92 protein-coding genes (2 of these 92 running past the window's edge) are annotated in these 115,343 nt (G+C 43.4%); 82 read left to right on the top strand and 10 right to left on the bottom strand.

Features of this window, described 5'->3' with window-relative positions; all coding sequences use genetic code 11:
* Positions 1-852 carry the 3' portion of a CTP synthase gene (locus BBH88_RS14660; RefSeq protein ID WP_006829257.1) on the top strand. 747 nt of this gene lie to the left of the window's left edge, so the window shows 852 of its 1,599 coding nt (coding positions 748-1,599); the start codon falls outside the window, past its left edge; its stop codon occupies positions 850-852.
* Between the two features lie 57 nt (positions 853-909).
* Here BBH88_RS14660 and BBH88_RS14655 read toward each other — a convergent pair whose 3' ends face one another.
* Entirely contained in the window at positions 910-1,395 is a 486-nt protein-coding gene (locus tag BBH88_RS14655) for a DUF2529 family protein (RefSeq protein WP_006829256.1), read from the bottom strand.
* A 48-nt stretch (positions 1,396-1,443) separates the two neighbouring features.
* On the opposite strand from BBH88_RS14655, the gene BBH88_RS14650 reads away from it, so the two are divergent.
* The 33 genes from BBH88_RS14650 to fabZ all read left to right on the top strand — a co-directional run bounded on the left by BBH88_RS14650 (position 1,444) and on the right by fabZ (position 32,620).
* Complete coding sequence (locus tag BBH88_RS14650; protein WP_006829255.1) at positions 1,444-1,803, top strand: response regulator; 360 nt, start codon at positions 1,444-1,446, stop codon at positions 1,801-1,803.
* Positions 1,804-1,886: 83 nt separating this feature from the next.
* A complete protein-coding gene (locus tag BBH88_RS14645; RefSeq protein WP_006829254.1) occupies positions 1,887-2,747 on the top strand; it encodes a class II fructose-bisphosphate aldolase in 861 nt (286 codons plus the stop codon).
* Positions 2,748-2,822: 75 nt separating this feature from the next.
* On the top strand, positions 2,823-3,479 hold the full coding sequence (gene fsa, locus BBH88_RS14640) for a fructose-6-phosphate aldolase (protein ID WP_006829253.1): 657 nt from the start codon (positions 2,823-2,825) through the stop codon (positions 3,477-3,479).
* Between the two features lie 475 nt (positions 3,480-3,954).
* On the top strand, positions 3,955-5,253 hold the full coding sequence (locus tag BBH88_RS14635; protein ID WP_006829252.1) for a UDP-N-acetylglucosamine 1-carboxyvinyltransferase: 1,299 nt from the start codon (positions 3,955-3,957) through the stop codon (positions 5,251-5,253).
* Between the two features lie 73 nt (positions 5,254-5,326).
* The gene (gene glpX / locus BBH88_RS14630) at positions 5,327-6,292 is read left to right on the top strand and encodes a class II fructose-bisphosphatase (protein ID WP_006829251.1); all 966 of its coding nucleotides are present in this window, start codon (positions 5,327-5,329) and stop codon (positions 6,290-6,292) included.
* Between the two features lie 505 nt (positions 6,293-6,797).
* Positions 6,798-8,081, top strand: coding sequence for a transcription termination factor Rho (gene rho / locus BBH88_RS14625; protein WP_006829250.1), 1,284 nt, complete (start codon positions 6,798-6,800; stop codon positions 8,079-8,081).
* 149 nt (positions 8,082-8,230) lie between these two features.
* Positions 8,231-8,446, top strand: coding sequence for a 50S ribosomal protein L31 (gene rpmE, locus BBH88_RS14620; protein ID WP_006829249.1), 216 nt, complete (start codon positions 8,231-8,233; stop codon positions 8,444-8,446).
* A 293-nt stretch (positions 8,447-8,739) separates the two neighbouring features.
* Complete coding sequence (locus tag BBH88_RS14615) at positions 8,740-9,336, top strand: thymidine kinase (RefSeq protein ID WP_006829248.1); 597 nt, start codon at positions 8,740-8,742, stop codon at positions 9,334-9,336.
* 370 nt (positions 9,337-9,706) lie between these two features.
* The gene (gene prfA / locus BBH88_RS14610) at positions 9,707-10,786 is read left to right on the top strand and encodes a peptide chain release factor 1 (protein ID WP_006829247.1); all 1,080 of its coding nucleotides are present in this window, start codon (positions 9,707-9,709) and stop codon (positions 10,784-10,786) included.
* On the top strand, positions 10,773-11,630 hold the full coding sequence (gene prmC, locus BBH88_RS14605) for a peptide chain release factor N(5)-glutamine methyltransferase (protein ID WP_006829246.1): 858 nt from the start codon (positions 10,773-10,775) through the stop codon (positions 11,628-11,630). Before prfA ends, prmC begins: the two co-directional genes overlap by 14 nt.
* A gap of 89 nt (positions 11,631-11,719) precedes the next feature.
* Complete coding sequence (locus BBH88_RS14600) at positions 11,720-12,712, top strand: L-threonylcarbamoyladenylate synthase (protein ID WP_006829245.1); 993 nt, start codon at positions 11,720-11,722, stop codon at positions 12,710-12,712.
* A gap of 21 nt (positions 12,713-12,733) precedes the next feature.
* Complete coding sequence (locus BBH88_RS14595; protein ID WP_065536595.1) at positions 12,734-13,162, top strand: low molecular weight protein arginine phosphatase; 429 nt, start codon at positions 12,734-12,736, stop codon at positions 13,160-13,162.
* A 152-nt stretch (positions 13,163-13,314) separates the two neighbouring features.
* On the top strand, positions 13,315-13,752 hold the full coding sequence (gene rpiB, locus BBH88_RS14590; RefSeq protein ID WP_065537361.1) for a ribose 5-phosphate isomerase B: 438 nt from the start codon (positions 13,315-13,317) through the stop codon (positions 13,750-13,752).
* 12 nt (positions 13,753-13,764) lie between these two features.
* A complete protein-coding gene (locus BBH88_RS14585) occupies positions 13,765-14,349 on the top strand; it encodes a TIGR01440 family protein (protein ID WP_006829242.1) in 585 nt (194 codons plus the stop codon).
* Positions 14,336-15,571: a serine hydroxymethyltransferase gene (gene glyA / locus BBH88_RS14580; protein ID WP_006829241.1), complete on the top strand. Its 1,236-nt coding sequence runs from the start codon at positions 14,336-14,338 to the stop codon at positions 15,569-15,571. Before BBH88_RS14585 ends, glyA begins: the two co-directional genes overlap by 14 nt.
* A 283-nt stretch (positions 15,572-15,854) precedes the next feature.
* On the top strand, positions 15,855-18,029 hold the full coding sequence (locus BBH88_RS14575) for an EAL domain-containing protein (RefSeq protein ID WP_065536596.1): 2,175 nt from the start codon (positions 15,855-15,857) through the stop codon (positions 18,027-18,029).
* Between the two features lie 270 nt (positions 18,030-18,299).
* The gene (gene upp / locus BBH88_RS14570) at positions 18,300-18,929 is read left to right on the top strand and encodes a uracil phosphoribosyltransferase (protein WP_006829239.1); all 630 of its coding nucleotides are present in this window, start codon (positions 18,300-18,302) and stop codon (positions 18,927-18,929) included.
* A 19-nt stretch (positions 18,930-18,948) separates the two neighbouring features.
* Complete coding sequence (wecB, locus tag BBH88_RS14565) at positions 18,949-20,067, top strand: non-hydrolyzing UDP-N-acetylglucosamine 2-epimerase (RefSeq protein WP_006829238.1); 1,119 nt, start codon at positions 18,949-18,951, stop codon at positions 20,065-20,067.
* A 360-nt stretch (positions 20,068-20,427) separates the two neighbouring features.
* Positions 20,428-20,649, top strand: coding sequence for an AtpZ/AtpI family protein (locus BBH88_RS14560; RefSeq protein ID WP_006829237.1), 222 nt, complete (start codon positions 20,428-20,430; stop codon positions 20,647-20,649).
* A 3-nt stretch (positions 20,650-20,652) separates the two neighbouring features.
* Positions 20,653-21,024 (top strand): ATP synthase subunit I, encoded by a 372-nt coding sequence (locus BBH88_RS14555; protein ID WP_006829236.1) that lies wholly within the window; start codon positions 20,653-20,655, stop codon positions 21,022-21,024.
* A 27-nt stretch (positions 21,025-21,051) separates the two neighbouring features.
* Positions 21,052-21,762, top strand: coding sequence for a F0F1 ATP synthase subunit A (gene atpB, locus BBH88_RS14550; RefSeq protein WP_006829235.1), 711 nt, complete (start codon positions 21,052-21,054; stop codon positions 21,760-21,762).
* A gap of 58 nt (positions 21,763-21,820) precedes the next feature.
* Entirely contained in the window at positions 21,821-22,045 is a 225-nt protein-coding gene (gene atpE / locus BBH88_RS14545) for a F0F1 ATP synthase subunit C (RefSeq protein ID WP_006829234.1), read from the top strand.
* A 163-nt stretch (positions 22,046-22,208) separates the two neighbouring features.
* Complete coding sequence (gene atpF / locus BBH88_RS14540; RefSeq protein WP_006829233.1) at positions 22,209-22,730, top strand: F0F1 ATP synthase subunit B; 522 nt, start codon at positions 22,209-22,211, stop codon at positions 22,728-22,730.
* Positions 22,727-23,257, top strand: coding sequence for a F0F1 ATP synthase subunit delta (locus tag BBH88_RS14535; protein ID WP_065536597.1), 531 nt, complete (start codon positions 22,727-22,729; stop codon positions 23,255-23,257). The genes atpF and BBH88_RS14535 overlap by 4 nt, the downstream gene beginning before the upstream one ends.
* A gap of 27 nt (positions 23,258-23,284) precedes the next feature.
* Complete coding sequence (gene atpA / locus BBH88_RS14530; protein ID WP_006829231.1) at positions 23,285-24,793, top strand: F0F1 ATP synthase subunit alpha; 1,509 nt, start codon at positions 23,285-23,287, stop codon at positions 24,791-24,793.
* 172 nt (positions 24,794-24,965) lie between these two features.
* Positions 24,966-25,823, top strand: a complete 858-nt coding sequence (atpG, locus tag BBH88_RS14525; protein WP_006829230.1) for an ATP synthase F1 subunit gamma — start codon at positions 24,966-24,968, stop codon at positions 25,821-25,823.
* Between the two features lie 227 nt (positions 25,824-26,050).
* Positions 26,051-27,466, top strand: a complete 1,416-nt coding sequence (gene atpD / locus BBH88_RS14520) for a F0F1 ATP synthase subunit beta (protein WP_006829229.1) — start codon at positions 26,051-26,053, stop codon at positions 27,464-27,466.
* Positions 27,467-27,490: 24 nt separating this feature from the next.
* Positions 27,491-27,895, top strand: coding sequence for a F0F1 ATP synthase subunit epsilon (locus BBH88_RS14515; RefSeq protein ID WP_006829228.1), 405 nt, complete (start codon positions 27,491-27,493; stop codon positions 27,893-27,895).
* 657 nt (positions 27,896-28,552) lie between these two features.
* Positions 28,553-28,786 (top strand): DUF1146 family protein, encoded by a 234-nt coding sequence (locus BBH88_RS14505; RefSeq protein WP_006829227.1) that lies wholly within the window; start codon positions 28,553-28,555, stop codon positions 28,784-28,786.
* Between the two features lie 352 nt (positions 28,787-29,138).
* A complete protein-coding gene (gene murA, locus BBH88_RS14500; protein ID WP_006829226.1) occupies positions 29,139-30,437 on the top strand; it encodes a UDP-N-acetylglucosamine 1-carboxyvinyltransferase in 1,299 nt (432 codons plus the stop codon).
* Between the two features lie 269 nt (positions 30,438-30,706).
* Positions 30,707-31,714 (top strand): rod shape-determining protein, encoded by a 1,008-nt coding sequence (mreB, locus tag BBH88_RS14495; protein WP_006829225.1) that lies wholly within the window; start codon positions 30,707-30,709, stop codon positions 31,712-31,714.
* A 102-nt stretch (positions 31,715-31,816) separates the two neighbouring features.
* The gene (locus tag BBH88_RS14490; RefSeq protein ID WP_006829224.1) at positions 31,817-32,080 is read left to right on the top strand and encodes a DNA-directed RNA polymerase subunit beta; all 264 of its coding nucleotides are present in this window, start codon (positions 31,817-31,819) and stop codon (positions 32,078-32,080) included.
* A gap of 102 nt (positions 32,081-32,182) precedes the next feature.
* Positions 32,183-32,620 carry a 3-hydroxyacyl-ACP dehydratase FabZ gene (fabZ, locus tag BBH88_RS14485; protein ID WP_006829223.1) on the top strand — a complete coding sequence of 146 codons (438 nt, stop codon included), beginning with the start codon at positions 32,183-32,185 and terminating at the stop codon, positions 32,618-32,620.
* A gap of 95 nt (positions 32,621-32,715) precedes the next feature.
* On the opposite strand, the gene BBH88_RS14480 is transcribed toward fabZ, so the two are convergent.
* Entirely contained in the window at positions 32,716-33,147 is a 432-nt protein-coding gene (locus BBH88_RS14480) for a YwpF family protein (RefSeq protein ID WP_006829222.1), read from the bottom strand.
* Between the two features lie 290 nt (positions 33,148-33,437).
* On the opposite strand from BBH88_RS14480, the gene BBH88_RS14475 reads away from it, so the two are divergent.
* Positions 33,438-33,848, top strand: a complete 411-nt coding sequence (locus BBH88_RS14475; protein WP_006829221.1) for a single-stranded DNA-binding protein — start codon at positions 33,438-33,440, stop codon at positions 33,846-33,848.
* A gap of 25 nt (positions 33,849-33,873) precedes the next feature.
* Positions 33,874-34,017, top strand: coding sequence for a hypothetical protein (locus BBH88_RS19440; protein ID WP_169314366.1), 144 nt, complete (start codon positions 33,874-33,876; stop codon positions 34,015-34,017).
* Positions 34,018-34,080: 63 nt separating this feature from the next.
* Here the strand turns inward: BBH88_RS19440 and BBH88_RS14470 are convergent, their stop codons facing one another.
* Positions 34,081-36,804, bottom strand: a complete 2,724-nt coding sequence (locus BBH88_RS14470; protein WP_065536599.1) for a DEAD/DEAH box helicase — start codon at positions 36,802-36,804, stop codon at positions 34,081-34,083.
* Complete coding sequence (locus BBH88_RS14465) at positions 36,801-38,333, bottom strand: hypothetical protein (RefSeq protein ID WP_006829219.1); 1,533 nt, start codon at positions 38,331-38,333, stop codon at positions 36,801-36,803. The genes BBH88_RS14470 and BBH88_RS14465 overlap by 4 nt, the downstream gene beginning before the upstream one ends.
* A gap of 197 nt (positions 38,334-38,530) precedes the next feature.
* Between BBH88_RS14465 and BBH88_RS14460 the strand changes: the two genes are divergently transcribed.
* The 16 genes from BBH88_RS14460 to BBH88_RS14385 all read left to right on the top strand — a co-directional run bounded on the left by BBH88_RS14460 (position 38,531) and on the right by BBH88_RS14385 (position 56,563).
* The gene (locus BBH88_RS14460; RefSeq protein ID WP_006829218.1) at positions 38,531-38,902 is read left to right on the top strand and encodes a hypothetical protein; all 372 of its coding nucleotides are present in this window, start codon (positions 38,531-38,533) and stop codon (positions 38,900-38,902) included.
* Between the two features lie 584 nt (positions 38,903-39,486).
* Positions 39,487-39,957, top strand: a complete 471-nt coding sequence (locus BBH88_RS14455) for a hypothetical protein (protein ID WP_006829217.1) — start codon at positions 39,487-39,489, stop codon at positions 39,955-39,957.
* Between the two features lie 533 nt (positions 39,958-40,490).
* Entirely contained in the window at positions 40,491-41,246 is a 756-nt protein-coding gene (locus tag BBH88_RS14450) for a M55 family metallopeptidase (protein WP_269148236.1), read from the top strand.
* 132 nt (positions 41,247-41,378) lie between these two features.
* The gene (locus tag BBH88_RS14445; protein WP_065536601.1) at positions 41,379-42,302 is read left to right on the top strand and encodes a S66 peptidase family protein; all 924 of its coding nucleotides are present in this window, start codon (positions 41,379-41,381) and stop codon (positions 42,300-42,302) included.
* A 27-nt stretch (positions 42,303-42,329) separates the two neighbouring features.
* Positions 42,330-43,277 carry a C40 family peptidase gene (locus BBH88_RS14440; RefSeq protein ID WP_065536602.1) on the top strand — a complete coding sequence of 316 codons (948 nt, stop codon included), beginning with the start codon at positions 42,330-42,332 and terminating at the stop codon, positions 43,275-43,277.
* A 152-nt stretch (positions 43,278-43,429) separates the two neighbouring features.
* Positions 43,430-43,660, top strand: coding sequence for a DUF2187 family protein (locus BBH88_RS14435; protein WP_006829213.1), 231 nt, complete (start codon positions 43,430-43,432; stop codon positions 43,658-43,660).
* Between the two features lie 585 nt (positions 43,661-44,245).
* Positions 44,246-44,938 (top strand): hypothetical protein, encoded by a 693-nt coding sequence (locus BBH88_RS14430; protein WP_065536603.1) that lies wholly within the window; start codon positions 44,246-44,248, stop codon positions 44,936-44,938.
* Positions 44,931-46,229: an efflux RND transporter periplasmic adaptor subunit gene (locus tag BBH88_RS14425; RefSeq protein ID WP_006829211.1), complete on the top strand. Its 1,299-nt coding sequence runs from the start codon at positions 44,931-44,933 to the stop codon at positions 46,227-46,229. The genes BBH88_RS14430 and BBH88_RS14425 overlap by 8 nt, the downstream gene beginning before the upstream one ends.
* A 186-nt stretch (positions 46,230-46,415) precedes the next feature.
* Positions 46,416-46,685: a YhdT family protein gene (locus BBH88_RS14420; RefSeq protein ID WP_006829210.1), complete on the top strand. Its 270-nt coding sequence runs from the start codon at positions 46,416-46,418 to the stop codon at positions 46,683-46,685.
* Positions 46,682-48,142, top strand: a complete 1,461-nt coding sequence (gene panF / locus BBH88_RS14415; protein ID WP_006829209.1) for a sodium/pantothenate symporter — start codon at positions 46,682-46,684, stop codon at positions 48,140-48,142. The genes BBH88_RS14420 and panF overlap by 4 nt, the downstream gene beginning before the upstream one ends.
* A gap of 80 nt (positions 48,143-48,222) precedes the next feature.
* Complete coding sequence (locus BBH88_RS14410; protein WP_006829208.1) at positions 48,223-49,137, top strand: DMT family transporter; 915 nt, start codon at positions 48,223-48,225, stop codon at positions 49,135-49,137.
* Between the two features lie 138 nt (positions 49,138-49,275).
* Positions 49,276-50,889 carry a M20/M25/M40 family metallo-hydrolase gene (locus tag BBH88_RS14405; RefSeq protein WP_006829207.1) on the top strand — a complete coding sequence of 538 codons (1,614 nt, stop codon included), beginning with the start codon at positions 49,276-49,278 and terminating at the stop codon, positions 50,887-50,889.
* Between the two features lie 444 nt (positions 50,890-51,333).
* On the top strand, positions 51,334-52,281 hold the full coding sequence (locus tag BBH88_RS14400) for a nuclease-related domain-containing protein (RefSeq protein ID WP_065536604.1): 948 nt from the start codon (positions 51,334-51,336) through the stop codon (positions 52,279-52,281).
* Between the two features lie 164 nt (positions 52,282-52,445).
* A complete protein-coding gene (locus tag BBH88_RS14395; protein WP_065536605.1) occupies positions 52,446-53,537 on the top strand; it encodes an amidohydrolase in 1,092 nt (363 codons plus the stop codon).
* Between the two features lie 194 nt (positions 53,538-53,731).
* Entirely contained in the window at positions 53,732-55,150 is a 1,419-nt protein-coding gene (locus BBH88_RS14390) for an alanine/glycine:cation symporter family protein (RefSeq protein WP_065536606.1), read from the top strand.
* Positions 55,151-55,540: 390 nt separating this feature from the next.
* Positions 55,541-56,563 (top strand): C40 family peptidase, encoded by a 1,023-nt coding sequence (locus BBH88_RS14385; protein ID WP_040852085.1) that lies wholly within the window; start codon positions 55,541-55,543, stop codon positions 56,561-56,563.
* A gap of 528 nt (positions 56,564-57,091) precedes the next feature.
* Here the strand turns inward: BBH88_RS14385 and BBH88_RS14380 are convergent.
* Complete coding sequence (locus BBH88_RS14380) at positions 57,092-58,741, bottom strand: S8 family peptidase (RefSeq protein ID WP_065536607.1); 1,650 nt, start codon at positions 58,739-58,741, stop codon at positions 57,092-57,094.
* 76 nt (positions 58,742-58,817) lie between these two features.
* A complete protein-coding gene (locus BBH88_RS14375) occupies positions 58,818-60,209 on the bottom strand; it encodes an N-acetylmuramoyl-L-alanine amidase (RefSeq protein ID WP_006829201.1) in 1,392 nt (463 codons plus the stop codon).
* A gap of 429 nt (positions 60,210-60,638) precedes the next feature.
* Between BBH88_RS14375 and BBH88_RS14370 the strand changes: the two genes are divergently transcribed.
* The 5 genes from BBH88_RS14370 to csaB all read left to right on the top strand — a co-directional run bounded on the left by BBH88_RS14370 (position 60,639) and on the right by csaB (position 68,053).
* Positions 60,639-62,606, top strand: coding sequence for an S-layer homology domain-containing protein (locus BBH88_RS14370; protein ID WP_006829200.1), 1,968 nt, complete (start codon positions 60,639-60,641; stop codon positions 62,604-62,606).
* Between the two features lie 118 nt (positions 62,607-62,724).
* Complete coding sequence (locus BBH88_RS14365; protein WP_006829199.1) at positions 62,725-63,459, top strand: WecB/TagA/CpsF family glycosyltransferase; 735 nt, start codon at positions 62,725-62,727, stop codon at positions 63,457-63,459.
* On the top strand, positions 63,459-65,018 hold the full coding sequence (locus BBH88_RS14360) for a putative polysaccharide biosynthesis protein (protein ID WP_006829198.1): 1,560 nt from the start codon (positions 63,459-63,461) through the stop codon (positions 65,016-65,018). Before BBH88_RS14365 ends, BBH88_RS14360 begins: the two co-directional genes overlap by 1 nt.
* Positions 65,019-65,054: 36 nt before the next feature.
* Positions 65,055-66,935 carry a DUF5693 family protein gene (locus BBH88_RS14355; protein WP_407946469.1) on the top strand — a complete coding sequence of 627 codons (1,881 nt, stop codon included), beginning with the start codon at positions 65,055-65,057 and terminating at the stop codon, positions 66,933-66,935.
* Entirely contained in the window at positions 66,932-68,053 is a 1,122-nt protein-coding gene (gene csaB, locus BBH88_RS14350) for a polysaccharide pyruvyl transferase CsaB (protein WP_006829196.1), read from the top strand. The genes BBH88_RS14355 and csaB overlap by 4 nt, the downstream gene beginning before the upstream one ends.
* A gap of 503 nt (positions 68,054-68,556) precedes the next feature.
* On the opposite strand, the gene BBH88_RS14345 is transcribed toward csaB, so the two are convergent.
* A complete protein-coding gene (locus BBH88_RS14345) occupies positions 68,557-69,711 on the bottom strand; it encodes an acyltransferase (RefSeq protein WP_065536609.1) in 1,155 nt (384 codons plus the stop codon).
* 316 nt (positions 69,712-70,027) lie between these two features.
* On the opposite strand from BBH88_RS14345, the gene BBH88_RS14340 reads away from it, so the two are divergent.
* The 6 genes from BBH88_RS14340 (at position 70,028) to BBH88_RS14315 (ending at position 89,968) form a co-directional block, all read left to right on the top strand.
* The gene (locus BBH88_RS14340; RefSeq protein WP_006829194.1) at positions 70,028-72,199 is read left to right on the top strand and encodes a 5'-nucleotidase C-terminal domain-containing protein; all 2,172 of its coding nucleotides are present in this window, start codon (positions 70,028-70,030) and stop codon (positions 72,197-72,199) included.
* Positions 72,200-72,649: 450 nt separating this feature from the next.
* A complete protein-coding gene (locus BBH88_RS14335; protein ID WP_065536610.1) occupies positions 72,650-76,183 on the top strand; it encodes a DUF6359 domain-containing protein in 3,534 nt (1,177 codons plus the stop codon).
* A 1,564-nt stretch (positions 76,184-77,747) separates the two neighbouring features.
* Positions 77,748-82,007 carry a S8 family serine peptidase gene (locus BBH88_RS14330; RefSeq protein ID WP_065536611.1) on the top strand — a complete coding sequence of 1,420 codons (4,260 nt, stop codon included), beginning with the start codon at positions 77,748-77,750 and terminating at the stop codon, positions 82,005-82,007.
* Positions 82,008-83,667: 1,660 nt separating this feature from the next.
* On the top strand, positions 83,668-87,879 hold the full coding sequence (locus BBH88_RS14325) for a S8 family serine peptidase (RefSeq protein WP_065536612.1): 4,212 nt from the start codon (positions 83,668-83,670) through the stop codon (positions 87,877-87,879).
* A 253-nt stretch (positions 87,880-88,132) separates the two neighbouring features.
* Complete coding sequence (locus BBH88_RS14320; RefSeq protein WP_065536613.1) at positions 88,133-88,720, top strand: transposase; 588 nt, start codon at positions 88,133-88,135, stop codon at positions 88,718-88,720.
* An 81-nt stretch (positions 88,721-88,801) separates the two neighbouring features.
* Positions 88,802-89,968 (top strand): S1C family serine protease, encoded by a 1,167-nt coding sequence (locus BBH88_RS14315; protein ID WP_065536614.1) that lies wholly within the window; start codon positions 88,802-88,804, stop codon positions 89,966-89,968.
* 523 nt (positions 89,969-90,491) lie between these two features.
* Here BBH88_RS14315 and BBH88_RS14310 read toward each other — a convergent pair.
* Entirely contained in the window at positions 90,492-91,235 is a 744-nt protein-coding gene (locus BBH88_RS14310) for a C40 family peptidase (protein ID WP_006829485.1), read from the bottom strand.
* A gap of 507 nt (positions 91,236-91,742) precedes the next feature.
* On the opposite strand from BBH88_RS14310, the gene BBH88_RS14305 reads away from it, so the two are divergent.
* The 5 genes from BBH88_RS14305 (at position 91,743) to BBH88_RS14285 (ending at position 97,709) form a co-directional block, all read left to right on the top strand.
* A complete protein-coding gene (locus BBH88_RS14305; RefSeq protein ID WP_083387791.1) occupies positions 91,743-92,711 on the top strand; it encodes a patatin-like phospholipase family protein in 969 nt (322 codons plus the stop codon).
* 478 nt (positions 92,712-93,189) lie between these two features.
* Positions 93,190-94,215 carry an acyltransferase gene (locus BBH88_RS14300; RefSeq protein WP_006829483.1) on the top strand — a complete coding sequence of 342 codons (1,026 nt, stop codon included), beginning with the start codon at positions 93,190-93,192 and terminating at the stop codon, positions 94,213-94,215.
* 899 nt (positions 94,216-95,114) lie between these two features.
* Positions 95,115-96,080: a GDP-mannose 4,6-dehydratase gene (locus BBH88_RS14295; protein ID WP_065536615.1), complete on the top strand. Its 966-nt coding sequence runs from the start codon at positions 95,115-95,117 to the stop codon at positions 96,078-96,080.
* Positions 96,081-96,108: 28 nt separating this feature from the next.
* A complete protein-coding gene (locus BBH88_RS14290) occupies positions 96,109-97,269 on the top strand; it encodes a glycosyltransferase (RefSeq protein WP_065536616.1) in 1,161 nt (386 codons plus the stop codon).
* 200 nt (positions 97,270-97,469) lie between these two features.
* On the top strand, positions 97,470-97,709 hold the full coding sequence (locus tag BBH88_RS14285; RefSeq protein WP_065536617.1) for a hypothetical protein: 240 nt from the start codon (positions 97,470-97,472) through the stop codon (positions 97,707-97,709).
* 1,113 nt (positions 97,710-98,822) lie between these two features.
* Here BBH88_RS14285 and BBH88_RS14275 read toward each other — a convergent pair.
* Positions 98,823-99,746: an LCP family glycopolymer transferase gene (locus BBH88_RS14275; protein WP_065536619.1), complete on the bottom strand. Its 924-nt coding sequence runs from the start codon at positions 99,744-99,746 to the stop codon at positions 98,823-98,825.
* Between the two features lie 15 nt (positions 99,747-99,761).
* Entirely contained in the window at positions 99,762-100,547 is a 786-nt protein-coding gene (locus BBH88_RS14270; protein WP_065536620.1) for an SGNH/GDSL hydrolase family protein, read from the bottom strand.
* Between the two features lie 180 nt (positions 100,548-100,727).
* Between BBH88_RS14270 and BBH88_RS14265 the strand changes: the two genes are divergently transcribed.
* The 14 genes from BBH88_RS14265 to BBH88_RS19830 all read left to right on the top strand — a co-directional run.
* The gene (locus tag BBH88_RS14265; RefSeq protein ID WP_006830907.1) at positions 100,728-101,450 is read left to right on the top strand and encodes a YveK family protein; all 723 of its coding nucleotides are present in this window, start codon (positions 100,728-100,730) and stop codon (positions 101,448-101,450) included.
* A 3-nt stretch (positions 101,451-101,453) separates the two neighbouring features.
* Entirely contained in the window at positions 101,454-102,155 is a 702-nt protein-coding gene (locus BBH88_RS14260; RefSeq protein ID WP_065536621.1) for a CpsD/CapB family tyrosine-protein kinase, read from the top strand.
* A gap of 50 nt (positions 102,156-102,205) precedes the next feature.
* On the top strand, positions 102,206-102,973 hold the full coding sequence (locus tag BBH88_RS14255) for a tyrosine-protein phosphatase (protein WP_006830909.1): 768 nt from the start codon (positions 102,206-102,208) through the stop codon (positions 102,971-102,973).
* Between the two features lie 127 nt (positions 102,974-103,100).
* Positions 103,101-104,936, top strand: coding sequence for a polysaccharide biosynthesis protein (locus BBH88_RS14250; RefSeq protein WP_065536622.1), 1,836 nt, complete (start codon positions 103,101-103,103; stop codon positions 104,934-104,936).
* Positions 104,937-105,130: 194 nt separating this feature from the next.
* Positions 105,131-106,534, top strand: a complete 1,404-nt coding sequence (locus BBH88_RS14245; RefSeq protein WP_065536623.1) for an oligosaccharide flippase family protein — start codon at positions 105,131-105,133, stop codon at positions 106,532-106,534.
* On the top strand, positions 106,524-107,435 hold the full coding sequence (locus tag BBH88_RS14240) for a glycosyltransferase family 2 protein (RefSeq protein ID WP_065536624.1): 912 nt from the start codon (positions 106,524-106,526) through the stop codon (positions 107,433-107,435). The genes BBH88_RS14245 and BBH88_RS14240 overlap by 11 nt, the downstream gene beginning before the upstream one ends.
* Positions 107,432-108,688 (top strand): O-antigen ligase family protein, encoded by a 1,257-nt coding sequence (locus BBH88_RS14235; protein ID WP_065536625.1) that lies wholly within the window; start codon positions 107,432-107,434, stop codon positions 108,686-108,688. The genes BBH88_RS14240 and BBH88_RS14235 overlap by 4 nt, the downstream gene beginning before the upstream one ends.
* Entirely contained in the window at positions 108,681-110,024 is a 1,344-nt protein-coding gene (locus BBH88_RS14230; protein ID WP_065536626.1) for a phenylacetate--CoA ligase family protein, read from the top strand. The genes BBH88_RS14235 and BBH88_RS14230 overlap by 8 nt, the downstream gene beginning before the upstream one ends.
* Before the next feature lie 64 nt (positions 110,025-110,088).
* Positions 110,089-111,147, top strand: a complete 1,059-nt coding sequence (locus tag BBH88_RS14225) for a glycosyltransferase (protein ID WP_065536627.1) — start codon at positions 110,089-110,091, stop codon at positions 111,145-111,147.
* Between the two features lie 26 nt (positions 111,148-111,173).
* Positions 111,174-112,184: an NAD-dependent epimerase gene (locus tag BBH88_RS14220; RefSeq protein ID WP_065536628.1), complete on the top strand. Its 1,011-nt coding sequence runs from the start codon at positions 111,174-111,176 to the stop codon at positions 112,182-112,184.
* Positions 112,184-113,464 (top strand): nucleotide sugar dehydrogenase, encoded by a 1,281-nt coding sequence (locus tag BBH88_RS14215; RefSeq protein WP_065536629.1) that lies wholly within the window; start codon positions 112,184-112,186, stop codon positions 113,462-113,464. The genes BBH88_RS14220 and BBH88_RS14215 overlap by 1 nt, the downstream gene beginning before the upstream one ends.
* Before the next feature lie 32 nt (positions 113,465-113,496).
* The gene (locus BBH88_RS14210) at positions 113,497-114,378 is read left to right on the top strand and encodes an NAD-dependent epimerase/dehydratase family protein (RefSeq protein WP_065536630.1); all 882 of its coding nucleotides are present in this window, start codon (positions 113,497-113,499) and stop codon (positions 114,376-114,378) included.
* Positions 114,375-115,121 (top strand): glycosyltransferase, encoded by a 747-nt coding sequence (locus BBH88_RS19835; protein WP_269148235.1) that lies wholly within the window; start codon positions 114,375-114,377, stop codon positions 115,119-115,121. The genes BBH88_RS14210 and BBH88_RS19835 overlap by 4 nt, the downstream gene beginning before the upstream one ends.
* Positions 115,122-115,141: 20 nt before the next feature.
* Positions 115,142-115,343, top strand: the 5' portion of a protein-coding gene (locus BBH88_RS19830; RefSeq protein ID WP_269148234.1) for a glycosyltransferase. The gene runs 185 nt beyond the window's last position; the window shows 202 of its 387 coding nt (coding positions 1-202); its start codon is at positions 115,142-115,144; the stop codon falls past the right edge of the window.

Raw genomic sequence — 115,343 nt, 5'->3', positions numbered from 1 at the left:
CTTCGTCTTCAAGAGCAGCATATGGATCAGATTGTCCTGGATCATTTCGGAATTGATGCGCCAGAAGCTGATATGACGGAATGGACAGCCTTGGTCGAAAAAGTAAAATCACTCAAAGACAGCGTGCGCATTGGACTAGTCGGAAAATATGTAGAGTTGCAGGATGCCTATATTTCTGTCGTGGAATCGTTGAAACATGCTGGTTTCGCCTTCGATTCTGAAATTGAAGTGGATTGGATCAACGCCGAACACATTAACGCAGAAAACGTAGCGGAGAAATTGAAAGACTGCGACGGAATTCTTGTTCCGGGTGGCTTCGGCGATCGTGGCGTTGAAGGGAAGATCGCTGCAACACAATTTGCGCGTGAAAACAACGTGCCGTTCTTTGGTATATGTCTAGGCATGCAATTGGCTTCTGTCGAATTTGCACGCAACATCATGAACTTAGAAGGCGCACATTCTTCTGAATTGAATGCTAAAACACCTTACCCAGTCATCGATCTTTTGCCTGAGCAAAAAGATATCGAAGACTTAGGTGGAACGCTTCGTCTTGGTTTGTACCCTGCGAAACTTGAAAAAGGTTCGAAAGCGCACGAAGCTTATGGCGAAGAATTGGTTTATGAAAGACATCGTCATCGTTACGAGTTCAATAATGAATACCGTGAGGCTTTCGAGAATGCCGGATTCAAATTTACAGGAACCAGCCCGGATGGCCGTCTGGTAGAAATTATCGAAGTTGCTGACCACCCGTGGTTCGTCGCTTGCCAATTCCATCCGGAGTTTATTTCACGTCCGAACCGTCCACAGCCATTGTTCCGGGAGTTTGTGAAAGCATCCATTGCCAACAAATAAACAAATGGCAAAAGCCTTCCCTTGGAAAAAAGGGAAGGCTTTTGTGCATAAACCTATCTATTCAGCCAGCAGTGCATCAATGCGTAGCTTTACAGCGTAATATATATACAGCGCTGCCATAGCGTGCGGAACTAACACGGGCTCGCTGTCGTCCTTCATCAAGGAGTCCTCTTGGCCATCCAAGAGCAAAAAGGCGTCAGCTAATTCACGTTCGTCCGATTGTGAAGAAACAAACGCGAACGGAATACCAGCATCCGACAATCTACCAGCAAGCTCATCTCCTTCTTTATTCGGCGATAAGATCCAGACACGGTCGGTACTGGTAACGACGCTGGATGGCGACCATTCTACTGCAGCCGTTAAGGGTTCTGAACTGTAGATGGCGGCCGCAGCGACGGCTTTCATTTCACCGAAAGCTGCGATAAAAATGGTTCCTCCCGCGGCAGAGGCCTGCGCCAAAACGCCGGCAATGCTGTCAATGTCAGTTTGCTGCTGCGAAAGTCGTTCAAACAAGCGAGTCAACTGTGTAGTTAATGGATTCATAAAATTCACCTCGTAAAAAAAGTATAGCAGATAAAGGAGTGACTCTTCTTGAAAACCATTTTGATAGTAGACGATCAGCCAGGAATCCGGCTGTTATTAAAAGAAGTATTCAGCAAAGAAGGTTACCGAGCGATTGCGGCGGGTAGCGGAATAGAAGCGCTTGAAAAAGTACAGGAAGCTTGTCCTGAACTGGTTTTATTGGATATGAAAATCCCAGGAATGGATGGCATTGAAATCTTGAAGCGCTTAAAAAAAAGCAACCCAGCTATACATGTCATTATGATGACGGCTTATGGCGAACTCGATCTCATAAAAGAATCGATGAATTGGGGGGCAGAGCGTTATTTCACCAAGCCCTTTGATGTTTTTGAAGTGCGTGATGCAGTAAAGCAACTATTAGAAGAGTAACGACGAAGAAGTAGCGTAAATACAGGGTTTTTGATATAGTATAAAAGATATTCGCTTTACACATTGCTGAGGAGGAACACTAAATGCCATTGGTTTCAATGAAAGAAATGATGATAAAAGGAAAACAAGAAGGATATGCAATCGGTCAATTTAATTTAAACAACTTGGAGTTCACACAGGCCATTCTTCAAGCCGCGCAGGAAGAGAATTCTCCAGTCATCTGCGGAGTTTCTGAAGGCGCAGCCCGTTACATGGGTGGCTTCACAACAGTTGTTAGTATTGTTAAAGGATTGATGCATGATTATAAAATTACCGTTCCTGTGGCAATTCATTTAGATCACGGTTCTAGCTTTGAAAAATGTAAGGAAGCGATTGATGCGGGATTTACTTCAGTTATGATTGATGCATCCCATCATTCGTTTGAAGAAAACATTGAAATCACGAGACAAGTGGTAGAATATGCACGCCAACATCATGTTTCCGTAGAAGCGGAATTGGGAATCGTCGGTGGACAGGAAGATGATGTCATTGCAGATGGGGTTATTTATGCTGATCCGCAGGAATGCAGACAGCTGGTTGAGCAAACGGGCATCGATTGCCTGGCACCTGCTCTTGGTTCGGTCCATGGTCCTTATAAGGGCGAACCAAATTTAGGATTTGTAGAAATGGAAGGAATTTCTAAACAATGTGACGTGCCACTCGTATTACATGGTGGGACAGGAATTCCAACAAAAGATATTCAACGTGCTGTTTCTCTTGGTACATCGAAAATCAATGTCAACACAGAAAGTCAGATTACATCGGCTCAAGCAGTTCGTGATGCATTGAACAACGATCCGGATGTCTATGATCCGCGTAAATACATGGGACCAGCCCGTGATGCTATCAAAAAAACTGTAATGGGTAAAATGCGTGAGTTTGGAAGTTCAGGAAAAGCAGAATAAGAAGACAAAAAAGATGGGAGAGAAGCGTCCAAATGGAGCCTTCTCTTTTTCCCGTCATACTGGAGGAGACATACTATGAAATTTTTCATCGATACAGCAAACTTTGACGAAATCAAAGAAGCACACGCCTGGGGCATTCTTTCAGGTGTTACAACCAATCCATCACTGGTTGCAAAAGAGAAAAATGTTTCATTCCACGACCGCCTGAAAGAAATCGCCGCGCTTGTTGATGGTTCGATCAGTGGGGAAGTTATCGCACTTGATGCAGAAAACATGATCAAAGAAGGCCGCGAACTGGCTGATCTTGCTCCGAATATCACAGTGAAATTACCGATGACACCAGACGGTTTAAAAGCTTGTGCGGTTCTTGCTGCAGAAGGTAAAAAAGTAAACGTTACCTTAATCTTCAGCGCTAACCAGGCATTGCTAGCAGCACGTGCCGGAGCAGCTTACGTTTCTCCATTCCTTGGACGTCTTGATGATATCGGACACAACGGTATGGACTTGATTGCGACAATTGCAGAAATTTTCGCGATCCACGATATTTCTTCGGAAATTATTGCGGCTTCAATCCGTCACCCACAACACGTAACAGAGGCTGCATTAAACGGTGCACATATTGCTACAATGCCGATTAAAGTGATGCACCAAATGTTCAGACACCCGTTAACAGATCAGGGAATCGAAGCGTTCCTTGCTGATTGGGAAAAACGTTCAGTAGAAGTAAAATAAAGAAAAACTATATAAGTTGAACGAAAAAAATCCTTTAAATCAATGAGGGTCAGGAAAAGAAGAAATCGCTTCAGACGGACGCTTTGGGCCCATAGGATGTGGATTATGCAACTGGCGTGACGAACAGGACGTCGCGGTGCCAATTGTCAAGGATGTCGCTTGAGCCTCTTGGAAGTCGCTTCACTGCTCCAACAGGAAAGGCGTTGACCGAAAGGAGTTCGGTCAACGGCTTTGCGACGAAGCTAGCATAGCGATGCAGGAGCATGGGTTTTTAGGAGCTGGTTTGCGGAATATCGATAGGCTGGAATCATTAGTTCATCTTATATAGTCGATTTTCCGATTGAGAAACAGGGGAAATGAAAGCCGCTAAAGCGGAGAAAACGTAAGTTGTGATCGGCAGCCAGCCTAGAAGCCGAACCAATGGAACTTTTCAGGCCAAACGAGCTGCCGGAAAAGTGGATAAAGGAGAAATTTAATGGATGTTTATAAAATAAAGGGCGGTAATCGCCTTTCCGGAACAATTAAGGTCAATGGCGCTAAAAACAGCGCAGTCGCTTTGATTCCTGCATCGATTTTGGCGAATTCGCCCGTATCGATCGAGGGATTGCCGGAAATTTCCGACGTATGGACACTGAAAAGCATTCTGGAAGAAATCGGCGGGGAAGTATCGTTTGAAGATGGGACAATGAACATTGACCCGTCAAAAATGATAGATATACCTTTGCCAAATGGTAATGTGAAAAAATTGCGTGCTTCTTACTATATGATGGGCGCAATGCTGGGCCGCTTTAAGCATGCCGCAATCGGTTTGCCGGGGGGCTGTTTCTTAGGGCCACGCCCGATTGACCAGCACATCAAGGGCTTTGAAGCGCTTGGTGCAAAAGTGACGAACGAACACGGTGCGATTTACTTGCGTGCCGATGAACTTCGAGGCGCTAAAATTTATCTGGATGTCGTCAGTGTTGGCGCAACAATCAATATCATGCTCGCCGCTGTTCTTGCGAAAGGGCAGACCACCATTGAAAATGCTGCAAAAGAGCCGGAAATTATTGATGTAGCGACTTTATTGACAAATATGGGCGCGAGAATCAAAGGAGCCGGAACAAACATTATTCGGATTGATGGCGTGGAGGAATTGCACGGCACTAACCATACAATCATACCTGACCGGATTGAAGCCGGAACCTTCATGATTATGGCTGCCGCAGCAGGAGATGGTATAACTATCGATAACGTAATTCCATTCCATATGGAAGCGTTAACTGCTAAATTGCGTGAAATGGGCGTCGATGTGCAAGAAGATGAAGAATCCATTCACATTCCTAAATCTAATAATTTGCATGCGATAGATGTGAAAACCTTAGTTTATCCGGGATTTGCGACAGATCTTCAACAGCCGTTTTCTGTGCTGATGACGCAGGCTCAAGGATCTTCTATGATTACTGATACCATTTACTCAGCTCGTTTTAAGCATATTGACGAACTTCGTCGGATGAATGCGAGCGGTCGGGTGGAAGGAAGAGCGGCAATTATTACAGGTCCGACTCCGTTGACTTCGGCAACCGTTGTAGCATCCGACTTACGTGCGGGAGCAGCATTGGTCATTGCTGGACTTTTGGCAGAAGGTGAAACTGAAATCCGTGAAATCTACCATATCGAACGAGGCTATTCGTCCATCATCGAAAAACTTCAGGGCCTTGGGGCTGATATTCGGAGAGAAACGATTGATCCGGTTACAAGCATGAAGTCCGACCTTAGCCAGGACGCAAACTGACTCTCTTTCAACGCAAAAATATGTGCTACAATGATGAAGACGTAGTTAAAGCTGAACTGGAGGAACTTATCGTATGGAACGAAGTCTATCGATGGAATTAGTGCGTATCACTGAAGCGGCAGCAATTGCCTCCTCAAAATGGATGGGCCGCGGCATGAAGATCGAAGCAGATGATGCAGCGACCACCGCAATGAGAAAGGTATTTGATACCATCCCGATGCGTGGTGTAGTCGTCATCGGTGAAGGTGAGATGGATGAAGCGCCCATGCTGTATATCGGTGAAGAATTGGGAACAGGCAACGGTCCGGAAGTGGATGTTGCAGTAGATCCTTTGGAAGGAACAAATATCGTAGCCGCTGGTGGATGGAATGCTTTGGCAGTTCTTGCAATCGCTGACCGCGGCAACCTTCTGAATGCGCCTGATATGTATATGGACAAAATTGCGGTTGGGCCAGAATCAGTAGGCAAAATCGATATCAATGCGCCAGTTATCGACAACCTTCGTGCCGTGGCAAAAGCCAAGAATAAGGATATCGAAGACGTCGTTGCCACAGTTATGGATCGTCCGCGTCATCAAGATATCATCGATCAAATCCGTGCTGCGGGAGCCCGTATTAAACTGATTTCAGACGGTGATGTTGCAGGAGCGATTAATACGGCATTCGACCAAACCGGTGTAGACATTTTGTTCGGAGTGGGTGGAGCACCTGAAGGCGTGATCGCTGCAGTCGGCTTAAAATGCCTAGGTGGCGAAATCCAAGGGAAATTGCTTCCGCAGAACGAAGAAGAAGCGCAGCGTTGCATCGATATGGGCATTGACGTGAGTAAAGTCCTGATGATGGATGACCTTGTCAAAGGCGATGATGCCATTTTTGCGGCCACAGGCGTTACAGACGGAGAACTATTAAAAGGCGTCCAGCTAAAAGGTGGTTTCGCAGAAAGCCATACATTGGTCATGCGCGCGAAATCTGGAACCATTCGCTTTATTGAAGGGCGTCACAGTCTGCAGAAAAAGCCGAATCTTGTAATGAACGATTAACGATCCTACTTCATAAAATGAGTCCGGCAATTTGCCGGACTTCTTCTTTAAAGATCTTCTCAATCATTCGCTACTGATCCTCAAATAACGTAAGAAAAAGTAAGCGTTTTAATTGAATCGAAAGAACGACCTTTCAAACATCTCTTCGGGAATGGCTTATACGAATAAGCAGGAAAGAACACCTTTCTTGTTGCTCCGCCCAGCCAGCGGGCGCTGGCGATGAGCTTATCTTAACAAAAATTAAACCTACGTGTCTGCTCTCACAAGTAGAAGAGATGAGTAAAGTGGTGGAGCGACTGATGAGACTTGGGCTTTCCCGCAGCAAGCGCAGTTGTTTTGCAGAATATCAGCAGTAAAGAATTGTTAATGTGACTTATAGTTCAACATGTACAGTTCAATTTTTTAAGATGAAAGCTATTTCTAGTAAGCGATGTAAAGAATCTCATACATTCGCGCGACTTATCTACAAACCAAAAATAATACGAATAAGAGTGGTGTCCGATACATGGCAACGATAACGATCTCCGCATTGGAGAATATGACGTTAAAAGAGCTTTATGACTTAGCAAAAGAATATAAATTGACCAATTACAGTAAGCTGACAAAAAAAGAACTAATTTTTGCGATTTTGAAAACGCGTGCAGAACAAGAAGGCTTCTTCTTTATGGAAGGCGTATTGGAAATTATCCAATCTGAAGGCTTTGGTTTCTTACGACCAATTAATTATTCACCAAGTTCACAAGACATTTACATTTCTGCTTCCCAAATTCGCCGTTTTGATTTAAGAAATGGTGATAAAGTTTCGGGTAAAGTGCGTCCACCGAAAGAAAACGAACGCTATTTCGGTTTGCTTCAAGTTGAAGCGGTAAACGGTGAAGATCCCGAAGTAGCCAAAGAGCGGGTCCATTTCCCAGGGCTTACGCCGCTTTATCCGGACCGCCATATCCGTTTGGAAACGACACCAGCACATTTGTCCACGCGCATCATGGACTTAGTCGCACCGGTTGGTTTCGGTCAGCGTGGCTTGATAGTCGCGCCGCCAAAAGCTGGCAAAACTATGTTACTGAAAGAAATCGCCAATTCGATCACGACCAATCATCCGGAAGCAGAATTGATTGTGTTGCTGATTGATGAACGTCCAGAAGAAGTAACGGATATCGAGCGTTCTGTAGATGCAGATGTTGTATCTTCAACTTTTGATGAAGTGCCTGAAAATCATGTTAAAGTTGCCGAACTTGTTCTTGAACGCGCAATGCGTCTCGTTGAACATAAACGCGATGTTGTCATTTTGATGGATTCCATCACACGCCTAGCTCGAGCATATAATTTGGTTATTCCGCCAAGTGGCCGTACACTATCAGGAGGAATTGATCCAGCGGCCTTTCATCGGCCAAAACGCTTTTTCGGAGCAGCACGCAATATCGAAGAAGGCGGCAGTTTGACTATTTTAGCTACTGCTTTAGTAGAGACTGGCTCACGTATGGACGAAGTCATTTACGAGGAATTTAAAGGAACGGGCAATATGGAATTGCATCTTGACCGCTCTTTGGCAGAACGTCGCATCTTCCCAGCACTTGACATTCGCCGTTCTGGAACACGTAAAGAAGAATTGCTGATCGAGCCGAAGCAACTTGAAAAGCTGTGGTCTATTCGCAAAACCTTCTCGGATTCGCATGATTTTGGTGAACGTTTCTTGAAAAAACTGAGCCAAACAGATACAAATGAAGAATTCTTTGAGCAATTGGCAACTGAAATGAAGACCCACCGAAGCAACAAGAAGATGATTTAATCACTTGCAAACAATATGGAAATTTGGTATGATCGTGAAAGTGAATCAAAGCAAAGCTATTGCATATACGGTCTAAAGAACCGTGTAAGGCAATAGTAAAATAGATTAAACTCTGTTCCAGATGGTTCAGGGCGGGAGGAGAAAATAGTATGAAAACAGGTATTCATCCAGATTACAAACAAGCTACAGTAACTTGTTCATGTGGAAACTCTTTCACGACAGGTTCTGTAAAAGAAAACATCAGTGTTGAGCTTTGCTCTGAATGTCATCCATTCTACACTGGACGTCAGAAATTCGCATCAGCAGATGGCCGCGTAGACCGTTTCAACAAAAAATACGGCTTAAAAGAAGAAATCAACGAGTAATACTGACTGAGCGTTGGACGGGAAGTGGCAATTCTCAATTTGCGAATTGTCACCTTCTAGTTTTCCGCTCTTCAGTAGCAATCAAAATTATACCTGCCTAGCGCGCAAACGCTTGGCGGGTATTTTTTTCGTCTTTTATCTGAAAAACTACCTTACATATCCCTGGAAATAGCAAGTTGCAGCATTATTTTTGGTAGGATAGAAAGAAACTTTACTTAGTGGGAAGACCATCATTTCTCTATTAACTATGATTGCGTTATAAAACAACAAAGTGTCTGAAAGGGGTTTCACCTATGTACGTCATGAAACAAACAGGATGGGTTGAATTGATCTGTGGCAGTATGTTTTCCGGGAAGTCAGAAGAACTGATCCGTCGTGTTCGCCGTTCCCAATTTGCTAAACAAAAAATTGCCGTATTTAAACCGAAAATTGATGATCGTTACAGCAAAGAAGAAGTCGTTTCGCATAACGGCGCAACTGTGATTGCCCTGCCGATTTCCTGTTCAACTGAAATGTGGGAGTATATTACTGATGAATTTGATGTCATTGCGATAGACGAAGCCCAATTTTTCGATGAAGACATCATCGAAAACGTACAAAAACTTGCCAACCACGGTTTCCGTGTCATCGTTGCTGGACTCGACCAGGATTTCAGAGGCCGTCCATTCGGTCCGATGCCCGCATTGCTGGCAATTGCCGAGCAAGTGACCAAGCTTCAAGCAGTTTGCACCGTTTGCGGTTCTCCGGCAAGTCGGACGCAACGTTTAATCGATGGAAAACCGGCAGGCTCGGACGACCCAACAATCCTGGTTGGCGCATCAGAAGCCTACGAGCCACGCTGCCGCCATCACCACGAAGTGCCGACAGGTGTAACAGTTAGTAGAAGTTGAATACGAGATCGTAATAGTCCGCAAAGGAGCTCCGCTTTCCTGTGGGCGAGCACCAAGCCTCCTCGGTCGCTTTGCTCCATATCCTAAATATATGGATTATAGGGTATAGCTGCTTATAAAATTATCACCAATTCAAGTGAAGAGTTAATGATTAAGGTTTCATCTAATATATCCAGATTATATTCAGAAGAAAGAGCGAAAGACGGCGACTCCTGCGGGAGCAGTGACGGAGCAGAGCGACAGAGCGACGCGAGACGGAGCCACTGGACTGAGCAAAGCGAGGGAAGCGGCAGAGTCCGTGCCCGCGGAAAGCGTCCGTCTGGAGCGATTTCTTGTTAACAACACAAAATTAGAACTCGAGGTGACACCCATGTTTGATCGATTACAATCAGTAGAAGACAGGTATGACCGTTTAAATGAATTGCTAAGTGATCCTGATATTATCAGCGATACCAATAAGCTGCGCGAGTATTCCAAAGAACAATCCGACCTGCAGGAAACGGTCGAATCTTACCGCGAATATAAAGATTTGACGACTCAGCTGGCAGAAGCGAAGGCCATGTTCGACGACAAGATGGATGGCGACATGCGCGAAATGGTCAAAGAAGAAGTCAACGAATTGGAACAGCAGATTACAGTTGTCGAAGAGCGTCTTCACAAGCTATTGATTCCAAAAGATCCAAATGATGACAAAAACGTAATTATGGAAATCCGTGGAGCTGCTGGCGGAGATGAAGCGGCTTTGTTTGCCGGGGATCTCTACCGCATGTATACGCGTTTTGCCGAAGCTAATGGTTGGAGAGTGCAAGTGATGGATTCGAATCCGACTGGCCTTGGTGGATTTAAGGAAATTGTCTTTATGATTACAGGGAAAGGCGCTTATTCGAAAATGAAATATGAAAATGGCGCCCATCGTGTACAGCGGGTTCCTGAAACGGAATCTGGCGGCCGAATCCATACCTCGACTGCGACAGTTGCTTGTTTACCGGAAGTTGAAGAAGTCGAAGTCGATATCCACGACAACGATATCCGAACAGATACTTATGCATCTTCTGGAGCTGGTGGACAATCCGTCAACACGACCATGTCAGCTGTTCGTTTGACACATCTTCCGACAAATACGGTAGTAACGTGTCAGGATGAAAAATCACAGATTAAAAATAAAGCCAGTGCAATGAAAGTATTGCGTGCACGCGTCTACGAGAAGTTCCAACAGGAAGCCCAAGCAGAATATGACGCTGTTCGAAAATCTGCAGTTGGGACTGGCGACCGTTCTGAACGAATCCGGACATATAACTTTCCTCAAAACCGAGTTACGGATCACCGGATCGGCTTAACGATCCAGAAACTGGACCAGATTTTGCAAGGGAAAATGGATGAAATCATCGATGCCTTGATTGTGGAAGAGCAATCTGCTCGCATGGAAAGTTTGAACAATGACCAAGCTTAAGTATGTTTATGAGGCCCTTAAGAGGGCTTCTTCTTATTTAGATGAGAACGGCCGGGAAGAAGGAGCTGCACGCATCCTTCTTCAACATGAACTGGGTTTAACTTATTCGGGGTTAATTGCTTCGATGCACGATGAAATTAGTGAACAGCAATTTGGGGAGTTTTGGGCAAAAGTCGAGCAGCATGCTAAAGGAATTCCCGTTCAACATTTGACCGGCAGTGAAGAATTTTATGGAAGAAAATTTCTTGTGAATCCGGATGTATTGATTCCAAGGCCGGAAACAGAAGAGTTAATAGAAGAAACGCTTAAGCTGATCGATCGCTATATGACAAAAAAAGAGCTAGCTATTGCCGATATAGGAACGGGCAGCGGTATTATCGCTATCACGATAAAATGCGAATTGCCAGAAGCGCGGGTCACTGCAACTGACATTTCTCAGCTAGCACTCCAAACAGCAGCTGAAAACGCGAGACGTTTGAATTCAAAAATTGACATTCGTCTAGGAGATTTAAGCAAACCGTTAAAAGGCGAGAAATGGGATGTGATATTGTCCAATCCTCCTTACATTGCTCATGCCGAAGCTCCAGGATTGTCGGACAGTGTCCGTGATTTTGAACCGCATAGTGCATTGTTTGCGGATAAAGAAGGCTTGGCTCTTTATGAAAAAATGGCTTTGGAACTCCCAGAGTTGCTCAATAAACCAGGCATTATCGGATTTGAAATAGGTTATCAACAAGGGCAGGAAGTCCAAAAGATGCTCCAAGACGCTTTTCCAGATGCTTTAGTCTATAGTAAAAAAGATATCAACAAAAACGATCGCATGGTTTTTGCGATTATCACGTAAGTTATACACAAATTGCGCACAACTAACAGGGGTTTATCCACATATTGTGGATAGAAGGACAAAAACCTTTAAAAATAGGAGTTGTTCATGTGAAAACAGAAGTTATTTCTGTGGATAAAAATGTGGATGAAGAAAAATATTATGCACAGGCTGTGGAAATTCTGCGGGCTGGTGAAGTTGTCGCTTTTCCGACTGAAACGGTGTATGGACTGGGAGCGGACGCTACCAATCCGGAAGCAGTCAGCAAAATCTTTGAAGCAAAAGGGCGGCCGGCAGATAACCCATTGATTGTTCATGTGGATTCGAAAAAGGCGGCTTTGACCCATGTGCAGGAGGTTTCAGCAAAAGCACTGCAGTGCATGGATGCTTTTTGGCCAGGTGCCTTAACGTTGATCATGCAGGAAAAACCGGGAACCTTTGCCGGTAATGTTACGGCAAACCTGGAGACAGTGGGTATCCGGGTCCCAAATCATCCGGTTGCGCTGAATTTATTGCGAAAGCTGCAATTGCCTTTGGCTGCGCCAAGTGCCAATACCAGTGGCAAGCCGAGCCCGACTTTAGCCGAGCATGTCTATCACGATATGGACGGCAGAATCCCGTTAATTTTGGACGGGGGAGCTACAGAAATTGGCATTGAATCGACAGTGCTCGATACGACCTGCGAGCCGCCAGTTATTCTGCGTCCAGGAAAGATTTCGAAAGAACAGATTGAGGAAGTAATCGGAACGGTCCGATCATCTTCTCAAAACAAAACTAGCGTGCCCAAGTCGCCGGGAATGAAATATACGCATTATGCGCCTGCTGCTCCACTGTATTTGATTGAAAACGAAGCGGGCTTGATCGAAAAAGCGATTGAGTACGTTCAGAAAAAAGGAAAGCGCGTAGCTGTCATTAGTGAAACCGAATACCCGACAGCCGACTTTAATTTTCCGCTTTCAATGGAAACCCTTTATGCCAGTTTGCGGAAATGCGATTCAACAGATGCCGACCTGATTCTGGCTTCAGTTGAGAACGGCATGCAGTCTAACGATGCGTTGATGAACAGACTCGAAAAAGCGGCGGACCATAAGTGGTTCAGCTGATTTGTTGAAGGAGGGTGGAGCATGAAGATTCTTTTTGTTTGTACAGGCAATACATGCCGGAGCCCGATGGCTGAAGCTATCTTATCAGCCAGAAATCTACCTGAAATCGAAGCGCGTTCTGCTGGTATATTTGCAGAAACAGCGCCTCTTTCCAAAAACGCGCAAACCGTATTGGTTCAACAGCAAATTTCTTTCGCACATGCGTCAAAGCCGCTCGATACCCAAGATATGCAGTGGGCAGAATTGATTTTGACTATGACCTATTCGCATAAAATGACGCTTTTGCAAGCTTTCCCTGAAGCAGCAACCAAACTATTTACGCTGAAGGAATTTACAGACGGATCGGCAGAGGATATCAGTGATCCCTATGGCGGCCCACTGGAACTTTATGAACAGACATTTCAAGAACTCAAGCTTTTAGTTGACAAATTAATCGAAAAAATGACATAAGTCAAAAAGACAGACAAGCCTCTCGAGGGTTTGTCTGTCTTTTTTGCGTAAAAATGTTAGAATTGATTAAAAGCGTGATGAACATTCGGCACGATTCGACTATGGCGCTTTTGCTGATTGATAAATTTGATTTCAAGAAAAGAGGGTATATCATGAGAGTGGCAATTTCATCAGATCACGGCGGCAATAACTTGCGCAAAGAAATCGTTAACCTAATGAACGAGATTGGTATTGAATATCAGGATTTTGGTCCGCATACAGACGATTCAGTAGATTATCCGGATTATGCAAAACCAGTTGCTGATCGGGTAGCGAGTGGCGAGTTTGATCGTGGTATTCTGATTTGCGGAACAGGCATCGGCATGTCCATCTCAGCAAATAAAGTCAAAGGCATCCGTTGTGCACTTGTGCATGACGTGTTCAGCGCAAAAGCAACGAGAGAACATAACGATTCTAATATCTTGGCAATGGGGGAGCGCGTCATCGGCCCGGGGCTTGCGCGTGAAATTGCTCAAACATGGCTGACAGAAGAATTTGAAGGCGGCAGACACGAAAAACGCATTCAAAAAATTACGGACCTCGAAAAATAAGGAGGAGTCGATATGCAAACATTATGGCAATTGCAACTTGAAGAGGTTTTAAGCGAATTAGAGCAACAGATCGAATTCAGGAAAGGCCAAGTGTTTGTAGTCGGCTGTTCGACATCAGAAGTAGCAGGGAAACGCATTGGAACAGGCGGCGGACTTGATATTGCAGAAGGCCTGTTTGAACCTTTAGAGAAATTCGCGGCACGCCATCACCTGTTTCTGGCTTTTCAAGGCTGTGAGCATATTAACCGTGCATTGACTATAGAGCGGCGGGCAGCCGAGAAATATGGCTGGGAACCGGTTTCTGTAATTCCAGTCGCAAAAGCTGGCGGTTCGATGAGTGCGTATGCATTCAGCAATATGGCTGATCCGGTTGTGGTGGAAGAAATTCAGGCTCATGCAGGGATTGATATTGGACAAACGATGATAGGCATGCATTTGAAAAGAGTTGCCGTTCCGTTGCGAACTTCTGTTAAACTAGTAGGTGAAGCGATTGTAGCGTCTGCCACTACACGGCCGAAGTTGATTGGCGGTGAACGTGCGAGCTACAATCGCGAGCTTGTTCAATCACGGGAGGGATATACAGATGGAATTGATTAAGGCGCAAGACCCAGCAGTATATGAAGCGATGAATGCAGAGAAAGAAAGACAAGAAGCGAATATCGAATTGATCGCATCTGAAAACTTTGTCTCACAAGCAGTTATGGACGCACAAGGATCAGTATTGACGAACAAATACGCGGAAGGCTACCCTGGCAAACGTTATTATGGCGGTTGCGAGTTTGTTGACGTTGTTGAAAATATTGCACGCGACCGTCTGAAAGAAATTTTTGGTGCGGAGCATGCAAATGTTCAACCGCATTCTGGATCACAGGCCAATATGGCTGTTTACACAGCGATTCTGGAAAAAGGCGATACCGTTCTTGGGATGAACTTGAACCATGGTGGGCACTTGACGCATGGCAGTAAAGTAAACTTTAGCGGTATGCAGTATAATTTCGTTGAGTACGGAGTCACAGAAGAAGAGCAATTGATCGATTACGAAGCAGTACGTCAGGCAGCCTTAGAACACAAGCCGAAAATGATCGTTGCTGGGGCAAGTGCATATTCACGTCAATTGGATTTCGCAAAATTCCGTGAAATTGCGGATGAAGTGGGAGCCTATCTGATGGTCGATATGGCCCATATTGCAGGTCTTGTTGCAACTGGAGCCCATTCCAATCCTGTCCCTCATGCCCATTTTGTTACATCGACCACGCATAAGACACTTCGTGGACCACGCGGCGGATTGATTCTATGCAACGCGGAATTTGCGAAAAAAATCGATAAAACCATATTCCCAGGAATTCAAGGCGGGCCGCTTATGCACGTGATTGCAGCGAAAGCTATTGCATTCGGCGAAGTGCTAGAGCCGGAATTTAAAACCTATATTGAACAAGTCGTTAAAAATGCCCATGCACTTTCTGAAGGCTTGATCGCTGAAGGTGTCAATATCGTTTCAGGCGGTACAGATAACCATTTACTGCTACTGGATCTTCGTTCGTTAAACTTAACAGGGAAAGTCGCAGAGCACGTACTCGATGAAGTCGGTATTACGACAAACAAAAATACCATTCCTTTCGATCCGGAAAGCCCATTTGTGACTTCCGGCATCCGTTTGGGAACTGCTGCTGTCACATCCCGCGGATTTAAAGAAGCGGAAATGAAGGAAATTGCTTCCATCATGGCGATGCTTCTAAAAAATCCAGAAGATGAAACCGTGAAAAAAGACGCTGCAGAACGGACAGCCAACTTGACTACAGCGCATCCATTATATAAATAAGTTCATACAGCTGCCGAGTAATAATGCTTAGCAGCTGTATTTTACACTACAAAAGTTAGAATGAAGCATTAGCTTTTTCAAGCTATATTTAGAAGGAAAAGGCTAAAAAAACTGCTTCAAGCGGATGCTTTTGGCACCACAGCAAGTGGGTCATTCTTTCTGCGGCATAGCTGAGCTAGTTTGCGAAATATCAGACGCAGAATAATATCCGTTACAGATAACTAGTTCGACATATACAATTGCTTATAAATACATAGGAATCTTAACAGGAGGTACGTTTCGTATGCACACGCATGAACTAAAGAAAGATAAGAAAGCAATCATGGAGTGGCTGCGCCGTCTCGGTGTTGAGTTCCATACATCGTTTTTAGTCATAAATTCGGAAATGGAAGATCAGCCTGTTGTCTATGCCAACGCCGCCTTTTATAAAATGATCGGCTATAGTGAAGCTGAAACGCTAGGAAGAAATGGGCGCTTTCTACACGGTGAAAAAACAGCTAAACAAGCAAGTGATAAAATACGTGCCTGCGTGGATGCCGGCGAAAGTGGCATAGTTGAAATTGTTAATTACCGAAAAAATGGCACACCTTTTTGGAATGAAATAACAATTCAACCTTTGTCATTTCCAGAAAGAAATTTTAAATTCACCTTGATGCTACAGCACGATATTACTGATCGCAAACGCGCGGAAGCCTTAATTAAGCTCCAAAAAGAGACCTATACGGGAATTGAAAGAGGCTATATGCTGAGTGTGCTTTTGCAAAATATCTGCCATACCGCCGAATCGTTCTTCATCGACGGAGCTAAGTGTACAGTTTTATTAATTGATGAAACAGAGCTTTACAAGATAGGTGCGGCAAATTCCATGCCAAAAGGCTTTTTGGATGCAATCAGCGGTCTTGAAGTAGAAGAAGATATTGGAGGTTGTGGAGCGGCATTTCATAGACGGCAACCCGTGATTACAGAGGATATGAGTACGGATTATCTATGGCGAAATCATCAGCAATTGGTAAAGGATTATGAGCTGGTATCAAGCTGGTCTATCCCGATAATGAGCGTTGAAGGAACGCCGATCGGTACGTTCGGAATTTACTTTCCTTTACCATCATCACCCCATGAAACAGATTTGGCGTTCATGGAAGAAATCGCATCGATTGCTTCATTGACGATCAAGTATTCTCAGCAACAGGAAGAAATTCTGCGGCTCGCCTATATAGATGAGAATACGGAGTTGCCAAATCGAAATTATTTCAGAAATGAAATCATTGAATTGCTCAAGGAAAAACGAGAAGGCTTTGTCGCCTTTATTTCAACAGATGAATACGTCACAGTAGTTGATCAATACGGCCATAGCTCAGGGGATACAATTATAAGTGAAATTGGTAAACGGTTGATGCTGTCACAAAATTCTTCGGAGGGCTTGATTGCTCGGTTTTCAGATTCGACATTGGCAATGTACAGCATGACGCCTTTCACGAAAATTCCGGAATATTTAGAGCATTTACTGCATGGATTGGTTGAACCGATCGTTGTCGGAGATTTGGAATTATTCCTGACTTTAAAAATGGGAGTAGCGATTGTGACACCTCACCAGGAGGATTCAGAAGAATTGATTCGCTGTGCAGACAGTGCGCTGTCTCAAGCAAAGCTCCGGACAGGCGAATCTATCTGTTATTTTGAGAGTGAACATGACGAGTTCATGATGAAAGATCTGCGTGTGGCCAACGAATTGAGCGCAGCGCTTAGACGCAACGAAGTTGGTGTTCATCTGCAGCCAAAAGTCGATTTAGCAACGGGCAAGATTTTAAGCTTTGAAGCGCTTGCTCGTTGGACTTCACCCGATCTTGGTATCATTCCACCGGATGTCTTTATTCCAGCAGCTGAAAAAAACGGCAAGATTCGTCTATTGGAGCAGAATGTCTTGCAGCATGTACTGAAATGGCAGAAAAAAAGAAAAGATCAAGGCTTGGAACTTCGCCAAGTAGCGATCAATATATCAGCAGATCATTTTTTCCATCATTCGTTTGTTCCACATCTGATGGATAAGACTGCGGAGTATGGCATTGATCCGCAATGGATCCAATTGGAAATTACTGAGCGGATTGGCTTTGTCGATATCGAGACGGCCAATAAAGTTTTCAAGCACTTGAAACATTGCGGCTTTACGACGTCAATTGATGATTTTGGGACAGGCTACTCATCACTTAGCTACCTGCAGAAGTTGCCTGTCGAAGAACTGAAAATTGACCGCTCATTTATTTCGAATATGAATGAGCCGGGAACATTAGCAATTATCCGAACCATTATCCAGCTTGCGGAAAACTTAAATGTGCGTGCAGTAGCAGAAGGGATAGAAACAGAAAGGGATCGACAGACATTGTTGGCTCTCGGCTGCAAAGTGGGGCAAGGGTATTTGTTCTACAAGCCGATGCCCCTTAATGACGCTAATTTATTATAAGAAAATCCGAGGGTTTTTTTGTAATACTGTTACTTTTACATGGCGCTTGGTCTGTTTTTTCTACAGCAGCTGCACGACCATGCAGTGGATATCGCTTCGGTTTTAAGGAGCTAAAGAAAAAAATCGGGGAAATACTTCCCGATTTTTTTCTTTGGAGAAATAAACTATAGGTGAAAATAACTGAATAATGCCAAAGCGGGATCTGACAACTTGGGTCATGGATTTTCTGTTATACTATTTAAGATAATATTTGAAAAGGAGAGATTGGCCGTGGGAAAAGTATACGTTTTTGATCATCCACTGATTCAGCATAAACTGACATACATCCGTGACAAGTCTACAGGCACAAAAGAGTTTCGCGAATTAGTTGATGAAATTGCTACATTGATGGCATTTGAAATCACGCGCGATTTGCCTCTAGAGGAAATCGAAGTGGAGACGCCGGTTCAATTGGCGAAATCGAAAGTCCTTGCCGGGAAAAAATTGGGCGTTGTGCCGATTTTACGTGCAGGCATTGGGATGGTCGATGGAATTTTAAAATTGATTCCAGCCGCTAAAGTCGGACACATCGGTTTATACCGTGATCCAGTTACGCTTCAGCCGGTCGAGTATTATTTAAAACTGCCATCCGATGTACAGGAGCGGGACTTCATTGTTGTTGATCCTATGCTTGCTACAGGCGGATCTGCAATCGAAGCAGTCAACTCTATGAAAAAACGTGGTGCTACAAAAATTCGTTTTATGTGTATCATTGCTGCTCCAGAAGGTGTGGAAGCTCTTCAAAAAGCACATCCCGATGTGGATATCTATATTGCAGCATTAGATGAGAAATTGAATGAAAAAGGATACATTGTACCAGGTCTTGGGGATGCTGGGGACCGATTATTCGGAACAAAATAAGAGAGCGAGGTAAATCAGCTTGACGAAAAAATGGAAAGTAATGACGATATTTGGTACGCGGCCTGAAGCCATTAAAATGGCGCCGCTTGTTTTAGAACTTCAAAAACATCCAGACACCATCGAACCATTGGTAACGGTGACTGCGCAACACCGGGAAATGCTGGACCAAGTGCTGGAGACATTCCAAATCACGCCTGATTTCGATCTGAACATTATGAAAGATCGCCAGACTTTGACCGATGTAACGATGCGCGCGATGGAAGGTCTTGATACAGTCATGAAAGAAGCCAAACCGGACATCGTCTTGGTGCATGGTGATACAACGACAACTTTCGCTGCTAGTCTTGCCGCCTTTTATAACCAAGTTGCCATTGGACATGTGGAAGCGGGCTTGCGTACGCACAATAAATACTCGCCGTATCCTGAAGAAATGAACCGTCAATTGACGGGGGTCATGGCGGATATTCATTTTTCACCAACTGAAAAATCAGCTCAAAATCTGCTCGACGAAAACAAAAAAGAAGAAACAATTTATATTACAGGAAATACAGCAATCGATGCACTGCAGACAACGGTGCGTGAAACGTATTCGCATCCAATTTTGGAGAAAATCGGTACGGATCGTATGATTCTTTTGACGGCACATCGCCGTGAAAATTTAGGGCAGCCGATGCGTAATATGTTCCGTGCCATCAAACGCTTAATCGAAGAGCATGACGATATTCAAGTAGTTTACCCGGTACATATGAATCCAGCAGTACGTGAAGTAGCGGATGAAGTATTGGGCCGTGATCCGCGTATCCATTTGATTGAACCGCTGGAAGTTCTAGATTTCCATAACTTTGCGGCTCGTTCGTTCTTTATTCTGACTGATTCAGGTGGAATACAGGAGGAAGCGCCTTCACTTGGCAAGCCAGTGCTGGTCTTGCGTGATACGACTGAGCGCCCTGAAGGCATCAGTGCAGGAACCCTAAAGCTTGCGGGAACAGACGAAGAGACGATTTACGGCATGGCTAAGGAATTGTTGACGGATGAAGCAGCCTACAAAGCGATGTCCCAAGCATCTAATCCATACGGAGACGGTAAAGCATCTGCCCGGATCGTCGAAGCTCTGCACACTTATTTTTCGAAGTTGTAGAAGAGTAGATGGTAAATTTCACTTTTCAAGTTGTCTAGTTACATCGGCTAGCTCCTCGGGGTCTTAAGTCAGCCTGGCTGTGCGGCGAAGAACGCCGCTTCGCCATTCTGCCTTAAGCCCGTCGGAGCTAAAATAGCCGATTTCACTTTTCTTGTTAAAGTTTGTCGACTATATGTCGGAGGGAAATCGCTTGTGAAGTTTTTCACTTCTACTAATTGACATGATTTTACCCCTATTGTATGCTTACAAAGGGTATGCATGAGAAGGTTTTCTTACATAGATTATGTGGTCTTAGAAGCCTGATGCGACTGCTCTTTTTGAGGGTGTAATGTCAAATCAACGAAGTTCGAGGGGGGTATCATGCGCCCAACAAAAAGTCCCTTGCAAGCGATGGCAATTTATAGCGCCATCCTATCACAACTTGTTGGGTCCGTGCTCATCGGTACGTTCACAGGTATGTGGCTCGATAGAAAGATCGGAACCGCCCCGTTTTTCATGATCATCTGCCTATTCATAGGCATCACTGCCGGTGTTTGGGCAATGCTTCAGACTGTCCGCAAATTCGAATCAGGAGACAAGTAGAAAATGGATGGACTTCGGGAGATTTATACCAGGCTAAAAAAGATGATTTTCTTCATCTTAGCGTTCTACGTTATTGGTTGGGGGTTTACCTCTTATCAAGAAGTGTTCGCGGGTCTCATAATCGGAACTTTGTTCGGCATTTACAACATGTGGATTCTGGTTCGTCGGATGGAGAAATTCGACCGTGCGGTGGCTGAAGGCTCGAAAGTTCGTTCGCTTGGAACGGCATTACGGTTTGCATCAGGTGTTGCGGCTGTGGCGATTGCTATTTTATTCGCAGAGCACATTCACTTGGTCAGTACGGTAATTGGGTTGATGGTCCCTTATGCTCTGTTATTGACAGAGCGGATTGTTTATCACGTGAAACACCATTAACAATGTGGAAAGAGAGGTGAAACTATCGTGGAACATGGCGCTCCTATGCTCAAGGTGTTCGGGATCTGGTTCAATCTATCAAACGTTATGATGCTACTTGTAGCCGCTCTTATCGTCTTCCTTATTGCTTTTATCGCTACACGGAATTTGCAGCTCAAACCGACGGGCATGCAGAACTTCATGGAATGGATCATGGATTTCGTGAAAGGGATAATCAACAGCAATATGGACTGGAGAGATGGTGGCCGATTCCATGTTCTTGGAATCACGCTAATTATGTTCATTTTTGTTTCGAACATGTTAGGTCTTCCATTTGCAATAGTTGTCGAAGGAGACCTTTGGTGGAAATCACCGACAGCAGATCCAACGGTAGCGATGACATTGGCCGCAATGGTACTTATCTTGAGTCATTATTATGGCATCAAGCTCAAAGGGCTCAAAGGATATTCAGCAGGCTACATCAAGCCGATGCCATTCCTATTCCCTTTGAAAGTCATTGAGGAATTCGCAAATACGCTGACACTCGGTCTGCGTCTTTACGGTAACATCTATGCGGGGGAAATCCTGTTGACTTTGTTGGCAGGCCTCGCATCAGCAAGTATTTTCGGATTTGCAGCAGGCATATTGCCAATGATGTTATGGCAAGGGTTCTCGATTTTTATCGGGGCAATCCAAGCGTTTATTTTCGTTATGTTGACGATGGTCTATTTATCGCATAAAGTTGCCGACGACCATTGAGTATAAACTGCTCATCGAGCAAACAAAAAAACAACTATCCTGAGGAGGACACATTACAATGACAGGTTCATTAGGTTTATTAGCAGCAGCAATCGCAGTAGGTTTAGCAGCACTAGGTGCAGGTATTGGTAACGGTCTTATTGTTTCAAAAACAGTTGAAGGTATCGCACGCCAGCCAGAAGCACGCGGCGTTCTACAAACAACAATGTTCATCGGTGTTGCATTGGTTGAGGCATTGCCAATCATCGCTGTAGTTATCGCGTTCATCGTTATGAACCAATAGGTTTTTTATACAAAAAAGTTAAATGGTGGGGATGCTTCGATATGGTTTTCGCCATTTAAACTTGTATGAACCATTTTGCTTTTGAAAATTCATCTTACAACAGATAAAGATCTTACTTATAGAAGAAATTGTATTTTAGGCTCTTGAAGGGAGTGAAACAATCGTGTTTTTTGATCACCTCGTACTCGGTGCAACCGGGGAGTTTTTGAATATTGGAGACATTCTCGTTACACTTGTTATCTTCATTTTACTAATGGTGCTTTTGAAGAAATTCGCATGGGGTCCTTTGATGGGCATAATGCAGCAGCGTGAAGATTTAATCAAGAGTGAAATCGAAACTGCTGAAAACAGCCGTCTAGAATCACATAAGTTGCTTGAAGAGCAGCGCAGCCTTCTTAAAGATGCGCGTACGCAAGCACAAGAAATTGTTGAAAACGCTAAAAAGCACGGCGAAGTTTCGCGTGAGGAAATCATTACAACAGCACGCGCTGAATCTGGTCGCATGAAAGATGCTGCAGTTCAGGAAATTGCTAACGAAAGAGATAAAGCGATTTCGGCTGTTCGTGAAGAAGTTGTGGCATTGTCAATGCTCGCTGCTACGAAAGTGCTTGAAAAAGAAATCTCTGAGGAAGACAACCGCCAGTTGATTAACGAAACGATTGCGAAGGCAGGCGAAGTTCAGTGAGTCAAGTTGCAGAACGCTACGCTCTAGCATTGTTCCAAGTTGCTCAAAAGCACGGATCGTCTTTGGATGTAGAACATGATTTGCGTGAAGTGAAAAAAGTCTTTGAACTGACTCCCGAATTTTACGATTTACTTATTTCTCCAAAACTTTCAGCTGACAAACGAACAAACTTGATCAATGAAGTGTTTAAAGAAGCGAACCCATTTGTGGTAAATACACTTCAATTGATGGCAGAACGCAAACGGATGAACGAAATTGGTTCTTTAGCTGATGAGTTCGTCGCTTTATCCAATAATGCACAAGGAATTGAAGATGCAAAAGTTTACTCTATACGTCCTTTGACAGAAGACGAACGCGCATCTATTTCTTCAGTATTTGCTGGGAAAATTGGTAAACAATCTTTGCGAATTGAAAACATCATCGATCCATCGTTAATCGGCGGATTGCGTCTTCAAATCGGAAATCGCATTTACGACAGCAGCGTGAGCACGAAATTGTCTCGTCTGCAACGTCAATTAATGAGTTAATTATGAAATTATGAGAGGGTGACATACATGAGCATCAAAGCTGAAGAAATCAGCGGTCTGATTAAGCAACAGATTGAAAATTATCAATCAGAGATGAAAGTTGACGACGTTGGTACAGTAATTACTATTGGTGATGGTATCGCGCGCGCTCATGGCCTCGACAATGTCATGGCTGGAGAACTTGTAGAGTTCTCAACTGGTGCTATTGGTATGGCGCAAAACTTGGAAGCCAACAACGTTGGTATTATTATCCTTGGCCCTTACACAGACATCAAAGAAGGCGATGAAGTACGTCGAACTGGCCGTATTATGGAAGTACCGGTAGGACACGAACTTATCGGACGTGTAGTAAATCCACTTGGACAACCTGTTGATGGTCTTGGACCAATCAACACAACAAAAACTCGTCCAATTGAAAGCCCTGCACAAGGTGTAATGGCCCGTAAATCGGTTCATGAACCACTTCAAACAGGTATTAAAGCGATTGACGCACTTGTACCAATCGGTCGTGGACAGCGTGAATTGATCATCGGTGACCGTCAGACAGGTAAAACTTCTGTCGCAATCGATACGATCTTAAACCAAGCTGACCAAGACATGATTTGTATCTATGTCGCAATCGGACAAAAAGAATCTACTGTCCGTAACGTAGTAGAAACTTTCCGTAAAAATGGAGCTCTTGATTACACAATCGTTGTAACGGCTTCAGCTTCACAACCTGCTCCATTATTGTACTTGGCTCCTTATGCAGGTATCACAATGGCTGAGGAATTCATGTTTGAAGGCAAGCACGTGTTAATCGTCTATGATGATTTAACAAAACAAGCATCTGCTTACCGTGAACTTTCACTGTTACTTCGTCGTCCACCAGGCCGTGAAGCTTATCCAGGTGACGTTTTCTACTTGCACTCACGTTTACTTGAACGTGCTGCAAAATTAAACGAAACTCTTGGAGCGGGATCAATCACAGCATTGCCGTTCGTTGAAACGCAAGCTGGCGATATCGCTGCATATATTCCAACAAATGTTATTTCGATTACGGATGGCCAGATTTTCCTTCAATCGGATCTATTCTTCTCAGGTGTACGCCCAGCAATCAATGCGGGTCTTTCTGTATCACGTGTTGGTGGTTCAGCTCAGATCAAAGCAATGAAAAAAGTTGCAGGTACACTGCGTCTTGACTTGGCTGCTTTCCGCGAACTTGAGTCATTCTCTCAGTTCGGCTCAGACCTTGATGCTGCAACTGCAGCAAAACTTGAGCGCGGAAAACGTACAGTTGAAGTCTTGAAGCAAGGCTTGAACAACCCAATCAAAGTTGAAAAACAAGTTGTTATTTTCTATGCGTTGACTCGTGGATTCCTTGACGATATCGCACTTAACGACATTTCTCGCTTTGAAGCTGAATTGACAAGCTGGTTGGATTCTAACCACACAGAAATTTTGGATACTATTCGCACAACTCAAGGTTTACCTGCTGACGACGCATTTGCTGCAGCGATCAATGAATTCAAACGCACATTTGCAAAATCTGAGTAAAGAGAAACTGTATTCAGTGGGGGCTTTAACTTTACTGAATACTAGTTGATCCAATCGGACTTTTACGGTCAGTAAATCTCCTGCATGTCAATGGGGGAGACATACTGCCCGTTAAAGCGGGGGAATACTGAGTTCGAATATGAAGAAAAAATAATAAGGTGGTGAAATACCAGTGGCATCTTTACGCGATATAAAAAGCCGAATTACGTCAACTAAGAAAACAAGCCAAATCACAAAAGCCATGCAAATGGTTTCTGCATCTAAACTAAGCCGTGCGGAAGTAAATGCGAAAGCGTTCGTTCCCTACATGGAAAAAATCCAAGACGTAGTTGCATCAATCGCAGCGGGGTCTTCGGACACTAGCAACGCGATGATGATTGCACGCCCTGTTAAGAAAACAGCTTATTTAGTGATTACATCGGATCGCGGTCTGGTAGGCGGATATAACAGTAATATTCTCCGTACTGTCATGAGCCGAATCCGTGAACGGCACACATCCAATGACGACTTTGTTATCTTGAGCGTTGGACGGAAAGGGAAGGAATTCTTCGCTAAGCAAGGAATGACGATTCTTGAAAGTGCAATCGCACTTCCGGATCATCCGACGTTTTCAGATATTAAAGAAATAACGCGCAAAGCTGTTGGTATGTTCGCAGATGGTACATATGATGAAGTTTATATGTACTACAATCACTTTGTTTCAGCTATTCAACAAGAAGTCACAGAGAAAAAAGTTTTGCCGCTGACGGATATTCAACCGACGGGATCAACTGCTTCTTATGAGTTTGATCCTTCAGCAGAAGCAATTTTGGAAGTTCTGCTTCCACAATATGCGGAGAGCTTAATCTTTGGGGCCGTTCTTGACGGCAAAGCAAGTGAACATGCTGCGTCCATGACAGCAATGAAGAGCGCGACGGATAATGCGTCTGATTTGATAACTGGACTGACACTTCAATACAACCGTGCGCGCCAAGCGGCAATCACACAAGAAATTACTGAGATTGTCGGCGGAGCAGCTGCATTAGAATAAGAAGTGCAGAGGTGCCCATGTAGATTCGACGGGCTTAAGACAGAATACGCAGGAAATTTCATTTCCGGAGTAGACTGACTTAAGACCCCGAGAATCTGGGCACCGGAGCTGGACAATAAGAAATGCAGAGGTGCCCATGTAGATTCGACGGGCTGAAGTTTGAACAACAAAAAGTGTGAACATCCCGCAAAGGGAGTTTTTAAAAAAGTAAGACAGGAGGGAACAGCATGAACACAGGACACGTTCTTCAGGTTATGGGACCGGTTGTAGATATCAAGTTTTCCGATGGTCAACTTCCAGCTATCTACAATGCCCTAACTGTAAATATTGATCGTCCCGGTCAAGATCAAGTCGTTTTAACGCTTGAAGTGGCTCTTCACCTTGGTGATGATTCAGTACGCACGATCGCGCTGGAATCCACTGATGGATTACAACGTGGTTCAGTAGTAACTGATTTAGCCAGAGCAATTTCTGTTCCAGTTGGAGATGCAACATTAGGCCGTGTATTCAACGTGCTTGGTGAAGTTATCGATTTAGGGGAAGAAATTCCAGAAACAGTGCGTCGTGATCCGATTCACCGTTTAGCACCTACATTCGAGCATCTTTCCACAGAAGTTGAAATTCTTGAAACAGGTATCAAAGTTGTCGATTTGCTTGCTCCTTACATCAAAGGTGGTAAAATCGGTCTCTTCGGTGGTGCCGGTGTAGGTAAAACAGTTCTTATCCAGGAATTGATCAACAACATCGCTCAGGAACACGGTGGTTTATCCGTATTCGCAGGTGTTGGCGAGCGTACACGTGAAGGAAATGACTTGTACTTTGAAATGAGCGATTCTGGCGTTATCAAGAAAACGGCAATGGTCTTCGGCCAAATGAACGAGCCGCCTGGTGCACGTATGCGTGTTGCTTTGACTGGTTTGACTATGGCAGAATACTTCCGTGACGAACAAGGCGCAGACGTTCTTCTATTCATCGATAACATCTATCGTTTCACACAAGCAGGATCTGAAGTATCAGCATTACTTGGCCGCATGCCATCAGCTGTTGGTTACCAACCAACACTAGCTACAGAAATGGGTCAATTACAAGAACGTATCACGACTACAAGCAGAGGTTCAGTAACATCTATTCAAGCAATCTATGTACCAGCCGATGACTATACGGATCCGGCTCCGGCTACAACTTTCGCCCACTTGGATGCGACAACGAACCTTGAGCGTAAGCTTTCTGAGATGGGTATCTATCCAGCGGTGGATCCTTTGGCTTCGACTTCACGTGCATTGTCACCTGAAATCGTGGGCGAAGAGCACTACAAAATCTCACGGGAAGTACAAGAAACACTTCAGCGCTACAGAGAATTACAGGATATCATTGCAATCCTTGGTATGGATGAGTTAAGTGACGAAGACAAGCTGACGGTTAACCGTGCACGCCGTGTCCAAAACTTCCTTTCTCAGAACTTCCACGTTGCTGAACAGTTCACAGGCCAAACAGGTTCTTACGTTCCTGTTCAAGAAACGATCAAAGGATTCAGAGGAATTCTTGATGGGAAATATGACCACTTGCCAGAAGATGCTTTCCGTTTGGTCGGACGCATTGAAGATGTTATTGCAAAAGCAAAAGGCATGGGCGTAGAAGTCTAAAACCAGGGACCAGGAGGGAAAAAAATGAAGACCATTACAGTCAATATTGTCACTCCCGACGGCCCGGTATACGATTCAGAAGTATCTATGGTTATTGCAGTTACAGCAACAGGCGAAATAGGCGTTTTGCCCGGCCACATTCCGACAGTCGCTCCTCTTGGTATCGGTGCAGTCCGATTAAAAAAAGAGAACTCGACAGAATTGGTTGCTGTAAACGGCGGATTTCTTGAAATCCGCCCTGAAAAAGTGACCATTCTTGCACAATCGGCTGAAAGCGCAACAGACATTGATCTGGCACGTGCTCAGGAATCCGCTAAACGTGCAGAAGCACTTCTACAGGCAAATAAAGATGAAATCGACTTTAAACGTGCAGAATTGGCGTTAAAACGTGCGATGAATCGTATCAACGTTTATGAGGGTAACATTTAAAGTAAGAAAAGCGAAAACGGCCGCACACAGCTCCGACAGGCATAAGGCAGACCAGCAGTGTGGCGCTCTTTGTCACACAGGTGGGTTGACTTATGACCCGAGGAGTTGGCCGTTGGAGTCTGGACAAAGAAAAGCGGAAACGGCCGCACAGCTCCGACAGGCATAAGGCAGACCAGCAGTGTGGCGCTCCTTGCCACACAGGTGGGTTGACTTATGACCCGAGGAGTTGGCCGTTGGAGTCTGGACAAAGAAAAGCGGAAACGGCCGCACAGCTCCGACAGGCATAAGGCAGACCAGCAGTGTGGCGCTCCTTGCCACACAGGTGGGTTGACTTATGACCCGAGGAGTTGGCCGTTGGAGTCTGGACAAAGAAAAGTGGAAGCGGACAGAAGGGCAATTGACTTTTGTCCGCTTTTTCTATTCTTCTTTATACGTCGAATAAAAGAGTTGAGCTGTTCAAACTGCCTGAATGTATGGCAACTACTAACAAATAAAAAAATTTTTGCTGTTTATTAGGAAATTGAGAAAACGCGGCTATAGATTTACAAACAACAGAACTATCGCCACTACGGCCAAAAAACTGGAGTAGTAGCAACTAATTTGTAGAATGCCAAGACCCATTTTTAAAAATCTTCTTTTACGAAAGGTCGTGTAAAAATGGAAATCATGATTGGACAAACAGCGTTGATTTCAATCTTCAGCCATATTTTTTTCAGTGGGGTTGCATTTTATGCGATGCGTGCTGTGATGTTCGAAAAATGGATACACAAACACCATGTGCTGCAGGCACAAATTCTTTATATTTTTCTTAGTATTGCAATTGGGACCATGGTATCTACTTTTTTCCTGAATATTTCATCTTGGTCGAGGCAATTACCTTACCTATTTTAAATTGCCGTTTTGCCATGACCTTGAAGCTCACGGTTATGGCAAAACGGCAAAATATATATTTCCCGGGGAATAAAGTCGTATATAAGGTTTAAGCTATGCATAGAGGGGAAAAGGTCTAGTAGGTTATTATTAAAACGTGACTTTTTTCCCCCTACGGACATAAACGCACCATGGTTTCCGAATACCATGGTGTGCATTAAAAAAGACAGCGCAAAATGAGAGTATAGTTGCTTGTTTTTTACCAAAAAACAAGTTAGTATGAGAAAGGTTTTGTTTCTAAATAATGACATTGGAATTTTAAACATATATGGGATACATATAGATGACTATTAAACACATGGAGGGTATATTAGTGGATCAGATCATTGTAAAAGGCGGCCAAAAGTTAACAGGAAAGGTACGAGTTGAAGGTGCTAAAAATGCAGTTCTTCCGGTGTTAGCCGGTGCATTATTGGCTTCGAAAGGCAAGAGTATCATTAAAGAGGTGCCTAATTTAGCAGATGTTTACACAATTCAAGAGGTCTTGAAAAGCTTGAATGTTGCTGTTGAGTATTTCCCAGAAAAAAATGAAATGCTGATTGATTCTTCAGCAACATTATCAAGTGAAGCCCAATTTGAGTATGTGCGTAAAATGCGCGCTTCGATTTTGGTGATGGGACCAGTTCTTGCACGTAATGGATTCGCTCGTGTGGCTTTGCCAGGTGGCTGTGCAATAGGTTCGCGTCCAATCGATCAGCACTTAAAAGGATTTGAAGCGATGGGCGCGAGCATCACATTTGGCAACGGTTTTGTCGAAGCAAAAACAACTGGGCGTTTACAGGGAGCAAAAATTTACTTAGATTTTCCAAGTGTTGGTGCAACTGAAAACATCATGATGGCTGCCGCATTGGCAGAAGGCACGACACTTATCGAAAATGCTGCCAAAGAGCCTGAAATTGTGGATGTAGCGAACTACATCAATGAAATGGGTGGCCGCGTTATTGGCGCAGGAACAGATACGATGCGCATTGAAGGCGTCGAAGAATTGCATGGCGCTGAGCATTATATCATTCCAGACCGTGTAGAAGCTGGAACCTTTATGGTGGCTGCTGCAATCACAGAAGGCGATGTTATCATTGAGAATGCTGTTCCAGAACATATGGCTGCCTTGATTTCTAAAATGGGTGAAATGGGTGTTGATATTCAGGAGACGGCAGAAGGATTGCGCGTCCGTGCGACTCGTCCACTTCGTTCAATCGATATCAAGACCATGCCACATCCTGGATTCCCAACAGATATGCAGTCACAAATGATGTCCTTGATGCTGACCGCTACAGGAAACGGCATCCTGACAGAAACTGTCTTTGAAAACCGCTTTATGCATGTGGAAGAATTCCGCCGCATGAATGCATCGGTTAAAATTGAAGGTCGTTCAGTAATCATGGAAGGCCCATCAAATCTTCAAGGCGCGGAAGTAGCAGCAACCGATTTAAGAGCTGCTGCCGCATTGATTTTGGCAGGACTTGCTGCAGACGGTATTACTCGAGTAAACGAACTTTATCATTTAGATCGCGGATACGTTAACTTTCATTCGAAACTGGCAGCTTTAGGCGCTGATATTGAGCGTGTTACTGTTGAACAAGTAGAAACGAAAGTTGGGCAATTGGTCTAATCTATTCATAATGGGCTTGCGGTGCTGCTTATCAGCTTCGCAAGCTTTTTTTATTGATGCTGAGAACTTCAAGAATTTTGTCAATGCGTTCCTGACTGTGATAAAATATTCAGTTAAGAGAGTCTTTTTGAGAATACATACACTAGAGAGAAGGTTTACTCAGCAGTGTTTTACACGTTGAATATTAGCTGTTCTGATTGGGTTTTACGATCACTGGAACTTTCGATTGAAGATGCAGAATAAATGGTTTTAAAAGGAGTACGGGCTTGATGTTTTCTAAAGATATTGGAATTGATCTAGGGACAGCGAATGTATTGATATACGTTAAAGGCAAAGGAATCATCTTAAATGAACCTTCTGTAGTGGCCATGGATCGGAAGACCAACGAAGTGCTGGCTGTGGGTAAAGAGGCTCGAAAAATGATGGGTAGGACGCCAAAGCATATAGTGGCTATTCGTCCATTAAAGGATGGTGTAATTCATGACTTTGACGTGACCGAAGCGATGCTGAAGCATTTTATTCACATATTAAAGTTGAAGGGTTTTATGACCAAGCCGCGCATCTTGATTTGCTGTCCGACAAATGTGACGAGTATCGAACAAAATGCAATTCGTGAAGTGGCCGAAAAAGCAGGCGGCAAGAAGGTTTATGTGGAAGTTGAGCCGAAAATGGCTGCCATTGGCGCTGGTCTCGATATCTATCAGCCTAGTGCCAGCATGGTCATCGATATTGGCGGTGGAACGACGGATGTCGCGGTCTTGTCCATGGGTGATATTGTGACGAGCGAAACGATTAAAACGGCGGGTGACCGGTTTGATCAGCAAATCATGCGGTATGTGAAACAGCATCATAAGCTGTTGATTGGGGAAAAAACTGCTGAGAAGATTAAGGTGGAGATTGGTACTGCATTACAGCATACTGAAGGAAAAGAGATGGAAATCCGTGGCCGCGATATTTTGACGGGGTTTCCGAAAACGTTGATCATCACATCGATGGAAGTCGAACAAGCACTTAGAGAATCCGTTCAATTAATTGTGGAGGCAGCGCGGATGGTGTTGGAGAAAACGCCGCCGGAACTGGGTTCTGATATTATTGAAAGTGGAGCAATCTTGACGGGAGGCGGCGCATTGCTGGATGGACTGGACCAACTACTGGCCAAAAAATTGGAAGTTCCGGTTTCTATCGCAGAGAATCCGATGGAATGCGTTGTCCTCGGCACAGGGTTAATGCTGGAAGCAAAAGAAAATATCTTTCGCCAAAAAAACAAAGTCAATTAGCAGATGGCAAAAAAAGAGCGTTCTAGTATAATGGAATGAGTTTATCGGAATTTTTTTTGCTGAGATTTGATAATTGAGTAGATGGAAAGGTTGACGGAGTGAATGGCTGAGCTGAAAAAAAACTTTTCTCTTCGGAAAAAAGATGAAAAAAAAGCAACAGATGCAAAAGCGCCGAAAAAGACATGGTGGGTGCAAATTCGTCTGTTTCCAATCTGGCTTCGTATTATCATGGTGGTCGCTTTGATTAGCTTAGCGGCTGTTTTTGGTGCAATGGTGGGCTTTGGTGTCATCGGAGATGGCGAACCAGCTGACGCTTTGAAATGGGAAACCTGGCAGCACATATTAGACATTATGGATGGGAAATAAGGAGAAACTTCGCATAGTTGGAGTTTTTGGTTTCCATTAAGCGTTAGGTGATTTATTTGGGCTTAATTGACCGTTATAGCAAGATAAAAGGAGCTGAATCGATTGTTGACAACAGAACAAATTCAGGCAATTTTGCCGCATCGTTATCCGTTTTTGATGGTGGATCGTATGTTGGAAATCGAAGCGGGCAAGAAAGCTGTCGGTTTAAAAAACGTATCGGCAAATGAACAATTTTTTAATGGCCATTTTCCAGGGTATCCGGTAATGCCGGGTGTGCTGATCGTTGAAGCGCTGGCACAAGTCGGTGCTGCAGCTGTCTTGCAGATGGATGCCAACAAAGGTCGTCTAGCATTCTTCACAGGTATCGATAACTGCCGTTTTAAACGACAGGTCGTCCCAGGCGATCAATTGCGCCTGGAAGTTGAATTGACGAAACTTCGCGGTTCAATGGGTAAAGGGCATGCCATTGCCACAGTAGACGGAGAAATAGCCTGTGAATGCGACATTCTTTTTGCTTTAGGGCCAGTTGTTGAAGCATAAGTTGGATCAACAAAACAAATAAAAAGCTGTTCACGAAAGTCAGAAACAATGACTTCCGTGAACAGCTTTTTTTAGTAAAGAAATTTTAAGAAAAACTAAGCTTCGTCTTTACGAAGACCAGGACGTGTGCGCATATCAGTTTCAAAACGTTCAAGAAGCTCATGGCCTTCAAGTCCATCTTCTAAGAGCTCAGATAGCAAAGTTTCTGCATATTTCCGACGGGCCCGTTTTAATGTGCCTTTCATCAATACCGAAGCATGCTCACCCATCACTTTTACGTCTTGAATCATAACTTCAAAAGGTGCCGGTTCGTTCCCAGGATAAGAAATTACGACTTGAACAGATACGACTTCTTGAGTTTCCATCAATTGATCAAAAATTTCTTGATGCGGTAAATCGATCAGCATTTCAAGAACCCATGAACGTTCATCATTTTCTTGGTTGATGATAATCCCATCAAAAACAGGATAGTCCATCACTTGCTCGTCTTTTTCAACACCTAATGACAGCATTTTAAATGTTTTCATGCAGCAATGCCTCCAATACTCACTTTATTTTAGTATAGCATATAGAAGATTTGACAGGCGAACCGTAAAGGCCGCTGAAAAAAATGGACACTCTTCTAAAAACTATTTTTGGTTTAGAGAGAGATCATCCCAAAACACAATCAATTCAATCAATAATGATGAAAAAAATATTATAACAGGTTTAAAAAATGAAATATGAAAGCAGAAAATCCATGAAAACTAATTTTTTCAGTTTTGCAAAGAATTCAATCTTCTTAGTATGCTCTAAGTAAGCGAAAGGAGGTGAGAAAATGAACCAAGTCGGAATTGTAGGACGTTTAACAAAAGATCCATCCATGCGTGTCATGAGTGAAGGGCGGATACATACATCCTTCATCATAGCGGTCTCCAGAAATTATAAAAATCAGAAAGGAGAAACGGAAACAGATTATGTTCTTTGCTCCACCTGGGGAAAGCCTGCTCACAATGTCTCGAAATACTGTGTTAAAGGTTCACTTGTCGCTGTCACAGGCCGCCTGCAATCGCGTTCTTATGACAAAGAAGATGGCACACGCATTTTTGTGACGGAAGTGCTCGGCGACCAGATCCGATTTCTCGACAGGAGAAAATCACAAGAAGAAACCGCCGCTCAGCAGGAGACAGCGCAGTCTGATGCAGACTTCGATTTCCAACCGCCGGGGACGGAGCAGGTAAACGTATAAACAATTAAGAAGGGGGCACTTAGCGATGCCAAAAGATGTACAGCTGCAACTGGAAGTGCATATGGAGCAATTGATCAAACTAACCGCTTTGCTCCATCAGCGATTGGCAGAGGCGGAGCGGGAACTAAGTGAACTGAAATCGATCTTCCGTTCCGTTCAAAAAGGGTAAACTTTCACGTCTAAAAGGGGAATCCGGCCAGGTGGGGACCTGGCCGGATTTATTTAAAGCTATTTAAAGTGAATAAGTAAACAGTTCCTTCAAGTCCGTGTCCGAAAGATCAGTCATCCATTGGCTGGATTGGATAAATTCTTCGGACATCGACTGCTTTTGCACCAGCAGGGAGTCGATTTTTTCCTCAATTGTCCCGATGGTCACAAATTTATGGACATGAACGAATTGCGTCTGTCCAATACGATAGGCACGGTCAGTCGCCTGGTTTTCCACGGCAGGGTTCCACCATCTGTCGGCATGGAGAACGTGTGTCGCGGCCGTTAAGTTAAGGCCAGTGCCACCCGCTTTCAAGGACAAGATGAAGATTGGGAATTTGCCTTCCTGGAAAGAAGCCACTAGGGAATCACGTTGTTGTTTCGGCATGCTACCGGTCAAGAACGGCACTTCATGGCCATACAATTCATTAATGGCCTGCTGCAGCAAATGCCCCATTCCGATATATTGCGTAAATATCAAACATTGTTCCCCGCGTTCAGCAATTTCCCCGGCCAAGGTCACAATGCGCTCCAGTTTTTGAGAACGAGGCAAGACTTCAGCGGCGCTCGTATACGGCTCTTTCAAATAGAGAGACGGATGATTACATAGCTGCTTCAATTTGCTCAACATTTTCAATACCAGACCTTTTTTCTCAAAACCTGTGAGCGTCTCCATTTTCTGCACCGTATCCTGCACCAGTCCTTCGTAAAGAGCGGCCTGTTCAGGCGTTAATGGACAATACTCCAACTGTTCCTGCTTTTCAGGCAGATTCAACTGCAAATCCGGGTCTTTTTTCGTTCGGCGCAATAGGAATGGCTGAATCCGCTGCCGCAATTTTTCTTTATGTTCTTCAGAATTATCACGTTCAATCGGAATCATGAAGGTTTCTTGGAACTGCTTAATGCGGTACAGGTAGCCTTTATTGATGAAATCGAAAATCGACCATAATTCAGACAGCCGGTTTTCAATCGGCGTACCCGTTAAGGCGATATGATGGTCGCCTTTAAACTTCCGGATCGTCCGCGATTGTTTTGTGTACATATTCTTGATGTTCTGCGCTTCGTCCAAGGTAATGCTCGACCAGTGCAGGCTCTGCATTTCCTCCCCATCAGAAGACACGATGCCGTAAGTCGATAAGACAACATCCGGTTTTTCTTCCGCTAAAAAGGCATTGAACTCATCGCCTTTTGGACGGATGCTGCCGTAATGGGTTGCAACCTTCAAATCAGGCGCAAAACGCTCCAATTCTTTTTGCCAGTTGCCGAGCACGGAAGTCGGACAGACAATCAGCGATGGCTGATCCGGATTTTTTCCGTGGACATGCAGCAGGTACGTTATTAGCTGAACCGTTTTTCCGAGCCCCATATCATCGGCCAAACAAAGGCCAAAGCCCTCCTCACGCATAAATACCAAATAATCAAAACCGATTTTCTGGTAAGGGCGCAGCTCTGTTAGTAAATTCTGTGGCAGCGGCGTTTCCGGCAAATCACGTTTATCTAATAGCTTATCGAGCAACGTTTTCAGCGATCGGTTCAAATGAAATTCAACCAGTGGATCTTCTTCTTCCGCCGTTTCTTCCAGCATGATTTCGGGTACGTTCTGAAACAACATGTCTTTGATGGTCCAGTCGGCATCTTCTGCTTCCTCAATCATCTTACGCAATTGCATCAATAGGTTTGAATCGACGCGTACCCATTCATTGCCAATACGAATAAATTCCTTGTTCTCGGACACTAACCGTTGAAAATCTTGCATGCTGAGATCATGGCCATTAAGGGAAAACTGCCAGTCAAAATTGATAATCTGGTCGAGTCCAACAACCGACGCTTTCTTAATCGGCGAGTTGACATTGGCTTTGACATGGATTTTCGATTCTTGAACAACCTTCAGCCAAGAAGGAATCGATACTTCGATACCAAACGCCTGCAGAATTTCTGCATCGTTGCGCAGAAACTCAAGAATTTCTGCGTCAGTCCATTCAACGTGATAAAAACGGTCTTCATCAAACTGCTCGACAGAAGGGCATAAGCTTAACAGCAGCGATTGGCGTTGTTGAATATCCTCCGCAAAGGCGCGCCATTTCTCTGGCAAAGCCTTGTCGATCGGTTCATTTGCACGACGCTTGGAAGGGGACCAGTAGACGCTGCCCCTTTTCGAACGCATCACGACTTTAAAGGACCAGAATTCATCTGCATCCGGTTCACTTAACTGTACTGCGACGACATAGTCATCCGCATCTGGTAAGCCCTGCCAACCCGCCTGTTGGATAAATCCCTGGATATAAGGCAGCTGGGCTACCATTAATCCTTTTTGGCGCAATTGATGATGGATCGTATCACTAAGGAAAGTCCGGATTTCCTGATCGCCGTACTTATCGCTGATGAGGATGTCACCGTCTTCAACCGAGACATGATCCCATAAATCTGGATCGCTCAAGGAATCAGCGACTTTTCCCGCAAGCTTCAGCCAGTCTTCATCTTCCTTGCGTTGTCCGGCGAACATCACATAATGGTGAGGTTCACGCTGAAATAAGCGGACAAAATCAGCGGGGGTCAGCACTAGGTCTAGTCCATCTGTCTGTGCGGTCAAACCAAAAAAGCTATCTTTGTCTAGAAAATACAAATATGGCTTCCAGATTTCCGGCGGAATCCGGTTGCCGGCTTCATTGGTCGCCTGGATACGGAAAAGTTCTCCGCGGCTGATCGTTAAATAATAGAGGCGGCTTCCTTCAGTTTGGAATTGATTCATATCAGATTTCCTTTCTCGATCTCTTCCTGAAGTGCACGCAGACGTTTGTTCTGTGTGCGGATTTCATTGATGTAGGCAGTCCAGAACTCCATTTGACCGCTTTTCTTGCAGGCAGCTTTCATCTTTTTCCAGATGCGCACGGCTTGCTTGTAGCTCGGCCGGTTGCGCTCATCTAAATAAGCCAGCGCATACCGGTGAAAGAGGGGCAACACATAATCAGGCGCTTTTGTCTGCACTTCTTTGAGTCCGCATTCCTCTGCGAAATATAAAGGGGAGTTATGAAGATGATGCAGTTCTGCCCATTGTTTGTATAATTGCTTTTCAATCAGGTAAGCAGAGTAGGCTGGGAGTCCATAATGGCCAAATTGCTTGAACAAGTCTTCCCAGTCCAACTCACTCAACTCGATTTGCGAAAACAAGCGGCTGAGTGTCCGCACATAGTGATGGCGGTATTGTGTATAAAGTCCTTCAAACAGGAAGGTTTTCACATGAGGTTTGATTTCCATCAAAATACTTGTCAATGCTTGTGGATGATTTTCATTTTCGGCAAGAACAGCCAGTTCAATCCAGTCATGCATTTCGTTTGGTGATATTTTTCGAACCTCAAGCTCTTTTTTTAAGATAATAGCAAAAAATGCTTTCAGCCGTTCGTCCGGATTTTTAAGCACACCAAGCTCTTTTTCGCGAATCCGGTTAGTGGTGAATAAATTGGTCCAAAACAATTGGTAAAGTAAAAATCGTTGCGAAAATGAGTTATCTTTCACTTCTATGAATTCACGGATCAATGTTTTCAGGTATTCAAAAAAAGCATCCGTTTCAAATGTCCGGTGCTGAACGCGCAGTTGACCGAGCAAATCACGCAATTCGTGTAATTCATCATCAAACCAAGTCTTAAAAAAGGAATGATGGACTTCTTGTGTGCCAGCGACAAAAGTCGCCCACACTTCGGTCAATGAAATAAAATGGGCATAGGTTCGGTAAAGCACCTTCCATTCGCGTTCCAAGGGTACGTAGGATAAGGAGTTCTTCAAACGACCGTCATACATCTGTTCAAAATAAAAATAATTGCGTGTGGTGTAGTCTGGAATGTCGTCGCGCCATACGCTGCGAATCAATTTTGTCCATTGTTCAGGCGAGCGCTTTTCGGATAATAAAGTTAGCTGCTTGTTTTCGGGCTCGCGCCAGGCGGCAACCCATTCAGAAAGCGAGCCGATTTTTTGATACAGCGAAAAAATGACCGCTAGTCGATGGCGGCACATCGTTTCCTGCGGACAGGCACAAATTGCCGTGAGCTTGTCGAAGTTGAGAACCACTTTAACTGCATGTGCATCTTTGACGATTGCTTCGAGCAACAATCGCTCTTCATTGAACGACTGAATCTGAACGCCGTCGTGACGCACTAAAAAGACTGCTTTTCGAACCATTTCTTCATCCAACGCACGAGTTGGCAGAAGTGATTTGTCGATAGCAGCCATATAATTGTGAATCGTATCTTCGAATCTTTTCGCCAGGGATTGAACCGTAGCCATATGCATCGCCCCAAAATAAAACTTTCCTTCTATTGTACGACTTTCTGGCTGCTCCGTAAATGGTGAAGAATGTATAGTCGTTTTAGTGGCTATAAAATCAAGAGATTATTTTTATTCAGTCCTTGTTTTATGTAAATCAAATGGTATTATAAAAGTAATAAAGACCTAATTAAATTGTGTGGATAGGAGAATGATAGTTGTTCAATTCGTTTATTTTGGAAATCCCCGATTTGCGATCCGTTTTACATCCAAAGGACATTATGGCTTGGGAAGTAGTGTATGCGAAGGCCGAATTGGTATTTGGTAAGATCAGTTGGCAAATTTCATCAGATGGTAATTGTTATAGTATCCATAACCCTCGGCTGTTTCCGGATTACCTAGAGCAGGTGCAGGTCGATTTCAAAATGAACCAAATTATTTTTTGTAAACGGCAATTGTCCGACGAGGAATTCCATGTTCTGGTAGCTTATATCATGGAGAAAGTATCCATTTATATCAATCCGAACGAAATGCATTTCATGGTCACCGCTCCACGCCATCGCCACCAACGAACACGCAGCAAAAAATAACAAGGCTTTTTTCCTCAACCTGCCGGCTAACCTGTATTTTGGTAGCTGACAGGTTTTTTATTTGGGAAGAAGGAGTGTTCTATTGGCTGCGGTGATACTTTTTTTGTAGTAGCTAGGTTGGCAGGTTGATTTTGGTAAGGAGAAATCCTAATGGCATGTGGTAGATAGGAAGTGTGGGCTTTTGGAATCGCTCGACAGCGATGTTGTACTTGGAGTAGACAGGTTCTATAAAAAGTTTTTGGGTTGCTACATGAAGTTTTGATGCTTCTTCGTGCAGCTGTTGTTGCCTCTGCTAAACTTGTTTTCTTCTCTACATGAACCCATTAACTTGTTACAAGGATTTCACAACAAAAATTACATTTTTTCCGAGGGTCAGGGTGGCCGGAAAGTATCGTTTCTATACTCAAGTATCCAGCATACAAACAGCTTCCATTAAGTGGGGCTAGTTCAATAAAATATGTGACAGAAATATGTTCTGAAACCTCTATTATATGAGGAGGTTCCTGTGCAATACTATTTTCGAAAAGACCTTTTTATGGTACAATAGTTGTAATCAGAATATTAAAAAAATGGGGGTGAATCAGATGTTGCATGTGAAACTCATGAAGCCGTTCTATACAAAGAAAGAAGGGCATTTAGTGAAATTCGTTTTTGCTTATCAATACTTCTCCATTATGAAAGATGATGAATTGTTCCACTTTATTCCCGTGGAAGGCAAAGAGATTATCGTCAACCTCAATACGTTCCAAGTGGAAAACCTCTCGGAAGTTTTCGTCTTTCAAAAAGGTAACCGCTTTATCCGCTTGCCTCTCTATCAATTGTTGCTCGTGTCGGACATCCACAGACACCTCCAAGCAATTTTACAGGAAGAAAGAGACGAATTGATTGAAGTAAATGAACAGTCCGTGAAAGAAGCCGTTGACGCTATTTACTTTCTGGAACAGGAAAACTACAGTCGAATGATCGACGAAGCATTAAGCGCAGGAGATCGAACGATGTTTGATAGATTATGGGCCCAACAGCGGGAATCACAACAATTACATGGAGGTTTGTAAAGTGAAATCAGCAGCCTATGGATAAAAAACGTCTCTCCGGATTAATGGGTAGGCGTTTTTGAATGCAAAAAAAGCAATTTTAAAAGCTCTTTTCCATTTAGATTGGAAAAGAGCTTTTAAATTTCTGCATCAATCATAGGACACCCCTTACATCAAAGTATAAAAATTGATAAATAGCATAACTGCTGTCGAGCCAACTACTCCGATTGCAAGATCTCCCCAGCCAAGTTCAAGTACTTTATCGGAATTCATGGTCATCCGCTCCTTTTCAATTAGGTTTGTTAATGGAGGATCTTACAAGTAAGTTACAGTGTTTGCTAACTTGTTTTTAGTATAAATAAATGATTCTTAATAAACATCGTACAAAATAACTAAAAATTCTAAAAAATAAAATAAAATGAATTTAATTGTCCCGCTTTTGAATAAAAGATCAATAGGACCTGGATTGAACTATGGGGCTATTATTGGTACATTGAGCCATAAGGAATGGACGGATGTCCTAAAAAAGAGGAACTTTCTTAAAGAAATTCTATTTGTCTATGGATATGCAAGGCGTCACAGCATTGCCAGATTATACATATGTGGATTCGGAAAAAGTCAACTATGAGCGGGGACGTCGTTTAACGACGGAAGATGCCAATGCTATCATCCGGGGTTCCGTTGAGTCCGGTGACGATGAATGTTTAGTCAATGACAGTCATTCGAAGATAAACAATCTAATTGCCGAGGAGTTGCACGAAAGAGCAGAGTTGATTACTGGCGGAGTTAAAGCGTATTCGATGGTCGAAAGTTTGGACAGCAGTTTTATCGGTGCTTTTTTTGCGGGTTACCACGCGCGTGCAGGCCAAAAAGGCGTTACGGCCCATTCGATGATTTTTGCGGTCCGAACGATGTGGATCAACAGAGTGGAAATCGGCGAGATCGGTTTTAACGCCTACGTTGCTGGTTACTACGGGGTACCGGTTTTATTGATGGCAGGAAACGATTGTGCGTGCAGAGAAGCAGAGGCGCTGATTCCGAACATCACAACAGCGGCTGTGAAAAAGTCACTGTCGCGTTCAGCCGTCCGAACGATGCATCCGGAAAAAGCGCAAAGATACTTGCACGAACAGATCATGCAGGCCATTGAAAATAAAGGGAATGTCAAACCTCTAAGACCATCTGAAAAGCCGCTGTTGAAAATTGAGTTTACCCATTATCGACAAGCTGAGCTGGCTGCTATGTTGCCCGGCTGTGAGTTAGAAGAAGGTACGACAATCGTCCATTTCCAAGCCAAAGATATACTATGAGCCTACCGCGCCATGCTGGTGATGACCGAACTTGCGATGCAGGCGAAGTTCTGCTGAACCGCGACTTAGTTAAAGAGAACCACTTACAGGTTATAATGAAGAAAGTATGAAAATTAAAAGGAGTAGATCATCTTGAGAAAATTACCGAAACGACTGAAAAAAGGGGATTTGGTTGGTGTCATTGCACCTTCAAGTCCACCGGATCAAGAAAGTCTACAGAGGGCTTTGCCGTTTTTAGAAGAACTTGGCTTGACAATCAAGCTCGGCAAATCAGTTAGCGCGACACATGGCTATTTAGCGGGAACCGATGAAGAACGCTTAGCAGATCTTCATGCTATGTTTGAAGACCCGGAAGTATCGGGCATTTTTTGTGCGGGTGGAGGATACGGAGCTGCTCGTTTAGCAGACAAAATCGATTACGCCATGATCAAGGAAAATCCAAAAGTATTCTGGGGATATTCAGATATTAGCTTTTTACATACAGCCATCGGGGAATACGCTGATTTGGTGACATTCCACGGACCGATGTTAGCTTCAGATGTCGGCAAACCCGAATTCCATGAACGCAGTGGGCGCATGTTCGGCCAATTATTTAAGCCATTTGAACTTCATTACACAGAAGAAGTGGCACCGCTTGAAACAATAATCGGTGGAATCGTACAAGGCGCGATGGTTGGTGGCAATCTATCGCTGATCCGCAGTGCAATCGGCACGAAGTTCGACTTGGACGTTAAAGGCAAGATTTTATTGATTGAAGACATTGATAAAGAGCCTTATGAAGTGGACGGAATTCTCAATCAAATGCGCATGTCTCGAAAATTCGATGAGGCGGCAGGCATTGTCATTGGCGATTTCAAAAATGCCGAACCGAAAAAGCGCAAAGCATCGTTAACGATGGATCAAGTATTCAATGATTATTTCGGAGCGTTGAAAATTCCCGTTGTTAAAGGCTTTAAAATCGGCCATTGCGAACCGCATTTTTCTGTGCCGCTTGGTACGCTCGCAAGATTGGATGGCGATGCCAAAACTTTGACCATTCTTCCGGGCGTTGAATAACTTTCTGAAAATCAGTAAAGAAATGGAGTGAAGAGCTTGCTGCAGAAAGAATCCACAGCATGGGTATGCAGTGTTCCGGTCGCAACCGTTTGGACGGCACCTGAAAAAGTACGTCCCATCGACACGGATAACATTATGGAAAACCCGAATATTAATAAATGGCTGCAGGAAATGAGCCGTGAGGAAAATAAAGATCTGACCGATAGCAACCGGATCCAGACACAACTTCTTTATGGAGAACCTGTGTTGATTGATGAAGTGGTGAATGGCTGGGCAAAAATTATCGCAATTTGGCAGCCTTGCCAAAAAGAAGAGCGGGGTTACCCGGGATGGGTGCCCATGAGTCAATTAAAGGAAGTCGAAGCCTTGACTGAACTCGGCTACGCCCGTGTAACACAGAATAAAGCCCAGCTCTGGACAGAAGACTTCAAACCCCTAAAAGCTGTTTCTTTTAATACCTTATTGCCGGTCAAAGAACTTGGCGATTTTGTCCGACTGCACACGCCAGATGGCGACGCTATCATCATGGCAGATGCTGTGGAAATCGTCGCCGCCTATAATCGCGGTCTACAGGCAAATGGACTGGATATTGCAAAATTGGGCGCAGAATTTTTAGACTTGCCTTATTTATGGGCCGGCATGTCAAGCTATGGTTTTGACTGTTCAGGACTCACTTACAATCTAATGAAAGCGAATGGTATTAGCATTTCACGCGATGCCGTGGACCAAGCGCTCGAAGGCACCGAAATCAACCAGTATGACCCGGACTCTTGGCATATTGGCGATCTGCTGTTCTTTGCTTACGAGGAAGGGAAAGGAAAGCTGCATCACGTAGGCGTCTATTATGGCGACGGCTTGATGCTCCATTCGCCAACTCCTGGAAAAGCGGTAGAGATCATTGAGTTGGCTGGTACAAAGCACGAAACGGAATTGTGTGCGGTCCGTCGATTCACTGAAAAGCAGTACCGGGACTAAAGAGTAGCTATCTTCTCTATATTTTCCAAATAGTCCTCCAGTAATGGCTTACCGAATAAATTCATTTAGCTAAAGGGTTTGCTGAGAGATGAAATCAGTAGTGAATTGTGATATAATAGACAGATATTGCTTTACAAAAGAGAGGCGTGGTAATGATGGCATTCCAACCCCATGAAAAAGAAGTATCAGAATTCGTAGCAGCCCGCTACATTGGCGAATGGATTTCGTTCACTCGTAACGATGTCGATGTCAACGGCACCATCTTTAAAATTATGGACAACTCAGTGATTGTTGAAATTTCGCCAGAAGATGCAAAAGAAATAGGTGCAGCATCCAACATGACTGTAATTTCACATAAGAAATACCGGATCATCGAAGCGTAAGTTGATTAGAAGAAAGGCTGTTCATGGCGAACAGCCTTTTTTTGTTGTTGTTTTTTGGAGCTATTTTGTAAGAATAAGATGGCGATTGGGAAGGGAGTGGGGATTGTGCGGTTCTAAAAGTCACTTCGATCGCTTTGGAGCGGATTCCCGCGATAACCCAGACAGCTAGGGAATAGCAATGGTAGTTTTTGAATGTTCTATAAGCCGCTTCGGTCGCTCTGGAGTAGACTCCCGCAATAAGCCGGGCCCAGCTCTGCTTGCCAGTCTTATCGCTCCATCACCTCCGTTTACGCGCCTCGGCTTGGTGGGTGGTTTGATGGAACGTAATAGTTGTGTGGAGCAAGTAGGTGACGTTGGATTCTGGAGTCGCTTTGCGTTGAGGGTAGAGTGGTGCCAGATTCTACAGATGGATTTTGCATTTCAACAGTAAGGGTTCATGTTTCTTCATCAACCACGCTTCTGTGTCTTTTAGCTCAAACGCTTCAAATATTGAAAAATGTACCAGCTAATACGTTCCAAAGGGGAAGTTTTTTTGGTAAAGTAAAGTGAAGCAGAACGTCAATTGCCTTGAAAGGAACTATACGCATGATATCAGACTTTAGATTCTGGCACTTTTTCCCAAGACAAGGCCAACTTATACATAATATACAACACACCGAAATGCGCAATGTCAACAAGCGTATTGCGTGCATCATTGCTATTGGTTTGTTGGTTTTTGCGCTCAGTGAAATTTGGGGGATGAACACCGAGTCGCTGACGCCGCTTTTAGCAGCGGGCATGTGGGATGCCTACACATTGGCGCGCTGGACTTCGCTTACGGGTACGCTCCTGTGGGCAGGCTTTTATTTAGCTTTCCATCTTTATGGTGCTGCTTTCTTGTTTAGTAAGGTTTTGAAGGTACCGTGGCGGGCAGCAATTATCATGCAGACCTACGTTACCGCTCTGCTAGTCATCGAAAAAGGCCTGATTTTCCTGTTGTTTGCTTTAACCGGTTTTACGATGTCTGTCTCGATTTTCTCGTTTGGACCAATCGCCTCTACATTTCTTGATAATCATTTCCTAATTTACTTCTTTAACCAGTTGACGTTATTTACTTCTTTGATAATTGCGGTGCAGTACCGTTTTATCCGCAACTTTACAAAAATTAATCCAAAATTGATTTTATTCGGCTTGATCATGCTTCATATTTTCGCAGCCTTGATCGTTGCATCGTTCAGTCTGATTCCGATAAATGATATGCTGAGCGGATTTATGGAAGGAGGGAATCCGTTTGAATAGATTCTTTTTTATTGGTCTATCCATCGCGATTATTGCCTTTTTAACGGCTAACTCCCTTTTGATGTTCGGTGAGAAAAGTATTTTATCTAAAAGCGTCTATGTCAGCGACTACGAACAGGCCTATACGGGTGAACACGAAATCAGCCTGTTCAAGGAAGCCTTGACGGCGCCTCAAGACACTGTGGAAATTTATGTGCAGGACCATGAAGCGCTTCAGCAGTGGATGGTCAAGGAAGGGGACAGCGTCACTGCAGGATCTGAACTTGCGACTTTGAACGAAGCGCAAACGGAGGAACAGCGTGCAGTTTGGGAAACGCAGAAAACTGCCTTGGAAGGGCAACGGACCGAAGTAGAAAATTCACTTACCACTCTTCAGCAGTCAAGAGCAGCCCAAGGCGGACCAGTTTCACAGGATGCAACTGATAATTCCGAAATTACCAATGAAGATGATGAGACTATACAGTTTGATGTTAATGTCTCTGTTGGTGTAGCGGTTCCGCAAGACGGTTCATACGCTGCCGGCATCGCTCAGGCTGAGCAACAATTGGCTGCCATCGAATCGCAATTGGCGGTGCTCGATGCGCAATTATCACAAAGCTTGTCGAACCCTTCAGTTATCAGCCCAGTAGACGGAACGGTATCTAAGATCAACGGAGAGACAGAACCCTTAAGTATTGAAATCTATTCGAATGAAAAAGTATTCCTCAGCTATGTATTGGAGGATGAATGGCCGCTCGTAGAAGTGGCGGATGTGGTCAAAATTGAAGGCGAAGGCATCCAGGGCATTGCTACGGGGACCGTCCAAAGCGTTTCCAAGATGCCAGCCGAAGAAACCAAATGGCTGGAAGCCTATCATCATTTAGATTCGAAAGAGCAGAACAACCCTCTTGCTTACTACGAGGTGCGGATTGTCGCGGATACACCAATTGAAAACGACATTCCATATGGCAGCAATGTCAACACGTCCATCACATTGGAAACAGCTGAAGATACAGTTGCACTTCCGATTTCCTGGCTCTTCGATTACGATGGAGTTGATGGAAAAATCCATACCTTGAACATCAATGGACGTCCACAAACACTGACAGTAGCAACCGATTTTGAAGACGGAACAAAAGCCGTGCTGTCTGAAGGCCCTGAAGCCGGAACGATGGTCATCAAGGAAGACAAGTTAGAGAATTTTGTGTCTCCTCCCAAGGTCTTCATGCCGTTCCCGGACCGTCAGCCTAATTTCGAATATGCCAAAAATACCTATTGGCGTGCTTATGTTGAATACTTGCTGGCACGTTAAAGTTCACCAGATCAACCCGGAAGCAGCGGCTTTCGGGTTTTCGATTGTTCAAAAAGACAGCAAGTGGGGTTAATCTTCACTGGGCAATGGTGTACGATAGATTCAGATAAGAGAGCTCTTTTCTAGGGAGGGCATTGATTTGCCGCTAGGGCGGAACGAAAAAAGCAAGTGAACGGAGTGTGTGGAATGGAAGAAACGGATTGGCGGTTTAAGATAGCCCACCGTGAAGCTTGGATCGGTGTCGGATTGGCGCTGTTCAATTTTGTTTGGTGGTTTGGATTTGCCTATGGGCTAGGCTCACGACCGGTTGAAGAATACAGCTATATCTTTGGCTTGCCGGATTGGTTTTTCTACAGCTGTGTCCTCGGCTTTTTGGTGATTTCGGTATTGGTGATCGTTATCGTGAAATTCTTCTTCATAGAAGTGCCTTTTGATGAAGAGGAGGACTCCCGATGAATTATGCAGTATTGTTGCCAATGATTGCTTTTTTATTGGTCATCTTCTTTATCGGCTATTGGGCAAGCCGCAAATTGACGACATCCTCCAATTTTATCAGCGATTATTTCCTGGGGGGCCGTGAGCTCGGCGGCTTCGTGCTGGCTATGACAATGGTGGCGACCTACGGCAGTGCCTCTAGTTTTCTAGGTGGTCCCGGAACGGCCTATACCATGGGCTTCGGCTGGGTGCTGTTGGCTATGGCTCAAGTAGTTACCGGCTATTTCGTATTAATGATTCTAGGTAAGAAATACGCCATCATGGCGCGTCGCTACAAGGCGATCACTATGATTGATTTCCTCAAATCACGCTATAACAGTTCAGTTGTTGTGTTACTGTCAGCTCTCAGTATTATTGTCTTTCTTTTCTCCGCCATGGCAGCGCAATGGATTGGCGGCGCACGCCTGGTAGAATCGCTGACGGGTTTATCGTATAATTCAGCTCTTTTTTTATTTGCTGTCAGTGTGCTCGTTTACGTTACCATTGGCGGTTTCCGCGCGGTTGCTTTGACCGATGCCGTACAAGGTGCCGTTATGCTTATAGGAACGCTGGTCCTGCTGATCGCAGTCATTATCGCAGGTGGCGGCATTCCGAACATTGTCAATGACCTTATCAATGAAAACCCGAATTTGGTCACGCCTTACGGAGCAAACGGTGATTTGACGGCCGCTTACGTGTCATCGTTCTGGATTTTGGTTGGTGTCGGCGTAGTTGGATTGCCGCAGATTGCGGTGCGTGCGATGTCCTATAAGAATTCACGCTCGATGCACAGAGCCTTAATCATCGGGACGATTGTCACCGGGATTATTATGCTCAATATGCATTTGATTGGAGTCTTTGCCCGTCCTGTTATGCCGGGAATCGAAATTGGCGATAAAGTCATTCCGCTGATTGCACTGGAAACTTTGCCTCCGTGGGTAGCGGGAATCGTCTTGGCTGCTCCGATGGCAGCCATCATGTCGACCGTCGATTCCTTATTGCTGTTGGTCAGCTCGTCGATTGTCAAAGACGTCTATTTGAATTACGTTAAGCCTGATGCCAGCATCAAAACCATCAAGCGTATTTCCTTTGGCGTCACTGGTACACTCGGCGTTATCGTCTTTTTACTGGCTTTGAATCCGCCAGAGCTGCTGATTTTTTTGAATTTATTCGCGTTCGGGGGCCTAGAAGCTGCTTTTATATGGCCGATCGTCCTCGGTTTGTATTGGAAATGGGGCAATAAATACGGAGCGATTGCATCGATGGCGACGGGAATCACCAGTTATATCGCGCTGCATTTCTATAACCTGGAAAATGGCAACTTGTTTGGCGTTCATACCGTCACGTTGCCAGTGCTGCTATCACTCGCCGCCTTTATCACGTTTAGTTTATTGATTGGCAGGAAGGCTTATCAGTACAATATTCCAACAGCCAAGTAAATTATCGGACGTTTACAGATGCCAGAAACAGCGGTAAAATAAATGCTTATATTCAGATAGATGAAAGAAGGTCTTCGACATTGACTCAGTGGAAAATTTACGGCATCCTGACGGCTGTGATGATTGTTTGGGGCTTTAACCTAGCCACTGTTAAATATATGGTGGAATTTGTAGACCCTGTGACGTTGACGGCATTCCGTATTTTGTTGGCCGGATTGTCAGTCATGGGGATCCTGGCAAGCTTCAGAATGCTGCGATGGCCAGCCAAAAGTGATTGGAAATTTATCTTTCTCGGTTCGCTGCTTAATGTTGTCGGACACCATTATTTCCTGTCGAACGGCTTGTCTCTGACAACAGGTTCGAATGCAGGACTGATTCTGGGTACGGGACCTATGTTGACAGCGGTACTGGTATCGCTGATCATGCGCAACTATCCATCTAACCTGCAATGGCTCGGCGTCGTGGTCGGATTTGCGGGTGTAGCCGCCACGGTAATGGTAGGAAATGGTGCCGCTGCAGGATTGAACGTCGGTGACATCTTCGTCTTCATCTCGATTTTGGCACAAGTGTTGAGCTATATCGTCATCGCCAATGCAGCGCGTTCTCTGGATCCGCGCCTATTGACGGGCTATATGTTTGTCACGGGCGCGTTGGTGCTGTTCATCATTTCACTTATACAAGAGCCCGGTGAAATCCAGGCTTTCGCAACAGTTCCTTTCTCTTTTTGGATTGCTTTCTTATTTTCGGCTATGCTCGGAACAGCAGTCGGCCATATGCTCTATAATTACTCAATCGGACAGGCGGGACCGACCAAAGCCGCTATTTTCATGAACCTCAACACCTTATTCTCTTTAGTGGGTGCCAGCGTGATTTTAAATGAACAGATCACCCCCGGCCATATCTACGGATTGGTATTGATTGTCATCGGTGTGCTATTCGGCTCCGGAGCCGCAGAGGATCTCTTGAAGAAACGCAGAAAACGGCTTTCCCAATGAGCTGTTTTTCTTATTGTCCCAATCTTGGAAGCTGCGGCGAACGTAGGAATCTTTCAAGCATATTCTTTTTGTTTAGCAGCAAGTTTATTATAATAGAAGAAAGTTAGACAGTTTGAACAACTAAAGGAGTGAAGAACCGTGACCACATTATGGGGGACGCCAGAGAAATTGCAGGAATTATTGTGTGAACTTGTCAGTTGGAAAAGCCTGACCTTGACCGATGGAGAAGTAGAGTTTGCCTATAAGCTGACAGATAAACTCATGGAGCTTCCGTATTTCCAAGAACATCCTGAATATATTGGTTTGGGTGAAGTGAACTGGGAGCGGCAAAACGTAACAGCTCTCTATAAACACCCGGAAGCTGTGGACACCATCGTCCTCATCAGCCATTTCGACACCGTTCATACAGGAGAATATGGAGATCTGGAACCTTTGGCATTCAGCCCCTATAAGCTGGCGGAAGCTTTTAAGCTAATTCGCGACGAACTCGACGCAGATACGTTAAGCGATCTTGATTCTGATGAATACCTGTTCGGACGCGGCACCATGGACATGAAAGCAGGGCTCGCGCTGCACATGGCGTTGATTGAAAAAGCTTCAATTGAAGAATGGCCGATCAATCTGTTACTGATGACGGTTCCGGATGAAGAAGTCAACTCGGCAGGTATGCGCTATGGCGTAGCCAAGCTGCTCGACCTTGAGCGCGAGCATGGACTGGAATACATCCTGTTCCTTAACGGAGAACCTGTTTTTGCAATGAAGCCCGGAGACAAGGCTCATTATGTCTATACCGGATCAATCGGTAAAATCATGCCATCCGCTTTGTTCTATGGCAAAGAGACTCACGCTGGGGAACCCCTGTCTGGCATCACTTCAAGTTATATCTCGACCTATCTGACGCATCGCATGGAATGGAATTCAAGCTTCAAGGAAGTCGTTTATGGAGAAACAACTCCTTTGCCGGTAACCCTGATGCAACGTGATATGAAACTGGACTACTCGGCACAGACGCCTTATCGCACTTCTGCCATGTACAATGTCTTTACCATGGAACGTGACGCCGAAGAAGTGTTCCAGATTTTCGAAAACGTCGCTAAAGAAGCAGCGGCCCATTGCGAGCGCGATTACTACGCCATGTGCGAACGCGAAAACATTCAGCCGGTCGGTAGCATCAACGTCATGCGCTACGAAAAGCTGTTGGACTACGCGCGCAATAAATTCGGCCATGACTACATCACCGATCTGTTGCGCGATACCTTGATGCACCCCGAATGGGATGTCCGGGAAAAATCTATGCATGTGACAGATATCCTACTTATTAACTGCCAGGAGTTGACGCCTGCCATGGTGCTGATGTACGCGCCGCCTTATTACCCGTCCGTCAACTCGTCCGAAAACGAGCTGGTCAAGCTATGCGTCCAGCAAGTTACAGCCAACGCAAAAGAAAAATTCAATCTAGACATCGAGCAAGGGCATTATTTTAACGGCATCTCAGATCTGAGCTATGTTAACTACAACGATCAAAACGGTGGTTGGATTACCTATGAAAACAACACGCCCGTCTACGGCGATCCCTACAGCATCCCGTTCCAGGCAATGAAGCAGCTGACCGCTCCCGTCCTGAACGTTGGTCCGTACGGCAAAGACGCCCATAAACGCACCGAGCGTCTGCACATCAAAAACACATTTGAAGAAATGCCCATCCTGTTAGAAGAAATGATCTTGTCCATACCCGTAAAAAGCCGCCATTAAGGCGGCTTTTTTGGTTTATGGCTTTTCGCATGTGAAATCGCTTTTGGGGCTTGTCCTATAAGTGTTTAAAGGGTTTGTAGGGAGTGCCATCGATAATAAACGATAAGACACTTAGAGATGACGAAAGTTCGGATGGGAGTCTGAAAAACTGATGTAGACGATGGAGAAATTCATGTAGAGACGTGTGAGAGTGAGATAGGAAGCGAGCGATGTGCGAAAGTTCACCTTGCACCGGAAAAGCTTCATGCAGCAACCACAATACTTCTCACGACAATCAAAAATTTATAACCAAAAGATGCGAGTCGCATATATGTAAACCCGGCTACCCATAAAGACAGCTCAAATCTCATATTCGGAAGATATAGAGCCCCTAAATATGAGGTTTGGGTATAAATGGTAATTAATAAAAAATCCTGTTAAACTAATAATAAAAGGAGGAGTTTCATGATTATCAAACACCGTGAAAAACCAGTAAAGATTGCGGGCTATGAAGCTTTTTTGAAAAGGTTATCGCCAAATCACCCAAAAAAGTCGGCGGTAAAAAATAACCTCAATCATGCGAAAGCCGGATATGGCGGAGAAGTTCGCTTGGATGGAGCGTTAGAATGTTTCGATCCGCCATATGCGCATTTGATTCTCCAGGATTATTCATTGCCAACTCCGTTCAATATCCAGGTGGACACCCTGGTGCTCACACAGAGCTGTGTATTTTTGCTAGAAGTCAAAAATATTACAGGCAAACTTCAATTCAAACAAAATCCGAGCGCGCTGCATCCAGTTCTTGCGGACGGCAAAATCAAAAGCTATAAAAGCCCGATTACACAAATGAATGATGCAACAATGCAAATGCAGGCGTTTTTGAAAACTACCGGATGTCCTGTGCCGATCGCAAGCATCATCGTGATCGCGCATCCGTCGCAAATTGTGGAAGACGCGCCGCACGCTGCTCGGGTTCTCTCGGCAGGAGAAGTCAATTTCTATTTATCGGAGATGAAACTGCCGAATCCAATTCTTTCTATAGAAGAACTCCATCGCCTTGGCCAAACATTCCTGAATGCTCATCAGGATTATCAGTCATTTCCACTAGCACCTAAATTTCAAATTGAACTCTCTGAAATCGAACCCGGCGTCTTTTGTCCACGCTGCCATCTTGGGAAAATGGAAAGGACGAAAGTGGCATGGGAATGTGAGATATGTCGTTTGATTAGCAGAAACGCACATTCAGAAGCGCTCAATGACTGGTTTATGCTAATAAAATCGTCCATCAATACAGCTGAATGCTGTGAGTTTATTGGATTGAAGAGTCTCGACACAGCTAAGCATTTCCTCATCAAAAGTGGTTGTCAGCCGGTCGGCAGCCGGCGGTATCGCCACTATATTCAGCAACAGTAAAGACAAATTTTTGTCTCAACGATGAGATTTCTGGTTTCATTCGCAAACACCCGGGTAAAACGCAGCACACATCCCATCATTCAACCATTTCTTCACAAATCTCCTCTCCCCTCGTGTACAATCAAACTATCGTATTGAATTTCTTAGACAAAGGAGACAAGTACATGGACATTGAACAGCGAATACTTGATTACTTCAACCATTTCCACAGCCATCCAGAAGTCAGTTGGAAAGAGGTGGAGACCACTAAGAAACTGGTGGAAATTATGACAGAGCTCGGAATTCAACATCATACGTTTCCGGATGTCACCGGGGTGATTGCGGAAATTGGCGATGGACCGGAAGTGGTGGCGGTACGTGCGGACATTGATGCGCTCTGGCAGGAAGTGGACGGCAAATTGCAGGCCAATCATTCTTGCGGTCACGATGCCAATATGGCCATGGTGCTCGGCGCGTTGCTGTACTTAAAAGATGAAACATTGACGAAACGTGTGCGTTTTATTTTCCAGCCAGCAGAAGAGCTGGGCAACGGTTCACTGTCGATGATCGAGCGGGGGGCAATCGACGGAGTGTCACACTTATACGGTGTGCATTTGCGTCCCATCGAGGAATTGCCGTTTGGCCAGGTGACACCTGCACTCTATCACGGATCAGGCATTTTCCTGAGAGGGAAAATCACCGGAGTGGATGCCCACGGAGCCCGTCCGCATCAAGGAAAAAACGCCATCGATGCGATTGCGGCAATTCACCAGTTTGTGAAATCGATTTATTTTTCACCATTTGAGTCGTATTCTGCAAAACTGACGCATATCCAGACCGGTGGGGACAGCCTCAATATCATTCCGGGAAGTGCGAAGTTTGCCATGGATGTCCGTTCGCAGTCGAATGAACTGATGAAGGAACTTCAGCAAAAAATCGAGGATGGTTTAATAGCGATCGCCAAATTGCACGATGTCGAGATCACCTTCGAATGGACCGACTACACACCAGCGGCAGAAGTATCAGACACCGCTATGCAGATTGCGGATGCCGCCATTCGCAAAACGCTTGGGGATGAATCGACTGCACCGCCGATCCAGACAACGGGTGCGGACGATTTTCACTTCTATACAATCCGAAAACCGGAGTTGCATGCAGCGATGATCGGCATCGGTGCGGATTTGTCACCTGGGCTTCATCACCCGGATATGAGCTTTAACCATAAAGCACTCGATATGGGTGCTCGTGTTTTGGCGAACACAGTAAAATCTATCTAATTTATTATTCCCCGGGAAATAACTTAAAACACTAAAAATTCTTGCCACCTTTAATCAGATGTTATGATAGGGGGAGCCGATATCCGAGACCCTCTTCTACAGAGGGTCTCATTTTTATATCTGATGGCAAAAGGTGTTTTTTGCCACTGGAAACAGGGTATTGTTAATAATTTTACAAAAAGGGGAGAAATTGAATGGATGCTTTTTTAGATGGAATCACGTGGTTCGTTGATCACGTCAATACTTTACTCTGGACATACATATTAATCGCACTTCTGATGGGTCTTGGTCTGTACTTTACAATTCGCACGAAATTTGTTCAAGTTCGTCTATTCGGCGAAATGTTCCGCGTTATCACTGAGAAAAAGGATGGAGACAGCGGTATATCCGCTTTCCAGGCCTTCACCATCTCTACTGCATCACGTGTTGGAACCGGCAACATCACTGGCGTCGCATTAGCGATTGCCATCGGGGGACCGGGAGCGGTCTTCTGGATGTGGATGGTCGCAATTATCGGGATGGCTACAGCTTTTATCGAAAGTACATTGGCGCAGGTCTATAAAGTTCGTGACGGCGAGCAATTTCGAGGTGGGCCAGCCTATTACATGGAAAAAGCGCTCGGTAACCGCAAGCTGGGAATCGTTTTCGCGATTCTACTGACACTGGCGTTCGGGTTTATCTTTAACTCGGTTCAATCAAACACCATTGCACAATCATTCGAAGATGTCTTCAATATTCCGGATTGGACGGTTGGAGCAGGTCTCGTCCTGCTGACAGCGATTGTCATTTTCGGAGGGGTCAAACGGATTGCCAGTGTCACACAAATAGTAGTACCGATTATGGCAACTATTTACATCCTTGTGGCATTGTATATCGTCATTATGAATTTCACTGAAATTCCAGCTGTCTTCAGCCTGATCGTGAAAAGCGCTTTCGGCTTAGAAGAAGCAGTAGGCGGCGGAATCGGAGCGGCCATTATGCAAGGTGTCCGTCGTGGTTTGTTCTCAAACGAAGCTGGTATGGGTTCTGTACCAAACGCTGCAGCAACTGCTAACGTTTCGCATCCAGCGAAGCAAGGCTTGGTACAAAGTCTAGGTGTTTTCTTCGATACCATCGTAATCTGTTCAGCGACTGCCTTTATCATCATTCTGGCTGGCTTATATTCGACCACTGAAAAAGAGGGAATCCTGCTGACACAGGCTTCATTGAATGTTCATCTTGGCAGCTGGGCACCATACTTCTTGGCAATTGCTATTTTGTTCTTTGCATTTAGCTCCATCATCGGCAACTACTATTACGGTGAAACGAATATCGAATTCATCAATGCCCATAGTGGTTGGCTAACGGCTTACCGCATTGGCGTCTTGGCAATGGTCATGTTCGGTGCATTGGCACAAGTTCAATTGGTCTGGAATATGGCTGATCTGTTCATGGGCTCCATGGCTGTTATCAATCTGGTTGTTATCGCCTTGCTCGGCAAAACTGCCTTCAAGGTACTGAATGATTATACAAATCAGCGCAAAGCTGGAAAGAATCCGGAATTCTTTGCAAAAAATATTCCTGGCTTGAAAAACACCGAGTGCTGGGGTGAAGGCGAAAGCCGACACGAATAATAAAAAAAGACCTTTTTGCCAACGTGCAAAAAGGTCTTTTTTTATGGCTGTGTAAACTGAAGTTTGCTGTAAAAGGCGATTTCAGTTGCTGGCCGCTCCAGTACGTACTGGTCACTATCGTTAATCTACCGGTATTTGATGGTAAAGGAATGCAACTTCATAACAGAAAAAACTCCGTCAATCTAAAAAAAATTTAGTCCCGAAGAAAAATAAACAATAATATTCCCTTATTTACTAAAATTAAACATTAAAATAGGTCTTGTTACATAATTGTAATGTAATCGTAACATTAAATGGTGGTTTTTACTGATACAATCAAAAATATACTAAAAAAGATAAAAACGGTTGATGCCTGATCACCATCCCGAAATCCAAACGAAGAGGTGCCAAGTGAAGAAACGTCTAATGCTCATAATCATTGCAGTCCTATTAGTATCAGCCAATCCATTCAACGCCACCGAAGCCAGTGCAGCGACACCAAATGAATTAACTACATATGCTAAGAAATTTACAGGAACACCTTATAAATTTGGAGGGACAACGCCATCAGGCTTTGATTGTTCAGGCTATTTACGCTATGTTTTCAATAATTTTGATATTTCACTTCCGCGGACTTCTGCTGAACAATACAAAATAGGAACTGGCGTCAGCAAAAGCAATCTTAAAGAAGGCGATATGGTTTTCTTCTCAGGTACATACAAACCAGGCATTTCACACGCAGGCATTTACGTCGGTAACGGCAATTTTATTTCTGCCTCAGGCAGCGGAGTGTCGATTGCCAATTTGAATACCAACTCTTATTGGGCTCCAAAGTATACGGGTGCCCGCCGCTTGAGTGAAGTTAAAAACGAAGCGACACCTGTATCAAAACCAGCTCTTGCAGCTGGACAGTATTATGATGTGCCGAAACGATTTTGGGCAGCTAATGAGATCAAAGTCCTGACTTTGGACGGAATTCTCACAGGTAATGGCAGTGGTATCTTTAAACCGAATGATCATGTATCAAGAGCGGAAGCAGCGACAATTATTGCAAGGGCATTGGATCTGAAACAAGTTAAAGGGACTACTTTTAAAGATGTTCCAGCTTCGCATTGGGCAGCCGGCAATATTAACGCTGTCAAAAAAGCAGGAATCGTCAACGGACGTTCGTCTGGTTACTTTGCGCCGAACGAATCTATTACACGTGGAGAAATCAGCAAATTGTTGACAATGGCATATAATTTGAAAAGTGTAGCTTCGTCTTCAACAAAGTCCTTCTCCGATACCAAAGGTCACTGGGCTGAGAATTCCATTAATGCCTTAGCCGCAAATGGAGTAGCGACTGGACATAAGGATGGATCGTTCCAGCCGAATGCCAATGCTAAGCGAGCAGAATACACTGCATTTGTTTACCGTGCTATCGAGAATAACTAACACAACGGTCATCTCTATCTAGAAGTCGCTCATAATACAGGTCAGCTCGGTTTACCAAGCTGACTTGTATTTTTTTTATTATAGGTGTGAACTGATGATTTCCACCGGTCGATATTCAGGAAAAACGCTGTGCTTGCCTAGATTAATTTCGTTGTTTTGCTTTATATTCTCCCGTTAATTAGTAGGGAAATAGATAATTCCTAGTTGTATAGCAAGTTTTATAACACAGGTGCGTCCAGAGGTAAGACGAAGTGATGAGACGAGTGGTCTTCTGGACTCATAGTAGGAGCTTGGACTAAAGCAGCCGAAGGGGTGTCTAAAAGGATGATTCTAAAATTTAACATATAGAGAAAGCACGAAAAGTCATGTAGAGCACGAAAAGGTTCACATAGCCGCGTTAAAAAACTCACGTATGAGAACAGAAGTTGAAGAAAAGGCTCGAAAGCATCGTGCGATGTTTAGTAAAAAAATTGAGTAAAACAAAAAGCCTGAGAAGAACCGGGAAATCGGTTTTTTTCAGGCTTTTGCTTATTTCACTAGTTTACTCAGAAACTGAGCATTCTCTGCACGAGTGATGGGATTTTGAGGCCGGAAAGTATTGTCATTATAACCTGTGACGGCATTGTTCGAAAAAGCTGCTTGGATGGCGTCGTAATAGTACATAGACTTTGGTACATCCTTGAAGTTGGCTTGCTGTGTACTCTTGAGCTTGTACGCGGCTTGAAGGATAAGTGCCATATCGCCCCGTTTGATTGGATCATTCGGTCGGAACTTAGTGGCGCTAACACCTTGGATATAGCCAAGGTCGTATGCACTATTGATATAGCCGGCTGCGAAAGAGTCTTTTGAAACGTCGCTGAACTTGTGGTTTTTATTTGTCTTATCGAGTTTTAAAGCACGTCCTAGCATTGTCACGGCTTCGGCCCGTGTAATGGTAGCGTTTGGACGGTAAGTGCCATCCGGCAACCCGGTGATAATCTGGCGATCAAAAATATTTTTGATCGGTTCTGAGTACCAGAAATCATTTTTTAAATCAGGGAACAAGGCGGCTTTAGTCTGCAGGGATTTAATCAACCCATTGCCATACTGATTGTCGCGGCCTTTTGCACCAAGGTCCGTTGCTGCGCGTTTAACGGTTTCTCGCAATTGTTTGTTTGAGAGATGCGGATAAGCTTCCATATATTGCGCAAAAGTTCCAGCTGCAAAAGGAGAGGCAACAGATGTTCCTTCAGAAATAGCGTAATCGTCTTGTGAAGTGGATAAAGAATCGACGAAACTGCTCAAGATGTTTTCACCAGGTGCCACTAGTTCCTGTGAAGCTCCGTAATTCGAGAAGTAAGACAGTTTGTTGAGTTGTGAAACCGATCCGACGGCAATGACGGAAGGAAAGCGTGCCGGGTAAAGAACATCGCTGTATAAACCGCTTTCGCGTTCATTTCCGGAAGCAGCAACAATAAGGATGCCGGCTTCATAAGCTTTTTTTGTGATATCGCGCAAAGTTTGATCGTTATTGACGGTAGTTAAGCTCATATTGATGATGTCCACTTTTTGGTCAATGGCCCATTGAATGCCCGCAACTACGCCTTCTAGGGTGCCGATTCCGTTAGCAGACAAAACCTTGACGGAGTAAAGCTGGGAATCCGGCGCTACCCCGACTATGCCGATTGAATTGTTTTGCGCGCCGATGACTCCGGCGACATGGGTGCCGTGGCCATTGCCGTCTGTAAAGGCACTTGAATTTGCGACCTTGGAGACGCCGCCTGCAACTTTCAAATCGGGATGCTTGGAATTGATGCCCGAATCGATGATAGCGATTTTCACACCTTTACCGGTGTAGCCAAGGCTTGTTGCCGTATTCGCTTTAATCGTCCGGTAGCCCCAAGTGGTGGTTTGTGCGGCGGCTCGGACGACTGAGTTCTCTTCTATGTATTCAATAGAAGAGTCATGACTGGCAGCTTGGATCGTAGTTTCGTCTGGTAAAGTGACCGATACCGCAGAAATGGCGTCAAACTCCTCGTGAATGTCGGCGCCCATTTCTTTTAGAAGCTTATAGTCGATCTCTTCTTTAAATGAAATAATCACACGATCTAGAGCGTCGCCGGCTTCAGCGGAGGCATCGCTGCTGGACCATCCACTAAAAAGTAGTATAGAGATTGCTAAAACTGATAATTTTTTCAATAGAATCCCTCCCGGAAGCTTTAAACTTCCCTGTATTATACAACAAAAAAACGGACTAAAAAGTCCGTTTGTGAAATTAATTTTTTGCTTTCCAATTGTAATAATCTTCGATTCCTTCAGCAATGGCTGTAGCAGCGCGATCTTTGTAAGTGCCGGATGCTAATTTGGCAGCATCGTACTTGTTGGTGACAAATCCTAATTCTACCAAAGCGGCTGGAAGTGGGTTGGTGCGGATAACCTGAAAACCGTAGTTTTTGACTCCGCGATTTGGATGGTCCATCGCTTTGTAAAGACGATTTTGAATGAATGTGGCCAATTGCTTGCTGTCATTGCCAACTGAAGCGGAATAGAATGTTTCAGAGCCGCTTGCAGCAGCAGATGCTGCATTTGTATGGATGCTTAGGAATGCGTTAGAGCCGCTGGCGACTCCTTTATCGACGCGGGCATCCAATGAGTGGAACACATCTGTCGTTCGTGTCATATAAACTTTAATGCCTTTTGCTTTCAATTTTGCTTCGACACGTTTTGAAACGTCAAGGTTAATGTCTTTCTCACGTAATCCATTGGCGACTGCACCAGGATCCTGGGCTCCGTGGCCAGGGTCAAGTGTGATAAAACGATTATTAGCAGTTGCAGGAGCGGCTTTTCCTAAAAAGGTAGAGCTGACATAGCCAGTGGTATTACCGCTTTTGCCGTAGGCCCATGAACCGTTATAGCCAAAGACCTGAAATGCGGCACCCGTGTTCAGTTTACCGATTGCTCTATAGCCTGTGCTTGGTCCGGTACGGACATTTAGGCTATTGACGGTAACGTTCAAGTTGTCGATCGTTACATTCTTGTAGCTTACTTTGAAGGTAGAGCTGAGTGCGCGTGCTAGGAAAATGGCGAATTCTTCGCGGATCAATTTATTGTTTGGTGAATAAGTGCCAGTACCAGTGCCGTTCGAAACACCGGCTGTAGCAATTTTATTGACTGCAGTGTATAAGCTTGCTGGATGGGAATCAGCTTTGAGGTCTGAAAAAAAGACATCTCCGGTATGAGTGTAGTTAAATGCACGGCTCAACAGGAAAGCCATTTCTCCGCGTGTCATTGTATCGTATGGTCGAAAAGTTCCATCTGAATTTCCGGTGATATATCCTTTTTCAACAGCTGATTGGATGTAGCCTGAGCTATAACGGCTTGGATCTACATCCGCAAACTTAGTTTTACGGGGAGTGCCGTTCACATTGCGTGCACGGCCGATTAATGTAGCAGCTTGCTCGCGGGTAACCGCCTGTTCTGATCCGTAAGCAGTTTTGCTGACGCCGTTGATCAATCCTTTGTTCCATAAATACAAAATTTCTTCATCTGATGATGAGACATCCTTGAATGGATTACTTGCAGCAGAAACAGGTTGTACGCCTAAGCTTGAGATCACAAAAACAGCAGCAACTAGAAATAGGGTGATTTTCGATAATACGTTTTTCATGGATTCGTCATTTCCTCCTAAGTAATTTCTATCTGATAGTGATATTAGCAGATATTTATTCAAAATAATGTCTTTTTTTAATAAATAAGAAAAAAGTATGGTTTAAAAGTTTTATTTTTATCAAGGTAATTTTACACTAATTCTTTGTGCCTATTTTTTTAATAAAAATAACAGACTAATCTAATGCATTAGGAAAAAAAGCGAGCATGATAAAAATATGTCTTTACTAATATATAGGGTTTAGTGGTACACTTGTCTCTGTTATATAATTATTTATCCATGTAAAAATGGTTAAATATAGATAATAAGAAGTATAGTTTGCCTGTATCAAATGATTTATTGTAGAGGTAACAGAGCACGGCTTTATGTTGCTGGATTATTGAATAGTAAGAAATTGGTTTTATTACCAAAAGGGGGATTTATTAAAAGATGAAAAAGTTACTATTAGGATTTATGGTGATACTTGTAGCACTATCGGCTTTTACACAAGAGACTGCAAAAGCAGCGGATGATTTGGCAGGTCATGCATATGAAAAGGAAATAAGAGAATTGATGGAGCTGGGAGTCATCGACGGTTATAAAGATGGCACAATCCGCCCTGATAAAGAAGTGACGCGTGCTGAGTTCGCGAAAATGGTCCTACAATCATTCGAACTTGGAACACCTGCTAACAGTGCTGCCGTTGAAAATGCTGGATTTTTGAGCACAGCAACTGCAACATCTGCGGACTTTAAAGATGTACAGCCTGGACCGTGGTTTTATACGCCAATTACTGAAGCAGTAGAGGCCGGAATCATTAAAGGCTATCCGGACAACACGTTCAAGCCGAACGAGCTGATTAACCGTGAACAAATGTCGACAATGGTATCTCGTGCCTTAAAAGCAAAAGGCATCGTCATTAATGTACTAGAAACAAAATCATTGAACTTTACAGATGCTTCTACTATTAGAAACGAACACAAAGACGACGTTCGTATCCTTTCTCATTTAGGAATTCTTACCGGCAATGATGACAACACTTTTAAACCGAAAGACAGCTCTAAAAGATGGATGGTGGCTTTAGTCATGCTGAGAGCAAGAGATGAAGTATTCCCTCCTCAAAACCTAGAATTTCAGGCATCAGCAGTCACTGCAGAAAAGACGACCATCGTGAAGCATTTCGATACATTCGCCCAAGCGAAACAATATGCACAAAAGAATTCAAAAACTCAGGCAGTCGAGCGCAGCAATCAGATTCTTTGGATGAAGCAAGGGGTCGTCACGACCAATGCATTTACAGAAATTTATCCGACAGAAAGCCTGAAAGCGGGCAACAGCACATTCCGGCCCTATGTTCCGGCTAACACCGAACTGAAATTCCTGGATGCCACAGCGACAACCGTTAAAGTGGAATTGGCTGGAAAAGCAGGTTATGTCAGTTCTAAGGTGGTCCGCTTAGTCCCGGAAGCAATGCAAAAAGGGCAGTCGTATTACGAAGTATCCGGCAGCAATATGGCCCATAAAATCTTCAACCACGCGACTGGCAGCTACGCATCGACTGGTCTCATCGGCAAAGCGCCGAAGGAATTTGTCAGCGGCATGAAATACTATAGCTGGGACGGTGCAACGTTTACGAATGAATCCGGCGCACAAGTAGCTGACAGCCATCAGTATTTCAATATGTTGCCACTTCATTCTGCAACCAGCTACACGGCTACAGAACTGGACAAATACTTGCAGGATAAATTCCCCTACTATAACAAGACGTTAAATGGTGAAAAGTGGACAGTCAGCCCGCTTGTTGGCGCTGGAAAATTCTTTAAAGAAATGGAAAAGACCCATAAGATCAACGCTCTTTACTTGATGTCCCATGCCATCCATGAAAGCGGATGGGGAACCAGCAAAATTGCACAGGATAAACACAATCTCTTCGGTTATGGCGCGGTGGATGGTGATGCTTATAACCGAGCATACTCATACGATACGTTCAAAGAATCGATCGAAGACGCGGCCTTGCGCATCAACAAAGGTTATCAGTCACCGACTGGCAGCTATTACAACGGCTCGATCCTTGGAAATAAAGGCATCGGCATGAACGTCCGCTATGCCTCAGATGCTTTCTGGGGAGAGAAAATCGCAGGACACATGTTCCGTGCAGATCTTCATCTCGGAAACAAGGACCTAAACCAGTATGATCTCGGCTACACGACAACAGATCTACTAAACTTCAGAAGAGATGCAAGCACGTCATTTGCATCTATCTACACAGTCAGGACTGCCGGAGTACCGGTTATTATCAACAACGAAATCAAAGCATCCAACGGGGCACTTTGGTATGAAGTGGCATCAGAAGACAAAGCTTATACGAAGGCTTACGTTCATGGCAACTACATCAAAATGCTGCCACTCGCACAGTAATATAATTTACACAATCTTAATGGAAGAACCCTGTGTTCAAGCGGTTATAGCTTGAACACAGGGTTCTTCTTTATGTTATACTAGCCTAAGATATTTTGCCCTAAAGAGGAGATTGACCATGACTTCAAAATTCGTCCACATACTGGGAGTGCCGTTCGTTAACACCAACCAGAAAGATTTTATCAACACCCTGCAAAACCACATTGCAAGACAGGAAAGAACTTTCGTAGTGACCGCCAATCCTGAAATCGTCATGCATTCGCTGGAAGACTCTCAATACAAACAGACTCTGGCAAAAGCACAGTACATAACAGCAGACGGCATCGGCATCGTAAAAGCTGCCGCAATCGTTGGCGAACCGTTGCCCGAACGCGTCAGCGGTTATGATTTGATGCTCGACCTGCTTGAATCAGCGCATAACAATCATTCCAGTATTTTTTTCCTCGGAGCAGCTGAAGAAGTGCTGCAGCAAACCGTCGCGAAAGCCAAGAGGGAATACCCTGGTATCAAAATTGCTGGCAGCCATAATGGCTTTTTCGACTGGCACGACCATCTGCTGCCGCAGAAAATCAAGAACGCAGCGCCTGATATCGTCTTTGTAGCGCTCGGTTTCCCGAGGCAGGAACAGTGGATCGGTGCCCATATCGAGGAGTTCGACAAAGGAATCTTCATTGGCATCGGAGGCAGTTTCGATGTTTTTTCCGGAACGGTCAAACGCGCACCGGAGATGTGGCAGAAGATGAACCTAGAATGGTTCTACCGGCTGGTCAAGCAGCCTTCCAGGTGGAAACGCATGCTCGTGTTGCCGAAATTCGCAGCGACTGTGATCGGACGAAAGGCTCTACGTAAATAATGAAAAACACGTTAATCAAAAGTACCTTGATTTTATCCATTGCGGCCTTGCTGTCTAAAATACTTGGCAGCCTGTTCCGGATTCCACTTCAAAATATAGCAGGAGATGAAGTGCTGGGGATTTTCACGCTGGTGTATCCAGTTTATATGGTCGCGTTGACACTGTCCGTCGCCGGCATTCCCATTGCCATTTCCAAACTGATTGCGGAAGCCCGTTCAAAAGATGACGAGCAACAGGTCAAGAATATCTTTTTCACATCCGGTATTCTGGCGCTGATTTTCGGAATCACAAGCTTCTTTGTCCTCTACGGATTTTCCCATCAAATCGCCGCGGTTCTAGGCGGCGGAACGACACGCCTTGCCTTGATTGTCGTTTCTTGTACCCTTCTCGTGGCACCATATATGGCGGTGTATCGCGGTTATTTCCAGGGGCATCAGGACATGACACCAACTGCTGTCTCGCAAGTTATCGAGCAATTTATCCGCGTCGGGCTGATCCTGTTGGTAGCTATCTTCATGGTAGATCGTCTTTATAGCGATGAGCAAATTGCGGGCGGCATCATGATCGGCTCCATCATCGGGGCGATTGGCTCGTTCGTTTATTTGCGCATCCTGTACAATCGCTCATCGGTGAAAGTGGCTAAAGAACTGCCCTATAAGATGGCAAATTTCAAAGCAACCGCCAAAACCATCTTGAAGATTTCTCTTCCGATTTGTATTGGAGCCATTACGATGGCTTTATTGAATCTGGTTGATTCGATCACCATTCCGACTGCCTTAAAAATGCATGGCGAAGCCACTGGAAACATCAATTCGCTTTACGGGATATATGGCAGAGGCTTGGCGCTCGTACAAATCGTTACAGTTTTCGCTACCTCGGTCATTTTGCCTTTGATTCCGTCGATTTCAGCGAAATTGGCACAGAACGACAAGATCGGCTCAGCTAAACTGATTACCAATACCTTTTTCCTGACTTATCTACTATCCGTTCCAGCCGCTGTCGGCCTCGTCGCTCTGACCTTGCCGATCAACCTGGGTCTGTTCACAGATTTGCAGGGCAGTACGGTGCTTGCCATCGTGTCGTTCAGTTCCTTATTCACTTCGCTGACAGTTCTCGGGACAGGCGTTTTACAGGGGATCAATAAAGCGCGTCTCGGTGCCTGGATTATCGTCATCGGGGTGCTCATCAAATTGGCCTTGAACCTGGTGTTGGTTAATCTTTATGGCCTGGAAGGCGCGGCTATTTCGACCGCAGCTATCTATGTAATCTTATTCCTGCTAAATGCTATAGCCATTCGTCAATACACAGGGTTCAGCTTTTTTCCGAAAAAGACTGGCACCATCATTTTCGCTTCACTTGTCATGGGAGCAGTCATCTGGCTGCCGAGTACTCTAATGGATTTCGAAGAGTTGTCAAGACTTGCAGCGTTATTATACGTAGGAATAGCAGTAGCAGTCGGTGGCATCATTTATTTTGTCCTGCTGCTGGTTACCAAAGCAGTGGACCAAAGCGCATTGCAGCGAATTCCTGTCATAAATAAATTCATCGCCAAGAAATAATGCCTGCAGTCCAGGCCAAACCAAGAAAAGTTAAGGGTGTGTACTTACGTGAAGAAAGTTTTAATTGGAATCCTCCTTGCCGCATTGCTATTGACCATTCCTTCAGCATTCCAGCGCATACAAATAGAAGAATCGAACAAAAAGTTCGAATCGATCATTCCTTTCAAACTAACCAATAATTGGTTGGTCGAAGATCCTTCTTTGACAAAAGAATCCATATTGACGGATTTCAAAAACACAGGCGTCCAAAGTGTCAGTCTCGAACCGGATACCGTTAGCACGCTGGAGAGAAAAGGACTGATTACAGCTGTCAGCACTTCACGCATGCGTGAACATCTTTTACTGACACAGCAGGATCCACTTGAAGCTCCTTTCGATAAACCCGGACTGTTTGTCCATTCGAACGGCTCTTTCGATTTTGAAGAAATCACAACAGGCTTTTTTGAAGAGGATTTTCCTTTTACGATAAATAATGAAGACTATTTATTTATTCCGGGAAATGCCAGCACCATTCTGTCGGTTCCAATTGGCTTCGATACAGAAGTGATTGCGGCTATCCTGGATGCAGACCTGATGGTTGTGCCTAGGTTAAGCAATTATTCAGATGACGTACAGCTCGAACGGATGATTGACGAACTGCTGTCCATTAAGCAGCCAGGTATCAATAAAGTGCTGTTCAACGGAGCAGCTGTACCTGCTGCTTCGGATCCAGTTCGCCTGAAGGAATTTGGTGCACAATTGAAAAACGCCGGCTACGGCTTAATGAGCATCGAATTTGCTGGTCAAACGGGTTTGAATCAATTGGCGTACGTCAATGACTTGAATCTAGTGCGGCTTCATAGCCTGGGTGTCACAGACGGCAATATTGCCGAAAGCTCCGAGAAAATTGTCCGTGCTACAAAAGAAAGGAATATGCGAGCATTTTTCTTGAATATGACACAACAAGAGTATGAAAATGCATTGCCCGCGTTGCAGCAGCTGCAGGCTGAAGTAGATGCAGCAATGCCGGACAGCTTTGTGCGGGGCAAATCCCGAACTTTTGAAACTTACAGTGTTCCACTATGGCAAACGGCAATCGCTTTGCTAGGCGCTATCGCGTTCCTGACGCTAGCTGCCCAATCGGTCTTTAAGCATACAAGGCTGACCTTAGTCGCATTAATCGGTTCCACACTATTTGTCATCGCCTATTTTGTAACCGAGCAAAGCATGGTTTTAAAAGTTTTTGGCTTGGCAATCGCCATCACAGCACCAATTTGGTCCGTTCTTTTGAAAAAAGAATCAGAGAAAAAATGGTATTTGATCAGATCCTATTCACAGGCGATCGCTATTTCCGCCATCGGCATTTGGCTCATTGTTGTGCTGTTAAATGGCAATCAATACTTACTGGGGATCGATTTGTTCAGAGGGGTATCACTGATTTATATTGTACCGATCGCTTTTATCGCAATTTATGCAATCTGGGGGAACATCAAACCACTCTTAAAGGCAAATGTGATTTATTGGCATGTGGCAGTTATTGCCATTATTTCCGGCATCGCTTTGTACTATATGAGCCGGACTGGCAACGCCGGAGAGGTTTCTGAACTTGAACTTCAAGCGCGCTTGTTGCTGGAACAGATCCTTTACGTAAGACCGAGAACAAAGGAATTCCTGATTGGTTTTCCGCTGTTCATCCTGGCGCTTCACGTAGCAAAAAGCTATCCGAAAGTAAGTTATTTCCTGCTTATTCCAGGAGTCATTGGCTTCCTGTCACTAGTGAATACATTTACTCATCTTCACATTCCGTTGTTGATTTCATTGCTTAGAAGTGGTTATAGTATAGTTTTCGGGTTTATAATAGGACTTGTCCTAATCTGGTTATACGAAATCATATGGAAAAAAATGGTTACTATCATAAGAATGAGGTGGCAGGATTGAAAGTCGTTTTATCTGGATACTATGGGTTTGACAATGTGGGAGATGAAGCGATTCTCTATGCTGTTATCCAGTCATTGAAAGAGTATCATCCACGCATCGAAATTATTGTGTTATCACATAAGCCGGAAGAAACGGCAAAAACCTATCAGGTCAGTGCTATCAATAGATGGAGCCTGAAAGAAGTGTACGAAGCGATTAAATCTTCAGACGGCTTGATTAGCGGGGGCGGTAGTTTGCTGCAGGATGAAACCGGCCGTAAAAGCATCCCTTATTACGCAGGCGTCATGAAGATTGCCCAGCAGCTGAAAAAGCCAGTATTCGTCTATGCACAGGGAATGGGTCCCATCAACAGCAAGCTCAACCAACTGATTGTCAAGCATGTTTTGAATTCAGTCGAGCTGTTGACGGTGCGCGATCAGCAGTCTCAGAAGCTACTGGAAAAAATCGGCGTCACTTCACCCATTCACTTGGTGCCGGATCCGGTCATGGGCATTGATGCAAGCGATTTTTACAGCAGCTGGCTTGAGCAGCAGAATTTCAGCAGTAAAATCATCAGTGTCTCTGTCCGTGAGTGGACAGGAGACGCTTATGCCTTCCAGGAAATCGCAACTGGACTGGATCGATTGGTACACAAAGGACACGAAGTCGTTTTTGTTCCTATGCACGGAAAACACGACTTCAAAACTTCCCAGCACGTTGAAGGCTTGATGAAAACCAACGCACATATCGCACCTTTCGATAGCACCATCCAAGAAAAAATGGCCATTATCAAAGAATCGGACGTGCTATTCGGTATGCGTCTGCACGCCTTAATCTTTGCGGCTGTTGGCTACACGCCTTTCGTAGCGTTATCTTACGACCCGAAAATTGATTCATTTGCTGAAATTGTTGCTCAGCCGGTTCTCGGTCATGTTGAAAAAGAGGATTGGAACAATGTAGACTTGGTCCAGGCCATCGAGCGCATCTTTACGAACTATCCGGACGAGCTCGAGAAAGTCAACAAAGTGGTGACCCCTCTTCAAAGGAGCGCCAACGAAACAGCGCATAATGTCATCGACTCCATCAAAGCATTATCCGCCAGCACAGCACCACTGGCACACACAGCAAAACAAAAGTAAAAAACCGTTAAATAAAACAGGCTGTCTAGAAGGTTGTATACCTTCTAGACAGCCTGTTTTTCTTTTTCTGAGCATGGTCGTTTGATTGGCAGTATAGGTGAATTGCTTCAGGTAATTAAATAAGTTCAAGGTGAAGAAATCTCTTCAGACCGAGGTTTTCGAGCCCATAGGACGTGTTCTCAATTATTTTTAAGCGGCTAACTGAACCTTTTTCAGACCTATAAGAATTCTAGCTACTTCACACAATTCAAACCTTCAACTGGAAGCTATTTGCACGGCGGCGAGCCTAAGATAGGAGACTACGCTTAATAATCCAGTATCACTCAAAGAGAAAATATAATCTTTTTCACGAAATTCATGTATAAAACCGAAACGTCCATGTAGAGAAACAAAAAACCGGGGTTGAAACAGAAAACACCCGGGTTAAAATGTGAAACATTCGGGTTAAACTCGCTACCCAATCAACTAAAAAAGACACCCCTCAAGAAAGGGATGCCTAGACACTATATGTTTGCTTCTGTCGTTTTTTTCGCTTTCTTGGATTTATTGAATACGCGGTTGCCTTGGCCGAAGAAAATCCAGCTGTTTGGGACAAAATCATAGAACAGGCGGACGATCAGCCAGCTGCTAAAGAACGTTACCAGTAGAGTAATTAGCTGCCACGAGTGGAAAATCAGCGGCTCGCCGCCGGACACATACATCCTCAGAATCATCAAGAAAAATGGATGGATCAGGTACATGCCGAACGACACTGCACCAATTTCAAGCATAAACTTTTTGATGCGGGGCAAATTCCAAGTCTCCAGGAAATGGACGAAAATAAAAATAACCGCCGCTGCAAAGAGTGCATGCATACTCCAGCCAAACTCGATCCATTTGCTGTTGCCGCTCCATTGGCCAGTTCGGATATCGTAGTAGACGCTGACATAGAAATAAATCATATAGAAATACCCCGCCACGATTAATGCGATGGCCGGCCAGACTTTGCGCCAATTGCCGATCCAGGCGGCAACTTTTTCATAATAGACGCCTAGGAAAGCTCCGAAGAAATAGAACATGAAATACGTTAGAGCAACCGATCCTTTAGCCGGCACTTGCAAATAAGCCGAATTCAACAGGACCCATGCCCATTGGATGATAAAGCCAATGGGAATTGCGTATCTTCGAATAAAGGCGAACTTTTTGAACAGGTAAAGAAGGATGGGGAACATGAGGTAGAACTGAACGCTAACAAACACAAAATACAGGTGATTATGTGCTTTGCCTGTTGCTAAATCCCTGAGAAATTCTTCAAGCATTACGGGAATATCCGTAAAATTCTTGTTCAGATAAGCCTTGAACAAAAAGTAGAAAGCCGAGAAGACCACATAAGGAACCAGAATGTACAATAAGCGTTTTTTATAGAATTTCTGGAATAGGCTGGCCGTTAATTCACGGTGATAATAAGTGTAGAAAAGCACAAAACTGCTTAGAAAAATAAATACAGGAGTTCCGATTTTCCCGGCAATATTAAAAAAATTATAAATAATGAAGGTAAATGACTCTGGATTGGTTCCGACGACTCCGGTTGAAGACGAGTGGACCGCAAATACTCCAAACAGGGCTAGAACCCGTGCATATTGGACCTCATCCAGATGCTTTCTGGCTAGTGGTTTCATATTTCACCGTTCTTTCTGTATAGTAGGGGCTAGTTTTAAAAAGCACCGTTTCTATTTTAACATGTTTGGCAGGGCTATATACCATAAGGATCCGGACATTATTTTTTTGTGAAGTTTGTAAAGAGTTTGTAATGAATTTGAATTAGTTATAATTATGCTATTGTTGAAAAAAATCCATCATGCTACACTGAAAATGAATGAGCTCGCTCGAAAAATGGATGTATTTCCTATATTCTCTACTTCAATTGACTTAGGTCGTAATATCCAGGGATCTTTTGGGCGTGATGGTTCAAAAAAAATTTAAGGATGGTGTCGAATGAAAGGAAAAATGTTTAAATCAGCAGTTGCAGTTGCGTTGACTGCAAGTGTAGTAGGTGTTCAATCACCTGCAACAGCAGAAGCAGCAGTAGGGGATTTTGAGCTGACAATCATGCACACGAACGATACACATGCGAACTTGGACAAAGTTGCGAACCGTGCCACTCTCGTGAAGCAGATTCGTGAAGAAAAGCCGAATAACTTATTGCTTGATGCGGGAGACGTTTTTTCTGGAACGCTTTACTTTAATGCTTTTGAAGGCCAAGCGGATTTGCCATTGATGAATTTGATGAAGTACGATGCTATGACTTTCGGAAACCATGAATTCGATTTGGGTTCAAGCGAACGTGGCCACCAATCGCTTGCTGCGTTTGTTGAAGGCGCAGAATTTCCATTCGTAGCAGCCAACGTCGATTTTTCTGGGGACGAAAATATGGCTGGATACCAAAATGAAGTTTACACTGCAGACTACAATAACGGTGAAATCTATAATGGTGTCATCAAGGAAATTGACGGCGAACAAGTCGGCATTTTTGGATTGACAACCGAAGAAACAGCCTCTATTTCGAGCCCAGGGGAAATCACTTTCTCCAACTATATAGAAGCGGCACAGGAAGCCGTTGCAGCATTTGAAGCAGAAGGAGTCAACAAAATTGTCGCTTTGACGCATATCGGCTTTAACGACTCAGCTGAATTCGACAATGATCAATTGCTAGCAGAAGCAGTTGAAGGCATTGATGTAATCGTCGGTGGGCACACGCATGTGAAACTTGATGCACCTGTCGTTTTTGAAGGGAACACAGACCCGACAGTAATTGTTCAAGCAAATGAATACAATAAATTCCTTGGACAATTGGATGTGACTTTCAATGAAGATGGAGTCATCACTTCGCACGCTGGCAAATTGCATGATGTCAACGCAGCCGGCATCGTTCCAGATGCTGAAGCTGCCGAACTTCTTGCGCCATTTGCTGCAGACGTCGAAGAAGTGAAAAACCAGTCAACGGGCGCTACTGCTGAAGTCTTCCTTAACGGTGGACGCAACGAAGGCGGAGTCCGGGCTTCTGAAACAAATCTTGGAAATCTGATTACCGATGGCATGCTCGCCACAGCGAAAACAATCGATCCAGCTACAGTTATCGCTGTTCAAAATGGCGGCGGTATTCGTGCATCAATCAATGTAGGTGACATTACAGTAGGCGAAGTTCTAACAACTATGCCATTTGGCAACGCGTTGGCTATTATGAATATAACAGGAGCCGAGTTGCAAACAGCGCTTGAGCACAGTGTTCGCCAATTCCCTGCTGAAAATGGAGGCTTTTTACATGTGGCAGGATTGGAATTCTCATTTGATCCGTCAAAAGCGGCAGGATCACGCGTCACATCTGTCAATGTTGTAGAAGGCGATGTCCGGACACCACTTGATATGAACAAATCATACAAAGTGGCAACAAACACGTTTACAGCTAAAGGCGGCGACGGCTTCACATCATTCGGTGCAGCTTATGAAGCTGGGCGTGTTAGTGAGCCTGGAAACATCGATTACGAAATGTTTATCGACCACATTGAATCTTTAGACAGTGTCAAACCAACACTTGAAAACCGCATTAACCCAACAGTTCCATTTACGGACATCGCAATGGATCGTTGGTCGTATCCGTACGTGAAAGATACTTTCTACAGAGGTCTTCTCAAGGGTACAGGAGAGACTACATTCTCACCAAAACGTGAATTGACGCGCTGGGAAGCAGCAACTATCATCTCGCGTATGATGAAGCTTGACCCAGCAACAGCTCCAGCTTCACCGTTCACGGACATTTCGGATCTCCCGGCAGATCGCCAAAATGAAATCAATGCAGTATTTGCTGAAGGCTATGTAACTGGCAAGACTTCAACGAAATTCAATCCGAGAGATAAAATCTCCCGTGCGCATTTCGCGTTGATGTTGAACCGCGTCTACGAAAAAGTGAACGGCGACTATCCAGTTGACGAGTACGCTTCGTATTCCGATTACGGCAAGCATACAGCTGAAACTAAAGAAGCCATCACATTATTGGACGAGCTTGGAATCGTTGAAGGCTATAACGGCAAATTTATGCCATCAAAATTCACCTCACGTGAAGAAACAGCTAAAATGATTTCATTGTTTGCACCCCATACAGTGAAATAAGAATCACATGAATCCTTTACCGGAAAGTCGTTCGGTAAAGGGTTTTTTCTTAGGGAAAGCTTAATCAGCGCTGCAATCTGAATGCAAGCCTGAAGAAAAGCAGTCGCCGTGAGCAACTTGCTCAAACTCATTTTTTGATTCGGGTTATGTATTTATATAAGTTGAACTAATGATGTCAACCTGTCGATATCCCGCAAACCAGCTCCGATTTCGGGCCTACAGGATGTGGTTTATGCAGCTGCACCACTCTCTTGGGATTCTCCGCTGGTTTATTCCATATCTTCATTGAATTGAAAAGTTATTTCTTTAGTTCTGCTTAATTAGTGAAAAATTTACAATCATTTATTATTTCTGAGGAAATTGATAGAAAATTTACAAAAAAATATAAAGCGCTTCCACGTTTCAAGTATAATAAACATGTATCAAAAATATGAATCAGGAGTGAATAACTTGACCAAGCATGCATTCAGCAAGATATTTTTGAGCCTTGTCCTGATACTATCCGCGATGCTGCCATATATGGCGACATCGGCAAATGCTGCAGAACCGATTACGGTTACTGAAGCGATTGCGAACAACTCAGGGTCAGCTACAGTGAAAGGCTTTGTTGTGGGAGCTGTAATAAGCGGAGGCAATTATGATCAGGAAGCACCTTTTACAGCTACTTCAAATTTAGGTCTTGCCGATTCTCCGGATGAAACCGATCCGACAAAAATTCTCCCGGTTCAATTGCCGATAGGATCTATCCGCGCAGGTTTGAACTTGGTCGACAATCCGACCAATTTCAAAGCAGAAGTTACTATCACAGGAACTCTGGAAGCTTATTTTTCAACACCAGGCCTTAAATCTCCAACTGCTTTCACAATAGAATCTGAAGGTGAAGCTCCACCCGAGGCGATTGTCGTGGATTCACTGGCAGAAGCACGCACAATGGCCGGTCAACTGATCCAAGTTGAGGCGACCGTGACAACCGGAACAGGATTCTGGGGCGGTAACGCATTTTACGCACAGGATGATACAGCCGGAATTTACGTTTACACGTCGAATGCAGCAGTTGCACCGGGAGACATTGTCCGTTTGACAGGCACTGTTTCCGAATACAGCGGCGAACTGCAGCTGCAGCCGAACACAGTGGAAGTTCTGTCTTCGGACAATGAACTGCCGGCAGTCCAAACCGTTGAGCCAGCTGGTGTCAATGAAGACACACAAGGCGAGCGCGTCGAAATGCAGAACGTAACCATCACAGGTCTGAAATCTGTTAACGATTATGGTACATTCGAATTTTCGGCTGTTGCTGAAAACGATGAAGCGGTAACCATCCGCAACGATAACCGCAACGGCGTAACATTCGAGCAATTTACAAAACAATATAAAGAAGGCGACGCGATCCATGTAAACGGAATCGCTTCGAAATTCAATGATTCTTACCAAGTGAAAACGCTTGGCTTTGACAGCTTTGAGCTTGTCAACAAACCGGCAGTATACGTCGATACCTTCCCTGGTGTCGTATCTGAAGGGGCTGAAATCACACTGGCTTCAGGCTGGGAAGATGCCCATATTTATTACACACTTGATGGTTCAGCACCAACTGCCGCGAGCACAGAATACACAGCCCCAATCGTTTTAACAAAAGACACGGCGATCAACGCAATCGCAATTGCTGACGAAACATCCGAAGTGTTCACATTTGAATACACGGTCCTACAAACAGCGGACCTGAAAATTCGTGACATCCAAGGCGACGGCCATTACTCGGATTACGAAGGCGTAGCCGTCAATGAAATCGTCGGTGTCGTAACGCACCTTTACAACTCGGCAAACTTCGTTATTCAAGACACCAACCCTGATGACGACTTGACAACTTCAGAAGCATTGATCGTTAACAAAGCATCAAACGGTCTTCAAGTTGGTGACCTGGTTACCGTTAACGGAACCGTGGAAGAGCATTTCCAAGAAGGCTATTCAGATATGAAGGAAAATGACTTGCCGATCACGCGCATCCGTGCAACTGACGCAGTCAAAACAGGGACAGCTCCACTTCCTGAACCAATAGTAATTGGAGAAGACGTCCAACCGCCATCTGAAATTATCGACAACGATGGCTTGACATCATTTGATCCAAAAGAAGACGGCATCGATTTCTGGGAATCGCTTGAATTGATGCGTTTAGCTGTACCGAACGCACAAGTCGTGGGACCACAGAAATACGGCGAATTGGTCGTAGTAGCTGAAAACTCACCGAACACGGAATTCCATAAACAAGGCGGAATCCTACTTTCAGAAAATGACTACAACCCAGAACGCATCACGGTCGATTTCGACAATGAAAACTTCGTAGCCAAAGCAGGTGACTCCTTTAACGGAGACATCATCGGCGTAATGGGCTTCGGATTCGGCAACTATAAACTTTGGACCGCAGAAAGTAACCTTCCACAGCTGGTAGACGGCGGCACTAAGCCTGAACAGACATGGATTAAAAACAAAGAAGATGAACTAACGGTAGCGGCTTATAACGTAGAGAACTTCTCTGCAGACCCAAGCCACACATCTGACGCTAAAGCGCAACGCATTGCGGAATCGTTCGTCAAGGACCTAAATTCACCAGACGTTATTGTCATGGTTGAAGTGCAGGACAGTGACGGTCCGATTAAGTCAGGAAACAGTGACGCAACGTTAAGCTATGAACGCCTAATCAAAGGCATCAAAGCAGCGGGTGGTCCGACTTACGTCTGGACGGACATCGCACCTGAATACAACAAAGACGGCGGACAGCCAGGCGGGAATATCCGCGTCGGCTACCTCTACAACCCGGAACGCGTAACTCTTTCAAAAGGAACAAAAGGCACAGCAACTGAGGACAACTCATGGATAGACGGCGAACTTGCCTTGAACCCAGGCCGCGTCCAGCCGATCCCTATGCCAAACACACGAAAACCAATCGCTGCACAATTCGAGTTCCAGGGTGAGCAAGTCGTTATCATCGGCGCCCACTTGAACTCGAAAGGCGGAGATCAGCCATTGTTCGGCCAGAACCAGCCACCAGTTCTTGGTTCTGTAGAAGAGCGCATCCAATTGGCAACTGCCATCAATGGGTTTATTGAAAAAGGCTTGGCACAGGATCCGGATCTCAATGTCATCGTTGCAGGCGACATGAACGATTTTGAATTCACACCAGCACTTGATGCATTAAAAGGCGATATTCTAACGAATAAAGTCGAAGACGTCCCAGTCGAAGACCGTTTCTCTTATCATTATCAAGGCAATTCACAAGTTCTTGACCACCTATTGGTCACCAACAACCTAGCAGACCGCACGGAATTGGACATGGTCCACATCAATGCGATGTTCATGGAACAGCATGGCCGCGCTTCGGATCACGATCCGTTGCTGGCGCAACTTGCATTTGAAAAAGAAGAAGTTCCAGAGAAAGACTTCCCATTCACAGATGTGAAAGAAACCGCTTGGTCATACCCATATATTAAAGATTTGTTCAATAGAGATCTGATTAAAGGGACTTCCGAAACAACTTACTCACCTAAGAATAACTTGAGCCGTGTACAGGCTGTTACCATCCTGACGCGCATTATGGAATTGGAAGTTGAAGGTTCGAAGAAATCACCATTTACGGATATTTCAAACCTGCGACAAATTCATCAAAATGAAATCAATGCAGCTTATCATGCTGGTATTATCAATGGTGTAACGGCTACTGAATTCAAGCCAAATCAATTCATCAGCCGAGCACACTTCGCATTGATGCTGAAGCGTGTGTACGAGTTGAAAAACGATAAATACGAAATCGACAACTATGCACCATTCAGCGATTACAAGTATTTCAATATGGAAACTAAAGAAGCTATCACAATGCTATACGATTTGGAGATTGTCGAAGGATTTGACGGCAAGTATATGCCAACGAAGTTTACGACACGCGAAGAAACAGCGAAAATGTTTTCACTGTTTCGTCCATATCTTGTGAAATAATTTTTGCCAAGCTTGATCAGGTTATCCTGATCAAGCTTTTTTATGTGTTTTTTTTGGTGAGTAGTAATCGTTTTGGAGTGGTTCTATCAAACGTTTCAGTCGCTTTGGAGTAATGAGGATAGTTTTGAAGAGTAGTAATCGGTTTAGAGTAATTCGATAAGTCGCCTTCGGTCGCTTTGGAGTGGGTTCCCGCACTAAGCCCGTCAGCTGAGGGACGCTGCCCGTCTTAGTGCTCCACCCACTCCGTTAACGCGCCTCGGCTGGGTGAGTGGTTGGTAGGCAGCATTTCTGTTTTTTTAGTGGTGGGTAGGTAGAGTGGGATTCTAGAATCGCTCGGCGGCGGTGGTGCACGCGCCTTTGCTTGGTCAGGATAGTTTTGAAGAGTAGTAATCGGTTTAGAGTAATTCGATAAGTCGCCTTCGTGCGCTTTGGAGTGGGTTCCCGCACTAAGCCCGTCAGCTGAGGGACGCTGCCCGTCTTAGTGCTCCACCCACTCCTGTGGCGCGCCTCGGCTGGGTGAGTGGTTGGTGGGCAGCATTTCTGTTTTTAGTGGTGGGTAGGTAGAGTGGGATTCTAGAATCGCTCGGCGGTGGTGCATGCGCCTTTGCTTGGTCAGGATAGTTTTGAAGAGTAGTAATCGGTTTAGAGTAATTCGATAAGTCGCCTTCGTGCGCTTTTGAGTGGGTTCCCGCACTAAGCCCGTCAGCTGAGGGACGCTGCCTGTCTTAGTGCTCCACCCCCTCCTGTGGCGCGCCTCGGCTGGGTGAGTGGTTGGTAGGCAGCATTTCTGTTTTTAGTGGTGGGTAGGTAGAGTGGGATTCTAGAATCGCTCGGCGGCGGTGTGCACGCGCCTTCGCTTTGAGTAGAGTAGCGAGTGATGAGTTCTACCTGGGTGTTTTGTGTTTGTACCCGGGTGTTTTGCTTCTCTACAAGAAAACTTCGCTTCTATCCACCCATTTCATAAAAATAACAGCTTATTTGTGAGTGAAAACCCGGAAAAAGGTAATTGTATAAGTTGAACGAATGATTCCGGGCTGTTAATGTTTCGCCAATCAGCTGCTAAGAGCTGGCGCCGAACGAACTCGGGCCTGCCCGAGTGGATTTCTTTCAATGTCACTTACGCTGCTCTCATAAGAGTCTCCGCTGGTTTGTTCCGTATCCGTGACTTGTTACTCAAGGTTGCTTAGAAGAAAGAGCGCAAGACGGCGAAGGGCGAAGATGTGCTGCTGCATCGCTGCGCTAGCCCGCGGCAGCTGGCACCGCGACGTCCTGTCGCACTAGCTCCATGACCCCACATCCTGTGGCCCGAAAGCGTCCACTTGCAGCGAATTCTCTATCCTTCAAAATTCTCCACCCATAAAATTTCTCGAGTCAAAAAAATTTTTTAATTCGAGAAACTAAATAATATCAAGCTATATCTAGTAAAAACCTCTTAAACATCCGTCAATTACAAGAAATAACCAAAAATTTTATTTGCAACATTGAAAATATATGGTAAATTTAAATTGTTGTGCAATTGTAAAGATTCTTTATAATTGCGAATTAGAACTAAGGGGGAAAAAAATTGACGAAGTTAAAACCGTTTTTATTGTTGGCGATGGTCTTCATGATGACATTCAGTTCAGCTGTTTTCGGCCTTACCGGGGTCTCGGCAGCCGTGAATTCATCGGACGTACCAAACGTGGAATTGAAAAAAGGGGAATTGAACATTCCGGAAACATTCGTAAATCCTGAAGATCCGGAAAAAGAGGTCCGAGTGATCATCGAGCTTGAAAAAGCACCGGCGATTGAAAACGCTACCGAAAAAGGCGTACTCTATAAAAACCTTCCTGAAAACCAAAAAGAAACATTGGAAGCGGCAGTTGTCACGGGTCAGGAATCCGTCCAGCTAACCATTGCTTCAATAGCTCCACGCATTGCCTATCTTGAAAACTTCACAACTGTTTTTAACGGGTTCTCCGCTGAAGTTGAAGCGGGCCTTGTTGAAGACATCGCTAAATTGAACGGCGTCAAAGCAGTCTATGAAGCGACTGAGTATCAGCGTCCTGAAGCTCAGCCGGAAATGAAGTATTCGAAAGCATTGGTTCAGGCGCAACAAGCTTGGACAGATTACGATTACCGCGGCGAAGGCCTGGTTGTTGGTGTCATTGATACCGGAATCGACCCGAGCCACAAAGATATGGTTTTAACAGACAACACAACGGGCGACATCACGAAATCTGATGTAGCGACGCTAGTGGCTGAAAAATCCATTGTAAATGGTAAATTCTTTACAGCAAAAGTGCCATTCGGCTACAACTACATGGATGGCAACAACGAAATTCTTGACCTTGGACCAGAAGCTTCTATGCACGGTATGCACGTAGCCGGTACAGTAGGCGCTAATGGCAATGAAGAAAATGGCGGCATCAAAGGCGTAGCTCCAGAAGCGCAATTATTGGCACTGAAAGTATTCGGCAATGACCCGCTTTATCCATCAACTTACGGTGATATCTACATCAAAGCGATTGATGATTCGATCAAATTGGGTGCAGACGTCATCAACATGTCACTTGGATCAACTGCAGGATTTGTGGATTCTTCAAACCCTGAACAAAAAGCAGTTGAAAGAGCAACAAACAATGGCATCTTGGTTTCCATTTCAGCAGGAAACTCGGATATGTTCGGATCGGGCTATTCTTACCCGCTTCCAAATAACCAGGATTACGGTTTGACAGGATCACCAAGTACATCAATCGATTCATTTGGTGTAGCGTCATTTGAAAACGATATGATTACGGCAAAGAGCTTTGCTTACCAAGTGGACGGTGCACAAGCTGGACGCGGAATGTATTTATTAGCTAATGACGCAGATCCACAAGATTTGCCAAATGAAAGCTACGAAGTAGTCGATGCAGGTCTTGGGAAACCGGCTGATTATACAGGCAAGAAACTTGCTGGTAAATTTGCATTGGTATCACGCGGCGAAATCGGCTTTGTTGAAAAAGGCTTAGCAGCACAAGCCGCTGGCGCGATTGGCGTCATTGTTTACAACAACACAACAGGCACCATTAGCATGGCATCAGATGCTGCGATCAAAATTCCATACATGTCAGCTTTACAAGCAGACGGCGTGGCAATGAAAGCACAATTGGATGCAGGCAAAAAAGTGGCCGTTTCATTTGACGGTGAATTCCTTGAAACACAAAATCCAAGTGCTGGTGAAATGAGTGATTTCACTTCTTGGGGTCCAACACCGAACCTTGATTTCAAACCTGAAATCACAGCTCCGGGCGGCAATATTTTCTCGACTTTGAACGACGATGGGTATGGCTTGATGAGCGGTACGTCAATGGCGGCTCCTCACGTTTCAGGTGGAACAGCATTGATGTTCCAGCGCATTGAAGAGCTTGGCCTTAAAGGGCGCGAGCGTGTTCAATTTGCGAAAAACTTGATGATGAACACAGCAGATCCAGTCCAATTTTCGAAAGATCAATTTGTATCTCCACGCCGTCAAGGTGCTGGCTTGATGCAACTGCATGACGCCTTATCAACAGACGTAATGCTGACGAACAAAGCAACAGGCGATGCAAAAGTGGCATTGAAAGAAATTGTAAATGACAAATTTACGTTCACATTGCAAGCTGAAAACTTCTCTGACGAAGCGGCAACTTACGCAGTAGACGTAAACGTCCAAACGGATAACACAACGAAATTAGGCGAAACAGCCATTACAGCACCAAATGTAACAGGTTCATACGTGGTAACAGAAGACGTGAAAGTCAACGCTCCTGAAACCATCACGGTTCCAGCAAATGGAACTGCAGAAGTTGCGGTAACGGTCGACGTGTCCGCTCTTGAAGGTATGGAAGAATACGCAACTTTCACAAACGGATTCTTCGTTGACGGGTTTGTGACCTTGACGGATGAAAACGAAGAAGTCACAGGCAACACAGAATTGGTCGTTCCTTACTTCGGCTTTAACGGTGGATGGGACGATGCCAGCATCTTCGACGGTTTCACATGGGATGCAGATAGCTATTACGGCATCACACAATTGGCAGATGAATCAGGCAACGATATCACTGGCGGAACGCACGCAGGGAAATTTGTTCCTGAGCGCTTCGCATTTTCACCAAATGGCGATGAATTGCAAGACATGGCAATCCCTGTCTATTCATTGATGAGAAACGCTAAAGAATTTGAAGTCAACGTATTGGATAAAGCAGGCAAAAAATTGCGCACAATCCGTACAGCTTCTAGTTTAACTAAACATTACTCATCGACAGAACCTTTTACATTCAATCAGCTGAACGGCTGGGATGGAATGATTGATGGCAAGCCGGCAAAAGATGGAGCATACCAGATCCAGCTTCGTGCAGTTATTGATTACCCGAATGCACAATGGCAGTCGATCAACTTCCCAATTATTGTCGATACAGTAGCTCCAAAAGCAGCAGCTACTTATACTGCTGCAACGAAAACAGTGAACGTATCAAAATTTGCGGATAACGCTTCAGGCGTCGGCGCAGACCGTTGGGAAGTTTACTTGAACGGCGATGAAGTAACAGAAGACGAAGAAGCTCCTGAAGATGAATCTCTTGCACCGACAACCACTTCTTATAAAGTGGAAGCACCAGTAAAAACGGGCGACAAATTGACAGCGGTCTTCTACGATATCGCTGGCAATGCTACAGAAGTAAACCTTACAGCTTCATCTAAAGATGAAACAAAAGAACCGGTCATCTTCTTCACATCACCAGAAGTTTTGGAAACTTATGATACGAGCAAAGTAGAAGTCGCTGGCCGTGTAGAAGACGAGTCGAAAATCGTTTCCCTGACAGTCAATGGCGTCAAAGCCAAAGAATTTGACGGCGTCAACTTCAAGCACACTGTCACATTCAAAGACGGATCTCAAAACGTTGTGGTCAAAGCAGTAGATGAGTTCGGCAACGAAATGGAACTACGCCGCCAAATATTGGTAGATACAACTCCAGCTGTCGTTACTATAGTGAGCGCACCAAAAACTGTTGGAGCTAATGTCTCTGAAGTCGAAGTGACATTCAATGTCAAAGACAATCTGGACCAAATCTATGCTTACGTAAACGGCAGTGAAGTCTTCAAAAAAGACCTATCTGAGCCATACGGCAAAGCAAGCTTTAACCAAAACATCAAAACCAAAGTGCTAGTCAAGAAAATTGGCGCAAATGAATACACACTATCGGTCGAAGATGCAGCTGGCCATGTCACTGAAAAAACATTCACGATTAACAAAGCATCAAACGTAACATTTTCAGATATTCAAAACTATTGGGCAAAAACTCAAATTGAAGCATTGGCTTCACAAAACATCATCAAAGGAACAACAGATACGTTGTTCGCGCCAAAAGCCGATGTAACACGCGCTGAATATGCAACAATGCTTGTTCGTTCACTTAACTTACCTTTGAAAGCAGAAGAAGGCATGTTCAAAGACGTAAACAAGAAAACGACATGGGCTACAAAAGAAATCGAAGCAGCAGCTCGCGCAGGCATCGTTAAAGGATTGCCAGGCGATAAGTTCGATCCAAAAGCATCGATTTCTCGTCAAGACGCAGCAGTAATGATTATTCGTGCAGTTGAGTTTAAAGAAGCAGCATTGCTTGAAGGGTTGGACGCATCGCATAAATTCAAAGACAACTCAAAAATCAGTCCTTATGCAGCGAAATACGTATCACAAGCAGAAGCACTAGAGTTGATCACTGGACGCAGCGGTAACCTGTTCGATCCGAAAGCAAACATCACAAGAGGCGAAACAGCGGCAGTTATCTACCGCGCCCTCGACAAGATGGATCTATTGAAATAAAACACTCTTTGCAATAGAAGAAACCTCAAAAGTTCTTCTGAAAAACGAGCAAGCAAGCAATCAGAAAGTTGATTGCTTGCTTGTTTTTTTGTGTTGGAAAGGAATGAAAGAGGATGGGCTAAGAAATCGCTGCAGGTAGACACTTTCGGGCCCGCAGTAGGCGGGTCATGCAGCTAGCGCGACAGGATGTCGCGGTGCTAGCTGCCAAGGGCCACCTTTTGCTCTTTCTTGCTATCTTCTTACAGGTAAGGAATGAGGAATGAACATGCAGCTACTAAAAAGGGAGTTGCACTTTCGCTTTTCGCCTGCGAAAAGCCAGCATTCTGTATAGTAAGTTGCTCTTGTTTGGTTTTCTGTTCTCTATTGATAGATAAGTTATGCTTTTTCGTAGAATTCGTGTATAGAAGTGGGACATATCTGTATAAATGGAAAACACCCGGGTATAAAAAGCAAACACCCGGGTTGAAACACAAAACACCCAGGTAAAACCCACAACCCTCTCATTTTCACTCTAAAAGCGAAGGCGCGTGTACCATCGCCGCCAAGCGATTCCAAAACCCTACTCTCCCTTATCCCCCACAAAAAAACAAAAATGCTGCCTACCAACCACTCACCCAGCCGAGGCGCGTCACAGGAGTGGGTGGAGCACTAAGACTGGCAGCGTCTTTTCGCTGTCTGGCTTAGTGTGGGAACCCACTCCAGAGCGACCAGAGCGACTTCTAGAACTTCTCTAAAACTACTCCCACAATTGCCATCTTACAAAGCGAAGGCGCGTGCACCACCGCCGCCGAGCGATTCCCCCCCCCACGCTCACTATCTATCCAACACAAAAACAAAATCTATTTGTCAAACACATACCAAGCGGAGGCGCGTCCAGGGAGGGGGTGGAGCACTAAGACTGGCAGCGTCTTTTCGCTGTCTGGCTTAGTGCGGGAACCCACTCCAGAGCGACCAGAGCGACTTCTAGAACTTCTCTAAAACTACTCCCACAATTGCCATCTTACAAAGCGAAGGCGCGTGCACCACCGCCGCCGAGCGATTCCCCCCACGCTCACTATCTACCCAACACAAAAACAAAATCTATTTGTCAAACACATACCAAGCGGAGGCGCGTCCAGGGAGGGGGTGGAGCACTAAGACTGGCAGCGTCTTTTCGCTGTCTGGCTTAGTGCGGGAACCCACTCCAAAGCGCACGAAGGCGACTTAAAGTACAACGATAAAACGATTACCACTCACCAAAACGATCTGCACAAAGCGAAGGCGCGTGCACCACCGCCGCCGAGCGATTCCCCCCACGCTCACTATCTATCCAACACAAAAACAAAATCTATTTGTCAAACACATACCAAGCGGAGGCGCGTCAGGGAGTGGACGAAGCGATAAGACTGGCAAGCAAAGCGACGCCCGGCTTATCGCGAGAGTCCACTCCAAAGCGCCCGAAGGCGACTCCTAGAACCGCAACAAACCTAATTACCACTCTCTCTAAAAAACTCTTCAAGCGAAGACAACTTCTAAAACTATCACCATATCTCCACATACCTCAAGAAATCCACAAACAGTAACTTTGGAACCATAGACTTTTGGTTGATTAAATGGAAAAATGAAGGTGATTTAGTTATTTGATAATTAAGATAATTACACAGGAAGAGGAGGACGATGTATGAAAAAAACAGGTGTATGGCTAATGGGGGTTTTGTTAGTAATCAGTAGTGTTACAGGGTTCAGTAGCCCGGCGGTGTCGAAAGTGCCGGATCCCGAAGTGAAGTTAGCCCAAACATTGCTAAAACCACAATCGCCAAAAGAAAAAGTGCGGATCATCATCGAGTTAAAAGAAGAGCCGACAATTGAAATCGCAACTACCAAAGGAGTACTTTACAAAGAACTGCCAGATAGTCAAAAAAAGCGCATCGAAGCGGATGCCATGAAGAAACAAGAAACCGTACAGGCAGCTATTACCAAAGTGGCCCCAAAAATCGATTATCTTCAAACCTTTACAACCGTCTTTAACGGCTTCTCGGCGGAAGTTGAAGCAGGACAAGTGGCTGAAATTGCGGAGCTGCCAAACGTCAAAGCAGTATACGAGGCAACCGAGTACAAACGGCCAGAGGTAAAGCCACTCATGAAATATTCTAAAAAGCTGGTTCAAGCGCAGCAAGCTTGGCGCGACTACGGCTTTAAAGGAGAAGGAATGATTATCGGCGTCATTGATACAGGAATTGACCCGGGACACCGGGACATGGTGTTGAGCAATAACAAGACGGCTACATTGACGAAAACTCAAGTAGAAGCGTTTGTTTCAAATCACGATATTGAAAAAGGTGCGTTTTTCACACAAAAAGTGCCATTCGGTTACAACTACATGGACGCCAATACCGAAATCCGTGACGTGGCGCCGGACGCTTCGATGCACGGCATGCACGTAGCAGGAACGATTGGTGCCAATGGCAATGAGGAAAAAGGCGGCATTAAAGGCGTCGCTCCAGAAGCGCAATTATTAGCATTAAAAGTATTTGGCAATGATGCTTACTCGGCATCAACTTTTGGAGATATTTACATTAAAGCCATTGATGATGCCATCAAACTAGACGCTGACGTCATCAATTTATCGCTCGGTGCCACAGCTGGATTCGTGGATACATCAAACCCCGAGCAACAAGCAGTAGAACGCGCGACGAATAATGGTGTATTGGTTGCGATTTCTGCTGGCAATGAAGACAAGTTAGGATCTGGATTTTTAGCGCCGTTCGCAGAAAATCAAGATTACGGCTTGATTGGGACACCGGGACTTGCAGTTGATTCACTGGGTGTGGCGTCATTTGAAAATGATGTTATTACTGCAGATAGCTTTATTTACAAACTAAACAACGTCAAAGCAGGACGTGCATTGTACATGCCAGCGAACAATGTAAAGCCGGTGCCGAATGAATCCTATCAAATCGTCGATGCGGGGCAAGGGCGGCCTCAAGATTTTACAGGGAAAGATGTCAACGGAAAATTTGCGTTGATTGCGCGAGGTGCTATTCCTTTTATCGATGCAGCATACGAAGCTGAAGCAGCGGGTGCTGCCGGTGTGATTATTTACAATAACGTTGCTGGACCGGTCACAATGGAATATGATCCATACCTCAGCATTCCTTTTATGTCGACACTTCAAGTAGATGGACTTGCTATGAAAGCAGGGTTGCAGGCAGGTAAAAAAGGAACGGTCGTCTTTGACGGAGAAAAGCTCGAGACGCCGAACTCGAATGCCGGCAAAATGAGCGAATTTACGTCTTGGGGACCGACACCCAATTTGGATTTTAAGCCAGAAATCACAGCGCCGGGTGGCAATATCTTCTCAACGCTAAACGATAATGGTTACGGCTTGATGAGTGGGACATCAATGGCGGCACCGCATGTAGCGGGTGGAGCGGCTTTGGTTTTCCAACGAGTTAAAGAACTTGGATTAGATGGGAGAGACCGTGTAGCATTCGCAAAAAACTTACTGATGAACACATCTAATCCGGTTGAATTCAAAAAAGGGCAATATGTGTCGCCACGACGTCAAGGTGCGGGTCTAATGCAACTGCATGACGCGTTATCGACTGATGTCATGCTGACAGACCAAACGAGCAGCGAAGCCAAAATAGCGTTAAAAGAAATAAAAAACAACAAAATAACGATGACGCTTCAAGCCAAAAACTTCTCGAACAAAGCAGCGACGTATGCAGTAAAAGTCGATGTTCAAGCAGATGCTGTCACCAAACACAAAGAACGAAAAATAAACGTCACCGATCCCAATCTTTCGGGCTCTACTGTCGTGACGAACTTTGTTAAAATCACGTCACCCAAACTCGTAACGGTGCCGGCAAATGGGGTAGCGAAAATTAGCGTGACCATTGACACGTCAACATTAAAAGGACGTCCAGAATTTGCGGCATTCACCAATGGATTCTTTATTGATGGATTTATCACGCTGACAGACGCTAAAGCAGACGTGACGGGCAACACACCGCTCGTCGTTCCATATTTCGGCTTTAACGGCGAATGGGACAACGCGTCTATTTTTGACGATGTGGCTTGGAACCCTGGAACGTTTTACGCTTCGACTTTCTTAACTGATGACTTTGGTCAAATACTCAACGGGGGTAGCCATCAGCAAGGCTTTGTTCCAGCGCGTTTTGCTTTTTCACCAAATGGCGATGGCAGCCGTGAATCCGTCATTCCGGTGTTCTCGTTGTTACGTAACGCCAAGCAAATCGAGGTCAACGTGTTAGATGCAAATGGGAAGAAACTACGAACGCTACAAACTGGAAAAAATTTAGTGAAAAATTTCAACGATACCTTTCCTTATTATTACGACTTTTTTAATGAATGGAATGGAGAAGTACTTGGCAAAACGGTCAAAGACGGCAAGTACCAAATTCAGCTCCGCGGCGTTATTGATTATCCAAATGCCGAGTGGCAGTCGTTGACGCTACCGATATTGGTCGATACAGTGGCGCCCACTGCAAAGGCAGCCTTAAAAGGTAAGACGGTGACGGTAACAAATTTCAAAGATAATACAGGAGGCAGTGGACCAGACCGTTGGGAAATTTTGCAGAACGGAGTAGCTATAACGGACGATCCCGAGACTTATGAAGTCGAAACATTAGCGCCAAGCACCACTCTTTACGTACTGTTAAAGGATCTGAAAAAAGGCGATAGCTTAAAAGCCGTTTTCTATGACACTGCTGGCAATAAAACCACGGTTCCTTTGACAGGTTCCGTCGTTGATACGCAAAAACCAGCCATTTCGATCATTTCACCCATGCTTCTTGAAGTACTCAACACCAAACGTGTAGAAGTTTTTGGCAGTGTAGAAGACAAATCACGCATCACTTCAGTCACAGTGAACAATGAAAAAGCGCTTCGCTTTGACGGTCAATTTTTCCAACATACTTTGACAGTTGAAGATGGACGCCATGATATTTTTGTCAAAGCGACAGACGAAGCGGGCAATTCGCTTGAAGTGCGCAGCCAAGTGCTAGTCGACACACGTCCCGCATCACTGGAGATTTTGGACGCACCCGAAATACTCGACTCCACTAAAGACACAGCAAAAGTCACGTTTAATGTCCAAGACAATATGGATGCCATCAAAGTTTACCTAACCGACAGCGAAGTTTACAGCCATGACATGAGCGAGCCTTATGGCGAAGTCGCGTTCAACAAAGACATCACCATTGACGTGCCTGTTCGTGATCCGGGTGATCACGAATTTACCTTGAAAGTTGTGGATGCGGCCGGAAACGTCACGAAAAAACCATTCACCATTATGAAAAAAGCGAAAATCGCATTCACAGACATTCAGTCACATTGGGCAAAAACTCAAATTGAAGCATTAGCTTCACAAAACGTCATCAAAGGACAAACAGCTACACTTTTTGCTCCACAAGCCGAATTGACACGTGCTGAATTTGCCACATTGCTAGTCCGTACACTCAAGTTGCCGCTAAAAGAGTCTGAAGGCAAATTTAAAGATGCAGGACCAGACAAAACATGGGCTTCCAAAGAAATCGAAGCCGCCGCTCGCGCGGGAATCGTTCTTGGAATGACGACGAACACATTCGATCCAAAAGCGCCAATCTCTCGCCAAGACACAGCAGTCATGATGATACGCGCAGTCGAATACCAGCAAGCTCTGTTGCTCGAAGGTTTAGACACGACGCATCAATTTGCGGACAGTTCGACAATCAGTCCTTACGCAAATGAAGCTGTTTCACAAGCCTATGCACTTGGCTTTATCACAGGACGCGAAGACAACATCTTCGACCCGAAAGCAAAAATCACAAGAGGTGAAACCGCAGCAGTTCTATACCGCGCCCTCGACAAAATGAAGCTATTGAGATAAAACAAACAGGCAAGCAATCAGATCTTGATTGCTTGCCTGTTTGTTTGAATTGTTTGCGTGCCTGGCACCCAAACAATTCAAAAAAATATTTTAAAGCCAAAACAGCTAGCTTTCGGCAGGTTTTAGCGTGAAAAGTCATTTTTAGGCTCTTAACCTATAGACAAATACAAGTTATCCGCTTTTTAGAACAATTGACGAAAATCTTTGTTCTTTCTACTATATTATAGAAGGTTTAGAAAAGGAGTGTGAAAATATGGGAAGAAACCGGCGCATATGGAACCCGAACGCATATGAACATGTCGTCATGAGAGGCAACAACAGACAAGCAATTTTTCTGGAGGATTCAGACGTAGCTGCCTTTTTCAGAATACTGACCTATGCTCATGAAAAATATCCATTTACGATGCTAGCGTATTGCCTGATGACCAATCATTATCATCTATTAATCCAGTCATCTGAAGTGCCTTTAGGAAAACTAATGGCACTCATCAACAAGCGCTATAGTGATTATTATAAGAAAAAGTACAACTACTGCGGTTATTTTTACGAAAGCCGCTATTATGCCGGCAAAGCGATAACCCACAAAAGCATTCTCGCCATCAGCCGCTACGTCCACAGAAACCCCATCAATACCAATGAACCGATGGTAGAAGACATGAAGGATTATCCGCACAGTTCTTATCGATTGTATGCAGAGTCCCTCTGTTCTCCATATGAATTCCTCGATTTAAGCTATTTGCCCACAATTTTACCTCCACCCTACTCCAGTTGTATAGCGGATTATTTGTTGTATTGCAAAGAGACGGATCTCCTGGACTTGGAAGGCGAGAAACTGAATTGAGCGAGAATTGTTTGGGTGCCTGGCACCCAAACAATTAACCGTCTATAATGGAACCAGAAAGAAAAAAGTGAGCTGATTGCAATGACCCAAAAGCCATCACCAAAAATCAATCGGAACAATCAAATCATTGCCGCTTTATCGCTTGCGCTGCTGGCAGTAATCGCATTGGGCGTTTATTTGTCGATGGGTACAGATAGTACAGCGCCCGAAACAGAACCACAGCCATCCCAACCACTAGAGTCTGGCTCACAGACGCCTGAAGCTGAAACCGTGTTGCCTTCCATGATTGCCAACGCCAAAACCCATGTCTATACGCTGTACAGCGATCTGGAGCAAGGCTCAGGCTTCTTGATCAATACGAAAGGCGACATTCTGACAAATGCCCACGTCGTTCTGGATGCGTCCTATATCACCGTCAAAAATAGCGACGGCCAGGAATTCAACGGCCATGTTATCGGGGTGTCCGATACGCAGGACTTAGCGATTGTCCGCGTCGATGAGCTGGCCGGCAAAGAACCTTTAGAAATTGAAATGGAGCCGGTCGCGATCGGCTCCCCAGTCGTTGCCATTGGCAGCCCCCATGACCAAAACAACACAGCTACCACCGGCGAAATCACAGCCATCGATCTCGATTTTGAGGATCAGTACCAATACAACAGCTTGTATGAAATGAACGCAGAAATCGCCCAAGGTTCCAGTGGCGGTCCGCTCATTGCAACTGACACCGGCAAAATCCTTGGCATCAACTCGATTATTCTCGAGGAAAAACCGGGTTCTGGCTATACCATTCCCATTTACACGGTCTGGGACCAGTTGACCGAATGGGTCGAAAACCCGATCACCACAGAAGAACAGGAAATCGTGCTACAGGATGTCAAAGACGCCTATTTTGCCGATGACCTGCTGGAAAATTTCATCTCCGCCTATTACGAATTAATGCCGTATTCGCTGAACGATGCCGACTCCTCCTACTATCTGTCCTATATTCTGCCAGACAGTGAAGCGGAGCAGGAGGCCACCAAGCTGATCGACGAATACGCAGGTCCAGACCGCATTTACGACACCGTCCAGCCGGCCATTACCAGTATCGAAGTCAATGAAGACAGCGCCACTGTCGAAGCGGAAGCCGAGTTTACTTACCGCGAAGAAACGAGTGGTGAATCGTCAACTGTTTCACACGAAGGCGTCTACACAGTGGTCATTGATGAGTATGGAGATTATCAAATTGCGGATATTGCAAACGAGTAAAGAGCAGGCTCTTATGGGAGTCTGCTTTTTTGTGTTTTTACAAACGCGGGGATCGCTTTGAAGTGGGGGGAGGTTCTACAAGTAGTTTTGTGCTTCAACTCGGGTATTTTCCGTTTCTACACGAGTTTCATGAAAAATGTTTGAGCATAGGCCATTCTCGATAGTTCCACATCGCGCTGCTCTGCTACTCAAACAAGCCATTCACTTCTTAATTCATATAGAAGAAAGCTAAAAGAAACGGCAGAGGGCGACGTAAAACCATCTGTGTCCGTTGCGCTAGCTTTGCTTTAAACCATGATCCGAACTCTCTTTGGCCAATGGTTTAAAGCGGAGCGATGAAGTGATAAGCCCACGACAGCCAGCAAGCACGGCGATCCAGGCATGACCCACATCCCGTGGGCCCGAAACCGTCTGCCTGAAGCGATATCTTCACCCAGCACAATTTTTTCACACAAAAAAAGGGGACCAGCAAAGGCCTGCTATCAGCAGACATTCGGGTCACCCTTTTAAAAAATCTATTAAATTAGAACCGTTTGTAGCTGTGGAACTTCTTGCCCCAGTAAGGGTCGTCCATGCTTTTGACTTCTGCTTTCGCTCCGCCAGAGTGTACGAACTGGTTGTTGCCAATGTAAATACCAACGTGTGAAATGCCTGCGCGGTATGTGTTAGCGAAGAATACCAAGTCGCCTGGCTGTGGGCTGCCAACTGTATATGATTCAGCGAATTGTGTAAGAGTTGTGCGTGAAACGTTCTTGCCTGCTTGTTTAAATGCGTATTGGATAAATCCGCTGCAGTCAAATCCAGATGGAGTCGTGCCGCCAAATTTGTACGGGATGCCTTTAAGTGCCAACGCTTCTGAACTGACTGATGAAGAAGAAGCTGATTTAACGGAAGCTTTCTTAACAGTTGTTGAAGTAAGCAATGTGCTTAATACCCATCCTGATTTGCCGTTGACTTTCACTTTGTACCAAGTTGCTTTGCCGACTTTCTTTTGGTGAGTTGCTGTAGCGATAGATCCTTTTTTAGCCATAGTGACAATTTTATTTTTTGTTCCCGCATCCGCACGAACGTTTGAGTTGTATTTCATTTTAAACGTGCCTGATTTTGCAGTTGCTTTGCTTGCTGCAACTTGCTGTACAGATGAATCCGTAGTTTCGACAGATGAAGAGACGTTGTTTTGAACGGGTTGAGCTGCTTGTGCATCCGTGGCTGAGTTAGCAAATAGCAATGATCCTGCTGTGAGTAGCGTAAAGAATAATTTTTTCATTGTTGTTGGTTCCCCCCAAGTTTTTATTATCCAAGTATATGAATTAATAATATTTTGCTCTGCCATTTACTATATAGAGAGAACAAAGTAAAAACAACGTCATTTCAATTGCAGTTATATTACAGTTGTATAACAAAATAATATCATGCCTAAAAACCCTATAACAGCGGGGTTTTTGATGTCAATAAAAAATATAAATAAGGTTTATTTCTATGAAAAACAGGTTTAAGTAATAAAATTGGTTTGTTTGTAACAATTAATCTCCTAATAAATCCAAATTTTAAATTCCTTCCAGCTTTATTTTAGCTATGCAAGATAATTGATATAAAAAAGAATGGTAGACTGTATCGCTTTACCTAGTACACCATCATTTTTTTATTAAAAAAATAAGATTCTATCTAAATAATGAAAATACTTTGACCGCAATAACTTCTCATTCCGCCAATTTTGACAATAATCTGTTAGCTTCTTACAATTAAAAGAAACGAAAAATTCAGAAAGAGGGTCATGGTGTTGAAAAAGATTCTATCGATTGATGGGGGAGGCGTGCGTGGCATTATTCCTGCGATGCTGCTAGCGGAAATTGAGGAGCAGACCGGAAAGCCGATTGCCGAACTGTTTGATTTAGTTGTCGGAGCATCGACAGGAGGCATCCTAGCGCTTGGACTGGTCACACCAGATGACAAAGCTCCAGACAAACCTCGCTACTCGGCAGAACAATTTCTGGGATTTTATTTGGAGGAGTCGCACGAAATTTTCGATAAATCGCTATTCTTTAAAATCACGCGAGGCATCTTTACACGGCGCTACAACGCAATGGCGCTGGAAAAGACTTTGAAGAAATACTTCGGAAAAACCATGCTTTCCGAAGCCTTAAAAGACGTCGTGATTCCGAGCTACGAAATCCGCGGGCGCTTTACGGCCTTTTTCAAAAGTCGCGACGTGTACGCGAAGAAAATCGAAAAGAATGTCTACATGAGGGATGTGGCACGCGCCGCCTCGGCAGCTCCAACGTATTTCGTGCCAAAAAAGATCAAAGCTTACCCAGGAGCCTGCTTTATCGACGGTGGTGTTTTTGCCAATAACCCGGCGATGTGCGCTTATGCTGAAGCAAAAGAGATTTTCCCGGACGATGACGATTTATTGGTCGTGTCACTCGGCACGGGGAATCCGCAACTGACCATTGAATTCGAAAAATTCAGGACCTGGGGGCTACTCGGTTGGGCGCGTCCGCTTTGGTACATCCTGATGGACGGCAGCTCAGACGTGGTCGACTATCAGTTGGGTTATGTCTTGCCGGATCGTCAAGAAGCCAAACGCTATTATCGATTCCAGATTGAGCTGCTGAAAAAAGGTACCGAAAAACTCGACGACGGCTCACAAGCGAACCTCCAAGCCCTAGTCGAACTCGGCCAGGAGCTGCTCGATACCAATCGCCAAGATATCAAGAAGTTGTGCCAACAGTTGGTGAACTAAAGTAAAACTTCCCTCAGTTGGGGATTCCCAACTGACTGTTGGTCGATCCAATCGGGCTTTTACAGTTTCTTGAATTTCCGCTTGTTAAAAGCAGGATAAAATCTGTCACACAGATGTAATCTTTTCGTATTGGCTCAAACCCCTGCGGCAGGCTAGAATGATAGAGGGAATAAAAAGCTTTTTAAAAAAATGAACAGGTTGAAGAAGTCACTCTAGGCGGAAGCTAGTGCAGCGATATAGGAGCAGACGGTTTTACCGTTCTTCTATCTATCGTCCAGATACAGAGGGGGACAGTGTTCAAATTTATGAGGCAGTCAATTTTAGGAGGACTGTCTTGTGATTCGAAATGACTTAGTAGTGAATACATGAAGCAAAACCAAGGAGTTTCAAGAAGGAAAGCAGAGCTATTTTGCGAAATAACCCCTTCGCCTGAATTTAACTAGAAGCAACATACATAGAATAAGAAGGAGTTGCCCACATGGCCAGAAGATACGACTATATGGATTGGCTGCGGGTTTTGTCGATTTTCGTTGTTGTCGGCATTCATGTAGTATCGAAAATCATCAACAGCACGTCCACAGACGACTGGATCTGGCATTTTGCCAATGTCTTTGACGCGGGACTGCGCTGGTGTGTGCCGATTTTCTTCATGCTCAGTGGCGCTTTGCTGCTGACGCGTGATCAAGAAGAAAGTGTTTGGCAATTCCTGCAAAAGCGGCTGGCAAAAGTCGTCATTCCGCTGATCTTCTGGAGCGGCATTTACACGCTGTACAATATTTACGAACTGGGAGAGTCGTATACCGCGTATGAAATCCTGGTCCAGTTTCTGACCGACGACATCTATTACCACTTGTGGTTCCTATACACCATCACGGGCCTCTACCTAATGGCGCCGTTTCTGAAGTTGCTCGTCGATCACATGGACAAGAAAACTTTCCAGGCTTTTTTGTTGTTCTGGATTGTCTTTTCCAGCTTGTTGCCATTCCTGCCGAAATTCTTCGACTTTGAAATTGCGCTGGCCGCCGGACTGTTCGAGCCCTACATCGGCTATTTCCTGCTCGGTGCCTATCTCGTGCTCTATCCAGTGCCGAAAAAATACCTAATGCCGCTTGGGATACTCGCCCTGGTCAGTTATTTTGCGACCTTTTGGGGTACTTATTACCTGAACATCGGCGTGCCAGCAGATGAATTCGACGAGTTCTTCTACGAGCATTACCGGCCCAACAACCTGTTCATCACGCTGTTTGTTTTCACCGGATTCCAGCACATGAGCAAAAAGATCAAACCAAATGCCCTGATCACACGAATCAGCACCGCCACATTCGGGATTTACGTCATTCATCCGCTTATCCAGATTTCGTTGAATCGGTTTTTCGGATTGAATGAAACCACCTTCAACCCGATTATCAGCGTGCCGCTCGTCTGGCTCTTAATATTCGCCATCTCGTTCGGAATCATTCTGGCGATGCAAAAACTGCCAGTGATCAACCGATTGGTGCCATAGCAAAATCGACCAGCCTTCTTTTGAGAAGGCTGGTTTTTTATGGGTTTAGGAATAAATGTGTGGGGAGAAAGGGAGCGTGGTTCACCGGGGCAAGACACACATGTTCTCCAATTTGTGGCTTGCCCGTTACCGTCCCTGTGTCGGACTCAAATGTTCCTCAATTTGTGGCCGACACAGGGACGTGCTCCCAGACTGTGATCCGACAACTTATCAGGTAAAAGAGTGTTGTGGGGTTCGAGAAGCCGCTTCGGTCGCTTTGGGTAGAGCAGAGACGATGGCTCCTGCGCAAGCTCGTCGCCAATGAGGTCCCAGAAACGTCTGGTCCCTCATTGGCTATAAGCCGAGAAGAACACTCGTCTTATCGCTTTGCCTAGCCCTTGTCGCGCCTCGGCTTAGTGTTGTGGTGATGACCAGCAACCCCGCTGTGTTTGGGGGAGGATAGCAAGTGAATGGTTCTGAAATCGCTCGGCGGCGGAAGTGCACGCGCCTTCGCTTTTAGAGGGACGTGCTCCTATTTTTTCCGTCCGAGCACTCTCCTAACGATCCTAACAAACACATGAAACTACGAAGTAATCAATAAGACCTACGAAATCCTACAAGAAAATAATTTTGTAAGAAAAATAAATTAAAAAATAATAAAATGTTTCCATTTATACATATATTCATCACTATATGAAGAAAAGATGTAACTAAAGTATGGTAAAATTTATAAATACTAATGCAAATTATCCAGTTAACATGTATACTAATTAAATATTTAGAGAAAAATATCTTTTAACCTATTTTTTACACAAATATTCTAGCATAGAAAGTATTCCTGATCACAAAGACAGAGGACAGCGTAGAGAGTTAACTGCTCACGCCAGACTTTGGTGTTGAAAAACCAGCAGAAGAGGTGAATGGCTGTGAGTGCTAAAACTATACTGGTCACTGGAGGCCACGGCTTTATCGGCTCCAATATGATTCATTATTATTTGAACAAATACCCGAATTACCAAATTGTCAATATCGACTACAACACCGAAGCGGCCAATCCGGAAAATATCCATTGTCCGGAACAGGCAAATCGCTATTCGTTCCATCATGTCGATATCCGAAATGCTTACGCCATCAGTTATTTGTTCGAGCTATACGACATCACCGATATCATCCATTTTGCGGCGGAAACGCGAAGCATGGATCGAGTGGGGGAAATTCGCCTTTACGAACAGACAAACGTACTTGGCACGATGAACCTGCTACATGCCGCACAAAGCGCTTGGATGGTAGATAATCACCAACCAAAATCCCGATATGCTGCATCACGCTTTCATTATTTGTCACTGGCGGGTGCCCAGGCAAACACGCTTTACAGCGAAAGCAAAGGCAGAGCCGATCGGATGATTCAAAGTTTCCATGAAAAACACGGTTTAGACATCGTCATCACGGCCAGTCCAGACATCTTCGGCCCGATGCAGCAAGATGACGAACTGATCCCGGGCTCTATCCAACGAGCACTAGAAGGGGAATTAGCCATACCAGAAAGAGGACAGCTACGCAATTGGTTGTTTGTCGGCGATTTATGCGAAGCAATCGATACCGTATTCCATCTGGGAGATGCCGGACAGCGCTATGACATTGGCTCTAACGCCATTTTGGATGACCAGCAGCTTGCGCGACAGATTAACGCTTTGCTGAGGGAGAATTTCCCGGGAAATGACCAAGACCTGATCCAAGAGAATGCCATTCTATCCACTGCACATCCAACTGCCCAAAAACAGGTTCTTGGCTTTGCGCCGTTTACGCCTTTTGAAACTGGAATGCGCATTACCATCGAATGGTGCATGAAAAAATACAAATACGCAGACTCCATAAAAAAACAATAAAAGACATATCTTCAGATGAGGTGAATAGATGATTACATTTAATAATGACCATTTCTTTGATTTCGAAAAACAGACACGTCCCATCAAATCGATTGCACTTATTCATAAGAATATGAAAGTGGGGGGCGTGGAAATTTTGGTGGTGCGCATGGTCAAGTGGCTTAGCGCACGCGGTTATAATGTGACACTGTTCTTATTTAGCAGCGGGGGTCCTTTGCTGCGTCAGCTAGAATCTGTCAAGGGCGTCACCATCGTGGTCGATGAAGACAAAAGTGAACCTTCCGTCAATCTGTGGCTCGCCACCAAAATGCTGAGCATGCGCTTCGCCAATAAATTCGATTTGGTTTATTCGTTTGGGCCGAAGTCGTTCCTTCTGTCCTATCTGCTGCCTGCAGAAAAACGACTGTCTGGCGTTTATCACCCAGAAAGTTACAAGCAAGAGAGCATGGCAGGGGTGATCAAGACTCTGAAGCTAATCGACCCAAAATTTCATACAAAACTGTTGTTTATGAATCCGTCAATTCAACAGCTGACCGAGCAGGCGATTGGAGAGTCGTTGAACAATTCGATTTTCCCGATGCCGTTGGACTTTTGTTCACCCACCAAAACACTGGGCAACTTCGCGTCACGCCGGATCGTCTCTATAGGACAGCTAGCGAATTTCAGAACTTATAATTATTATATGGTTGACATCATGGAAGGGTTGATTGGGATCGATCCAGAATTCACTTTCCATATATACGGGACAGGGCAGGGGGAAGATAGCTTGCGCAAAAAAATCGCCAACTCTCCTGCACGCGATCACATCTTCCTGCACGGAGCCATAACTCATGCGGATAAAAAACGCGCATTGCAAGATACTTTTTGTTTTATCGGCATGGGTGTATCGCTGATTGAAGCAGCAGGCTGCGGCATTCCGGCAATCGCTGGCAAAATCAATGACCGCTTCGGGTTGACGGAAGGCTTTCTTCACCAATTGCCGCCGTATGAAAGCGGTGATTCGTTTTCTGCAGACAGCGAATTGTTCAGTGTCCAGGAACAGATTGAAAAGTTGCTGTTGAGTGAAACCGCATACCGGAAAGCATCCAAGCGAGACCGCATCAAAGCCAAAGATTTTGAAAGCGATCATGTGATGGAAAATTTCATGAAAGAAGCGGAAGCAGAGAAATTTTCGTTCAGGCTGCATTAAGCGCCGTGTAGTGTTCTATGGAAAATTAGACTGAAAATTCATTTATTTAGTGCGAGAGGTTCGATTGTCAAAAATTTATTGAAAAAAACATGCCATTTAGACTATTAATAACTGCCGAAAGATATTGTAATGGAGATATAAGTAATAAGAAGATGCGCAAGACCTATATAAATTTTCTGAGAAAGTGAGATGAAAGGCTTATGACGGAGTATGACTCTTATAGAGAGAAAATAGAGCGGCGACATGACAAGGCCTTAGTAGAAGTTATGAAAGACCTCTACATCAAGGACAATCTGGGGCCATCGGTGGGCGCTAAGCAGCTCGGGATGCCACGGCAAGCCTTTGTGCATTTTGTTCAGGAATATGGCTTAAAGCAACTCAAGTTCGGTGATTATAAAAAAAAAGTGATGATTTTATCGAAACGCCAGATGGCCCGATAAAATAGCCCGCGTAAACCCGCTGCCTGATAGATAGGAGCGGGTTTTTGTGTGGGGAAAATAATGGGGGGAGCGGGGACGAAAACGGGCCAGCCACAAATTGGAGGGCATTTGTGGCTGGCCCCGGCAAACATTACTTCTGCTCTTAAAACTACTTCTGCTCTTTATTGTTAATTTGCAGTGGAATCACAGCGTGGGAGCACGTCCCTGGGTCGGCCACAAATTAAGGAACATTTGAGTCCGACCCAGGGACGGTAACGGGCCAGCCACAAATTGTAGGACATTTGTGTCTAGCCCCGGTAAACATAAAACAATCATCACTTTCAGAGCGAAAGCGCGTGGGCGAACCTTTCAAAAAACTTCTACTGCTCTTTATTGTTAATTTGCAGTAGGATCATAGCGTGAGAGCACGTCCCTGTGTCGGCCACAAATTGAAGGGCATTTGAGTCCGACCCAGGGACGAAAACGGGCCAGCCACAAATTGGAGGGCATTTGTGGCTAGCCCAGGCAAACATATGGGCATCTCTTTTCTTGAAAAGGTATTTGCACTTTCGCTTTTCGCTTGCGAAAAGCTGTCATTCTGGAGAGTGAGAAGCGGAGCGCTCTTTATACGAAAAGTCACGCAGGATCATAGCCTGGGAGCACGTCCCTGTGTCGGCCACAAATTAAGGAACATTTGAGTCCGACCCAGGGACGGTAACGGGCCAGCCACAAATTGGAGGACATTTGTGTCTAGCCCCGGTAAACATGAAACAATCATCACTTCCAGAGCGCCGGCGCGTGCACTATCGCCGCCAAGCGTTTCCAGAACCACTCATTCTTTATTTCCCCACACACAAAGTAGGTAGGCTACGTATCCCACAACACCCAGCCGAGGCGCGACCAGGGCTAGGCGAAGCCATAAGACGAGTGCACTTCTCGGCTTATTGCGAGAGCCAATGAGGGACCAGACGTTTCTGGGACCTCATTTGCGACGAGCTTGCGCAGGAGCAATCGTCTCTGCTCTACCCAAAGCGCACGAAGGCGACCTATAGAACCCCACCAAAACTACCACCATAACCCTAAAAAAACCACAAAAAAAAGCACAACCCCATAACAGGATTGCGCTCCACACACTTACATATTCAAATGCGTCTTCAACGTCGACTGGATCTCCGCCAACTCCGCATCATCCATCATGTAATACCAGATGCCATTGATCGTCTCGCCCACACCATCTTCTACAAGTATCTGATCAACCGTACCAATCGCATCGCGATAATTCGACTGCACTTCCATCATCTCGTCAAACGTCATGTTCGTGCGGACGTTGTCGCCGAGTGCCGTAAAAATGTCTCGATAGTTCAGCAAGCTGTTCACCGATGCGCCTTCTTTCATAATCGCTTGGATCACTTGCTTTTGGCGGTTCTGGCGGCCAAAGTCGCCTTCTGGGTCTTGCTTGCGCATTCTGACATAACCCAACGCTTCTTCGCCGTTTAATTCAATGTTTCCTGCAGCGTAGTCATCAAAAGCCAAAGTATTGTTCACTTCGATGCCGTCTACTGCGTCGACAATGTCTTGGAAGCCTTCCATGTTCACTTGCATCACGTAGTCAATTGGAATATCCAATAGGTTTTCCACGGTCGCCATCGACATTTCGATGCCGCCAAATGCATAGGCGTGATTGATCTTATCCGTCGTGCCGCGTCCGACAATTTCCGTATACGTGTCACGAGGAATCGACACCATTTTCGTCGATTGTTCTGCCGGGTTGACGGTCATGACCACCACTGTATCCGAACGCCCGCGGTCATCTTCGCGTTCATCGACACCCAGGAGCAAGACAGAAAATGGATCTTGTTCACTTAACGTAACTTCTTGGTCCGTCGCCCGTTTGTCTGATGCTTCGCGTTCGATCGGCTCGTGGATTTCTTCCAATGTATTCGTAAAGCTGTTGTAGACGGTAAACAAATAGACACCAACGCCGATCACGATCAATCCTAAAATCCCTACAATCCATGGCCATTTTTTCTTTTTGTTCTTTTTCTCTCTTCTGCTCATCAACAAATTCCCCTTTTAGTCAGCGATAAAATACGCTTCCAGTCTTTCTGCCCATAATTCTGCACCTTTGTCATTTGGCAAACCGTCTTCTGTTAAATAGTCTTGAAGGCTCTCGTCGTCTGTATCCGGCCATTCGGACCAGTGGTCAATATAAGCATAACCGGTAGTGGCTGCGAATTCTTCCAGTGCCGTGACTTGCGCCAAATAATAGCCAGCGCCATAAATTGGCTGAGGCGGGTGAAGCACCAGTACGGCGTCTTCCACTTGGGTGGACATTGCCGACTCAAAAGCCTTGATGTGTTCACGCTCTTGTTCAATGGCAATGCGGTCATTGTTCATCAACGTCATTGGCTCGAGTAGCACTAAGTCGTAGCCTGCCGATAGGTCCACATTGACCAAAAATTCGGAAGTTCTTCCTACTGTAACGACGTCAACTTCGATAAAGTTGCCATACGCTTCTTCTATAGAAGATTGCAATCGTTCTGCGTAGCCAGGTTGACCCGACTCTAAGGCTTCAGAACCGGCAATTAGCATCTGTAGGCTGTCATCGCTGCTGGTCCTCTCTAGCAGCAACTCGCGGACTTGTGGGTCCATATTCCCGGCCAACTCTTCAACGTTCACAGAATTGTCACCGGGTACCGTTTTAGGTTGCTGTTTTGCTGTGTCACCCGTCTGCGCTGAGGCTTCTTCAGGTTTATCCAATACGTTTTCGAGCTTGTCTTGCCACGTTAAATAGCTAAATAATAGTGCAATCACACAAATAATAACAGCAAATACTGCTCCAATTTTATACAATTTCATCTTATACTCCTTTCAAAAAACACCTATACTTACAAATAAAGATAGCATAAATCATTCTATTAGCCTATTAAACTTTTTAAAAATGGAAGTTCTTTCGACTCTCTCCTATGCTATACTATTTTATGTTGTTTATGAATCATTCATAATAAGAATATGAAAATAAAAGGAGATCATCACCATATGGAAGAAACCATCAGCTTACAAGACCTGTTCAAGACACTGAAAAAACGGGCTGGATTGATTGTACTTATGACCATTTTAGCTATTACCATCGCAGGAGTTGTATCGTTTTTAGTCCTGACACCGATGTATGAGACTTCCACACAGATCCTGGTCAACCAGGAAGAAACGGAAGCAGCGCAATTGACGAACCAGAACATTCAAACCGATCTTCAATTGATCAATACATATTCCGTCATCATCAAAAGCCCGGCGATATTAGATGAAGTATCGAGTCAGTTAAACCTGGACATGTCCGTCGAGCAGCTGAACAATAAAATCACCGTTGCCACCGCTGAGAATTCTCAGGTTGTCAATATTACGGTGCAGGATGAAGATCCTGCACAGGCAGTAGACATCGCCAACACAACTGCAGAAGTGTTTGAAAGTGAAATCATGGAATTGATGAACGTCGACAACGTCTCGATTTTGTCGCCGGCTGTATTAAAAGAAAATCCGTCACCGGTCGCACCAAACCCGATGTTGAACATGGCCATTGCAGCTGTTATCGGCTTGATGCTCGGAGTGGGGATTGCCTTCTTGCTGGAATACTTGGATACTTCCATCAAAAACGAGCAGGACATCGAAGAAATTTTGGGCGTTCCGTTGCTCGGCATCATTTCACCGATTAAAGAAGAAGCCAAGCTAGAAGAAACCACAACATCGAAGAGAAGGGCGGGATAGAAAATGGCGAGAAAGAAAAAAGTGCTGCAGGAAACTGCGCGTAAACTGATTGCATTCACGACACCGCGCTCGTTCGTATCGGAACAATTCCGTACCTTGCGTACCAATATCAACTTTTCATCACCAGACGCAGAAATCCGCACAATGGTCGTCACGTCAGCTGCACCTTCAGAAGGCAAGTCGACAACATCCGCAAACCTGGCAGTCGTTTTTGCACAAGAAGGCAAAAAAGTGTTGTTGATAGACGGCGATATGCGTAAACCCACAACACATTACACATTCCGTATGGGGAATACAGTTGGTTTGTCGAGTGTCTTGACACGCCGAAACTCGATCCAGGAAGTGATTCGCCCGACTGCGGTCGAACGTCTTGACCTTATGACTTGTGGACCGATCCCGCCAAACCCGGCAGAATTGCTCGCTTCCAAATCGATGACAGCGTTGATCGAACAGCTAAAAGACATGTATGACTTGATCATCTTTGATGCGCCGCCGGTTCTTTCTGTAACGGATGGACAAATTTTGGCCAACAAATGCGAAGGCACGATTTTGGTCGTCAGCTCAGGAAATACCGAGAAGGACATGGCGCTAAAAGCGAAAGAAGCCATTGAATCATCCAATAGCCGGCTGATCGGTGCAGTGCTGAATAATTACGCTCTGGCAAAAGACAATTATTATTATCAATATTACGGAACGACAGAGTAAAAAGGACTCCCTTTTTACTTTTTTTTCAATCACTAAAGGAGGAAATACCAATGATCGACACGCACGCCCACATCCTGCCCGGACTTGATGACGGAGCGGAAACGATGGAACAAACAAAACGATTGCTGGAAAAAGCTGTCGACGAACAACTGACTGGCATCGTTGCCACACCTCACGCCTTTCACCCGAACTTCAACACAAACCTCGCAGCGCTAAGGAAGCAATTAGAGCTGGTAAATAGCTATATCGCAGAAGAACAATTGCCAATCACGATTTACAGCGGACAAGAATGCCGTCTCGGTGAAAAGCTGCCAGAAAAACTAGCGGCTGGAGAAGCATTAACATTAGCCGGATCACGCTACGTCTTATTAGAACTGCCGTCATCTGGTATTCCAGCTTATACAGTTCCAATCATTCAACAACTCATTATGAAAAACTACGTACCCATTATTGCACATGCAGAACGCAATCAAGGCATTATCGAAAAACCTGAACGGTTGAAAAAACTCTTAGTTCACGGTGCGATGGCGCAAGTAACTGCAGGTTCTGTCGCGGGTAGTTTTGGTAAAGCCATTCAACGCACCGCCATGAGCTTGATCGATGCCAACCTGATCCACGTTTACGGCTCGGACGTCCATAGCCTCGATAAGCGGCCATTCTTGTTTAACGAAGGCCTCGATTACTTGGAGAAAAAGAACCAGCACGACATGGTCGACATTTTCCTGGAGAACAATGAGCGCATCCTACTGGATGATCATTTACATGTTTTAGAGCCGGAAGACATCCATAAAGGGAAATGGTGGAATATTTTTGCTTAAAACCTAACGAAAAAAGTATTATTTTGTTTATAAAATCCTATCATTTCTAATTCATAGTGTGTTAGACTTAAAAAGGATTTTTACCCATATATGAATATAGTACTGGATGTCGAAAGGATTGACTTGTATGTCTCTGAAAAATCGTGTTTCTCTCTTATTGATCGTCGACTCGCTGATTGTCTTTTTCTCTATTTTTGTCGGCTATTACTTGTTGCACCCTTATACAGATGTATTGCAAAACAAATTCTTGCTGGCAAGTGCGCTAACCATCTTTATCGCGCACCATGCCTTAGCGATGTATTACGGCCTGTACCGCAAAGTATGGGAATACGCTTCGATCGGGGAGCTGACCTCGATCTTCAAGGCAGTCAGCTGGTCGATTGTGGTCATTGGTCTGGTGCAATACCTCTACAGAGGCGACGTTTTATTGCGGGCATTAGCCATCACGTGGATGCTTCACTTGATCCTAATTGGGGGATCGCGTTTGTCGTGGCGACTGTTCCGTGACAAGAAAATCCGGCATAATGATTCAGAACTGAAACGCACCTTAATCATAGGAGCGGGAAAAGCAGGCACATTGGTAGCTCGTCAATTACTGGCCAATCCTGAAAATGGCTTATTGCCTGTATTGTATATCGATGACGACAAAAACAAGCAAGGACTTGATATTTACGGTGTCCGTGTGGTACATGGCAATACCGGGAACATTGCGGATATTGCTTTGGATAACCGGATCGATACCATCATTATCGCCATCCCGTCACTCGGCAAACAAGAAACCGCTGAGCTAATTCAAACGTGCATGGACTCAGGTGTTCGTACGCAAACCATTCCACTTATTGAAGACATTATGACCGGTAAAGTGTCGGTAACAGATATCCAAGATGTGAAAATTGAAGACTTACTTGGACGCGACGAAGTCAAACTTGATATGGACAAAATCGCTGATCAGTTGACGAGTAAAACCATTCTTGTAACTGGAGCAGGCGGTTCTATCGGTTCTGAAATTTCACGTCAAATCGCGCGTTTTGGCCCGAAAAAGCTGTTGCTTCTCGGACACGGAGAAAATTCGATTTACTTGATCGACATGGAACTGCGTCAAACAGTCGCACCAGACACAGAAATCATTCCCATTATCGCGGATGTCCAAGACCGTGAACGTATCTTAGATATCATGAATACATACAAACCGGATGTTGTTTACCACGCAGCGGCGCATAAACATGTACCGTTAATGGAAGGCAATCCGATGGAAGCTGTGAAGAATAATGTCTACGGCACGAAAAACGTCGCAGAAGCAGCCCATATGAGCGGCGTAGGCAATTTCGTCATGGTGTCTACAGATAAAGCCGTCAACCCGCCGAACGTCATGGGCGCGACCAAACGTTTTGCTGAAATGATTGTTCAAAATTTAGCTAAACGCAGTGACACGAAATTCGCGGCGGTACGTTTTGGTAATGTACTCGGATCTCGCGGCTCGGTCATTCCACTGTTTAAAAAGCAAATCGCAGCAGGTGGTCCAGTGACAGTAACCGACCCACGCATGACACGTTATTTCATGACGATCCCTGAAGCGTCACGTCTCGTTATTCAAGCAGGTACACTCGCTGAAGGCGGCGAAGTATTTGTTTTGGATATGGGTGAACCGGTGAAGATTGTTGACCTTGCTCAAAACTTAATCCGTTTGTCGGGTTATGCAGAAGGCGAGATTGGTATTAACTTTTCTGGGATTCGTCCAGGAGAGAAGTTGTTCGAGGAATTGTTAAATGATAACGAGATCCAGACAGAACAGATTTTTCCGAAGATTTATATTGGGAAAGCCAATCCGGTTAGTGAAGGCGAACTGACTTATTTGCTGGAGAAGTTGCCTGATATGCGGAATGATGAGGTTAAGGAAGTTTTGGTTGGGTTGGCTAATAGGAAAAATGTGGAAATATCGCCATTAGAAGTTAGGTTTATGTAACAGGATTTATAATTTAATTTTTTTAAAAAAATTTGAATCTCTTAATAAAAAATCTTGGTCGCCTGCCTTTATTCAAATTTCTTTCTATAATAATTGATTACCAAAATTCAGCAGAGTTCGAGTAGACAGACTATCGCATTAATTTGAAAGAAACGAGATATTTCAAGCTTTTCATTTAGATCAAAGGAGATATCATGATATATAACCATTCACTTATATATTTAATAGCTAAAGGATTACCAGGTATAGTAAATATCATATTCGTTAGTGTTATCACTAAAATAATAGCTCCAAATGATTATGGTATTTATATAACCTTAATATCATATATCGGTATATTTAATATACTTTTTTTCGAATGGATAAGCTCTTCTCTATTAAGATTTTACAAAGAATATGAAAAAGATGAATTTTTAGCAACATGTATGAAAATGTTAATTGTATCGAGTCTAATGTCTTTCTTAATAAGTTCTTTAATGTATGTAGCTTTCTTTACGGATGTATACAGTATAGGATTTTATTTAATTTTTTGTTTTAGTTTAATCGCACAAGGTCTTTTTAATTTCGCATTAACTTTTTACAGAGCAAAATTAGTTCCATTTAAGTTTCTTTTAATTAATTTATCAAGATCGTTTCTATTTTTTACATTGGCTATCATTTTAATTAAAATAACTGAAAATGGATTGATTATAGGCTTCGGATTATCTCTTTTAATACCGATTGTTATTCCTCTAAAAAAGTTCATATTTATTACTTATAGATACAAATTTAACAGACTATATCTTAAACAAATAATTGTATATGGCATTCCTTTGTTACCAGCACTTGTTTCATCAGCACTACTTTATCACTTAGACAGAATCATGATTTCTTCTTTTAAAGGTTATGACGAAGTTGCAGTTTATGCCGTAGCATCTACTTTTTCACAAAGTATTATAGTTTTATTTGTGGGATCAATTAGTGCAGCTAGTTTTCCTCTTATTCTTAAAGCCTTAAAGAACAACAATGGTGAAGTTGAAAGGGAGTTGAAAATCAACTTCACATTGACTTTAGCAACAGTTCTGCCTTTAGTAACTATTTTAGTTTTATATTCTCACAAGTTAACCTCTCTCCTTTTATCGCCGGTGTATAGTAATCAGCTCTTAATAATTCTACCTCTTTTTTCAATAGCGGCAATGTTGGAAACAATTAGAACAAATTATTTTGATATACCTTTCAAGCTGACGAATAATGTTTCGAAAAAGATTATTCCTGTAGTAATATCTTTAATATTCAGTATCTCTCTTAATTTATACTTAATCCCTAAATATGGAGTTTTAGGTGCGGTAATAACTGCTGTACTTTCCTATTCACTTGCATTAATCATAAGTTATTTATTAGGCAGAAAAATAATGAAATTACCTATACCTTTTAAAGAACTCTTATTTATTTTTGTAAGTTTGATTCCTCTAGTTTTTTTAACTTTGATAATAAATCCGACAGAAATTTTTGAAATAATTTTTACATTAGCAAGTGGAATAATCCTATATGTATTAATTTTTGTGTTAACAAGTAGAAGTTTATTCAAAACAAAAGGAGTTTTTAAGAATGGAAAGTAGTCCTTTTTTTACTATATTTATACCAGTTTATAACAGAGCGAATACTATTGAAAGGTTACTAAAAAGTATAGAGAGACAGACCTTTAGAGATTTTGAATGCATCATTATAAATGATGGCTCAAAAGATGATTCAGAAAAAGTTATAAATTCTTTGAAAAAAAAATTAGATTTTAAATTAAGATACTATTACCAGGAAAACAGTGGTAAGCATGTTGCGAGAAACAAGGCGCTCGATTTGGCCAAAGGTAAAATGTTTTTTAGTATAGATTCAGATGATGTAATGATGTCTGATTGTTTACAACTTTTATTTGATAGCTGGTTACCCGTGGATAATAATAAAGAATTTGCAGGAGTAGAGGGCAACTGTTTAGAATACGGGAGTTCTAAAATAATAGGTCAGGAATTTCCAAATAAACTTTTTGATAGTGATCACATAAGCACGAGATATACACATGAAATAAAAGGTGACAAAATTAGATGTATATTAACATCAGTTTTCAAAGAACATAAATTTCCAGTTTATGAAAATGAAAAATTTATACCAGAAAGTACTGTATGGAATAGAATCGGAAAAGCGTACAAAATGCGATATATAAATCATGCACTGGCACAAGTAGAATATCAAAAAGATGGAATATCCTCAAACAGCTTGAAATTTAGAACCGAAAATTCATTAGGATCATTCAATTATTATAAAGAGTTTTTAATTTTTTTTTCTCAAGATAAAAGAGTTAAAAAAAAATACATATATAAAAACAGTGTCAATTACTATAGATTTGGATTACACAATAAGATGACATTGAAAAAGTTATTTGTAGTAAAAGAGAAAAATATCTTAGAGTTTCCTTTAATATTATTAGGGATGTTAACTTACATCCGAGACAAGAAGAAGTTAAGATGAAGCTAAAAAAAATATTAGGATTATCACTGTTTTTTTGTACTTTTTATAGTTTAATAATTCCAGGGATTTACTTCACACTTTCTGACCTCTTTTTTACTATTCTTTTCACCATGCTTATAATTAAAAATTTCTCTGATAATAGTATTTTATATAATAATAATTTAAAAATGAGTTTATTTAGTCTCTCACTAATATTAGGTGGGTATCTAGTCAGTGGTATTTTCAATACAATTTCAATTGGTGATTATACTAGCATGTCCATTCAATACATCTTCGTATTTGCGATTTTAATGTATGTAATGAATAACTTTAAAAGCGATACCCTATTAAAACTAAGCGAAATGATCTTGCTGGGTATTAGTTTTATAACATTATTTTCTAGTTTTTTAAAGTTTTTTCTGCCATCTATTTATACTAACTTAATAAATCTTGGAATCTTTATTGGTGATGCGAGACTAGGAGGATTTATAGGTGCCAACGGATTGTCAAAAACAATAGTTTTATGTATACCTCTGCTTTATGTTTTATACACTAATAATGTAATATCCAGAAGAAAGACTTTTATTTATATATTGATTTTTATCTTTGGGCTGATTCAAGCAAGTTCTTTTGGGGGACTAATCTCTTTTGTAATTACTGCAGTGATTCTTTGGCTATTAAATAATATATTTATTAAAAAGACATTTCTCACAAACATTTTTTTATTGATAAAAAATGCAGTGATTGGTATATTTGTGGTTTCTTTTGTCTTGTTTATAAACAACTTTTTTAAACTAGAGCTTTTTAATGTTTTTAGTGAAAGAGTTCTTAAAACAATATTCCAGGAAAACATAAGCGAAGCGGGAAGTTTTAATATTAAATTTTCATTGATGGAAACGGGCCTTAACTTTATTCAAAGTTCACCAATTATTGGAATAGGTTATGGAAATTTCTCAAAAGAAAACGTCTACGAACAAAACATACATAATCTTTATATTAGTTTGTGGGTTGAAGGAGGACTATTAAGTTTTATCGGTCTACTATTATTTATTCTTTATTTCCTTTTTATATCTTTAAAGATTTTAATGAGTTCGAAAAATAAATACTCTATTAGTATAGGTATAGGTTTATTTGCACTTACCTTAGCTTTTTCTATCAATATTTTCACAGGTACCTCAGGGTATGTTAGACACACTATGATTCCATTAATTTTAATAGGCACAATTGCTTCTAGACAGCTGAAAAAAGTGAAAGAGGAGAATAGAAATGAGTAGAACATTATATAAACTAGCTAGCTTTGCAAAACCAGAATATATAAAAGAAGCGAAATTGTACAGAAATCTTAAAAATATGTCCCCAATGCAAATTGAAAAACTAGAAAAAAAAAGATTAAGAACTCTGTTGATACATGCTAATAAATATTCTGCCTACTATAACAACCTATTTAAAGAGAATTATATTGATTTGAATGCTAAGGATATCTATAAAGAGTACAAAAAAATTCCTTTTTTAACTAAAGAAATTATAAGAGAAAACCAAAATCAAATATTGTCTGTGCATGAAGCGAAAGGCAGATACGCTAATTTTTCTAGCGGATCTACCGGTGAACCTATCAAGATTTATCAAGATGATTACTATAAAAATAAAGTTCGTGCTACATCTAACTTTTTTGATACCATGGCTAATACAAAACCTGGAGATAAGACTATGGTGTTGTGGGGAGCAGATAAGGAAATAGATAAGTATGAGTCAAGCCTAAAAGTAAGAATTATGTCAAAGATTAAGCGACTTAAGTATTTGAATTGTTGGAAACTCGATGATTTGATAATGGAAAAGTATGTGGAAGAAATCAACAATTTTAAACCTATCCACATCTTGGGATACGCAGAAGCTCTCAATGAAATTTCTAAATACATCATAGAAAATAATATTAAAGTTAATACACCTAAAAGTATAATTAGTAGTGCTGGAATGCTAGATTTGAAAATGAGAGAAAATATTGAGAAAGCATTTAATAGAAAAGTATTTAACAGATATGGCAGTAGAGAAGTTGGAGGTATAGCAATAGAATGTGAATTACACGATGGTTTACATATATCCACATTCTCGAACTATCTGGAAATAGTTGATGAGAATGGAATAGAAGCTAGTCCAGGAGAAATTGGAGAAATTGTATTAACTTCTTTAAATAATTTTTCATTCCCATTGATTCGATATCGAGTAGGAGACTTTGGAAAAGAAAAAAATGGTGTATGTCCATGCGGAAACCCTTTTCCTTTATTAAGTACACTTGAAGGAAGGACCTCTGATTATCTAGTTACGAGTAATAAATTGAAGATAAGAATTCCTACCTCTATTTTCAGTCAAATACCAGAAATTGAGAAATATCAAATTATTCAAAATGAGTTAAGAAAAATAAATATTAGTATTCTAATAAATTCGAAAGAGGCAAATGACTCTGAGAGTTTAGAAATATTGAAAGAAAAGATTAAGGTTGTTGTTGAAGAATTTTCAGAAAATTCTTTTGATGTTGAAGTTAATTTTACAAAATTCATTAAACCAACTAGTTCTGGTAAACACCGGTATATTATAAATAATATACTTTCTTAAGGGGACGATAAATATTAAAATATTACATTTGATACCAAGTTTAGGGAGTGGCGGAGCAGAATCAATGCTTTCAAAGATTATAAGCAATAATAGCTGTGAAGATGTATCTATGTTTGTTATTACCTTAATAGATATAAACCATTACTATCAACAAATGACTAATACAGGTACGAAGATTTACTGTATAAATTTTAATAAAGGTTTATTAGGCCCTTTAAATATATTGAAAATAGTTAAGATAATTTATAAAGAAAAACCTGATGTTATACAAACTTGGATGTATCACTGTGATTTCATTGGAATATTTTTGAAAATTATATTCCCAAAAAAGAAGTTAATATGGAATATAAGGCATAGTAATCTTGTGAAAAATGTAGATAAATCTACTACAATATTTTTGGCGAATATCTTAGGTAAGTTAAGTTTTTTCCCAAATAAAATAATTTGTGGATCAGTAGCCGCATATAACTCCCATCTTAAAGTTGGTTATAGAGAAAAAAAACTAACCATTATCCCGAATGGATTCGATACAAACCAGTTTGCTCCTAACAATATGATTAGAAAAGAAGTTAGAAAAGAATTGGGTTTACTAAATGAGAACTTAGTAATAGGTCATATTGGAAGGGCAAATAAAATTAAAAATCAAATAGCATTAATTGAGGTTTTTTCTGAAATATCAAGAGAATATTCAAATTTGAAATTAGTACTCATAGGTAAGGGAATAAAAGAAAAATATCAAAACCATAGCTTAGTAATTGAAAATAAAAGTGTTATCTTAATTGACGAAGTTTCTGATGTCCAAAGATATTTAAAGTCATTTGATCTTTTTGTTCTTCCATCACTGAGTGAAGGATTTCCCAATGTAATTGGAGAAGCAATGGCTAGTGGAGTACCCTGCATTTCAACAAGAGTAGGAGATAGTCCTCAAATAATAAATAAAGAAGAATTGATAGCTATTAGGAATTCAAATAGTGACTTAGAAAAGAAAATTTTATATTGGTTAAACTTAGATAGTGAAACAAAGAAAGAATTAAAAATATATTCTAGAAACCGTATTATTAATACTTACTCTATTAATAAAGTTGTAGCTTTATATATTGATTTATATAGGAAAATAGCTTAATAAATAAAAAATTTGGAGGCAATACCATGAAAATATTAGTAACTGGGTCTGCAGGATTTATAGGATCTACATTAACCAAAAAACTTTTGGCAGAAAAGCATTCAGTTGTCGGAATCGATAATCTAAATGATTATTATTCAGTTTCTTTAAAAGAAGCACGTCTAAGCTTATTGGAGCACCCAAACTTTATTTTTTATAAAACAAATTTAGAGGATGACAAGGTAATCACAAATATTTTTGAAAAAGAGAAACCTGATGTTGTAGTAAACTTAGCCGCTCAAGCTGGAGTTCGGTACAGTATAGAGAATCCTCGAGCATATATTGATTCAAATATTGTTGGCTTTATAAATATTCTAGAAGCTAGTCGACACAATAAAGTTAAACATCTCATTTACGCATCATCAAGTTCGGTATATGGGGCTAATACATCATTACCATTTTCAGTTCATGACAATATTGATCACCCGCTTAGCTTATATGCTGCTACTAAAAAAGCTAACGAATTGATGGCTCATACATATAGTAGTCTATACGATATCCCAACTACTGGTTTAAGATTCTTTACTGTTTATGGACCATGGGGACGTCCTGATATGGCTTTGTTTATGTTTACAAAAAACATTCTTGAAGGCAAACCTATCAATGTATTTAACAATGGTGAGATGATGAGAGACTTTACCTATGTCGATGATATTGTAGAAGCGATAACACGTTTGGTCGAAAAACCAGCCCAGCCAAACCCTGAATGGACAGGAGAAAATCCGGATCCAGGTACAAGTTATGCCCCTTATAAAATATATAACATCGGGAATAACAGCCCAGTCCGTTTAATGGACTTTATTGAAGCAATCGAAGAAAAAACTGGCAAAAAAGCCATTAAAAACTTTATGCCATTACAAGCAGGAGATGTTCCGGCAACTTATGCAAATGTTGAGGACCTTTACAGAGATATTGATTTTCAACCAGAAACAAATATTAAAGACGGTGTTGGAAAATTCGTTGACTGGTATGTCAGCTATTATGGAGTGAAATTATAATGAATCGAAAAATTGGTATTGTAGGTTTAGGGTATGTAGGATTGCCAGTAGCAGTAGCTTTTGGAAAAGAACATCACATTGTAGGGTTTGATATTAATGCAAACCGCATCTCTACTTTAATAGGTGGAACTGACTACACAAACGAAGTAACTGACGCAGAATTGAAAGAAGTAAATATTGATTTTACAGCGGATGCTTTAAAATTAAAAGATACAGATTTTATCATTGTGGCTGTACCTACACCTATTAACGAGCATAACCAGCCGGATCTGACACCTCTTGTTAAGGCAACGGAAACTGTTGCTAAAAACATAACTAAAGGAACAATAGTAGTTTTTGAATCAACAGTTTATCCTGGCGCCACTGAAGAAGTATGTGTGCCGGTACTTGAAAGATTTTCAGGATTAAAATGTGGTACTGACTTTTTTGTAGGCTATTCACCAGAGCGTATTAACCCAGGTGACAAAGAGCATACTTTTACTACGATTACCAAGGTAGTTTCAGGACAAACTCCTGAAGTGCTTGATGTTGTCGCAGATACGTATGCCAGTGTAGTTAAGGCGGGAGTTCATAAAGCAAGTTCAATTAAAGTAGCAGAGGCTGCAAAAGTTATTGAAAATACGCAACGTGATGTAAACATTGCATTAATGAATGAATTGGCTTTGATCTTCGACCTTCTTAATATAGATACTGCTGAAGTACTGGCGGCTGCTGGAACTAAATGGAATTTCCTTAACTTTTCACCAGGTCTAGTTGGAGGACATTGTATTGGAGTAGATCCATATTATTTAACACATAAAGCCCAAGCTGTAGGATACCAACCAGATGTTATTTTAGCAGGACGCCGGATAAATGATGAGCTTGGCAAATATATTGCGAGAACATTAGTGAAAAAGCTAATCAAGCAGGGTATTGGTGTTCAAGGTGCAAAAGTTACTGTGTTAGGGCTGACGTTTAAAGAAAATGTTCCAGATTTGCGCAACTCCAAAGTAATTGATGTGATTCGTGAACTGCAGGAATATGATATTGAAGTACAAGTGACAGATGCAGAAGCTGGTTCAAAAGAAGCGGAGCGAGAATATGGAGTGACGTTAATTCCATATGATGAGCTGGAAAAAGCCGATGCTGTAGTGCTTGCTGTTCCTCACAGAGATTATGTTCAAAAGAGCTGGGCTACAATACAGTCACTACTGAAAAATGATAAAGGAATACTCGTTGATATAAAAAGTATTTTGCCGCTGCATGAAAAACCTAACAACATTGAATTGTGGAGATTATAAAAATCAAAGATTAAAGGAGATATGATATTTTAATGATTTTAATTACTGGATTTACTGGAAACACAGGATCATTAGTTTTAAAAAGATTATTGAAAATAACAAGCCCACAAGAAATAGTCGGTTTAACTAGAGAATCAATATCAGAAGAGTATTATAATATACATAATTTTATTGGGGATTTAAGCAATCCAGCATCAATTAATGAACTGTTTTCTAAATATCCTATCGATTCAATTATTCATATAGCTAATATCAAATACTCACCACTTTTATTGAAAAAAGCAAGTGAATTTAGAGTGAAAAAAGTAATTCTTATTCATACTACTGGAGTATATTCAAAATATAGAAGTTATAGTTCTTTGTATGAAAAAATAGAACAAGAAATTTTAGAGAATTCGTATATTAATACAAATTATATTATTTTGCGCCCAACAATGATATATGGTAATCATAGGGACCATAATATGCATAAACTAATTAATTTCATCAATAAAAGCCCGCTGTTCCCCGTATTCGGTGATGGGTCAGCATTGATGCAGCCAGTACACGTTGAAGATTTGGCGGACGTTACTATATCAGCCTATCAATCTGAATTGGTACTTAATGAGGATTTTGATATATCAGGAGGAAGTATTGTAACTTACAATGAAGTCTTATCATATATAATTAATGGATTGGATAAGAAGACAAAATTGGTTCATATACCTATAAAACTTGCTATTCTGGGTGCAAAAATTATCAAAAGAGTTGTGTTAAAACCCATTATATCTGTTGAACAGGTTGAACGCTTGCAAGAAGATAAGGCATATTCTCATGAAAAAGCTAAAAAATTATTGGATTATTATCCACGAAGTTTTGAAACTGGAATTTTACAAGAAATAGAGCTTCTAAAGGATAAGGGAATAGTCAAATGAAAATATTACAAGTGACAGCTGTAGATTTTACGGTAAAAAAGTTTTTATTGCCATTAGTAAATGATTTAGAAAGCAAAAACTATGAAGTTCATATAGCATGTGACGTAAATGAAATTGGACAGCAGCTAAGAAGTGAAGGATATGAAATTAAACATATTCCCTTTTCTCGTGACTTTAATTTAATAAGCCATTTAAAAGCTCTAATAAAACTCATCTCATTAATTAAAACAGAAAAATACGATATTATTCATTCACATACACCAGTAGCCAGTTTAATATCTAGATTAGCTGCTAAGATAACGAACGTGCCATTGAATGTATATACTGCACACGGTTTTTATTTCCATGAAAATATGAAGCCTATTGTTTACAAAATTACTTATGGAATAGAAAAAGTATGGAGCAAGTTTTTTACAGACTATCTTTTTTTTCAAAGCAAAGAAGATTATGAGTTGGCAATTAATAATAAGTTCAATAAACCTGATAGACTCATACACATCAACAACGGGGTGTCAGGAGAAAAGTTTAATCCAAAATACTACAATGAAAGCTTAATACGGCAAAGTTTAAATTTACAAGAAAAAAAAGTAATATTATTTGTTGGGCGATTGGTGGAAGAAAAAGGAATTAAAGAACTATTAAGTGCTTTTGAGATGCTCTCTTCTCGACATGATGATTTATCACTTTTGCTAGTTGGGGGGGAGTTACTGGAGACAGAGATGGACTTTCGCCTCAAAAAATAGTAGATAAAATGCCCGATTTTGTGAAAAAAAATATTCATCTAATGGGTTTAAGAGATGATATTCCGGAGATTATAGCAGCTGCAGATATATTTACTCTGCCCTCTTACCGAGAAGGATTACCTAGATCAATAATTGAGGCTATGGCTATGGGTAAACCGATAATAGCTACGGATATTCGTGGTTGTAGAGAAGAGGTAGTGGAAGGAATGAATGGTCTACTAT

The sequence above is a fragment of the Planococcus antarcticus DSM 14505 genome, assembly GCF_001687565.2.
Taxonomy (GTDB): domain Bacteria; phylum Bacillota; class Bacilli; order Bacillales_A; family Planococcaceae; genus Planococcus; species Planococcus antarcticus.
This window is presented reverse-complemented; position numbering and strand designations above follow the sequence as displayed.

Excerpts from the sequence above, each read along its gene's own strand:
- BBH88_RS14505 (WP_006829227.1), top strand. The coding sequence starts at position 28,553 with ATGGAAATCATGATTGGACAAACAGCGTTGATTTCAATCTTCAGCCAT.
- BBH88_RS14515 (WP_006829228.1), top strand. The coding sequence starts at position 27,491 with ATGAAGACCATTACAGTCAATATTGTCACTCCCGACGGCCCGGTATAC.
- BBH88_RS14255 (WP_006830909.1), top strand. The coding sequence starts at position 102,206 with ATGATCGACACGCACGCCCACATCCTGCCCGGACTTGATGACGGAGCG.
- BBH88_RS19835 (WP_269148235.1), top strand. The coding sequence starts at position 114,375 with ATGAAAATATTACAAGTGACAGCTGTAGATTTTACGGTAAAAAAGTTT.
- atpA (WP_006829231.1), top strand. The coding sequence starts at position 23,285 with ATGAGCATCAAAGCTGAAGAAATCAGCGGTCTGATTAAGCAACAGATT.
- BBH88_RS14275 (WP_065536619.1), bottom strand. The coding sequence starts at position 99,746 with ATGAGCAGAAGAGAGAAAAAGAACAAAAAGAAAAAATGGCCATGGATT.
- BBH88_RS14475 (WP_006829221.1), top strand. The coding sequence starts at position 33,438 with ATGAACCAAGTCGGAATTGTAGGACGTTTAACAAAAGATCCATCCATG.
- BBH88_RS14250 (WP_065536622.1), top strand. The coding sequence starts at position 103,101 with ATGTCTCTGAAAAATCGTGTTTCTCTCTTATTGATCGTCGACTCGCTG.
- BBH88_RS14435 (WP_006829213.1), top strand. The coding sequence starts at position 43,430 with ATGATGGCATTCCAACCCCATGAAAAAGAAGTATCAGAATTCGTAGCA.
- prfA (WP_006829247.1), top strand. The coding sequence starts at position 9,707 with ATGTTTGATCGATTACAATCAGTAGAAGACAGGTATGACCGTTTAAAT.
- glyA (WP_006829241.1), top strand. The coding sequence starts at position 14,336 with ATGGAATTGATTAAGGCGCAAGACCCAGCAGTATATGAAGCGATGAAT.
- BBH88_RS14265 (WP_006830907.1), top strand. The coding sequence starts at position 100,728 with ATGGAAGAAACCATCAGCTTACAAGACCTGTTCAAGACACTGAAAAAA.
- BBH88_RS14310 (WP_006829485.1), bottom strand. The coding sequence starts at position 91,235 with ATGAAAAAATTATTCTTTACGCTACTCACAGCAGGATCATTGCTATTT.
- mreB (WP_006829225.1), top strand. The coding sequence starts at position 30,707 with ATGTTTTCTAAAGATATTGGAATTGATCTAGGGACAGCGAATGTATTG.
- BBH88_RS14370 (WP_006829200.1), top strand. The coding sequence starts at position 60,639 with ATGAAAAAGTTACTATTAGGATTTATGGTGATACTTGTAGCACTATCG.
- BBH88_RS14595 (WP_065536595.1), top strand. The coding sequence starts at position 12,734 with ATGAAGATTCTTTTTGTTTGTACAGGCAATACATGCCGGAGCCCGATG.
- BBH88_RS14400 (WP_065536604.1), top strand. The coding sequence starts at position 51,334 with ATGATTATCAAACACCGTGAAAAACCAGTAAAGATTGCGGGCTATGAA.
- BBH88_RS14645 (WP_006829254.1), top strand. The coding sequence starts at position 1,887 with ATGCCATTGGTTTCAATGAAAGAAATGATGATAAAAGGAAAACAAGAA.
- BBH88_RS14655 (WP_006829256.1), bottom strand. The coding sequence starts at position 1,395 with ATGAATCCATTAACTACACAGTTGACTCGCTTGTTTGAACGACTTTCG.
- BBH88_RS14360 (WP_006829198.1), top strand. The coding sequence starts at position 63,459 with ATGAAAAACACGTTAATCAAAAGTACCTTGATTTTATCCATTGCGGCC.
- BBH88_RS14560 (WP_006829237.1), top strand. The coding sequence starts at position 20,428 with ATGCGCCCAACAAAAAGTCCCTTGCAAGCGATGGCAATTTATAGCGCC.
- BBH88_RS14285 (WP_065536617.1), top strand. The coding sequence starts at position 97,470 with ATGACGGAGTATGACTCTTATAGAGAGAAAATAGAGCGGCGACATGAC.
- BBH88_RS14290 (WP_065536616.1), top strand. The coding sequence starts at position 96,109 with ATGATTACATTTAATAATGACCATTTCTTTGATTTCGAAAAACAGACA.
- rpmE (WP_006829249.1), top strand. The coding sequence starts at position 8,231 with ATGAAAACAGGTATTCATCCAGATTACAAACAAGCTACAGTAACTTGT.
- atpE (WP_006829234.1), top strand. The coding sequence starts at position 21,821 with ATGACAGGTTCATTAGGTTTATTAGCAGCAGCAATCGCAGTAGGTTTA.
- BBH88_RS14555 (WP_006829236.1), top strand. The coding sequence starts at position 20,653 with ATGGATGGACTTCGGGAGATTTATACCAGGCTAAAAAAGATGATTTTC.
- BBH88_RS14375 (WP_006829201.1), bottom strand. The coding sequence starts at position 60,209 with ATGAAAAACGTATTATCGAAAATCACCCTATTTCTAGTTGCTGCTGTT.
- BBH88_RS14240 (WP_065536624.1), top strand. The coding sequence starts at position 106,524 with ATGGAAAGTAGTCCTTTTTTTACTATATTTATACCAGTTTATAACAGA.
- BBH88_RS14235 (WP_065536625.1), top strand. The coding sequence starts at position 107,432 with ATGAAGCTAAAAAAAATATTAGGATTATCACTGTTTTTTTGTACTTTT.
- panF (WP_006829209.1), top strand. The coding sequence starts at position 46,682 with ATGAATTATGCAGTATTGTTGCCAATGATTGCTTTTTTATTGGTCATC.
- BBH88_RS14260 (WP_065536621.1), top strand. The coding sequence starts at position 101,454 with ATGGCGAGAAAGAAAAAAGTGCTGCAGGAAACTGCGCGTAAACTGATT.
- rho (WP_006829250.1), top strand. The coding sequence starts at position 6,798 with ATGGCAACGATAACGATCTCCGCATTGGAGAATATGACGTTAAAAGAG.
- BBH88_RS14210 (WP_065536630.1), top strand. The coding sequence starts at position 113,497 with ATGATTTTAATTACTGGATTTACTGGAAACACAGGATCATTAGTTTTA.
- BBH88_RS14305 (WP_083387791.1), top strand. The coding sequence starts at position 91,743 with ATGGTGTTGAAAAAGATTCTATCGATTGATGGGGGAGGCGTGCGTGGC.
- BBH88_RS14465 (WP_006829219.1), bottom strand. The coding sequence starts at position 38,333 with ATGGCTACGGTTCAATCCCTGGCGAAAAGATTCGAAGATACGATTCAC.
- BBH88_RS14395 (WP_065536605.1), top strand. The coding sequence starts at position 52,446 with ATGGACATTGAACAGCGAATACTTGATTACTTCAACCATTTCCACAGC.
- BBH88_RS14480 (WP_006829222.1), bottom strand. The coding sequence starts at position 33,147 with ATGAAAACATTTAAAATGCTGTCATTAGGTGTTGAAAAAGACGAGCAA.
- BBH88_RS14390 (WP_065536606.1), top strand. The coding sequence starts at position 53,732 with ATGGATGCTTTTTTAGATGGAATCACGTGGTTCGTTGATCACGTCAAT.
- BBH88_RS14320 (WP_065536613.1), top strand. The coding sequence starts at position 88,133 with ATGGGAAGAAACCGGCGCATATGGAACCCGAACGCATATGAACATGTC.
- BBH88_RS14225 (WP_065536627.1), top strand. The coding sequence starts at position 110,089 with ATGCTTTCAAAGATTATAAGCAATAATAGCTGTGAAGATGTATCTATG.
- BBH88_RS14340 (WP_006829194.1), top strand. The coding sequence starts at position 70,028 with ATGAAAGGAAAAATGTTTAAATCAGCAGTTGCAGTTGCGTTGACTGCA.
- atpD (WP_006829229.1), top strand. The coding sequence starts at position 26,051 with ATGAACACAGGACACGTTCTTCAGGTTATGGGACCGGTTGTAGATATC.
- BBH88_RS14345 (WP_065536609.1), bottom strand. The coding sequence starts at position 69,711 with ATGAAACCACTAGCCAGAAAGCATCTGGATGAGGTCCAATATGCACGG.
- BBH88_RS14300 (WP_006829483.1), top strand. The coding sequence starts at position 93,190 with ATGGCCAGAAGATACGACTATATGGATTGGCTGCGGGTTTTGTCGATT.
- BBH88_RS14270 (WP_065536620.1), bottom strand. The coding sequence starts at position 100,547 with ATGAAATTGTATAAAATTGGAGCAGTATTTGCTGTTATTATTTGTGTG.
- BBH88_RS14420 (WP_006829210.1), top strand. The coding sequence starts at position 46,416 with ATGGAAGAAACGGATTGGCGGTTTAAGATAGCCCACCGTGAAGCTTGG.
- BBH88_RS14230 (WP_065536626.1), top strand. The coding sequence starts at position 108,681 with ATGAGTAGAACATTATATAAACTAGCTAGCTTTGCAAAACCAGAATAT.
- BBH88_RS14220 (WP_065536628.1), top strand. The coding sequence starts at position 111,174 with ATGAAAATATTAGTAACTGGGTCTGCAGGATTTATAGGATCTACATTA.
- BBH88_RS19440 (WP_169314366.1), top strand. The coding sequence starts at position 33,874 with ATGCCAAAAGATGTACAGCTGCAACTGGAAGTGCATATGGAGCAATTG.
- BBH88_RS14490 (WP_006829224.1), top strand. The coding sequence starts at position 31,817 with ATGGCTGAGCTGAAAAAAAACTTTTCTCTTCGGAAAAAAGATGAAAAA.
- BBH88_RS14455 (WP_006829217.1), top strand. The coding sequence starts at position 39,487 with ATGTTGCATGTGAAACTCATGAAGCCGTTCTATACAAAGAAAGAAGGG.
- glpX (WP_006829251.1), top strand. The coding sequence starts at position 5,327 with ATGGAACGAAGTCTATCGATGGAATTAGTGCGTATCACTGAAGCGGCA.
- BBH88_RS14215 (WP_065536629.1), top strand. The coding sequence starts at position 112,184 with ATGAATCGAAAAATTGGTATTGTAGGTTTAGGGTATGTAGGATTGCCA.
- prmC (WP_006829246.1), top strand. The coding sequence starts at position 10,773 with ATGACCAAGCTTAAGTATGTTTATGAGGCCCTTAAGAGGGCTTCTTCT.
- BBH88_RS14295 (WP_065536615.1), top strand. The coding sequence starts at position 95,115 with ATGGCTGTGAGTGCTAAAACTATACTGGTCACTGGAGGCCACGGCTTT.
- BBH88_RS14635 (WP_006829252.1), top strand. The coding sequence starts at position 3,955 with ATGGATGTTTATAAAATAAAGGGCGGTAATCGCCTTTCCGGAACAATT.
- BBH88_RS14430 (WP_065536603.1), top strand. The coding sequence starts at position 44,246 with ATGATATCAGACTTTAGATTCTGGCACTTTTTCCCAAGACAAGGCCAA.
- BBH88_RS14245 (WP_065536623.1), top strand. The coding sequence starts at position 105,131 with ATGATATATAACCATTCACTTATATATTTAATAGCTAAAGGATTACCA.
- BBH88_RS14365 (WP_006829199.1), top strand. The coding sequence starts at position 62,725 with ATGACTTCAAAATTCGTCCACATACTGGGAGTGCCGTTCGTTAACACC.
- BBH88_RS14615 (WP_006829248.1), top strand. The coding sequence starts at position 8,740 with ATGTACGTCATGAAACAAACAGGATGGGTTGAATTGATCTGTGGCAGT.
- BBH88_RS14575 (WP_065536596.1), top strand. The coding sequence starts at position 15,855 with ATGCACACGCATGAACTAAAGAAAGATAAGAAAGCAATCATGGAGTGG.
- fsa (WP_006829253.1), top strand. The coding sequence starts at position 2,823 with ATGAAATTTTTCATCGATACAGCAAACTTTGACGAAATCAAAGAAGCA.
- BBH88_RS14325 (WP_065536612.1), top strand. The coding sequence starts at position 83,668 with ATGAAAAAAACAGGTGTATGGCTAATGGGGGTTTTGTTAGTAATCAGT.
- BBH88_RS14470 (WP_065536599.1), bottom strand. The coding sequence starts at position 36,804 with ATGAATCAATTCCAAACTGAAGGAAGCCGCCTCTATTATTTAACGATC.
- rpiB (WP_065537361.1), top strand. The coding sequence starts at position 13,315 with ATGAGAGTGGCAATTTCATCAGATCACGGCGGCAATAACTTGCGCAAA.
- BBH88_RS14315 (WP_065536614.1), top strand. The coding sequence starts at position 88,802 with ATGACCCAAAAGCCATCACCAAAAATCAATCGGAACAATCAAATCATT.
- BBH88_RS14585 (WP_006829242.1), top strand. The coding sequence starts at position 13,765 with ATGCAAACATTATGGCAATTGCAACTTGAAGAGGTTTTAAGCGAATTA.